The organism is Noviherbaspirillum humi (genome assembly GCF_900188095.1).
Taxonomy (GTDB): domain Bacteria; phylum Pseudomonadota; class Gammaproteobacteria; order Burkholderiales; family Burkholderiaceae_D; genus Noviherbaspirillum; species Noviherbaspirillum humi.
Genome location: NZ_FZOT01000005.1, coordinates 1 through 113838 on the forward strand (window position 1 = coordinate 1; position 113838 = coordinate 113838).

Annotated in this window: 106 protein-coding genes and 1 tRNA gene (1 of these 107 only partly in view); 56 read left to right on the forward strand and 51 right to left on the reverse strand. The window is 63.7% G+C overall.

Features of this window, described 5'->3' with window-relative positions:
* From CHB88_RS09885 to CHB88_RS09895, 3 genes are all read left to right on the forward strand, one after another.
* Positions 1 to 345, forward strand: a 345-nt coding sequence (locus tag CHB88_RS09885) for an ATP-binding cassette domain-containing protein (protein WP_143131208.1), incomplete at its 5' end; no start/stop codon positions are given.
* Position 346: 1 nt separating this feature from the next.
* Positions 347 to 1033 carry a maleylacetoacetate isomerase gene (gene maiA / locus CHB88_RS09890; protein ID WP_245844882.1) on the forward strand — a complete coding sequence of 229 codons (687 nt, stop codon included), beginning with the start codon at positions 347 to 349 and terminating at the stop codon, positions 1031 to 1033.
* 270 nt (positions 1034 to 1303) lie between these two features.
* Positions 1304 to 2476 (forward strand): porin, encoded by a 1173-nt coding sequence (locus CHB88_RS09895; protein WP_089399171.1) that lies wholly within the window; start codon positions 1304 to 1306, stop codon positions 2474 to 2476.
* Positions 2477 to 2565: 89 nt separating this feature from the next.
* Here the strand turns inward: CHB88_RS09895 and CHB88_RS09900 are convergent, their stop codons facing one another.
* On the reverse strand, positions 2566 to 2796 hold the full coding sequence (locus CHB88_RS09900; protein WP_089399172.1) for a hypothetical protein: 231 nt from the start codon (positions 2794 to 2796) through the stop codon (positions 2566 to 2568).
* A 187-nt stretch (positions 2797 to 2983) separates the two neighbouring features.
* Between CHB88_RS09900 and CHB88_RS09905 the strand changes: the two genes are divergently transcribed.
* The gene (locus CHB88_RS09905; protein WP_089399173.1) at positions 2984 to 4591 is read left to right on the forward strand and encodes a catalase; all 1608 of its coding nucleotides are present in this window, start codon (positions 2984 to 2986) and stop codon (positions 4589 to 4591) included.
* A 165-nt stretch (positions 4592 to 4756) separates the two neighbouring features.
* Here the strand turns inward: CHB88_RS09905 and CHB88_RS09910 are convergent.
* The 4 genes from CHB88_RS09910 to CHB88_RS09925 all read right to left on the reverse strand — a co-directional run bounded on the left by CHB88_RS09910 (position 4757) and on the right by CHB88_RS09925 (position 8267).
* Positions 4757 to 4832, reverse strand: a tRNA-Lys gene (locus tag CHB88_RS09910).
* Between the two features lie 82 nt (positions 4833 to 4914).
* Positions 4915 to 6696, reverse strand: a complete 1782-nt coding sequence (gene tfpB / locus CHB88_RS09915) for a type IV pilus assembly ATPase TfpB (RefSeq protein ID WP_089399174.1) — start codon at positions 6694 to 6696, stop codon at positions 4915 to 4917.
* A gap of 115 nt (positions 6697 to 6811) precedes the next feature.
* Entirely contained in the window at positions 6812 to 7654 is an 843-nt protein-coding gene (locus CHB88_RS09920) for a spermine/spermidine synthase domain-containing protein (protein WP_089399362.1), read from the reverse strand.
* Between the two features lie 88 nt (positions 7655 to 7742).
* Positions 7743 to 8267 (reverse strand): DNA-deoxyinosine glycosylase, encoded by a 525-nt coding sequence (locus tag CHB88_RS09925; protein WP_089399175.1) that lies wholly within the window; start codon positions 8265 to 8267, stop codon positions 7743 to 7745.
* Between the two features lie 92 nt (positions 8268 to 8359).
* On the opposite strand from CHB88_RS09925, the gene CHB88_RS09930 reads away from it, so the two are divergent.
* Entirely contained in the window at positions 8360 to 9109 is a 750-nt protein-coding gene (locus CHB88_RS09930; protein WP_089399176.1) for an SDR family oxidoreductase, read from the forward strand.
* An 83-nt stretch (positions 9110 to 9192) separates the two neighbouring features.
* Complete coding sequence (locus CHB88_RS09935; protein WP_089399177.1) at positions 9193 to 9633, forward strand: Mpo1 family 2-hydroxy fatty acid dioxygenase; 441 nt, start codon at positions 9193 to 9195, stop codon at positions 9631 to 9633.
* Between the two features lie 33 nt (positions 9634 to 9666).
* On the opposite strand, the gene arsB is transcribed toward CHB88_RS09935, so the two are convergent.
* The 4 genes from arsB to htpG all read right to left on the reverse strand — a co-directional run bounded on the left by arsB (position 9667) and on the right by htpG (position 13778).
* Positions 9667 to 10740 (reverse strand): ACR3 family arsenite efflux transporter, encoded by a 1074-nt coding sequence (gene arsB, locus CHB88_RS09940; protein ID WP_089399178.1) that lies wholly within the window; start codon positions 10738 to 10740, stop codon positions 9667 to 9669.
* A 10-nt stretch (positions 10741 to 10750) separates the two neighbouring features.
* Positions 10751 to 11260, reverse strand: a complete 510-nt coding sequence (locus CHB88_RS09945) for an arsenate reductase ArsC (RefSeq protein WP_089399179.1) — start codon at positions 11258 to 11260, stop codon at positions 10751 to 10753.
* A 25-nt stretch (positions 11261 to 11285) separates the two neighbouring features.
* A complete protein-coding gene (locus CHB88_RS09950) occupies positions 11286 to 11633 on the reverse strand; it encodes an ArsR/SmtB family transcription factor (protein WP_089399180.1) in 348 nt (115 codons plus the stop codon).
* Positions 11634 to 11864: 231 nt separating this feature from the next.
* The gene (htpG, locus tag CHB88_RS09955; RefSeq protein ID WP_089399363.1) at positions 11865 to 13778 is read right to left on the reverse strand and encodes a molecular chaperone HtpG; all 1914 of its coding nucleotides are present in this window, start codon (positions 13776 to 13778) and stop codon (positions 11865 to 11867) included.
* A 257-nt stretch (positions 13779 to 14035) separates the two neighbouring features.
* On the opposite strand from htpG, the gene CHB88_RS09960 reads away from it, so the two are divergent.
* Both CHB88_RS09960 and CHB88_RS09965 read left to right on the forward strand, forming a co-directional pair.
* A complete protein-coding gene (locus CHB88_RS09960) occupies positions 14036 to 14494 on the forward strand; it encodes a RidA family protein (protein ID WP_089399181.1) in 459 nt (152 codons plus the stop codon).
* Between the two features lie 11 nt (positions 14495 to 14505).
* Positions 14506 to 15699: an aminotransferase-like domain-containing protein gene (locus CHB88_RS09965; protein ID WP_089399182.1), complete on the forward strand. Its 1194-nt coding sequence runs from the start codon at positions 14506 to 14508 to the stop codon at positions 15697 to 15699.
* Positions 15700 to 15787: 88 nt separating this feature from the next.
* Here the strand turns inward: CHB88_RS09965 and CHB88_RS09970 are convergent, their stop codons facing one another.
* Positions 15788 to 16162: a DUF2917 domain-containing protein gene (locus CHB88_RS09970; RefSeq protein WP_176442407.1), complete on the reverse strand. Its 375-nt coding sequence runs from the start codon at positions 16160 to 16162 to the stop codon at positions 15788 to 15790.
* Positions 16163 to 16338: 176 nt separating this feature from the next.
* Between CHB88_RS09970 and CHB88_RS09975 the strand changes: the two genes are divergently transcribed.
* Complete coding sequence (locus CHB88_RS09975; protein WP_089399184.1) at positions 16339 to 17763, forward strand: aminotransferase-like domain-containing protein; 1425 nt, start codon at positions 16339 to 16341, stop codon at positions 17761 to 17763.
* A gap of 23 nt (positions 17764 to 17786) precedes the next feature.
* Entirely contained in the window at positions 17787 to 18086 is a 300-nt protein-coding gene (locus CHB88_RS09980) for a DUF1272 domain-containing protein (RefSeq protein WP_089399185.1), read from the forward strand.
* Here the strand turns inward: CHB88_RS09980 and CHB88_RS09985 are convergent.
* The 4 genes from CHB88_RS09985 to CHB88_RS10000 are packed head-to-tail and all read right to left on the reverse strand — an operon-like array spanning position 18083 to position 24301.
* The gene (locus CHB88_RS09985) at positions 18083 to 19189 is read right to left on the reverse strand and encodes an MBL fold metallo-hydrolase (protein ID WP_089399186.1); all 1107 of its coding nucleotides are present in this window, start codon (positions 19187 to 19189) and stop codon (positions 18083 to 18085) included. The genes CHB88_RS09980 and CHB88_RS09985 overlap by 4 nt on opposite strands.
* Entirely contained in the window at positions 19186 to 21501 is a 2316-nt protein-coding gene (gene parC, locus CHB88_RS09990) for a DNA topoisomerase IV subunit A (protein ID WP_089399187.1), read from the reverse strand. Before parC ends, CHB88_RS09985 begins: the two co-directional genes overlap by 4 nt.
* Before the next feature lie 25 nt (positions 21502 to 21526).
* Entirely contained in the window at positions 21527 to 22309 is a 783-nt protein-coding gene (locus tag CHB88_RS09995; RefSeq protein WP_089399188.1) for a lytic transglycosylase domain-containing protein, read from the reverse strand.
* A gap of 3 nt (positions 22310 to 22312) precedes the next feature.
* Positions 22313 to 24301, reverse strand: coding sequence for a DNA topoisomerase IV subunit B (locus tag CHB88_RS10000; protein WP_089399189.1), 1989 nt, complete (start codon positions 24299 to 24301; stop codon positions 22313 to 22315).
* A 485-nt stretch (positions 24302 to 24786) separates the two neighbouring features.
* Here CHB88_RS10000 and CHB88_RS10005 point away from each other — a divergent pair, with 485 nt between their 5' ends.
* A complete protein-coding gene (locus CHB88_RS10005) occupies positions 24787 to 25533 on the forward strand; it encodes a response regulator (RefSeq protein ID WP_176442408.1) in 747 nt (248 codons plus the stop codon).
* A gap of 22 nt (positions 25534 to 25555) precedes the next feature.
* Here the strand turns inward: CHB88_RS10005 and CHB88_RS10010 are convergent, their stop codons facing one another.
* Genes CHB88_RS10010 through CHB88_RS10020 form a run of 3 tightly spaced genes read right to left on the reverse strand, consistent with a single transcriptional unit; the run spans position 25556 to position 28185 of the window.
* Positions 25556 to 26725: a vWA domain-containing protein gene (locus CHB88_RS10010; RefSeq protein ID WP_089399191.1), complete on the reverse strand. Its 1170-nt coding sequence runs from the start codon at positions 26723 to 26725 to the stop codon at positions 25556 to 25558.
* A 7-nt stretch (positions 26726 to 26732) separates the two neighbouring features.
* Positions 26733 to 27323 (reverse strand): GNAT family N-acetyltransferase, encoded by a 591-nt coding sequence (locus CHB88_RS10015; RefSeq protein WP_089399192.1) that lies wholly within the window; start codon positions 27321 to 27323, stop codon positions 26733 to 26735.
* 7 nt (positions 27324 to 27330) lie between these two features.
* Positions 27331 to 28185 (reverse strand): AAA family ATPase, encoded by an 855-nt coding sequence (locus CHB88_RS10020; RefSeq protein WP_089399193.1) that lies wholly within the window; start codon positions 28183 to 28185, stop codon positions 27331 to 27333.
* Positions 28186 to 28445: 260 nt separating this feature from the next.
* Between CHB88_RS10020 and CHB88_RS10025 the strand changes: the two genes are divergently transcribed.
* Positions 28446 to 28766 (forward strand): c-type cytochrome, encoded by a 321-nt coding sequence (locus CHB88_RS10025; RefSeq protein ID WP_089399194.1) that lies wholly within the window; start codon positions 28446 to 28448, stop codon positions 28764 to 28766.
* Positions 28767 to 28779: 13 nt separating this feature from the next.
* Positions 28780 to 29130: a c-type cytochrome gene (locus tag CHB88_RS10030; RefSeq protein ID WP_089399195.1), complete on the forward strand. Its 351-nt coding sequence runs from the start codon at positions 28780 to 28782 to the stop codon at positions 29128 to 29130.
* 69 nt (positions 29131 to 29199) lie between these two features.
* On the opposite strand, the gene CHB88_RS10035 is transcribed toward CHB88_RS10030, so the two are convergent.
* From CHB88_RS10035 to fdxA, 5 genes are all read right to left on the reverse strand, one after another.
* Complete coding sequence (locus CHB88_RS10035; RefSeq protein WP_089399196.1) at positions 29200 to 29622, reverse strand: DUF1841 family protein; 423 nt, start codon at positions 29620 to 29622, stop codon at positions 29200 to 29202.
* Between the two features lie 53 nt (positions 29623 to 29675).
* Complete coding sequence (gene nth / locus CHB88_RS10040) at positions 29676 to 30326, reverse strand: endonuclease III (protein ID WP_089399197.1); 651 nt, start codon at positions 30324 to 30326, stop codon at positions 29676 to 29678.
* Positions 30323 to 31114: an electron transport complex subunit RsxB gene (gene rsxB, locus CHB88_RS10045; protein WP_089399198.1), complete on the reverse strand. Its 792-nt coding sequence runs from the start codon at positions 31112 to 31114 to the stop codon at positions 30323 to 30325. The genes nth and rsxB overlap by 4 nt, the downstream gene beginning before the upstream one ends.
* A 93-nt stretch (positions 31115 to 31207) precedes the next feature.
* Positions 31208 to 32443 (reverse strand): polyhydroxyalkanoate depolymerase, encoded by a 1236-nt coding sequence (locus CHB88_RS10050; protein ID WP_089399364.1) that lies wholly within the window; start codon positions 32441 to 32443, stop codon positions 31208 to 31210.
* Positions 32444 to 33441: 998 nt separating this feature from the next.
* On the reverse strand, positions 33442 to 33765 hold the full coding sequence (gene fdxA / locus CHB88_RS10055; protein ID WP_089399199.1) for a ferredoxin FdxA: 324 nt from the start codon (positions 33763 to 33765) through the stop codon (positions 33442 to 33444).
* Between the two features lie 352 nt (positions 33766 to 34117).
* Between fdxA and CHB88_RS10060 the strand changes: the two genes are divergently transcribed.
* The 3 genes from CHB88_RS10060 to CHB88_RS10070 all read left to right on the forward strand — a co-directional run bounded on the left by CHB88_RS10060 (position 34118) and on the right by CHB88_RS10070 (position 37276).
* On the forward strand, positions 34118 to 34780 hold the full coding sequence (locus CHB88_RS10060; protein WP_089399200.1) for a LutC/YkgG family protein: 663 nt from the start codon (positions 34118 to 34120) through the stop codon (positions 34778 to 34780).
* A gap of 120 nt (positions 34781 to 34900) precedes the next feature.
* Entirely contained in the window at positions 34901 to 36280 is a 1380-nt protein-coding gene (locus CHB88_RS10065; RefSeq protein WP_089399201.1) for a sodium:proton antiporter, read from the forward strand.
* A gap of 9 nt (positions 36281 to 36289) precedes the next feature.
* Positions 36290 to 37276 carry a 2-hydroxyacid dehydrogenase gene (locus CHB88_RS10070; RefSeq protein WP_089399202.1) on the forward strand — a complete coding sequence of 329 codons (987 nt, stop codon included), beginning with the start codon at positions 36290 to 36292 and terminating at the stop codon, positions 37274 to 37276.
* Positions 37277 to 37296: 20 nt separating this feature from the next.
* Here the strand turns inward: CHB88_RS10070 and CHB88_RS10075 are convergent, their stop codons facing one another.
* The 4 genes from CHB88_RS10075 to CHB88_RS10090 all read right to left on the reverse strand — a co-directional run bounded on the left by CHB88_RS10075 (position 37297) and on the right by CHB88_RS10090 (position 38774).
* Positions 37297 to 37551: an acyl-CoA-binding protein gene (locus tag CHB88_RS10075; RefSeq protein WP_089399203.1), complete on the reverse strand. Its 255-nt coding sequence runs from the start codon at positions 37549 to 37551 to the stop codon at positions 37297 to 37299.
* Positions 37552 to 37577: 26 nt separating this feature from the next.
* The gene (locus tag CHB88_RS10080) at positions 37578 to 37793 is read right to left on the reverse strand and encodes a hypothetical protein (RefSeq protein ID WP_089399365.1); all 216 of its coding nucleotides are present in this window, start codon (positions 37791 to 37793) and stop codon (positions 37578 to 37580) included.
* Positions 37794 to 37984: 191 nt separating this feature from the next.
* On the reverse strand, positions 37985 to 38341 hold the full coding sequence (locus tag CHB88_RS10085; protein ID WP_089399204.1) for an FKBP-type peptidyl-prolyl cis-trans isomerase: 357 nt from the start codon (positions 38339 to 38341) through the stop codon (positions 37985 to 37987).
* Between the two features lie 118 nt (positions 38342 to 38459).
* Positions 38460 to 38774, reverse strand: coding sequence for a hypothetical protein (locus tag CHB88_RS10090; RefSeq protein ID WP_089399205.1), 315 nt, complete (start codon positions 38772 to 38774; stop codon positions 38460 to 38462).
* Between the two features lie 307 nt (positions 38775 to 39081).
* Here CHB88_RS10090 and CHB88_RS10095 point away from each other — a divergent pair, with 307 nt between their 5' ends.
* The 5 genes from CHB88_RS10095 to CHB88_RS10115 all read left to right on the forward strand — a co-directional run bounded on the left by CHB88_RS10095 (position 39082) and on the right by CHB88_RS10115 (position 43585).
* Positions 39082 to 40050, forward strand: coding sequence for a YVTN family beta-propeller repeat protein (locus CHB88_RS10095; RefSeq protein WP_089399206.1), 969 nt, complete (start codon positions 39082 to 39084; stop codon positions 40048 to 40050).
* A gap of 62 nt (positions 40051 to 40112) precedes the next feature.
* Complete coding sequence (locus CHB88_RS10100; protein WP_245844901.1) at positions 40113 to 40841, forward strand: polysaccharide deacetylase family protein; 729 nt, start codon at positions 40113 to 40115, stop codon at positions 40839 to 40841.
* Between the two features lie 10 nt (positions 40842 to 40851).
* On the forward strand, positions 40852 to 41838 hold the full coding sequence (locus tag CHB88_RS10105; RefSeq protein WP_089399208.1) for a sterol desaturase family protein: 987 nt from the start codon (positions 40852 to 40854) through the stop codon (positions 41836 to 41838).
* A 13-nt stretch (positions 41839 to 41851) separates the two neighbouring features.
* On the forward strand, positions 41852 to 42685 hold the full coding sequence (locus tag CHB88_RS10110; protein ID WP_089399366.1) for an EI24 domain-containing protein: 834 nt from the start codon (positions 41852 to 41854) through the stop codon (positions 42683 to 42685).
* Positions 42686 to 42763: 78 nt separating this feature from the next.
* On the forward strand, positions 42764 to 43585 hold the full coding sequence (locus CHB88_RS10115) for a competence/damage-inducible protein A (RefSeq protein WP_089399209.1): 822 nt from the start codon (positions 42764 to 42766) through the stop codon (positions 43583 to 43585).
* Positions 43586 to 43690: 105 nt separating this feature from the next.
* Here the strand turns inward: CHB88_RS10115 and CHB88_RS10120 are convergent, their stop codons facing one another.
* On the reverse strand, positions 43691 to 44260 hold the full coding sequence (locus tag CHB88_RS10120) for a phasin family protein (protein WP_089399367.1): 570 nt from the start codon (positions 44258 to 44260) through the stop codon (positions 43691 to 43693).
* Between CHB88_RS10120 and CHB88_RS24385 the strand changes: the two genes are divergently transcribed.
* The 5 genes from CHB88_RS24385 to CHB88_RS10140 all read left to right on the forward strand — a co-directional run bounded on the left by CHB88_RS24385 (position 44259) and on the right by CHB88_RS10140 (position 47516).
* The gene (locus CHB88_RS24385) at positions 44259 to 44507 is read left to right on the forward strand and encodes a hypothetical protein (protein WP_143131209.1); all 249 of its coding nucleotides are present in this window, start codon (positions 44259 to 44261) and stop codon (positions 44505 to 44507) included. The two genes, CHB88_RS10120 and CHB88_RS24385, sit on opposite strands and share 2 nt — an antisense overlap.
* Positions 44504 to 45415, forward strand: coding sequence for a histone deacetylase family protein (locus CHB88_RS10125; protein ID WP_089399210.1), 912 nt, complete (start codon positions 44504 to 44506; stop codon positions 45413 to 45415). Before CHB88_RS24385 ends, CHB88_RS10125 begins: the two co-directional genes overlap by 4 nt.
* A 71-nt stretch (positions 45416 to 45486) precedes the next feature.
* Positions 45487 to 46335 carry a DMT family transporter gene (locus CHB88_RS10130; protein ID WP_245844902.1) on the forward strand — a complete coding sequence of 283 codons (849 nt, stop codon included), beginning with the start codon at positions 45487 to 45489 and terminating at the stop codon, positions 46333 to 46335.
* 49 nt (positions 46336 to 46384) lie between these two features.
* On the forward strand, positions 46385 to 46828 hold the full coding sequence (locus tag CHB88_RS10135) for an acyl-CoA thioesterase (protein ID WP_089399212.1): 444 nt from the start codon (positions 46385 to 46387) through the stop codon (positions 46826 to 46828).
* Complete coding sequence (locus tag CHB88_RS10140; RefSeq protein ID WP_089399213.1) at positions 46821 to 47516, forward strand: nitroreductase; 696 nt, start codon at positions 46821 to 46823, stop codon at positions 47514 to 47516. Before CHB88_RS10135 ends, CHB88_RS10140 begins: the two co-directional genes overlap by 8 nt.
* 27 nt (positions 47517 to 47543) lie before the next feature.
* Here CHB88_RS10140 and CHB88_RS25580 read toward each other — a convergent pair whose 3' ends face one another.
* Entirely contained in the window at positions 47544 to 47849 is a 306-nt protein-coding gene (locus CHB88_RS25580) for a hypothetical protein (RefSeq protein WP_245844911.1), read from the reverse strand.
* Between CHB88_RS25580 and pbpG the strand changes: the two genes are divergently transcribed.
* The 3 genes from pbpG to CHB88_RS10155 all read left to right on the forward strand — a co-directional run bounded on the left by pbpG (position 47734) and on the right by CHB88_RS10155 (position 55772).
* The gene (pbpG, locus tag CHB88_RS10145) at positions 47734 to 48759 is read left to right on the forward strand and encodes a D-alanyl-D-alanine endopeptidase (RefSeq protein WP_245844904.1); all 1026 of its coding nucleotides are present in this window, start codon (positions 47734 to 47736) and stop codon (positions 48757 to 48759) included. The two genes, CHB88_RS25580 and pbpG, sit on opposite strands and share 116 nt — an antisense overlap.
* A gap of 343 nt (positions 48760 to 49102) precedes the next feature.
* On the forward strand, positions 49103 to 50431 hold the full coding sequence (locus CHB88_RS10150) for an ATP-binding response regulator (RefSeq protein ID WP_089399215.1): 1329 nt from the start codon (positions 49103 to 49105) through the stop codon (positions 50429 to 50431).
* 142 nt (positions 50432 to 50573) lie between these two features.
* A complete protein-coding gene (locus CHB88_RS10155; protein ID WP_089399368.1) occupies positions 50574 to 55772 on the forward strand; it encodes a HAMP domain-containing protein in 5199 nt (1732 codons plus the stop codon).
* A gap of 81 nt (positions 55773 to 55853) precedes the next feature.
* Here the strand turns inward: CHB88_RS10155 and CHB88_RS10160 are convergent, their stop codons facing one another.
* Positions 55854 to 56639 (reverse strand): IclR family transcriptional regulator, encoded by a 786-nt coding sequence (locus tag CHB88_RS10160; protein WP_089399216.1) that lies wholly within the window; start codon positions 56637 to 56639, stop codon positions 55854 to 55856.
* Positions 56640 to 56823: 184 nt separating this feature from the next.
* Between CHB88_RS10160 and CHB88_RS10165 the strand changes: the two genes are divergently transcribed.
* Genes CHB88_RS10165 through CHB88_RS10175 form a run of 3 tightly spaced genes read left to right on the forward strand, consistent with a single transcriptional unit; the run spans position 56824 to position 59347 of the window.
* Entirely contained in the window at positions 56824 to 57549 is a 726-nt protein-coding gene (locus tag CHB88_RS10165; RefSeq protein ID WP_089399217.1) for a (Fe-S)-binding protein, read from the forward strand.
* Complete coding sequence (locus tag CHB88_RS10170) at positions 57549 to 58952, forward strand: LutB/LldF family L-lactate oxidation iron-sulfur protein (protein ID WP_089399369.1); 1404 nt, start codon at positions 57549 to 57551, stop codon at positions 58950 to 58952. Before CHB88_RS10165 ends, CHB88_RS10170 begins: the two co-directional genes overlap by 1 nt.
* Positions 58952 to 59347: a diacylglycerol kinase gene (locus tag CHB88_RS10175; RefSeq protein ID WP_089399218.1), complete on the forward strand. Its 396-nt coding sequence runs from the start codon at positions 58952 to 58954 to the stop codon at positions 59345 to 59347. The genes CHB88_RS10170 and CHB88_RS10175 overlap by 1 nt, the downstream gene beginning before the upstream one ends.
* Before the next feature lie 80 nt (positions 59348 to 59427).
* Here the strand turns inward: CHB88_RS10175 and CHB88_RS10180 are convergent, their stop codons facing one another.
* Positions 59428 to 60486, reverse strand: a complete 1059-nt coding sequence (locus CHB88_RS10180) for a sulfate ABC transporter substrate-binding protein (protein WP_089399219.1) — start codon at positions 60484 to 60486, stop codon at positions 59428 to 59430.
* A gap of 421 nt (positions 60487 to 60907) precedes the next feature.
* Here CHB88_RS10180 and CHB88_RS10185 point away from each other — a divergent pair, with 421 nt between their 5' ends.
* The 6 genes from CHB88_RS10185 (at position 60908) to CHB88_RS10210 (ending at position 66622) form a co-directional block, all read left to right on the forward strand.
* Complete coding sequence (locus tag CHB88_RS10185; protein ID WP_089399220.1) at positions 60908 to 61420, forward strand: GNAT family N-acetyltransferase; 513 nt, start codon at positions 60908 to 60910, stop codon at positions 61418 to 61420.
* Positions 61421 to 61564: 144 nt separating this feature from the next.
* Positions 61565 to 62578 (forward strand): sulfate ABC transporter substrate-binding protein, encoded by a 1014-nt coding sequence (locus CHB88_RS10190; RefSeq protein WP_089399221.1) that lies wholly within the window; start codon positions 61565 to 61567, stop codon positions 62576 to 62578.
* Positions 62579 to 62823: 245 nt separating this feature from the next.
* Complete coding sequence (gene cysT, locus CHB88_RS10195) at positions 62824 to 63687, forward strand: sulfate ABC transporter permease subunit CysT (RefSeq protein ID WP_089399222.1); 864 nt, start codon at positions 62824 to 62826, stop codon at positions 63685 to 63687.
* A gap of 1 nt (position 63688) precedes the next feature.
* A complete protein-coding gene (gene cysW, locus CHB88_RS10200) occupies positions 63689 to 64600 on the forward strand; it encodes a sulfate ABC transporter permease subunit CysW (protein WP_089399223.1) in 912 nt (303 codons plus the stop codon).
* A gap of 9 nt (positions 64601 to 64609) precedes the next feature.
* Complete coding sequence (locus CHB88_RS10205) at positions 64610 to 65677, forward strand: sulfate/molybdate ABC transporter ATP-binding protein (protein ID WP_089399224.1); 1068 nt, start codon at positions 64610 to 64612, stop codon at positions 65675 to 65677.
* Between the two features lie 15 nt (positions 65678 to 65692).
* Complete coding sequence (locus tag CHB88_RS10210) at positions 65693 to 66622, forward strand: CysB family HTH-type transcriptional regulator (RefSeq protein ID WP_089399225.1); 930 nt, start codon at positions 65693 to 65695, stop codon at positions 66620 to 66622.
* Positions 66623 to 66686: 64 nt separating this feature from the next.
* On the opposite strand, the gene CHB88_RS10215 is transcribed toward CHB88_RS10210, so the two are convergent.
* The 9 genes from CHB88_RS10215 to CHB88_RS10255 all read right to left on the reverse strand — a co-directional run bounded on the left by CHB88_RS10215 (position 66687) and on the right by CHB88_RS10255 (position 76229).
* Positions 66687 to 67805: a M48 family metallopeptidase gene (locus tag CHB88_RS10215; protein ID WP_089399226.1), complete on the reverse strand. Its 1119-nt coding sequence runs from the start codon at positions 67803 to 67805 to the stop codon at positions 66687 to 66689.
* A 10-nt stretch (positions 67806 to 67815) separates the two neighbouring features.
* A complete protein-coding gene (gene dut, locus CHB88_RS10220; protein WP_089399227.1) occupies positions 67816 to 68265 on the reverse strand; it encodes a dUTP diphosphatase in 450 nt (149 codons plus the stop codon).
* A gap of 76 nt (positions 68266 to 68341) precedes the next feature.
* Entirely contained in the window at positions 68342 to 69538 is a 1197-nt protein-coding gene (gene coaBC, locus CHB88_RS10225) for a bifunctional phosphopantothenoylcysteine decarboxylase/phosphopantothenate--cysteine ligase CoaBC (RefSeq protein WP_089399228.1), read from the reverse strand.
* Positions 69539 to 69570: 32 nt separating this feature from the next.
* On the reverse strand, positions 69571 to 70083 hold the full coding sequence (lspA, locus tag CHB88_RS10230; RefSeq protein ID WP_089399229.1) for a signal peptidase II: 513 nt from the start codon (positions 70081 to 70083) through the stop codon (positions 69571 to 69573).
* An 87-nt stretch (positions 70084 to 70170) separates the two neighbouring features.
* Positions 70171 to 73020, reverse strand: a complete 2850-nt coding sequence (gene ileS / locus CHB88_RS10235; RefSeq protein WP_089399370.1) for an isoleucine--tRNA ligase — start codon at positions 73018 to 73020, stop codon at positions 70171 to 70173.
* A 54-nt stretch (positions 73021 to 73074) separates the two neighbouring features.
* The gene (locus CHB88_RS10240) at positions 73075 to 74043 is read right to left on the reverse strand and encodes a bifunctional riboflavin kinase/FAD synthetase (RefSeq protein WP_089399230.1); all 969 of its coding nucleotides are present in this window, start codon (positions 74041 to 74043) and stop codon (positions 73075 to 73077) included.
* A 49-nt stretch (positions 74044 to 74092) separates the two neighbouring features.
* The gene (locus tag CHB88_RS10245; protein ID WP_089399371.1) at positions 74093 to 74947 is read right to left on the reverse strand and encodes a M90 family metallopeptidase; all 855 of its coding nucleotides are present in this window, start codon (positions 74945 to 74947) and stop codon (positions 74093 to 74095) included.
* A 43-nt stretch (positions 74948 to 74990) separates the two neighbouring features.
* Positions 74991 to 75407, reverse strand: a complete 417-nt coding sequence (locus tag CHB88_RS10250; protein ID WP_089399231.1) for a YidB family protein — start codon at positions 75405 to 75407, stop codon at positions 74991 to 74993.
* 99 nt (positions 75408 to 75506) lie between these two features.
* Positions 75507 to 76229, reverse strand: coding sequence for a 16S rRNA (uracil(1498)-N(3))-methyltransferase (locus tag CHB88_RS10255; protein ID WP_089399232.1), 723 nt, complete (start codon positions 76227 to 76229; stop codon positions 75507 to 75509).
* Between the two features lie 196 nt (positions 76230 to 76425).
* Here CHB88_RS10255 and tkt point away from each other — a divergent pair, with 196 nt between their 5' ends.
* From tkt to lepB, 3 genes are all read left to right on the forward strand, one after another.
* The gene (tkt, locus tag CHB88_RS10260; RefSeq protein ID WP_089399233.1) at positions 76426 to 78420 is read left to right on the forward strand and encodes a transketolase; all 1995 of its coding nucleotides are present in this window, start codon (positions 76426 to 76428) and stop codon (positions 78418 to 78420) included.
* 28 nt (positions 78421 to 78448) lie between these two features.
* The gene (gene gap / locus CHB88_RS10265; RefSeq protein ID WP_089399234.1) at positions 78449 to 79462 is read left to right on the forward strand and encodes a type I glyceraldehyde-3-phosphate dehydrogenase; all 1014 of its coding nucleotides are present in this window, start codon (positions 78449 to 78451) and stop codon (positions 79460 to 79462) included.
* 166 nt (positions 79463 to 79628) lie between these two features.
* Positions 79629 to 80303, forward strand: coding sequence for a signal peptidase I (lepB, locus tag CHB88_RS10270; protein WP_342745503.1), 675 nt, complete (start codon positions 79629 to 79631; stop codon positions 80301 to 80303).
* 21 nt (positions 80304 to 80324) lie between these two features.
* On the opposite strand, the gene glnE is transcribed toward lepB, so the two are convergent.
* Positions 80325 to 83066, reverse strand: a complete 2742-nt coding sequence (gene glnE / locus CHB88_RS10275; protein WP_245844883.1) for a bifunctional [glutamate--ammonia ligase]-adenylyl-L-tyrosine phosphorylase/[glutamate--ammonia-ligase] adenylyltransferase — start codon at positions 83064 to 83066, stop codon at positions 80325 to 80327.
* Positions 83067 to 83321: 255 nt separating this feature from the next.
* Between glnE and CHB88_RS10280 the strand changes: the two genes are divergently transcribed.
* The 4 genes from CHB88_RS10280 to aroG all read left to right on the forward strand — a co-directional run bounded on the left by CHB88_RS10280 (position 83322) and on the right by aroG (position 91181).
* The gene (locus CHB88_RS10280) at positions 83322 to 87446 is read left to right on the forward strand and encodes a YhdP family protein (RefSeq protein ID WP_245844884.1); all 4125 of its coding nucleotides are present in this window, start codon (positions 83322 to 83324) and stop codon (positions 87444 to 87446) included.
* A 9-nt stretch (positions 87447 to 87455) separates the two neighbouring features.
* Entirely contained in the window at positions 87456 to 88268 is an 813-nt protein-coding gene (locus tag CHB88_RS10285; RefSeq protein WP_089399238.1) for a carbon-nitrogen hydrolase family protein, read from the forward strand.
* Between the two features lie 109 nt (positions 88269 to 88377).
* Complete coding sequence (gene tldD, locus CHB88_RS10290) at positions 88378 to 89838, forward strand: metalloprotease TldD (RefSeq protein ID WP_089399239.1); 1461 nt, start codon at positions 88378 to 88380, stop codon at positions 89836 to 89838.
* A gap of 281 nt (positions 89839 to 90119) precedes the next feature.
* Positions 90120 to 91181, forward strand: coding sequence for a 3-deoxy-7-phosphoheptulonate synthase AroG (gene aroG, locus CHB88_RS10295; RefSeq protein WP_089399240.1), 1062 nt, complete (start codon positions 90120 to 90122; stop codon positions 91179 to 91181).
* Positions 91182 to 91199: 18 nt separating this feature from the next.
* On the opposite strand, the gene CHB88_RS10300 is transcribed toward aroG, so the two are convergent.
* Positions 91200 to 91862, reverse strand: a complete 663-nt coding sequence (locus tag CHB88_RS10300; protein WP_245844885.1) for a retropepsin-like aspartic protease family protein — start codon at positions 91860 to 91862, stop codon at positions 91200 to 91202.
* Positions 91855 to 92340 (reverse strand): YajQ family cyclic di-GMP-binding protein, encoded by a 486-nt coding sequence (locus tag CHB88_RS10305; protein ID WP_089399242.1) that lies wholly within the window; start codon positions 92338 to 92340, stop codon positions 91855 to 91857. The genes CHB88_RS10300 and CHB88_RS10305 overlap by 8 nt, the downstream gene beginning before the upstream one ends.
* Positions 92341 to 92487: 147 nt before the next feature.
* On the opposite strand from CHB88_RS10305, the gene murB reads away from it, so the two are divergent.
* A complete protein-coding gene (murB, locus tag CHB88_RS10310; protein WP_176442409.1) occupies positions 92488 to 93516 on the forward strand; it encodes a UDP-N-acetylmuramate dehydrogenase in 1029 nt (342 codons plus the stop codon).
* Positions 93517 to 93613: 97 nt separating this feature from the next.
* On the opposite strand, the gene ppnP is transcribed toward murB, so the two are convergent.
* The 6 genes from ppnP to CHB88_RS10340 form a co-directional block, all read right to left on the reverse strand.
* Positions 93614 to 93928, reverse strand: a complete 315-nt coding sequence (ppnP, locus tag CHB88_RS10315; protein ID WP_089399243.1) for a pyrimidine/purine nucleoside phosphorylase — start codon at positions 93926 to 93928, stop codon at positions 93614 to 93616.
* A gap of 29 nt (positions 93929 to 93957) precedes the next feature.
* Complete coding sequence (gene argG, locus CHB88_RS10320; protein ID WP_089399244.1) at positions 93958 to 95292, reverse strand: argininosuccinate synthase; 1335 nt, start codon at positions 95290 to 95292, stop codon at positions 93958 to 93960.
* Between the two features lie 61 nt (positions 95293 to 95353).
* Entirely contained in the window at positions 95354 to 96268 is a 915-nt protein-coding gene (argF, locus tag CHB88_RS10325; RefSeq protein WP_089399245.1) for an ornithine carbamoyltransferase, read from the reverse strand.
* Between the two features lie 109 nt (positions 96269 to 96377).
* Positions 96378 to 97262, reverse strand: a complete 885-nt coding sequence (gene rsgA / locus CHB88_RS10330) for a ribosome small subunit-dependent GTPase A (RefSeq protein WP_089399246.1) — start codon at positions 97260 to 97262, stop codon at positions 96378 to 96380.
* The gene (locus tag CHB88_RS10335) at positions 97259 to 97615 is read right to left on the reverse strand and encodes a 4a-hydroxytetrahydrobiopterin dehydratase (protein ID WP_245844886.1); all 357 of its coding nucleotides are present in this window, start codon (positions 97613 to 97615) and stop codon (positions 97259 to 97261) included. The genes rsgA and CHB88_RS10335 overlap by 4 nt, the downstream gene beginning before the upstream one ends.
* Positions 97616 to 97626: 11 nt before the next feature.
* The gene (locus CHB88_RS10340) at positions 97627 to 98895 is read right to left on the reverse strand and encodes a M48 family metallopeptidase (RefSeq protein ID WP_089399247.1); all 1269 of its coding nucleotides are present in this window, start codon (positions 98893 to 98895) and stop codon (positions 97627 to 97629) included.
* Between the two features lie 43 nt (positions 98896 to 98938).
* On the opposite strand from CHB88_RS10340, the gene orn reads away from it, so the two are divergent.
* From orn to CHB88_RS10360, 4 genes are all read left to right on the forward strand, one after another.
* Positions 98939 to 99541, forward strand: a complete 603-nt coding sequence (orn, locus tag CHB88_RS10345; RefSeq protein ID WP_089399248.1) for an oligoribonuclease — start codon at positions 98939 to 98941, stop codon at positions 99539 to 99541.
* Between the two features lie 61 nt (positions 99542 to 99602).
* Positions 99603 to 101300 (forward strand): peptide chain release factor 3, encoded by a 1698-nt coding sequence (locus CHB88_RS10350; RefSeq protein WP_089399249.1) that lies wholly within the window; start codon positions 99603 to 99605, stop codon positions 101298 to 101300.
* Positions 101301 to 101561: 261 nt separating this feature from the next.
* Positions 101562 to 102134 carry a hemerythrin domain-containing protein gene (locus CHB88_RS10355; RefSeq protein WP_089399250.1) on the forward strand — a complete coding sequence of 191 codons (573 nt, stop codon included), beginning with the start codon at positions 101562 to 101564 and terminating at the stop codon, positions 102132 to 102134.
* Positions 102135 to 102256: 122 nt separating this feature from the next.
* Positions 102257 to 103603, forward strand: coding sequence for a TAXI family TRAP transporter solute-binding subunit (locus CHB88_RS10360; RefSeq protein ID WP_089399374.1), 1347 nt, complete (start codon positions 102257 to 102259; stop codon positions 103601 to 103603).
* Here the strand turns inward: CHB88_RS10360 and CHB88_RS10365 are convergent.
* Entirely contained in the window at positions 103600 to 104058 is a 459-nt protein-coding gene (locus CHB88_RS10365) for a rhodanese-like domain-containing protein (protein WP_089399251.1), read from the reverse strand. The two genes, CHB88_RS10360 and CHB88_RS10365, sit on opposite strands and share 4 nt — an antisense overlap.
* A gap of 397 nt (positions 104059 to 104455) precedes the next feature.
* Between CHB88_RS10365 and glnA the strand changes: the two genes are divergently transcribed.
* From glnA to cls, 5 genes are all read left to right on the forward strand, one after another.
* Positions 104456 to 105871: a type I glutamate--ammonia ligase gene (glnA, locus tag CHB88_RS10370; protein WP_089399252.1), complete on the forward strand. Its 1416-nt coding sequence runs from the start codon at positions 104456 to 104458 to the stop codon at positions 105869 to 105871.
* Positions 105872 to 106058: 187 nt separating this feature from the next.
* Positions 106059 to 106550 carry a DUF4124 domain-containing protein gene (locus CHB88_RS10375; protein ID WP_089399253.1) on the forward strand — a complete coding sequence of 164 codons (492 nt, stop codon included), beginning with the start codon at positions 106059 to 106061 and terminating at the stop codon, positions 106548 to 106550.
* Positions 106551 to 106798: 248 nt separating this feature from the next.
* Positions 106799 to 107899 (forward strand): nitrogen regulation protein NR(II), encoded by a 1101-nt coding sequence (gene glnL, locus CHB88_RS10380; RefSeq protein WP_176442410.1) that lies wholly within the window; start codon positions 106799 to 106801, stop codon positions 107897 to 107899.
* A 53-nt stretch (positions 107900 to 107952) separates the two neighbouring features.
* Positions 107953 to 109530 carry a nitrogen regulation protein NR(I) gene (ntrC, locus tag CHB88_RS10385; RefSeq protein ID WP_089399254.1) on the forward strand — a complete coding sequence of 526 codons (1578 nt, stop codon included), beginning with the start codon at positions 107953 to 107955 and terminating at the stop codon, positions 109528 to 109530.
* A gap of 293 nt (positions 109531 to 109823) precedes the next feature.
* Complete coding sequence (gene cls / locus CHB88_RS10390) at positions 109824 to 111095, forward strand: cardiolipin synthase (protein WP_089399376.1); 1272 nt, start codon at positions 109824 to 109826, stop codon at positions 111093 to 111095.
* Between the two features lie 43 nt (positions 111096 to 111138).
* Here cls and CHB88_RS10395 read toward each other — a convergent pair whose 3' ends face one another.
* Complete coding sequence (locus CHB88_RS10395) at positions 111139 to 111330, reverse strand: DUF1289 domain-containing protein (protein WP_089399255.1); 192 nt, start codon at positions 111328 to 111330, stop codon at positions 111139 to 111141.
* Positions 111331 to 111425: 95 nt separating this feature from the next.
* Positions 111426 to 113069 (reverse strand): propionate catabolism operon regulatory protein PrpR, encoded by a 1644-nt coding sequence (gene prpR, locus CHB88_RS10400; protein ID WP_089399256.1) that lies wholly within the window; start codon positions 113067 to 113069, stop codon positions 111426 to 111428.
* A gap of 218 nt (positions 113070 to 113287) precedes the next feature.
* Here prpR and prpB point away from each other — a divergent pair, with 218 nt between their 5' ends.
* Positions 113288 to 113838: the 5' portion of a methylisocitrate lyase gene (prpB, locus tag CHB88_RS10405; protein ID WP_089399257.1), read on the forward strand. Its footprint extends 340 nt past the window's final position; only the first 551 of its 891 coding nucleotides appear in the window; its start codon is at positions 113288 to 113290; its stop codon lies beyond the right edge, outside the window.

The following is a 113838-nucleotide window of genomic DNA, read 5'->3' on the forward strand; positions in this document are numbered from 1 at the left end:
TTTCCGCGGCTGAAGGAAAGAAGAAGCAACCTGGGCGCGCAGCTGTCGGGCGGGGAGCAGCAGATGCTGGCCATCGGGCGGGCATTAATGACCAATCCGCAGCTCTTGGTGCTGGACGAGGCGACCGAAGGGCTGGCGCCGATCATCCGGCAGGAGATCTGGGAAGCGCTGACGCGGCTGAAGGGCGAAGGGCTGTCGCAGATCGTGATCGACAAGAACATTGGCGCGCTGCTGAAGTTCGCCGACCGGCACTATGTGCTGGAGAAGGGCAAGGTGGTGTGGCAGGGCAGCTCGACCGAGCTGGCCGGCCAGCCGGACATCATTCATCAATATCTTGGAGTGTGAATTGGCACAGAACGGCAACAATCGTGTCGGCAACAACGACAACCGCATCCTGCACAATTATTTTCGCAGTTCGTCTTCCTACCGCGTGCGCATCGCCCTCAACCTGAAGGGGCTGCCATACACCTATGCGGCGGTGCACCTGAACCGCAACGGCGGCGAGCAGTTCCAGGATCCGTTCAAGGCGCTCAATCCGCAGGCGCTGGTGCCGGTGCTGAGCGACGGTGGTCTCCATATCAGCCAGTCGCTCGCCATCCTGGAGTACCTGGAAGAGAAATATCCGGAGGTGCCGCTGCTGCCGAAGTCCATCGAGGACCGCGCTTACGTGCGCCAGCTGGGGCTCGCCATCGCCTGCGAGATCCACCCGATCAACAACCTGCGCGTGCTGAAATACCTCACCGGCCCGCTCGGCCTGCCGGAAGAGGCAAAGAACCAGTGGACCAGGCACTGGATCAACCTCGGCCTGGAAGCTATCGAGGCGGAACTTGCCCGTTCGCCTAAGCGCGGCCGCTTCTGCTTCGGCGATACGCCGACCCTGGCCGACATCTGCCTGGTGCCGCAGATGTTCAATGCGGCCCGCTTCGGCGTCGATCTGAGCCGCTATCCGACCCTGTCCGCCATCGATGCGGAGTGCAACAAGTTGCCAGCCTTTCAGCAAGCGCATCCGGGCAAGCAGGTCGACTCGGAGTAATTTTCCGGATGAGTGGCAAAAATGCTACATAATGAGCATGCTCACCGTATACATGAACATGGGACGGACTTAATATTCCGGAAGAGAAATTTGGGATGACTTAGGTCACCTGTCCCGCCAGCGCCGCATGAACCCATTCGCGTTTTCGGGACGCACGACACAGAGAGAGATTGCTATCGTAGTCATTTGGCGACGGTGGTTGTGAGCCAGGCAGCTGCAACGTTTGGCGATAATCGGCGCACAAGCGTCATTCAAAGGAGAGAAAGAAAAATGAAGAAGGTTCATGCTCTGGCGGCTGTTGCTGCCGTTGCTGCCGCCGGCGTGGCGCAAGCCCAGACTTCGGTGCAGATCTACGGTATTTTCGATACCGGTGTCGAGCGCGTCACCAACGTCCAGGCCGCGACTGGCGCTGCCGCCGCAACCACTGGCGGTACTCTGTGGCGCATGCCGACCCTGACCGGCGGCCAGTTCCCGTCCCGCATCGGTTTCCGCGGCACCGAAGACCTCGGCGCCGGCCTGAAAGCCATCTTCACCCTGGAAAACGGCTTCGGTCCGGATTCCGGCGTGCTGAACCAGGGTGGCCGTCTGTTCGGCCGCCAGGCTTTCGTCGGCCTGTCCGGTAATTGGGGCGCGCTGACTCTCGGCCGTCAGTACACCATGCTCGGCGGTGCGATGGCTGATGTCGACGTCATCGGCCCGGCGCAATATTCCCTCGGCTCCATCGATCCGTACCTGCCGAATGCCCGCAGCGACAACTCCATCGCCTACAAAGGCACGTTTGCTGGCGTGACCGTCGGCGCCACCTATAGCCTCGGCCGCGATGCCGTCCTGGCCGGCGCAGGCGCGCCTCCGGGAACCGGTTGCGCCGGCGAGCGTGCCGGTGACTACCGTGCTTGCAAACAGTGGTCCGCCATGGTCCGCTACGACACCGCCAACTGGGGTGCGGCTGTCGGCTACGACCGCATCAACGGCGGTGCCGGCGGCACTTCGCCTTTCGGTCCGTCCACGATCGCTGCTCAGAACACCGTCGCTTTCACCAGCCCTGATCTGACCGACACCCGCATCAACGTTGGTGGCTACGCCAAGTTCGGCCCGGCCAAGGTCGGCGCCGGCATTCTGCGTCGCACCAATACCGCGTTCGCCACGACTGCGACCAGCAATCCGCGCAGCGACATGTACTACCTTGGCGCAGCCTACGACTTGACCCCGGCCTTCGTGCTCGACGGCCAGTTCGGTCGCTACGATGTGAAGGACAGCGGCAATGACGCTAATTTCCTGATCCTGCGCGGCACCTACAACCTGTCCAAGCGTACTTCGGTCTATGCGCTGGCTGGTTACATCCGCAACCAGGGCACCCAGTCGATCAGCATCAGCTCCGGCAACACAGCAACTGCTGGCGCTTCCCAGACCGGCATCATGACCGGCGTGAAGCACTCGTTCTAATCCACGTCATCACTCGGGGCCCTCGGGCCCTGTTGGTCAAAAAATATCCGGCCCTCGCGCCGGATATTTTTTTCTGCCGTTGCCGGCTTTCATTCGCCGGCGAACTCCGCCGCCGCCTTCGCCGTCCACAGCGCCTCCTTGTGAGACGGGAAGGGCGCGTCATAGCCTTCCAGCTCGCCATCCGCCCCGGCGAACTCGGTCCACCAGCCATCTTTCCTTTGGACGATCACGATGTCGCCATCGCGCCATGGCTTTTCTTGAAGCTCGCCTTCGTCGAGGGAAATGATGCGTGTGCCGCGGTGGGTGATGATGTCAGCCATGAAATACGATGCCTTTTCGAAAATGTGGTGTGAAGCAAGACTCCTGCACATCAGGCCATTGCGCGGGCAAAAAATTCAACCCCAACGCATGAAAATGGATAGATATGAATCTCGTCTTGTCTGACTGATCATTTCCCGGCGACGCATTCAACCCGGGACATGTTTCAAGCATACCGAAAGGCAAGTCATGAGCGACAAGCAATCCATACTCACCAATCGCCAGGGACATCCCATCAGCGACAACCAGTCGCTGCGCACGGTGGGCGAGCGCGGGCCGGCAACGCTGGAAAATTATCAGTTCATCGAGAAGATCACCCATTTCGACCGCGAGCGCATTCCCGAGCGGGTGGTGCATGCGCGCGGCGCCGGCGCCCACGGCTACTTCGAACCGACCGGCAAGGTCGGCGACGAGCCGGCCGCCAAATACACCCGCGCCAAGGTTTTCAACCAGATCGGTGTGCAGACCCCCATCTTTCTGCGCTTCTCCACCGTGATCGGCGGCAGGGAATCGCCCGAGACCAAGCGCGACCCGCGCGGCTTTGCCATTAAGTTCAAGACGGTGGACGGCAACTGGGATCTGGTCGGCAACAACCTGAAGGTGTTCTTCATCCGTGACGCGGTCAAGTTTCCAGACATGATCCACGCCTTCAAGCCAGACCCCGTTTCCAATCGCGAGGAACCCTGGAGATTTTACGACTTCGTTGCCATGCATCCGGAATCGCTGCACATGGTCACCTGGGTGAAAAGCCCTTGGGGCATTCCGGCCAACTATCGCGAGATGGAGGGCTCCGGGGTCAACACCTACAAGCTGGTGAACGACCAGGGCGTGGCGCATTTGTGCAAGTTCCATTTCCAGCCGAAGCAGGGCGTACGCAACCTGACGTCGCAGCGGGCAGCGGAAATCCAGATGAAGGACGTCGGCCATGCCACGGCCGATCTGTATGACGCGATCGAGCGCGGCGATTATCCCGAGTGGGACATGTGCGTGCAGATCATGAGCGATGACGACCATCCCGAACTTGACTTCGATCCGCTCGACGATACCAAGCGCTGGCCGGAAGACAAGTTCCCGCTGCTCAAGGTGGGCAGGATCGTCCTCAACCGCAATCCGGACAACTTCTTCGCCGAGGTCGAGCAGTCTGCCTTCGGCACCGGCGTGCTGGTGGATGGCATTGACTTCTCCGACGACAAGATGCTGCAGGGCCGGACGCTGTCCTATTCCGATACCCAGCGCTACCGCGTCGGCCCCAACTACCTTCAACTGCCGATCAACGCGCCGCATGAGGCTGCGCGTGCACACACCAACCAGCGCGACGGGCAGATGGCGATGTACGTCGACCAGGACGCCGGCAACAAGCATGTGAACTACGAGCCGAGCCTGCTCGGCCGCGGACTGCAGGAAGCGCCCAAGCCGCAGAAGGATTATCACCAGTGGGTGGAAGGCCATCTCGGCCGCTACCAAACGACCCGCACCGCCGACGACTACAAGCAGGCCGGCGAGCGCTATCGCACCTTCGAGGATTGGGAGCGGGAAGACCTGATCGCCAACATCGGCGGCGACCTGAAGCAGTGCCCGGAGCAGATCCAGCTGCGCATGGTCTGGCACTTCTGGCACTGCGACGAAGACTATGGCCGCCGCGTGGCCCAGGCCGCCGGCATCGATCTGGAGAAGGCGAAGGCGCTGCCGCCGCTGCCGGGCAAGCCCGCGCCGCACCAGCGCCGGCCGCAGTCGACCTATACCAGCGGCAAAGCGGAGGAAAAGGCTCCGTCCCAGGAGACTGCAGGCGCGAAGTGATGAGCTCAGTGCATGCGCAACTGCCAAAGCCCGGGACCGCCGGGCTTTTTTATCGGCTGATGTGACCGTCGGAAAATGCGTGATGGAAGCGGGCAGGGGATGGAGGAAAACCGGACGCCCAAAAACGAAAGGGACCCAGGCTTGCGCCTGGATCCCTGTATTCGTTGGTAGGCCGTGCGGGATTCGAACCTGCGACCAACGGATTAAAAGTCCGCTGCTCTACCAGCTGAGCTAACGACCCAACGAGGCCCGAATTATAGCGGAACAAATTTGAGATCGCTAGCGGTTTTGGCCAGAAATGCACGGTTTCAGCCGTGCCATCTTCAGTTGATCGCCGAGGTTGCCTTCAAGACTTCGTCGGCGGTGGTAACGCCCTGGGCGATCTTCAGCGCGCCCGCCTGCCGCAGCGGCGTCATGCCGTCGCCCATCGCTTGCCGGCGCAGCGCATGCAGGTCTGCCTCTTTTTTCATCAGCTGCGAAAACGGCTGCGTGACGGTCAGCAATTCATACAACCCGGTTCGGCCTCGATAGCCGGTCTGTCTGCATTCCGGGCAGCCAACCGCGCGGTACGCCACCTTGGGCTTCTCGATGTCGCCGCCTTCCGCAAGGCTCTGCCAAGTGTCATCGGAGAGCTCCGCGCCGGGCGCCTTGCAGCTCGGACACAGGGTGCGCACCAGGCGCTGCGCCATGATGCCGGCCAGGGTCGCTTCCAGCAGGTAATGCGGCACGCCCAGTTCCAGCAAGCGCATCACCGCCGACGGCGCATCGTTGGTGTGCAGGGTGGAGAGCACCAGGTGGCCGGTGAGCGCCGCCTGTATCGCCATCTCGGCTGTTTCGAGGTCGCGAATCTCGCCCACCATGATGATGTCCGGGTCTTGCCGCATCAGCGCCCGCACGCCGTCGGCAAAGGAGAGATCGATGCCGTGCTGCACCTGCATCTGGTTGAACGACGCTTCCACCATCTCGATCGGGTCTTCCACCGTGCAGACGTTCACCTGCGAGGTCGCCAGCGCCTTCAGCGTGGTGTAGAGCGTGGTGGTCTTGCCGGAGCCGGTCGGGCCGGTGACGAGGATGATGCCGTGCGGCCGGCTGGTGAGTTCGTCCCAGCGCTTTGCTTCAACGGGCGGAAAGCCCAGCTCCGGCAGCGTCTTCACCACCACTTCCGGATCGAAGATGCGCATCACCAGCTTTTCGCCGAATGCGGTGGGCAGCGTTGACAGGCGCAGCTCGATTTCCTGGCCGCCGTTGGTGCGGGTCTTGATGCGTCCATCCTGCGGCCGGCGCTTCTCGATCACGTCCATGCGCCCGAGCAGCTTGATCCGGGCCGTCATCGCCATCATCACCACGATCGGCACCTGGTAAACCTGGTGTAGGATGCCGTCGATGCGAAAGCGGATCGCGCCCATGTCGCGCTTCGGCTCGAGATGAATGTCCGACGCGCGCTGGTCGAAGGCGTACTGCCACAGCCAGTCGACGATGTTGATGATGTGCTGGTCGTTGGCGTCGACCTGCTTGTTGTTCTTGCCGAGCTCGACCAGCTGCTCGAAGTTGTTGCGCAGCGCGAGTTCCTGGCCGTTGGCCTTGTTGGCATCCTTGATCGATTTCGCCAGCGCGAAGAATTGCGCGGTGTACTGGGCGATGTCGAGCGGATTGGCGATCACCAGCTTGAGCTTGCGCCGCGTGACCTTGGCGATCTCCGCTTCCCATTCGCTGATGAAGGGCTCGGCGGTGGCTACCACCAGCTCGGCGGCGTTCATCTCGATCGGCAGGATGTTGAAACGGGCGGCGTAGCTGGCCGACATCACGTCGGCCACCTTGGCGAAATCGACCTTCAGGGGATCGATGCGGAAGAAGGGCAGCTTGACCTTGGACGCCATCCATTCCGACAGCCAGTCCAGCGTGAGCAGCTTGTGCGGGGGCAGGGCGGAGTGCAGCTTGGACTGCGCCACCGCGGTCAGCGGATGCATGCCGCTGCCGCCGTTCTTGAGAATGGATTGCGCCTTTTGATAAGCGGCGCGGGCTTCCGCCTGGGGCAGGATGCCGTCGCCGACCAGCCAGCCGAAGACCTGCTGCAGGTCGAGTGTCTTGGGAGCTGCCTTGTTCATGGGGATAAGTGTCGACCGGATGGATGCGTCTGGAATGTGTCGGTTGATGCTATCACAGGGACTTTGCCGCCCGGCCCTGACCTTGGTCATGGCGCCTTTCACCTGCAGCGCCGGATCAGCCGCCCTTCATGCCGTTGACCCAGGACTTCGCCGGCAACTTGGTGGCTGCCGTGATGGCGGCGGCGCGTTCGTACAGCTGGCCGAAGTCGAGTTCAGTGCGGTTCTTGAAGGCGATGGCGACCACGTTCCCGTCGTGGACCTCCGGCAGCGCGATCACCTGCGGGAAGGCGAAGCGCATCGCCTTCAGGTTCTTCGCATAGCTCGGATGATCGCCGAACAGATTGACCGTCATGATGCCGCCCTCGGCGAGGCAGGCGGCGCAGGCGGCATAGAACTCGGGCGTGTCCAGCACCGGGCCGCGGGCGGTGGCATCGTACAGGTCCACTTGCAGCGCATCCAGCGTGCCATGCCGCGCTTCGTCCATCACGAAATCCATCGCATCCATCTCCAGCACCGATAGCCGGTCGTCCTCCGGCGGCAGCTTGAACATGGAACGGCAGATCGCGACCACCGCCGGGTTCAATTCCACCGCCGTCACCCGGGCCTGCGGAAACTGGCGATGACAGAACTTGGTGAGCGCGCCGGTACCGAGGCCGAGCTGGGCAACGTGGCGCGGTTGGTCGATGAACAACATCCAGCTCATCATCTGCTGCGCGTATTCGAGTTCGATGGCATCCGGCTTGCGGATGCGCATCGCGCCCTGCACCCACTCGGTGCCGAAATGCAGGTAGCGCACGCCATCCTGCTCCGACAGGGTGACGGGGGCGAATTTCGGCTTGCGCGGCGCGGCTGCCTTGGCGGCGGGCTTGTCCGCGCTTTTGGTCGCGGTCTTGCGGGCTTTGGCCGGGCCGGCCTTCAGATTGCCTTCGGCTTCGATGGACTTGCGCTTGATGAGCATGGGATGGTTCTGCCGCCTTGCCGCGGCCTGAAAAAATGGCAAGCGCGCCGAGCCGGACGGGCGGGCGGTGCGCCGGAAGGCCGTCATTCTACCTAATGATGCCGCGCCATATCTCCAGTTTCTGCTCGAAGGAAAGCTGCATGTTCGCCGGCGAGGAAGAGGGCAGCACCAGGGTGTCGAAGCCGGCTGCCTGGAACTGGGGTTCGAACTTGCCGGACGTCTTGCCGTTGAAGCAGACGCGAAACAGCCGCGGGCATTGCGCCTTCAGGATGGAAAAATCATTTGGCTGCGCCTGGCGGATGGCGGTGTCGAGGCTGCCCTCGCGGGCACAGACGTCGATTACATCCCACAGGCCGATGCCATGCACATCCAGCCGCAGCAGGCGCTGCTCGTAGGGCAGGGCGGCGATGTCTTCTTCCAGTACCGCCGACAGCAGGCGCCAGAACTGATTGCGCGGATGGGCGTAATACTGCGCCGCCTTGAGCGAGGCCTCGCCAGGGAAACTGCCGAGCACGAGGATGCGGGTGCGATCGCTGATGACGGCCGGGAAACCGGTCTTGAGCGGCGTCGAAGCCTTGTTGGCGGCATGGGTAGCGGAAGACGGGCGGGGCATATATTCTGCAGTGAGCGGTCCGGGTAGATTCTAGACTTCGGCCGGCTGCAAAAATTCATCGCACAAAATCCATCAGCATGGGAGGAGACAGCATGCAGGAAAAGGTCATGATCATCACCGGCGGCAGCCGCGGCATCGGCGCGGCGACGGCGCGCCTGGCCGCTGCCGCCGGCTATGCGGTCTGCATCAATTATCGGCGCAATCGAGAGGCGGCGCAGGCGCTGGTGGCGGAGATCGAAGCCGGCGGCGGCAGGGCGATGGCGCTGCCGGGCGATGTCGCCGAGGAGGCCGATGTGCTGGCGCTGTTCCGCGCCGTGGATGATGCGTACGGCCGGGTAACCGCCCTGGTGAACAACGCCGGCATCCTGGAGCGGCAGATGCGGCTGGACGAAATGGACGTCGGTCGGCTCGGCCGCGTACTGTCCACGAATGTCATCGGCAGCTTTCTCTGCGCCCGCGAGGCGGTGCGGCGCATGTCCGCCCGCCACGGCGGCCGCGGCGGCGCGATCGTGAATGTCTCCTCGGTGGCGGCGCGGCTCGGATCGCCGCATGAGTACATCGACTATGCGGCATCCAAGGGGGCGATCGATGCCATGACGGTGGGTCTGGCCAAGGAAGTGGCGGCCGAGGGCGTGCGGGTGAATGCGGTGAGGCCGGGCGTGATCTATACCGAGATCCATGCCAGCGGCGGCGAGCCGGGCAGGGTGGACAGGGTGAAGGACACGGTACCAATGAAGCGCGGCGGCCAGCCTGAAGAGGTGGCGACCGCCATCCTCTGGCTGCTGTCGGAGGCGGCGTCCTACACCACCGGCGCCATCATCGACGTTGCCGGCGGCAGATGAAACGCAACGTTTTCGCTGCAAGGCGTGCATTGCCGGGAGGATTGACTACAATGAATTCACAACATCAAAACAAGGAGACAGTCATGGACCATGCCGCCCGCCAGATCGATGCCCTGCTCGACAAGTACGCGGAGAGCCACCGCAACCCGGTCAATGAAGCCATCCACTGCATCTGCATCCCGGCCATCGTATTCTCGCTGCTCGGACTGCTGTGGGCCGTCCATCCCTATGTCGCCGGCGCGGTGGTGGCCGGGGCCATGTTCTACTACCTGATGCTGTCCCCAGCCTTCGCCATCGGCATGCTGCTCATGACCTGCGCCATGCTGTGGCTGCTGGCCTTTCTGCCGCAGGAACAGATGGTCATGATTTCGCTGGCGGTCTTCGTGCTGGCCTGGATCGGCCAGTTCATCGGCCACAAGATCGAAGGCAGGAAGCCCTCCTTCTTCGACGACCTGCGCTTCCTGCTGATTGGTCCGCTGTTCGTGCTCGGCCTGCTTTATCGCCGTCTCGGCATGCATTTCTGACCAGGCTTTCACACGGAAAGAACATGCGGGCGATCAGCCTGGAGTCGTCTCGTACCAGTGGCGGGATCGGTTGACCACGGCGACGACGAACAGCATCACCGGCACTTCGATCAGCACGCCAACCACCGTGGCGAGCGCAGCGCCGGACTGGAAGCCGAACAGGCTGATGGCGGTGGCGACCGCCAGCTCGAAGAAGTTGGACGCGCCGATCAGGGCCGAGGGGCCGGCGACGCAGTGCGCCACGCCCAGGCGGCGGTTGAGCAGATAGGCCAGCCCGGAGTTGAAGAACACCTGGATCAGGATCGGCACTGCCAGGATGGCGATGACCAGCGGCTGCTCGGTAATAGCCGTGCCCTGGAAGGCGAACAGCAGCACCAGGGTCAGCAGCAGGGCCGAGATCGAGAACGGCCCGAGCCGACTTACGGCGCGCTCCAGGTGGGCCGGCCCCTTGGCCAGCAGGGCGGTACGGATGAGCTGGGCGATGATCACCGGCACGATGATGTACAGGCCCACCGAGATGACGAGCGTATCCCAGGGAACGGTGATGGACGCCAGCCCGAGCAGCAGCGCCACCAGCGGCGCGAAGGCGACGATCATGATGGCGTCGTTGAGCGCCACCTGAGACAGGGTGAAATACGGGTCGCCCTTGCAGAGCTGGCTCCAGACGAACACCATCGCGGTGCAGGGCGCCGCCGCCAGCAGGATCAGACCGGCGATGTAGCTGTCGATCTGGTCCGGCGGCAGCCAGGCGGCGAACACCTGCCGGATGAAAAGCCAGCCCAGCAGCGCCATCGAAAACGGCTTCACCAGCCAGTTCACCGCCAGGGTGACGCCGATGCCGCGCCAGTGGCCCTTTACCTGGGACAGCGCGCCGAAGTCGATCTTGATGAGCATCGGAATGATCATCACCCAGATCAGCACGCCCACCGGCAGATTGACCTTCGCCACTTCCAGCCCGGCGATCCCCTGGAACAGGGCGGGGAAGGCGCGGCCAAGCAGGATGCCGGCGACGATGCACAGCGCCACCCAGATGGTCAGGTAGCGTTCGAAGAAGCCTATCGCCGGCTTGGCGCCGCCGGCGACGGCGGTGGTGTGGGAGGTGGTCATGGCGCGAAGTTCATTGCTGGTCGACCGGCATCGCGCCGATCTTGCGGATTTCCTGCTGTAGGGCCTGCCTGTCCAGCGCGTGCAGCGGCAGGCTCACCAGAACGTTCATGCGCGCCCCGATCTGCCGGAAGATGCGTTCGAAGGCGTCGCGCTTCACGTCGTTGGTGCCCTGCACGGCGGCGGGATCTTCGAAGCCCCAGTGTGCCGTCACCGGATGGCCCGGCCAGACCGGGCAAGCCTCGCCGGCGGCGTTGTCGCAGACGGTGATGATGAGATCCATTCGCGGCGCGCCGGGCGCCGCGAACTCCTCCCAGCTCTTGCTGCGAAGGTCATCGACGGGATAGCCGGTTTTTCTCACTTGTTCGATGGCGAAGGGATTGACCTTGCCGCCCGGCTTGCTGCCGGCGCTGAAGCCCTTGAACCGCCCCTGGCTCATCGTGGTGGCCAGGGCCTCGGCCATGATGCTGCGGGCGGAGTTGGCGGTGCAGAGGAAAAGGATGTTGCAGGTCTCGTCGGTCATGGTAAGGGCCTTGCTGAAGGGCGGATCAGGGGCAGGTTCCGTCCGGGCTGGCGGAACAGGCGGAAACGGTTGCCGCCGGCAGGCAGGGATTGCCGCCGCAGCAGTTCTCCGTGAGGAAGGCGATGAGTTGATTCATCGTCTCGAAGCGGGCCGAATAGATGATCTGGCGGCCTTCGTGGCGCGCCTGCAGCAGGCCGGCGTTGAGCATGTCCTTCAGGTGGAAGGAAAGCGACGAGGCCGGAATCTGCAGCTCGCTGGAGAGGGCGCCGGCGGTCAGGCCCTGCGGGCCGGTCTGGACCAGCAGGCGGAAGACGGTGAGGCGGTGTTCGTTGGCGAGGGCACCGAGGGCGTGTACGGCTGACGGGAAGTCCATGGAAGGAAACGGTTCAAGCGCTGAATAATTCGAGTTTAATCGAAACTTTCGATAATTGTCGAAATAATTGCGCCGCCTCGACGGTCGGCGCCCCCGAATGAAATTGCCGGCATCGTTCTGCAGGGCGGCATTCCGCGGCCGGGGTTGAAATATGGGATAAGTGCATCCTGCAATGAAAAACGCCCCGTTTGCGGGGCGTTTTGCTTGATCGATCCAACCAGCGGGCGTCGGTCAGCGCACCGCCATGCCCAGCAGCATGTCGTTCAGCCGCTTGACGAACCCGGCCGGGTCTTCCAGGGAGCCGCCTTCGGCCAGCATCGCCTGATCGAACAGGATGTGCGACCAGTCGCCGAACTTCGCCTCCTCGTACTTCAGGCGCTGGACCAGTGCATGATTCGGATTGATCTCGAGGATGGGCTTGCTGTCGGGCGCCTTCTGGCCGGCCGCCTTCAGCATGCGCACCAGGTTGCCGGACAGCTCATGCTCGTCGGCCACCAGGCAGGCCGGCGAATCGGTCAGGCGGAAGGTGACGCGCACGTCCTTGGCCTTGTCCGCTAGGCTGGCCTTCATCTTCTCGACCAGGTCCTTGTACTCGGCCTCGGTCTCCTCATGCTGCTTCTTCTCGGCTTCGTCCTCCAGCTTGCCGAGGTCGAGGTCGCCCTTGGCCACCGATACCAGTTCCTTGCCTTCCACCTCGTGCAGGAAGGACAGCATCCATTCGTCGACCCGGTCGGTCAGCAGCAGCACTTCCACGCCCTTCTTGCGGAAGATCTCGAGGTGCGGGCTGTTCTTGGCGGCGACATAGGAATCGGCGGTGACGTAATAGATCTTGTCCTGGCCCTCCTTCATGCGGCCGATGTAGTCGTCGAAGGAGACGGTCTGGGCATCGCTGTCGTTCTGGGTGGAAGCGAAGCGCAGCAGCTTGGCGATGCGCTCCTTGTTGGCCGCGTCTTCGCCGATGCCTTCCTTCAGCACCTGGCCGAACTCCGTCCAGAAGGTGGCGTACTTGTCCTTCTGCGCCTGGTCGTCGCTGTTGGCCAGCTCTTCCAGCAGGCCGAGCACGCGCTTGGTGGAGCCTTCGCGGATGGCTTTCACGTCGCGCGATTCCTGCAGGATTTCGCGCGATACGTTCAGCGGCAGGTCGGCGGAGTCGATCACGCCCTTGACGAAGCGCAGGTAGACCGGCATCAGCTGCTCGGCATCGTCCATGATGAACACGCGCTTGACGTAGAGCTTGATGCCGCCGCGCTTGTTGCGGTCCCAGAGGTCGAACGGCGCCCGCGCCGGGACGTAGAGCAGCTGGGTGTACTCGCTGCGGCCTTCGACCCGGTTGTGGGTATAGGCCAGCGGCGCCTCGTAATCGTGGGCGACGTGCTTGTAGAACTCCTCGTACTGCTCCGGCGTGATGTCGGACTTGCTGCGGCTCCAGAGCGCGCTGGCCTGGTTGACGGTCTCGAACTCGTCGCGGATGACGGTTTCCTTCTTCTCCTCGTCCCACTCCTCCTTGTGCATCTGGATCGGCAGGGAGATGTGGTCGGAGTACTTGCGCACAATGGACTTCAGGCGCCAGCTCGACAGGAATTCGTCCTCGCCCTCGCGCAGGTGCAGGACGATGTCGGTGCCGCGGCTCGGCTTGTCGATGGTCTCGACGCTGAAGTCGCCCTCGCCGCCGGATTCCCAGCGCACGCCTTCGGCCGCCGGCAGTCCGGCACGGCGGGTTTCGACCGTGATGCGGTCGGCGACGATGAAGGCGGAGTAGAAGCCCACGCCGAACTGGCCGATCAGGGCGGCATCTTTCTGCTGGTCGCCGGACAGCTTCGAAAAGAATTCCTTGGTGCCGGACTTGGCAATGGTGCCGAGATGCTGGATGGCTTCGTCGCGGCTCATGCCGATGCCGTTGTCGGAGATGGTGATGGTGTGCGCGGCCTTGTCGAAGGTGACGCGGATGCGCAGCTCGCCGTCGTTCTCGTACAGCTCGGCATTGTTGATGGCTTCGAAACGCAGCTTGTCGGCGGCGTCTGAGGCGTTGGAGATCAGCTCGCGCAGGAAAATTTCCTTGTTGGAGTACAAGGAGTGAATCATCAGCTGCAGAAGTTGCTCGACCTCTGCCTGGAATCCCATCGTTTGCTTTTCGGATGCTGCCATTTTTTCCTCGATCGGTTGCAGGTTCGTGTGCTTGAAAGGGTTGCGCGCCATTCCCATGGCAGGAATGGCAATGTTCGCACAGATGGGGACGCCGTTTGCCTTTTCAAGGGATGACAGGTGAAGCCGGGAAACATTTTCCGGCGCGCCGGGATGCCGCGCCGCCAGCGAGTGCGCCATGCATGACAGGGATCAAGGTAAAATCGAGGCTTTCCGCCTCCGCGCGCATTCGCGTCGCCAAACCGCTTCCGGAGTCTTGCATGTCCTTCTACGAAAAACTCAAAGCCCTGAACATCGAACTGCCCGCCGTCGCGGCGCCGGCCGCCAGCTATGTGATGTACGCCCAGACCGGCAATACCGTTTTCCTTTCGGGCCATATCGCCAAGAAGGACGGCAAGCCCTGGGTCGGGCAGCTCGGCAAGAACCTGGGCACCGAGGAGGGCAAGCAGGCGGCGCGGGCGGTGGCGATCGACCTGATCGCCACGCTGCAGGCAGCCTGCGGCGGCGACCTGAACCGCGTGCGCCGCATCGTCAAGGTGATGAGCCTGGTGAACTCCACCCCGGACTTCACCGAGCAGCACCTGGTGACCAATGGCGCCTCCGACCTGCTGGGCGAAGTGTTCGGCGAGCAGGGCAAGCATGCCCGCTCCGCGTTCGGCGTCGCCCAGATTCCGCTCGGCGCCTGCGTGGAAATCGAGCTGATCGCTGAAATCGCCTGAAGAAGATATTGATGAAACTAGAAAATCCCGCCCCCATCCAGTGGCATTTCTCGCAGCGCGCACAGCAGCTGCAGAGCTCCGTCATCCGCGACATCCTGAAGGTCACCGTCAACCCGGACATCATCTCCTTCGCCGGCGGCCTGCCGTCGCCGGAAACCTTCCCGGTGGAGCGCATGCGCGCCGCCCACGACGCCGTGCTGTCGCGCGTCGGCAAGGTGGCGCTGCAGTACGGCCCGAGCGATGGCTACGCGCCGCTGCGCGAATGGATCGCCGGCTCGCTTTCGACCAGCGATTCGACGATCCTGCCGGAACAGGTGCTGATGCTGTCCGGCTCCCAGCAGGGCCTGGATCTGATCGCCAAGGTGCTGATCGACGAAGGCAGCAAGGTGCTGGTGGAAACCCCGAGCTATCTCGGTGCGCTGCAGGCCTTCTCGGTCTACCGTCCGAATTTCGTTTCGGTCGCGTCGGATGACGGCGGCATGCTGCCGGAAGCGCTGGAAGGCGTGGCCGACGGCGCCCGCCTGCTGTACTCGCTGCCCAATTTCCAGAACCCGACCGGCCGCACCATGCCGCTGGAGCGCCGCATCGCGCTGGTGGAAACCTGCGCCCGGCTCGGCCTGCCGCTGATCGAGGACAATCCCTACGGCGACCTCAGCTACCGCGGCGAGCCGCTGCCGAAGATGCTGAACATGAATCCGCATGGCGTGATCTACATGGGCTCCTTCTCCAAGGTGCTGACGCCCGGCATCCGCCTCGGCTACGTGGTGGCGCCGGTGGCCCTGATCGCCAAGCTGGAGCAGGCCAAGCAGGCGGCCGACCTGCATACCGCCCAGCTGACCCAGATGGTGGTGCACGAGGTGGTGAAGGACGGTTTCCTCGATGAGCACGTGCCGACCATCCGCAAGCTCTACGCCGACCAGTGCCAGGTGATGCTCGACGCGCTGCAGGAATTCTTCCCCAAGTCCGCCACCTGGACCCGGCCGGCGGGCGGCATGTTCATCTGGGTGACCCTGCCGAAGCACATCGACAGCATGGAGCTGCTGAAGGAAGCGGTACAGCAGAACGTCGCCTTCGTTCCCGGCGCACCGTTCTACGCCAACGAGCCGGCGCACAACACCCTGCGCCTGTCCTTCGTCACCGTGCCGCCGGAGAAGATCCGCCAGGGCGTGGCGACGCTTGGCAAGCTGATCGCGTCCAAGCTTTAATCGCCGCGCCATCCATCGAAAAAGGCAGCCCGCTTGCGCGGCGCTGCCTTTTCTTTTGGCCTGTCGGCCGACGGATGCTGGGGTTGATTCAGCCGCGTGCTTCCGCCCGTAGCGCGCGGCGCAGGAACGGGCGCAGCAGGCGCGCCAGCCGGGCAGCCGTTGCCCCCGGCAAAGCGGCCGAGGACGATGGCTGCGCACGCTCCAGCCGCATCACCGCGCGGCCCACGCCCTCCACCAGGGTGAGGCCATGGTTGGGTACGACATAGGATTGGCCTGGGTGAAGCTCGATGTCGGCCGGCTCGCCGAAAGCGGTGATCAATAGCCGTCCCGAGACGCAGCCCACGCGGCGGTGGCGGGCACGCCGCAGCGCCAAGGGCTGGTTCTCCTGCAGCAGCAGTTCCAGGCGGCCGGCGAGGCCGGCATGCAGGCGGGCTTCCATCGCTTTCTCCTTCCGTTCGATCAATGGCGATGGGAAAAGCATAGCCGGCGGCGGCGGGGCGCAACAGGCGCAGCATCCGAGAATTGTGACCATTACAGTGCGGTCTGGCATAAACTGTACTGGTCGAAAACGCAGCCAACTGTATCTCTGCAAGCGTCGTGCGCTGCTGCAGAATCCTTGGATACTGATCAGGCCCTCATATGTCCAGCCAACTCAACCTCTACGAGCATCTCGCCGACGAACTCGGCGGGCTGATCGCCGGCCGGGTGTTCGCACCCGGCGACCGCCTGCCGTCGATCCGCCGCCTGGCGCAGCAGAAGCGGCTGTCGATCAGCACCGTGATGCAGGCTTTGCGCCTGCTGGAAGACCGCGGCCTGATCGATGCCCGGCCCCAGGCCGGCTTCTACGTCCGGCACCGGCCGAAATCCCTGCCGGGCGGCATTTCGGACGGCAGCCTGCCGGCGCCGGCCTTCGTCGGCATCACCAATCTGCTGATGCAGGTGATGCGCGACAACGAAGGTCCGGGCATCGTGCAGCTCGGCTCCGCCTGGCCGCCGGATGAACTGCTGCCGATTCAGCGCATCCAGAAGACGGTGGCGAGCGTGGTGCGCAGCGATCCGTCGCTGCTGGCGCGGGAGCGCTGCACCGCGCACAACGAGCCCGGCTTCGTGCGCCAGGTGATACGCCGCGCGGTGGACTGGGGCACGCTGGATCCGGCCGAGATCGTGGTCATGAATTCCTGCACCGAGGCGATCAGCATCAGCCTGCGGGCGGTCGCCAAGCCGGGCGACACCATCGCGCTGGAGTCGGCGACTTACTTCGTGCTGCTGCAACTGATCGAAAGCCTTGGCATGAAGGCGCTGGAAATTCCGACCGATCCCGAGACCGGCATCTCGGTGGATGCGCTGGAGCTGGCGCTGAACCAGGGCCTGGTGCAGGCATGCCTGCTGATCCCGAACTGCAACAACCCGCTCGGCACCATCATGCCGGAGCTGAACAAAAAGCGGCTGGCGGCGCTGGTGGCCAAGCACGACATTCCGCTGATCGAGGACGACATCTACGGCGACCTGTGCTTCACCGCCGAGCGGCCCTGGCCGGTGAAGGCCTACGACACCAGCGGCAACGTGCTGCTGTGCTCTTCCTTTTCCAAGGTGATCAGCCCGGCGGTGCGGGTCGGCTACGTGGTGGCCGGCAAGTACGTGCAGCAGATCGCCTTCCTGAAGACGGTGACCACCGGCAGCACCAACCATTTCTTCCAGGCAGTCCTCGGCGACTACGTCGGCAGCCGGCATTACGATGCCCAGGTGCGGCGCATGCGGCGCGCGCTGGCGCAGCGCATCGCCCAGATGTCGGACGCGGTATCCGCCGCCTTCCCGGCGGAGTGCTCCATTTCCCAGCCCAAGGGCGGCTTCGTGCTGTGGATCGCGCTGCCGCCCCAGGTGGATGCGCTGGCGCTGCATGGCATGGCGCTGGCGCAAGGGATTGCGATGATGCCGGGCCAGCTGTTCTCGGCCTCGGGCCGCTACCGGAACTACCTGCGCCTGAATTGCGGCAATGCCTGGAGCGGCGAAATCGACAATGCCGTGAAGCGGCTGGGGCGGCTGGTGCACGAGGCGGCCGCATGAATCGACTCGGAGGAGAAAAAACCATGCTGGAACTGCGCCCGAACTGCGAATGCTGCGACCGCGATCTGCCGGCGGAATCGTCCGACGCACGAATCTGCAGCTTCGAATGCACCTTCTGCCTGGATTGCGCCGAGGGCGTGCTGCGCAATACCTGTCCCAACTGCGGCGGGGAACTGGTGCGCCGCCCGGTCCGGCCGGCGGAGAAGCGTACCGCCTTCCCGCCGTCGACGCGGCGCGTATTCAAGCCGCTGGAGGGAGAACGGCGCGAGAAGCATGCCGCCTACTTGCAGCGCTACGCCGGCATTCCGCCTGCCGAGCGCTAGAACTTCACCATCTCCCCATGCCGCAGCACCCGGAACTGCTCCGGTGGCAGCTTGGCCTTCAGCACTTCCTGCGCCAGCACCTTGGGCGGCTCGTCCAGCGGCTCGTCGGTCAGTTCGAAGGTGCCCCAGTGGATGCCGATGGATTGCCGGGCCTGGATGTCGCGGTGAATCTTGACGGCCTCCTCGGGATTGACGTGCTGGTTGTGCATGAACCAGCGCGGCTCATAGGCGCCGACCGGCAGCAGCGCCAGGTCGAAGCCCTTGAATTTCTTGCCGATGTCGGCGAAGTCCCGTGAGTAGCCGGTGTCGCCGGCGAAGAAGACGGAGAAGGGTTTGGCCGCGCCGGCCGCCGTGTTGAAGATCCATCCGCCCCACAGCGTCTTGAAGCGGTCGGTCAGGCCGCGCGCCGACCAATGCTGGACCGGCGCCATGGTGACATCGATGCCGCCGGCGTTCGTCTTGTCCCACCAGTCCAGTTCGCGGGCATGGGTGATGCCTTGCTCCGCCAGCCACGGCTTCAACCCGAGCGGCACCAGAAATAGCGGCGGTCCGCCGGCCTGGGCATTGAGGGCGCGCACGCTGTCGAGGTCGAGATGGTCGTAGTGGTTGTGGGAGATCACCACCACGTCGATGCGCGGCAATTCCTCCAGCTGCAACCCCGGCGGCACCTTGCGCTGCGGGCCGAGGAAGGAGAAAGGCGAGGCGCGCTCGGAGAAGATGGGATCGGTGAGCACGTTCACGCCATTGAGCTGCAGCAGGGTGCTGGCATGACCGATCCAGGTCAGCGTGGTTTCGCTGCGGTTGGCCTTGAGCCACGCGATGTCCGGCTTGTCGAGCGGGAAGCGGTAGCCGTTTGCGGGCGGCTTCGGCAAGCCTTCGGTCAGCCGCTCCCATTGCCACGTGAGGAAGGAACCGCCGATGGGCCCCTGCATGTAGTTGTTGCGGAAACCTGTTTCGGTGTGGTGCGGCTTGGCCGGATCGAAGTAGGGATTGCGGGTGGCGCAGCCGAAGCCGGCCAGCGCGACCGCCGCCGCCAGGCAGGCCAGGCGGTGGCGTTTCAGGAAGGCGCGGCCCAGGCGGACCGCGCCGGCGAGTCGCCTCATTTGCCGACCGGCGTCAGGACGCTGGCCTTCAGGCGCGATTCCAGCGCCTTGCCCTTGCGCGCCCGCTTGCCGAAATGCGATTGCAGTTCGGACGCCGACAGCTTCAGCACCTGCGGCTTGCCGCCGCGGCCGGTGCCGGACACCAGCACGCCGCGCTGGTCGATCGGCTGCGCGGCGAGCAGCTTCTCGTTCTTTTCCAGCTCCATCAGGATCACGCCGCGTCCGCCGCCGGACTGCAGCTTGACTTCGTCCAGGCCAAATACCAGCACCCGGCCCTGGGCCGAGAGGCAGGCGAGGGCGCTGGCGCCGTCGAACACCACCGCCGGGGCCAGCGGCTCATCGCCTTCATCGACGGTGATGAAGGACTTGCCCGACTTGTTGCGGCTGACCAGGTCGCCGGCCTTGGCCATGAAGCCGAAGCCGCCGGTAGTGGCCAGCAGCAGCGTCGTGTCGGCGGTGCCGACGAAGTAGTGCAGCAGGCGGGTGCCGCTGGCCAGGTCCACCAAGGTGGTGATGGGCACGCCGTCGCCGCGGCCGCCGGGCAGGGCGGTCACCGGCACCGAATACACCCGGCCGTTGGAGCCGACCGCGAGCAGGTTGTCCACCGTGCGGCATTCGAAGGCGCGGTAGAGGCCGTCGCCGGCCTTGAAGGTGAACTGCGCCGCATCCAGGCCATGGCCGCCGCGGGCGCGCACCCAGCCCTTCTGCGACACGATCACCGTCACCGGCTCGTCGATCACCTTCTGCTCCATGACGGCCCGCTCGGCTTCCTTGATCAGGGTGCGGCGGGCATCGCCGAACTGCTTGGCATCGCCCTCGATTTCCTTGATCACCAGCCGCTTCATCGACGCCGGGTTGTCGAGCAGGTCCTGGAGCGTGGTCTTTTCCTTGCGCAGCTCGTCCAGTTCCTGCTGGATCTTGATCGCTTCCAGCCGGGCCAACTGGCGCAGCCGGATTTCCAGGATGTCCTCGGCCTGGCGGTCTGACAGGCGGAAGGCCTTGATCAGTGCCGGCTTCGGCTCGTCCGATTCGCGGATGATGCGGATCACCTTGTCGATGTTGAGCAGCACTGCTTCCCGGCCTTCCAGGATGTGGATGCGGTCGTCCACCTTCTGCAGGCGGAACTGAGTGCGGCGGGTGACGGTGACGAAGCGGAAATCGATCCACTCGCGCAGCACGTCCAGCACGCCCTTCTGGCGCGGCCGGCCGTCGCGGCCGATCATCACCAGGTTGATCGGTGCGCCGTTCTCGAGCGAGGTATTGGCCAGCAGGATGTTCATGAACTCCGTCTGGTCCAGGTTCTTGGACTTCGGCTCGAACACCAGGCGCACCGGCGCATCCTTGCCGGATTCGTCGCGCACCGTGTCCAGCACCGACAACACCGTCTGCTTCAGCGCAAGCTGCTCCGGCGACAAGGATTTCTTGCCGAGCCTGACCTTGGGATTGGTCAGCTCCTCGATCTCTTCCAGCACCTTCTGCGACGAGGTGCCCGGCGGCAGTTCGGTGACCACCGCCTGCCACTGGCCACGTGCGAGGTCTTCGATCTTCCAGCGGGCACGCACCTTCACCGAGCCGCGGCCGGTGGCGTACATCTCGGCGATGGCGGAGGATGGGGTGATGATCTGGCCGCCGCCCGGGAAGTCCGGGCCGGGGATGAATTCCATCATCTCCGCATGCGACAGCTTGGGATTGCGGATCAGCGCCACTGCCGCCTTCGCCACCTCGGTCAGGTTGTGCGACGGGATCTCGGTGGCGAGGCCGACGGCGATGCCGGAGGCGCCGTTGAGCAGCACGAAGGGCAGGCGGCCCGGCAGCAGCTTGGGTTCCTGGGTGGAGCCGTCGTAGTTCGGCTGGAAATCCACCGTGCCCATGTCGATCTCGTCGAGCAGCAGGCGGGAAATCGGCGTGAGGCGCGCTTCGGTATAGCGCATCGCCGCCGCGCCGTCGCCGTCGCGGGAGCCGAAGTTGCCCTGGCCGTCGATCAGCGGGTAGCGCAGCGAGAAATCCTGGGCCATGCGCACCAGCGCATCGTAGACCGACTGGTCGCCGTGCGGATGCAGCTTGCCGAGTACGTCGCCGACCACGGCGGCGGACTTGCGCGGCTTGGCGGTCGGTCCCAGCCCGAGGTCATGCATGGCGTACAGGATGCGGCGCTGCACCGGCTTCTGGCCGTCGCAGACGTCGGGCAGGGCGCGGCCCTTGACCACCGAGATGGCATAGTCGAGATAGGCGCGCTCGGCGAAGGTGGCCAGCGTCAGCGATTCGCCGTCGCCCGACGGCATGTTGTCGAAGAGGGTAGCTTGTTCAGTCATCGTGATTGCGGCTCGTTCAGGCAAATCATTCGAGAACCGGCGCGGGCATGTTGCGCCGCGCCGGTATGGTCATGTGTATCCTGGCAGGGGCCAGGGCGGGCGCATCGTTGGCGGCCACCATCAGGCGCTGCGCCTCGGGCTGGTACAGGCGGAAGAACTGGGTCACCAGCTGCACGTAGTTGCGGGTTTCCGCATAGGGCGGAATGCGGTTGCGGTGTTTCTGCACCGCGCCCTCGCCGGCGTTGTAGGCGGCCAGCACCAGGTCCGGCCGCTGCGGGAACAGCTTCTGCAGGTCGCGCAGGTAGCGTGCGCCGAGCCGGATATTGGTCTTCGGGTCGGCCAGCTTCTGTTCCAGCGACTGGCGACGGTCGCCAGCCAGGCCGTAGCGCTCGGCAGTGGCCGGCATGATCTGCATCAGGCCGATTGCGCCCTTGGGCGACACCGCGCCCGGATTGAACGCCGACTCCGCCGCCATCACCGCCTTGATCAGTGCCGGCTCCAGCGCGAACTCCCGGGCTGCCTGCTCCACCAGCGGCAGGACCTTCTTCAGATTGGGATGGCCCGCCAGGTAGCCCGCCAGCGGGCTGGCCGGCGGTTCACTCTCCCGCTGCGCCGGACGGGCGCTGCGCGAGTCGAACGGGCCGTCGCCCTGCATGAAGAGCTGATAGCGCTCATCCAGCTTCTCGGTCGAGAAATGGGCGACGCCGTCCGCGTCCAGATAGCCGTAGACATCGGCATGGGCGCATTGCATGCCCATGCCCATGCTGACAGTCAGCGCCAACCCGGCGAACAGGAAGGACAGCCGCATGGCTCAGATGTCCGCCTCGGCTTCGTTGCCGTGCTCTTCCAGCCAGGCGCGGCGGGCGGCGGCTTCGCCCTTGCCCATCAGCATGTTGAAGCGGTTTTCCGACATCGTCAGGTCAAAGTCGCCGAGCGATACCTGAAGCAGGCGGCGGGTATCCGGATTCATCGTGGTTTCCCACAGCTGCTCGGCATTCATCTCGCCCAGGCCCTTGAAGCGGGAGATGGCCCAGCCGCCTTCGCGGACGCCGTCCTTGCGCAGCTTGTCCTCGATGGCTTCGAGTTCGCCCTCGTCCAGCGCGTACAGCTTCTGCGCCTGCTTCTTGCCGCGCGCCGGCGCATCCACCCGGAACAGCGGCGGCCGCGCGACGTAGATGTGGCCGCGCGCGATCAGCTGCGGGAAATGGCGGAAGAACAGCGTCAGCAGCAGCACCTGGATGTGGGAGCCGTCGACGTCCGCATCGGACAGGATGCAGATCTTGCCGTAGCGGAGTCCGGAGAGGTCCGGCGTGTCGTTGGCGCCGTGCGGATCGACGCCGATCGCCACCGCGATGTCATGGATCTCGTTGTTGGCGAAGAGACGATCGCGCTCGGTTTCCCAGGAGTTGAGCACCTTGCCGCGCAGCGGCAGGATGGCCTGGAATTCCTTGTCGCGGCCCATCTTGGCCGAGCCGCCGGCGGAATCGCCCTCGACCAGGAACAGCTCGTTGCGGGAGACGTCATCCGACTCGCAGTCGGTCAGCTTGCCCGGCAGGACCGCCACGCCGGACGACTTCTTCTTTTCCACCTTCTGCGCCGAGCGCAGGCGCGACTGGGCCTGCTTGATTACCAGGTCGGCCAGCTTCTTGCCGTAGTCGACGTGATGGTTCAGCCACAGCTCCAGCGCCGGACGGGTGAAGGAGCCAACCAGGCGCACCGCGTCGCGGGAGTTCAGGCGTTCCTTGATCTGGCCCTGGAACTGCGGATCGAGCACCTTGGCGGACAGCACGAAGGACACCCGGGCAAATACGTCTTCCGGCAGCAGCTTCACGCCCTTGGGCAGCAGCGAATGCATTTCGACGAAACTCTTCACCGCGCCGAACAGGCCTTCGCGCAAACCGGACTCATGCGTGCCGCCGGCCGGGGTCGGGATCAGGTTGACGTAGGACTCGCGCACCACGTTGCCTTCCTCGGTCCAGGCCACGACCCAGGCCGCACCTTCGCCCTCGGCGAAGCCGTCGTCGTTGCCGTTGGCGTACTGCTCGCCCTCGAACAGCGGAATCATCGGCTCGGCGTGGGAAGACTGGGACAGCGACTCCATCAGGTAGCCGCGCAGGCCCTGCTCGTACTGCCAGACCTGGCTGTCGCCGGTCTTCGCGTTGTGCAGGGTGACCTTCACGCCCGGCAGCAGCACCGCCTTGGAGCGCAGCAGGCGCTGCAGTTCGCCCATCGGGATGGCGGAGGAATCGAAATACTTGGCGTTCGGCCAGACGGTGACGCGGGTGCCGGACTTCTTGTCTTCCCGGGTCATGGGGCGCGACTTCAGCTTTTGCACCACGAAGCCGTCTTCGAACACGAGTTCATGCACGCCGGCCTCGCGCCAGACGGTGATTTCCAGGCGCGAAGCGAGGGCGTTAGTGACCGACACGCCGACGCCGTGCAGGCCGCCGGAGAAGGAGTAGGCGCCGCCCGAGCCCTTGTCGAACTTGCCGCCCGCGTGGAGGCGGGTGAAGACGATTTCCACCGTCGGCACTTTCTCTTCCGGGTGCAGGCCGACCGGGATGCCGCGGCCATCGTCCTCGACGCTGACGCTGCCGTCGCCGTTCAGGGTGACGAGAATGTTCTTGCAGAAGCCGCCGAGGGCTTCGTCGGAGGCGTTGTCGATGACTTCCTGGATGATGTGCAGCGGGTTCTCGGTGCGCGTGTACATGCCGGGCCGCTGCTTGACCGGCTCAAGTCCCTTCAGGACACGAATGGAGGATTCGCTGTAATCGGATGCGGAGATTTTTTTGGTTGCCATTCGCTTGCGTGGTGATTGACAGTTTGCAAAACGGTTTCTTCAGGGTCCTGGGAAACCAGGCGGCGGCCGTGCTGGGGTGGCTTGTCAGTGGGGAAAGGATTCTGCAACGCGCATTTAAACACAAAAAAAAGCTTTGACAGGAAAGGCGATGCCTTATTCCAGAAGCTGAAAAAGAACCACGGCGGCTTGCTGCAAGTACTTCATATGGGGCTGCAAAGCCATTTTTCCATCTCGAGATGCGCGATTTCGATGAAGCGAAGCCAATTTATTATGTGAAATGCTGTATGCATATACAGTAACAGGACTTGGTTCCGTTGTCTATTTCCGACGCAATCGTAAGCGCATGCGCAACAAATTTCCTGATTACAACTGTTTTTCTTTATAAAATGGTTGCCATGTCCGGTACTCAATATCCTTTCGCCATCCAGGCCGTTGGTTTCCGATCAGAGGAGCGGGAAGCGCTGGCCGCCATCCTGAGAAGCAGGATGAATTCCGGCCCTGGCTATGTGCTGCTTCATCCCGACGAATTGCGGGAGCCAGACCTGTTTTTGGTCAACGGGAGCGAACTCGAGGCCTTGGTCACGCTGGCCTATTTGAAGCCGACGCCGGTGAGGCCGGCGCTGCTGGTTGGCAAGCCCGACCTCGACCTTCCTTATCCCATCGTGCCGTATCCGGTTCAAGCGAATCGTCTCCTGGCCGCACTGGACCGCCTGATCGATGCCCGGGCTGATGCCCTGTCGCGGCTGGATGCATGCACCATGGTGAGCGTGACCGAGCGTCGGCGCCATGGCCGTCTTGACCTGGATTTGACGGATCCGGCCGACTACATCAGGCGGCGCAGCGCGCCGCCAGTGCTGCCGGCCATGCTGATCGTCGACCGTAATGCCAAGTTCCGGGAGTTTCTGGTGGATATCCTGATCGCCCGGCAGCAGAAACTGGAAGTGGACTGGGCTGCCGATGAAGCGGCAGCGCTTCAAGCCGCGCGGCAGAAAACCTATTCGGTGGTGCTGGTGAATACCTCGGTGCCCGATCTCGACCCCTACCGGCTGTGCTGGATGATGAAGGAACGGGTGACGCCGGTGCGCCGCGCGGTGATCTTCCTGGCAGGGAAGGACTTCGACTACGACAGCCGGCAGGCGAGGCAGGTCGGCGTGGATGGCTTTCTCGGCAAGCCGGTGACTGCCAGTCACCTGATGCAGGCGCTGCGCAAGTTCATTCCCTCGCTGCGCTGAGGCGGCGAGCGCCTTCACCCGCTCATTTGCTGAGCAGCCGCATCGCCCGCTCCAGCCCATCGATGGTGACCGGAAACATGCGATCGTTCATGATCTGTCGGATGACGGCGATCGATTGCCGGTATTGCCACAAGCCTTCCGGCTCCGGATTGAGCCAGGCGAACTTGGGGAACGTCGATGTAAAGCGCTGCAGCCAGACTGCGCCCGCCTCCGGATTGTTGTACTCGACCGAGCCGCCGGGCTGCAGGATCTCGTAGGGGCTCATGGTGGCGTCGCCGACGAAGATCAGCTTGGTATCGGGCGTGTATTTGCGCAGGATGTCCCAGGTCGGGAAACGTTCAGCGTGGCGGCGCCGGTTGTTCTTCCACAGGTAGTCGTAGACGCAGTTGTGGAAATAGTAGAACTCCATGTTCTTGAATTCCGTCTTGGCGGCGGAAAACAGTTCCTCGGTGCGGGCGATGTGGTCATCCATGGTGCCGCCGACGTCGAGCAGCATCAGCACCTTGATGTTGTTCTTGCGCTCCGGCTGCATCTTGATGTCGAGGTAGCCGGCGTTGTTGGCGGTGGCGCGGATGGTGTCGTCGAGGGCGAACTCTTCCTCGGCGCCTTCGCGGGCGAACTTGCGCAGCCGCCGCAGCGCCACCTTGATGTTGCGGGTGCCAAGTTCGCGCTCGGCGTCGTAGTCTCGGTAGGAACGCGCTTCCCATACCTTGACCGCGCTGCGCTTGCCGCCTTCGCCGCCGATGCGTATGCCTTCCGGGTTGTAGCCGCCATTGCCGTAAGGGGAGGTGCCGCCGGTGCCGATCCACTTGCTGCCGCCTTCGTGGCGCTCCTTCTGCTCCTTCAGCAGCTCCTTCAGGCGCTCCATCAGCTTGTCGTAGCCAAGCTTCTCGATCTGCGCCTTCTGTTCCGGCGTCAGTTCTCGCTCCATGCGCTTCATCAGCCATTCCAGCGGAATCTCCGGGTTCTTCTCGAACACCGCATCGACGCCGCGGAAATAGAGGCCGAAAGCCTTGTCGAACTTGTCGTAATGCGCTTCATCCTTGACCAGCACGGCGCGCGACAGGTAGTAGAACTCGTCCAGCGAGGGGCCGATCACCTGCTTCTGCAGGGCTTCCAGCAGGATCAGGAACTCCTTGATCGAGACCGGAATCTTGGCATCCTTGAGGGTGAAGAAAAAGTCGATCAGCACGATATCCTCAGCGATCCAGTTTGTGCTGCAGATGCTGCCGCACCGTCGGCCATTCGGATGCAATGATGGAGAACACCACCGTATCGCGCAGCGACCCGTCCGGCATGCGCTGATGGCTGCGTAGAATGCCGTCCTGCTTGGCGCCGAGGCGGGCGATGGCGGCGCGCGACTGCTGGTTCATCCAGTGGGTGCGGAATTCGACGGCGATGCATTGCAGCCGCTCGAAGGCATGGGTCAGCAGCATCAGCTTGGCCTCGGTATTGATGGCGCTGCGCTGGGCGCTGGCGGCATACCAGGTGGAGCCGATCTCGAGGCGGCGGTTGACCGCGTCGGCATTCATATAGGTCGTCATGCCGCACAGGGCATCGTCGTCGCTGCGGCGCACGGCGAAGGGCAGCATGCTGCCTTTGGCTTGCAGCTCCAGCCGGCGCTCGATTTCGCGGGCCATGTCTTCCGGTTTCGGAATGGTGGTGTACCACAGCTTCCACAGCTCGCCGTCGGCCACCGCCAGCTGCAGACCCTGGAGATGGTCCATGGACAGCGGCTCCAGCGCCACGTGCCGGCCGCTCAGCGTGACGGGCTGCAGGAAGGCGCTCATGGCCGGCTCAGCGGTTGGTGCGCGACATGAAGACCAGGCGCTCGAACAGGTGCACGTCCTGCTCGTTCTTCAGCAGCGCGCCGTGCAGGGGCGGCACCACCTGCTTGGCGTCGCGGCTGCGCAGGGCGTCCGGCGGGATGTCTTCCGCCAGCAGCAGCTTGAGCCAGTCCAGCAGCTCGGAGGTGGACGGTTTCTTCTTGAGGCCGTTGACTTCGCGCAGTTCATAAAAGGTCTGCAGCGCCTGGGCCAGCAGATCCTTCTTCAGCTGCGGGAAGTGCACCGCCACGATCTGCTCCATCGTGTCCTTGTCCGGGAACTTGATGTAGTGGAAGAAGCAGCGCCGCAGGAAGGCATCCGGCAGCTCCTTCTCGTTGTTGGAGGTGATGATCACCAGCGGACGATGCTTGGCCTTGACCATCTCGCGCGTCTCATAGACGTAGAACTCCATGCGGTCCAGTTCGCGCAACAGGTCGTTGGGAAATTCGATGTCGGCCTTGTCGATCTCGTCGATCAGCAGCACCACCTGCTGGTCGGCAGTGAAGGCTTGCCACAGCACGCCCTTGACAATGTAGTTATGGATGTCCTTCACCCGTTCGTCGCCCAGCTGCGAGTCGCGCAGGCGCGAAACCGCGTCGTATTCGTACAGGCCCTGCTGCGCCTTGGTGGTGGACTTGATATGCCACTGCAGCAGCGGCATGCCGAGCGCGGCGGCCACTTCCTCGGCCAGCATGGTCTTGCCGGTGCCTGGCTCGCCCTTGATCAGCAGCGGCCGCTGCAGCGTCAGGGCGGCATTCACCGCAAGCTTCAAATCATCAGTGGCGACATAGTTCTGCGAGCCTTGGAAACGGGTGTCTTGACGCATGGCGATCGATGGCTGTCTATGAATGGAAAAACAAGTATAGACGAGAACAAGATGGCCGGCCGGCGACGGTTTTCCGTCTCATGTCGGCTGCCGCAAGGACGCTGCAGAAAGCGCCGGCTGGCGAATTATCTTGCGTGACTGTCATGGGGTCTTCAGGTAGAATGAGGCGGTTTTTGGTGCGACCAAGCAACACCAAGGAAGAGGCCGAGGGAGACATGGCCTGCGCACCGAGCCCGTTTTGCATCAATTACCCAGCTATCATGAAAAAACTTATTGCGCTTGCCGCGCTCGCAGGCATTGCCAACATGGCCGCAGCAGCGGACATCGTCGGCAATCCCGAAGCGGCCAACAACAAGGTAGCAATGTGCATCGGCTGCCACGGCATTCCCGGCTATAAAGCTACCTTCCCCGAGGTCTACCAGGTTCCCATGATCGGCGGCCAGTCGGCGAAATACATCGAGAGCGCACTGCGCGCCTACCAGAAGGGCGAGCGCAAGCATCCGAGCATGCGCGGCATTGCCGCCGGCCTGTCGGACCAGGACATCGCCGATGTCGCCGCCTACTACGCGCGGCAGAAATAAGGGGCACACCGGAATGAAGACTCTTGCAAAAGCTGCGCTGCTGGCCGTCTCGGCCCTGTCGCTGAATGCCTACGCCGCCGGCGACATCAAGGCAGGCGAAGCCGCCGCCACCAAGTACAACTGCGCCGCCTGCCACGGCAAGGACTACAACTCGCCGGTCGATCCGAGCTATCCCAAGCTCGCCGGCCAGCACCAGGATTATCTGGAACATGCGCTGATCGGTTACCAGCGCGGCGGCGACGGCCCCAACGGCCGCGGCAACGCCATCATGGGCGCCCAGGCCAAGCCGCTGTCCCAGCAGGATATCCGCAATATCGCCGCCTACCTGCACAGCCTGCCCGGCGCGCTGGTCCTGCGCAAATAAGCTTTCGCGCAACCGGGCGGTATATGGAAGCCACGCACGATCTGCGTGGCTTTTTCTTTTTCTGCGGGGTCACCGACGCTTGACGCACTCCACATAGGCGATGCCATCCGGCGGCAGGCCGCTGCGCTGCGAATTCCAGATCATTTCGCCCAGGCACTCCATCATCTGGTGGTGGGCTTCATGCTCGGAGCCGAGGCGCTGCGCCAGGTCGATGAAGGCATGGCGGATGCCGGGCGGCTGGTCGATCGAAATTTGCTCGGCGATCGACAGGTGCATGGACAGGTGCAGGAAGGGGTTCGACAGGCCACGCTCCACGGAATAGTCGGCGGCGAGGGCTTCCTCCACGTTCGAGAGCGCATCCTCGTATTCGGGATGCTGCAGGATCCAGTCGTGCGCCATGGCTTCGAGCGGCGTTAGGACTTGCCTGTTGCGCTGCTTGGCGAAGGTTTCGCAGAAAAAACGGCGCACGTCGTGCTGTGAGGGTGTGAACATGATGACTTGGCAGTAAGGAATCGAGGAGCCGGCGCCTGCGCCGGCCCGGTGAATCAGATACCCTTTTCGGGAAGTGGTGTCTTCGGCTTGAACTCGCACAGGTCGGCGATGGCGCAGTTCCAGCACTGGGGCTTGCGCGCGATGCAGGTATAGCGGCCATGCAGAATCAGCCAATGATGGGCGTCGTGCCGGAATTCCGCCGGCACCACCTTCAGCAGCTTCTGCTCGACCTGGTCCACGTTCTTGCCGGGCGCGATGCCGGTGCGATTACTGACGCGGAAGATGTGGGTATCGACGGCGATGGTAGGCTGGCCGAAGGCGGTATTGAGTACCACATTGGCGGTCTTGCGACCGACGCCCGGCAGCGCCTCCAGCGCTTCCCGGGTGCGCGGCACCTCGCCTCCATGTTGTTCCAGCAGCATGCCGCAGGTGGTGATGACATTCTTCGCCTTGGTGCGGAACAGGCCGATGGTGCGGATGTATTCGATCAGGCCGTCTTCGCCCAGCGCCAGCATGGCTGCCGGCGTGGATGCCACCGGGAACAGCCGCCGGGTGGCCTTGTTCACAGATACGTCGGTCGCCTGGGCCGACAGGATCACCGCGATCAGCAGCTCGAACGGCGTGGTGTATTCGAGTTCGGTGGTGGGCCGTGGATTGGCCTGGTGGAAGCGCTCAAATATTTGACGGCGGATGGCGGCATTCATGTGGGCTTGTCCTGCTGCGCCATGTTTTCACGGATGGCTTCCACCTGCCGGCGTACTGCCCGCGATACATCCTGCATGTCGGTGGTTGGCGAGGACGGCTGGCGTGCGGCTTCCTGCTGGCGCTGTCGCGCGCGCTCCATCGCTGCCTGGATGATGGCCCGCTTGCGCGCCTGGGCTGCCTGTTCCTCCGGACTCATCGCCACTTCCGCCTCGACCTGCCTCAGCTTGGCTGCCGCCTTGGCGGCGAGGCGAGCATCGTTCTCTTCCTTTTCTCGGCGCAGACGCCGTACGCGCAAGGCGTGGCGCGCGCGCGCTTCATCCGCCTGCTGCTGCGACCAGGCGGCCCAGCCGGTTTGCCCGGGCGTGGCCTCCACCATGTCGATGCAATCGACCGGGCAGGGCGCCACGCACAGGTCGCAGCCGGTGCAGAATTGCGGCACCACCGTATGCATCTGCTTCGCCGCGCCGACGATGGCATCCACCGGGCAGGCCTGGATGCAGAGCGTGCAGCCGATGCAGCGGACTTCGTCGATCACCGCCAGCGGCCGCGGGCGCTCGATGCCATTGACGGGATTGAGCGGGATCACCGGCTTGCCGAGCAGGGCGGACAGGCGGGTGACGCCTTCCATGCCGCCCGGCGGGCACTGGTTGTAGCCGGCTTGACCCGCCGCGACCGCTTCCGCATAGGGGCGGCAAGCCGGGTACCCGCACTTGGTGCACTGGGTTTGCGGCAGCAGGTCTTCGATCTGGTCGGCTAGGGATGGAGCTTGCAAGGCGGACACGGGAATCTGGCGAAAAGCGCCATTATCCCGGCAAAACCGGGTGGCTACAAATGAAAAGCCGCTGCTTGCGGCAGCGGCTTGGCTGGAAGCCTGTCGGGATCAGGAATGCTTGGTAATGAATTCGCCGATCTGTGGGCAAATGATCTCGCGCCAGCGGCGGCCGGAGAAGATGCCGTAGTGGCCGCATTTCTCGGCGGTGATGTGCTGCTTCTTTGCCTTCGGGATGCTGCTGCAGAGTTCATGCGCGGCCTGGGTCTGGCCGGCGCCGGAAATGTCGTCGAGCTCGCCTTCCACGGTGAGCAGGGCCACCGTCTTGATGTCCTGTGGGCGCACCAGCTTGCCTTCGACTTCCCAGTTACCCTTGGCGAGGCGGAATTCCTGGAACACCGTCTTGATCGTTTCCAGGTAGTACTCGGCCGGCATGTCGAGCACGGCGTTGTACTCGTCATAAAACTTGCGGTGCTCCTCGGCAGACTCGTTGTCGCCGGCGCGCAGGTGCATGTAGAAGTCCCAGTGGCTTTGCGCATGGCGGCCCGGATTCATGGCGATGAAGCCGGCATGCTGCAGGAAGCCCGGATAGACCTTGCGGCCGAAGCCTGGATAGTTCGGCGGCACGCTGTAGATCACCTTGTTCTCGAACCAGGAAAAAGGCTTCTTCGTGGCGAGGTCGTTCACGGCGGTCGGCGATTTGCGCGGGTCGATCGGGCCGCCCATCATCGTCATGGTCTTGGGCAGCTTGGGGTCGTTTTGGCTTGCCATCAGCGAGATGGCGGCCAGCACCGGCACCGTCGGCTGGCAGACGGAGATGACGTGCATATCCGGACCGAGGTGGCGGATGAAGTCCTGCACGTAGTAGATGTAATCGTGCAGGTGGAAGGCGCCTTCCGACGCCGGCACCATGCGGGCGTCGGTCCAGTCGGTGATGTAGACATCGTGGTTGGACAGCAGGGCGCGCACGGTGTCGCGCAGCAGGGTGGAGTGATGACCCGACAGGGGAGCCACCAGCAGCACCGTCGGCTGCTTGAGACCGGCGAACTGTTTCGCGCTCAGGTCTTTCTTGAAGTGGATCAGCCGGCAGAAGGGCTTGTGTACGGCCACTTCTTCAAGCACGCCGACGGCAGTGCCATTAACTGGAACGGTTTTGATGCCGAATTCGGGTTTTTCGTAATCCTTGCCAAGGCGATACATCAGTTCGTAACCCGCGGCGATGCGCTGGGCAAAAGGCGTATGCGCCAGGGGCGAAACCGGGTTGGTGAACAACTTGGCGGAAGCTTCCGCCCACTGAATGAACGGGTTCAGGAAAGTGCGGTTGAGTTCGTGGAATTGATAGAGCATGTTGACCTCATTCAGTGAATTCAAGCGGCATCCGCTTCCCGGTTAAACCGTTTGCAGGTGAATATGCCGCTTGCCAACTTCAATTTTGCCAACCCGTTTAACTTATAGTAGGCAATAAACTGAAGTCCATCCCGTTTTTTGCTTTTGGGAATTTGATTTGACGCAACATAACATGAAATCTACCGCCACGTTGAGAAAAGATACGTTCGTGCTCTTTTACCAAAAAATGGAATCGGCTTTATTTCCAAGTACTTAATATGGCGTCGAATCAAACCGGTGCAAATAACTGCAATCAACCTTGCACAAACCATGCCTGTGGTTTTATCGCACTTGAGCTGCGAGGAATAAGGAGAAAAATTGCCCGGAAGAGAGAAAGCCTGCCTCGAATTGTAATTTTTACGGGTATGGACAGCCTTGACGCGCATATTGGAAAAATTGCCAATATTGCATGGAAGCCTCGGACAGAGCTGCTGTTCCCAAGCCGATCGGCGAGACTGGTTGTTCTCCGTTTGCTGGGGGCGATGATCAGATCACGGTATTCCCAGCTTGGGGCTGTAACGAACGGTCAAGCTTGCGGCCTGGGAGGAATAGGGATGAATAAAGCTGCACCGTTTCCAGGGCTGTTGGTTTGGGCCCAACGAATCAGCGTGTGACAGAACGAATCCGTACAGCGATGAGTCAGAGCGAGGGTCGGTTAGCGCAATGGCCGGTGCCGTGATGCAGGCGATTGGGGAAGACTTCCTGGCTGCAGTTTGAACTTGCCAGCCGCCGCCTTGCATGGGAAGAGGAAAAGCTGGTGACTACTGAAATCGACCGAGGTCGACGCCGGGTGCAAGCTTAAAGATCGGCTTGCTGCCAACGACGCCATGAACGGATAGCAAGAGCGATCGACGAGTGGAAATGTGTGAGGAGGCGTCCTCAGTAGACGTCTTCGGCGCACAAGCCGAACGCCGCTTGGGTGGACGCGGCGACCCGGCGGGCCGCCGCAGAAGAGGGGATTACTTTTCCAGGTACTGCAGCTTTTCCTTCACATCCTTGAACTCTTCCGCTTCGGGAAGCGCATCCTTGCTCTTGGTGATGGAAGGCCACTGGCGGGCGAGGTCGACGTTGAGCTTGATGAATTGTTGCTGATCTGCGGGCACATCTTCTTCCGCGTAGATGGCATTGACCGGGCACTCGGCGACGCAGACGGCGCAATCAATGCATTCGTCCGGATCGATCGCCAAGAAATTCGGGCCTTCCCTGAAGCAGTCCACCGGGCACACGTCGACACAGTCGGTGTAGCGGCAGCGGATGCAGGATTCGGTCACAACGTGAGTCATAACAGTCCTATTTGTAGATTTTCTGAAAATGTTCGTCCGGCGCCAACGGGGCGACTGGCTCGCAAGCCGGACAAGGGATGAGCGATTTTGCCGCAAAGCCTTGTATTTTAAGGCAATCCCTTCTTTCTAACAAACCGGGCTTAGACAGTTTATGAATAAGCAAATGCGCGAGCCGGAAAAGCCGTCGAACGGTCGCCATGACATCAGGGGAAAACGCCTTGCGGTCCTGCCTTTCGGACTGCGCCGGAGCGTGAAAAGAATTGTACGTCCCTTCCAAATTAATCACTTTCGGGGCCTAGGTGGACCGCCCATCCATCGGGTAGACTGGTGGCCGTTTCGAGGAGCCGCCTTCATGGATACATCGTCAGCCCGCCAAGCCATTTTCGACCGCATCCGCAAGGCGCAGCAGCGCGCCGCGCAGCCCAGCCAGCAGGAGCGCGACGCCGCTTATGGCTATATCGCGCAGCATACCCAGGGGCCGCGCCCGGCGATGCCGGCCGACCTGACGCAGCGCTTCAGGGAGCAGGCTTTGCGCATGACCGACACCATCGACGAGGTGGAACGCATGGCCGACGTGCCGGAAGCAGTGGCGCGCTATCTCGGCGAAGTCGGCGTCGGCTCGAATGCGGTGGCATGGCGCACGCTTGACGGATTGCCCTGGCGGGAAGCCGGCGTCTCGGTCGAATTCCGCCGCCCGGTGAACGAGGATCTGGTCGGCATCACCGGCGCCTTCTGCGCCATTGCCGAGACCGGCACCCTGATGCTGCTGTCCGGACCGGATACCTTTTCTTCAGCCAGCCTTCTGCCCGAAACCCATGTCGCCATCGTGCCCGTGTCGCGCATCGTCGCCGGCATGGAGGATGCCTTCGCCTTGGCGCGCGCCGAGCGGGGCGAATTGCCGCGCGCCACCAATTTCATCTCCGGACCTTCCCGGACCGGCGATATCGAGCAAACCATCGTGCTCGGGGCGCATGGTCCTTATCGGGTGCATGTGATCCTGGTCCGCGAGGGCTGATCTGCTCTCCCTGACGCCGTCTTTCCGGCTGCGTAATAACACGGCTGGAATGGCGGGGTGAGCGCGCTAGAATAGCGCCACCAAATATCAGGGAGGCAAGAATTGCATAAATCCGTTCCGATGGCGCTGGCCGCGTTTGCGCCGGCGCTTTCCCATGCGGCCGAACTCGACGGCGCCCGGTTGACCGCCTGGTGGTCGGTTCCCTTCGCCGGTCTGCTGCTCTCCATCGCGCTTCTGCCGCTGCTTGCGCCGAGCTTCTGGCACCATCACTTCGGCAAGGTATCGCTCGGCTGGTCGCTTGCCTTCCTGATCCCGTGTGCCGTCTTCTTCGGCGCGAGCACCGCGGGCGGCGGCATGGCCCATGCCTTCATTGGCGAGTACTTTCCCTTCATCGTCCTGGTCACTTCCCTGTTCGTGGTCGCCGGCGGCATCTGCGTGCGCGGCAATCTGCATGGCACGCCGGCGCTCAACACCGGACTGCTGGCAATCGGCACGGTACTGGCCAGCTTCATGGGCACCACCGGCGCGTCGATGCTGATGATTCGGCCGGTCCTGCGGGCCAACGACAATCGCAAGCATGTGTCCCACGTCGTGGTGTTCTTCATCTTCCTGGTCGCCAATGCCGGCGGCTCGCTGACCCCGCTCGGCGACCCGCCGCTCTTTCTCGGCTTCCTTCAAGGCGTGGATTTCTTCTGGACGATGAAGAACATCTTTCCCGAGACGCTGTTCCTGTGCACGGTGCTGCTCCTGCTGTTCTATGGCCTCGACAGCTATTACTACCATCGGCGCGAGGAAGTGCTGCCGGCCGATCCAACGCCCGACACGCCGCTGACAATCGAGGGACGCCTCAATTTCCTTTTCCTGGCCGCCATCGTTGGTCTCGTGCTGCTGAGCGGTTTCTGGAAGCCCGGCGTGAGCTTCGACCTGTTCGGCGTACAGGTCGAATTGCAGAACCTGGTGCGCGACCTCCTGTTGCTGGTGGTGACCGCGTTGTCGATGGTCCTGACACCGAAGACCGCCCGCAGCGGCAATGAATTCTCCTGGGGGCCGATCGCCGAAGTGGCCAAGCTTTTCGCCGGCATCTTCATCACCATCATCCCGGTGATCGCGATGCTGCGCGCCGGCGAGTCGGGCGCCTTCGCTGCCGTCATCCGCGCCGTCACCGGCGGCAACGGCCAGCCTATCGACGCCATGTATTTCTGGGCGTCCGGCATCCTGTCTTCCTTCCTTGACAATGCGCCGACCTACCTCGTGTTCTTCAACACCGCCGGCGGCGACGCAAAGACTTTGATGACGACGCTTGCCTCGACCCTGGCCGCCATCTCCTGCGGCTCGGTCTTCATGGGCGCCAACAGCTATATCGGGAATGCGCCTAATATGATGGTAAAAGCGATCGCGGAAGACCGCGGCGTGAAGATGCCATCCTTCTTCGGTTACATGGGCTGGTCCTGCGCCGTGCTGATTCCGCTGTTCATCATCATGACCTTCATCTTCTTCTAAGGCGCACTCATGACCAAGCCGAAAGTGTTCGTCACCCGAGCCGTTTTTCCCGATGTGCTGGAGCGCCTGTCGGCGCATTTCGACGTGGAGTGCAACCAGTCGGATCAGATATTCAGTCCAGGGGAATTGCTCGAGAAGATGCGGGACGTCGATGGCGTGTTCACCACGCCGAGCGAGCGGGTCGGCGCTCAGGAGATCGCGGCCAGCCCGCGGCTGAAGGCCATCTGCAATATGGCGGTCGGCTATAACAACATCGATCTCGATGCGGCAACGAAGGCCGGCATCCTGGTCACCAACACGCCTGACGTATTGAATGAAACCACCGCCGATTTCGCCTGGGCGCTGCTGCTGGCGGCAGCGCGGCGCGTGACCGAGTCGGAGCACTGGCTGCGCGCCGGCGAATGGAAGAAGTGGCGCTTCGACACCTTCCTCGGTGCCGACATACACGGCGCCACTCTCGGCATTCTCGGCATGGGGCGCATCGGGCAGGCGATCGCGCGACGTTCCATGGGTTTCGACATGCAGGTCATTTACCACAACCGCTCGCGCCTGGCACCGGAACTGGAGGCGCGCGCCAATAACGCGCGTTACGTGAGCAAGGAAGCGCTGCTGCGCGAGGCGGACCATCTGGTGCTGGTGCTGCCGTATTCGGCGGCGTCCCATCATGCCATCGGCGCGGCGGAACTCGATTTGATGAAGCCCACCGCCACGCTGGTCAACATTGCGCGCGGCGGCATCGTGGACGACGCCGCCCTGATCGCAGCGCTCAAGGCAGGCCGGATCGCGGCGGCGGGACTTGACGTGTTCGAGAATGAACCGGCCTTCAATCCCGATTTCCTGGCATTGTCAAACGTGGCGCTGACCCCGCATATCGCCAGCGCGTCCGAGCCGACGCGGCGAGCCATGGCCAACTGCGCCGCCGACAACCTGATCGCCGCATTGTCCGGCGCCATGCCGCCCAATCTGCTCAATCCGGCGGCCAGGGTAGCCGGATAGGTCGGTCGGCTATTGCGCCGTCAGCCTTTCAGCTCATCGATCAGGTCGACGTATTTCTGCATGGCGTCTTCCTGCGACGTGCCGCGCAGGGCATCCCAGGCATCCCACTTGAATCGGCCGACCATGTCGCTGAAGCCGGGACGCTCGCCCTGGGTGTCGCCCTCGGTGGCCTGCTTGTACAGCGCGTAGATGCGCAGCAGCGTCATGTTGTCCGGCCGCTCGGGAAGCTTCTTTGAATCGGCGAAGGCCTGGTCGAATTGTTCCTGCAAGGTCATGGCTGTCTGCTCGAAGGGGGAAGGGATTAGTTGACGGCTTTTTCCACCACGGCGCTGCCTACCGTGATGGCGCCATTGGCGACGGTGGCAGCGGTGCTGACGGCGGCCGCGCCAACCGTGATGCCGGCATTGACGGCGGTACCGGCCACCGACACGGCAGTCGTCGCCACCGAGACCGCCGAGCAACCGGCGCAGCATGCCAGCGCGATCGCGCCGGCGAAAAAACGTTTTGTAAGAATCATGAACACCACGACAAGAATGTGTGCCGCAAAGGGCGGCTTGGCGGCAGGCGCGCATTTGAGAACGGCTTGCCGCGCGGACAGTATGCCTTGAACGGCAGCGCCGTGCCAGCCAAGGCGTCTGGTTCCGCCGCGATTCCTGCGGGTGCGCAAGCGGTCTATCGCGGCGACAGCCGGGATGGACCGCTTGAAAATCAGACGCCGAGCAGCTCGACGTCGAAGATCAGCGTGGCATTCGGCGGAATGACGCCGCCGGCGCCGCGGGCGCCGTAGCCGAGGGCCGCCGGAATGATCAGGCGGCGCTGGCCGCCCACCTTCATGCCCTGCACGCCCTCATCCCAGCCCTTGATCACATGACCGGCGCCGAGCGGAAACTGGAAGGGATCGTTGCGATCCTTGCTCGAATCGAACTTGCGGCCCGGCGTGCCGTCCGGATTCTGGAGCCAGCCGGTGTAGTGCACGGTGACGTGATTGCCGGCCTTGGCTTCATCGCCGGAGCCGACGGTGACGTCTTCATATTGCAGGCCTGATGCGGTCGTGGTGGTGGACATGGGTTTCCTCTGAATGGTGGTTTGACAAGGAGCGGCATTGTATCAGCCACCCTGGCGGCTCGCCGGGCGGATGGTCAATCTGACATGCCGCCTCTGAAATCAGTTTCCTCCATTTGAGTTACAGAATTTGCACCGGCTGCGCGCGTATCAGGATTTGCTCCTGACGAAAGCGCGCCTCGAGGTCGGCGCGATATGACTGCCACCAAGGGACATCCAGCCGGTCTGCGATCACCTCGTAGATGACAATATCGTCATGCGCCGCCTGCTGGTCGCCAGGCTCCTGCCAGATGCCATGCGCCGGCACCCGGGTATATGCGGTGATGCCGCCGAAGCGGCCGACCAATTCGTCGCGCACCGCGTCGTACAGCGCCCGGGGCAGACGCTCGCCGGCATTGCCGTAGAGTGGAAGATAGATTTGGATGACCTGATTCATGGCGCGGGTAGGGGAAGCCGGAGGCTGGTCGAAGCGGCAATAGGCGGATTCTGCGCTCCCGGCGCCGCCCCGCTTTGATCTGCGCCGATGAATGTCTGCGGTCAACGGTCAAGCTTCGGAGGACGTTAGGTCGCCAGCCTTCCGCATTTTTCCTGCCGCGGCGGCACGCGTTGCAAGGCTGAATAGCGCTTTTGCATGCCATCTCGCCAATCGCTCGAACAGGCCGGTGAAAAAGCCACACCAGCTGAAGAAACCCGCCTTTCCCCGCGTTAAAATAGCCGACAGGATTCCAACCCAAGTGAGCCATATGTTTCGTCGAACCCGCCTCATTCTTTCCGCCATTTCCACATTGCTGGTCGCTGCTGCGGCCCACGCCAACGTGGTCGTCGTGCTCAACTCCCGCGATGCCAGCGTCAGCCTGCTTGATCAGAGCACGCACAAGGAAATCGGCGTAGTCCCGGTCGGCAAGGAGCCGCACCACCTGATGGCTACGCCCGACAACAAGTCGCTCATCGTCGCCAGCGCGGTCGGCAACGAACTCTTCATGCTCGATCCGAAAACCGGTCAGATCCAGAGCCGGGTGAAGGACATCGTCGACCCTTATCAGATCGGCTTCTCGCCCGACCAAAAATGGTTCATCGCCAATGCGCTGCGTCTGGACCATGTCGATATCTACAGCTACAACGGCAAGGATTTCAAGCTCGCCAAGCGGCTGCCGCTGGCCAAGCTGCCCAGCCACATGGCGTTCACCTCCGACAGCTCGACGGTGTTCGTGACCCAGCAGGGAAGCGACCAGATCAGCGCCATCGATCTCGCCACCCAGAAAGTGAAATGGACCATGCCGGTCGGCAAGCTGCCTGCCGGCATCGTCATGACGCCGGACGACAAATACCTGATGGTCGGCATCATGGGCAGCGACTATGTCGAGGTGATCGACTGGCGCACCCAGAAAACCGTCAAGCGCATCAAGACCGGCGAAGGCGCGCACAACTTCCGCGCCATGGGCGACAAGCGCCACCTGTTCGTGTCCAACCGCGTCTCCAATACCATCAACATCATCGACCAGCAGACCCTGGAGAACGTCGGCGCCATCAACGTGCCGGGCGGTCCGGACTGCATGGAGCTGACCGACGACGGCAAGACCCTGTGGGCCACGCTGCGCTGGGTGAAGAAGGTCGCCGTGATCGATGTCGCCAGCCGGAAGCTCATCAAGACCATCCCGGTTGGCCGCTCCCCGCACGGCGTGTACTTCTACAATCACGCGCCGCGCATCTGAGCGCAGCACGCATGAAACGCCGCCGCGCCGCCGCAACGCTGGCCGCCTTCCTAGCGGGCTGGATGGCGGCTGCGCCGGTCATGGCCGCCGGCGCGTCCTGCCAGGGCACCCTCTATCTCACCTTCGACACCGGCAGCCAGTCCCAGGCAGAGCTGATCGCCGCGGTGCTGAAGCGGCAGGATGTGCGTGCCACCTTCTTCCTGGCCAACGAGAAGACCGTCCGAGGCGACTACTCCCTCGATCCTTCCTGGGCGCCCTACTGGAAGGCGAGGGTGGCGGAAGGCCATGCCTTCGGCACCCATACCTTCGACCATGTCTACGCGGTGCGCGACCTGCCGGATGGCCGCATCGAAGTCAAGCCGCAGTTCGGTCCGAACGCCGGCCGCAAGCAGGCCTGGACAGCGCAGCAATACTGCGGCGAACTGCGACGCGTCGGTGAGCGCTTCACCCAGCTGACCGGCGCCGCGCTCGACCCTTTCTGGCGCGCGCCCGGCGGCAAGCTCACCCCCCAAGTCAAGGCGGCCGGCCAGGCATGCGGTTACCGCCACGCCGGCTGGGCGCCCGCCGGTTTCTCCGGCGACGAGCTGTCGAGCGACGCCTGGCCTAACGACAAGCTGCTGCAGCGAGCGCTGGCCGGCCTGAAGGACGGGGACATCTTCATGGCCCATCTCGGCATCTGGTCGCGCAAGGATCCGTGGGCACCGGCCGTACTGGAACCGCTCATCGTCGGGCTGAAGCAGAAAGGCTTCTGCTTCGCCACGCTGCGCGATCACCCCGATTTCCGTCAATGATCACGACGTCATGATTTCTACCCTTGTTGAATGGTTTGCCATCGCCCAGGGCTGGTTGTTCGAGTCCATCGTGCAGCCGGTTCTGTATCACCTTGGATTGGGCGACATCACCGAGCAGGCGTTCGAAGGCACCGAGTGGTTCCTGATCGGCCTGTGCGAGCTGGCGCTGCTGTTCATGGTGCTGCGCCCGCTGGAGTCCTGGATTCCGGTCAAGCGCGATCTCGATCCCAAGGCACGCCGCATCGACTTTCTCTACACCTGCGTCCACCGGTTGGGCGCCTTCACGCTGGCGGTATTCTTCGTTCTCGACCCGCTGTTCGATGCGATCGCCGGCCAGCTGACCCTGGTCGGCGTGACGCACTTCAATCTGGAGCAGCTTTGGCCCGGCGTGACCGACATTCCACTGGCAGCCTTCTTCATCTATCTGGTGGTGCTCGACTTCTTCGATTACTGGTACCACCGCGCCAGCCATCAGTTCAACTGGTGGTGGGGCTTGCACAGCCTGCACCACAGCCAGCGCGATCTCAACCTGTGGTCGGACAATCGCAACCACCTGCTCGACGACCTGCTGCGCGACGTGGTGATGGCAGTGATCGCGCTGATGATCGGCGTCGAGCCTTCCCAGTATGTGCTGCTGGTAATGGCTTCCCGCATGCAGCAAAGTCTGCAGCATGCGAACGTGCGCATCCATTTCGGTCCCATCGGCGAACGCCTGCTGGTATCGCCGCGCTACCACCGCATGCACCATGCGATCGGTGTCGGCCATGAGTCGAAAGGCGAGGGCTCCCTCGGCGGCTGCAATTTCGCGGTGCTGTTCCCGGTCTGGGACATCCTGTTCCGCACGGCGAATTTCGAACCGGCTTTCGTCGAGACCGGCATTCGCGACCAGCTGCCGGCGCCCGAAGGCAAGGGCCGCAATTACGGCGGCGGATTCTGGGAGCAGCAATGGCTGGGCGTCAAGCGCATGATCGAATTCGCGCGCCGCGCATCCACGTGAAGTTCGTCCGATGATGCGTCCGGTTCTCGTCGCCTTCGGCAGGGCCCTGCTGTCGCAGCTGCACTTGCGCATGCTGCTGCTCACCTTGCTGCCGTTCCTGCTATCGATCCTGGTATGGGGCGTGGCGCTGTGGCTCGGCCTGCAACCGCTGATCGACTGGCTGCAGGCATATTTCGCCGATCATGGCGGATTCCGCATCGCCGGCGACGTGCTCGGCTGGGTGGGCCTCGGCGCACTCAAGACGGTGCTGGTGCCGCTGCTGGCGATGTGGATGCTGCTGCCGCTGATGATCCTCACCGCGCTGATCTTCGTCGGCATGTGCGCCATGCCGATGATCGTGCGCCATGTCGGCGGCCGCCATTTCGCGTCGCTGGAGCGGCATCGCGGCGGCAGCCTGCTCGGCACGCTCTGGCTGTCGTCCTGGACCTTCATCGTGTTCCTGCTGCTGTGGCTAGTCACGCTCCCGCTCAGCTTCATCCCGCCATTCACCTTCCTGATCCAGCCGCTGCTGTGGGGGTGGCTGACGTCCCGGGTAATGGCCTACGATGCGCTGGCCGATCATGCCAGCGGCGACGAATTGAAGCGGCTGATGCGGCGTCACCGCTGGCCGCTGCTGGCGATCGGCACCATCACCGGCGCCATGGGAGCCGCACCGACCCTGCTGTGGATAGGCGGGGCGCTGTCGGTGATTTTCTTTCCGCTGCTGGCGGCCGGCGCCATCTGGCTCTATGTGTTGGTCTTCATTTTCACCGGCCTGTGGTTCGCCTATTACTGCCTTGAAGCCTTGCGGGCCGAGCGCGGCGCGAATCCGCCCGGCGCCGTCCCCGTCTTGAAGGACATCAACTGAAACGCCCTTGCGCAGGGTGAGGCATAATCGGTTTTTCCATTCATGCAAGGCGCACTGCGCCAACGACGAAAAACTGACATGGCTATCGGTCTCATCATCATCGGCGACGAAATCCTGTCCGGCAAACGCGCCGACAAGCACTTCCCCAAGGTGGTCGAACTGCTTTCCGCCCGTGGCCTGCAGCTCGGGTGGGCCGAATACCTGGGCGACGATCCGGCCCGCATCACGGCAGCGCTCAGGCGCACCTTCGCCAGCGGCGACATCGTGTTTTCCTGCGGCGGCATTGGCGCAACGCCCGACGACCACACCCGCCAGTGCGCCGCGGCGGCGCTCGGCGTGCCGCTGGCGCTGCATCCGGAAGCCAAGGCCAGGATTCAGGAGCGCATTCTCGACGTGGCGCGCGAGACCGGCAAGGCGCCTGATCTGGATGCGCCGGAAAATGCGCACCGCCTGAAGATGGGCGAGTTTCCGCAGGGCGCTGAAATCATCCCGAACCCGTATAACAAGATCCCGGGCTTTGCCATCCGCCAGGGCGGCGATGCCGGTCACTATTTCGTGCCAGGCTTTCCGGTGATGGCCTGGCCGATGATCGAATGGGTGCTGGATACGCATTACGCCCATCTGTTTCGCCAGGTGCCTCGCGACGAAAAGGCGGTGCTGGTGTTCGAGCAGGCGGAGTCGACCCTGACACCGCTGATGGAAGCGATCGAAGCAGAGTTCCCGCTGGTGAAGGTATTCAGTCTGCCGAGCGTGGGGGATGAACGCACCCGGCGTCATATCGAGTTGGGCGTGAAGGGCGAGCCGTCGCAAGTGCAGGCGGCCTTTGCACGCATGCTGGAAGGTTTGAACGGTTTTCATGCGGAATACCGGCCGGCCGAAGAGGGCGCCGCCCTGAAGTAGCCCACCGCTGGGCGATGCATGCTCAGGAAAAGCAAACGCCCCGCATGCGGGGCGTTTTCATTGGCGACAGCCTTGGGCTGTCAAGGCAATCCGGCTATTCGGCTATCAGGCCGTGGCCTTCTTCGGTGCGCCTTTGGCTTTGGTGGCCGGCTGGGTGAACTGGGTGACGGCGCTGTTGAGATTGGCTTCCAGGGTTTCGACCGCCTGCTTGGTGGTCTTGTTGAGCTGCTCGTAGCTTGCGCTGGCATTGCCGATCACGGATTTGATCAGTTCGACTGCGCCTTCCGATGCGGGGGCGTGCTTCGTCACTTCTTCGATCATCTCCACCACTTTGCGGCTGGTGTCGGAAATCTGCTGCTCGGCGGCCTTGGCGAACTCGGATTGGATGCCGGACGCGATGGCGGTGATCTGGCGGCCGTAGGAGAGCGCCTTTTCGGCATTCGGCTGCGCATGCGCAGCAACCACGCTCATCCACTCCTGTGCATCCTTGGCGCCGATGAGCTGCTTTGCCGCGACTCCGGCTTCCTCGAGCGAGGTTTTCGCCGCAGTCAAGTGCAGGTCGACGAATTGCTCGAAACCTTCCACCGCCTTGGCCGTCAGGGAATTGAAAGTGGCAAGTTGGAATTCGATAGTGGCTTTGGTAGCAGACGAAAACTGTTCGGGCACGGAAAACATGAATTTCTCCTTCAGGAAGGTTGAGCGGGAAGACGAGGACATCGATGCAGCCTGTGGTCACGCACTTCTTTTGATGCGGCGCACCATGCAATTCTTGTTGAAAAGTATTTATGCGTCAACAGAAATTTGTGCTCTGCATCATTGGATTCCTGAAATTTCCAGCGACCCCTGCCAGCGTTGTGCCGCCGTCTCGAAACGCACGTCCGTGCTAGAATTTTCGCAACTTGTCCATCGGCGGTTCCCTTGAAGGCCTTTTACAGCGATCACTTCGTTCTCCCTCTACCCGAAGGCCATCGCTTCCCGATGCGGAAGTATCGAATGCTGCGCGACAGCGTGCAGCAATCAATTCATGGCATCGAATTCCTCGAAGCGCCGTGCGCCACCGACGGCGTGCTGGCGCTGGCTCATCATCCTGCCTACATTGATGCCGTATCGCGCGGCTTGCTGTCGGCCGGGGAACAGAAGGCGATCGGTTTTCCCTGGAGTCCGCAGATGGTCGAGCGTTCGCGCCGCTCCACCGGCGCCACCATCGGCGCTTGCCGCGCCGCCCTGAACGAAGGCGTGGCGGTCAATCTGGCCGGCGGCACCCACCATGCTTACGCCGACCACGGCGAAGGTTTCTGCATCTTCAACGATGCTGCCGTCGCCAGCCGACTCATGCAGGCCGAGCGCCATGTGCAGCGGGTGGCGATCATTGACCTCGACGTACATCAGGGCAATGGCACGGCATCCATCCTTGCCCACGATGAGTCCGTGTTTACCCTGTCGCTGCATGGCGAACACAACTACCCCTTCTCGAAGGAACGCAGCGACCTCGACGTGGCGCTGCCGGATGGCACCGGCGACGACGCCTATCTGGCTGCCCTCGACGAAGCGCTGTCGACCTTGTTTCAGCGCTTCGATCCGCAGCTCTTCATCTATCTCGCCGGCGCCGACCCGCACGAGAACGACCGGCTCGGACGATTGAAACTGACCTTGGCCGGGCTGGCGGCGCGCGACCGGCTGGTGCTGGAAACGGCCCGCCGCCGGAGACTGCCGGTGGCCATTGCCATGGCCGGCGGCTATGGCCGCGACATCGACGGCACCGTGGCCGTTCATTTGCAGACCATACGCATAGCCGCTGAGTTTGCCCATACACCCGACCCACGCGCATGACCCGATCTTCCTCTTCTTCCGAGCCGCTCCCGGCTGCGCCGGCATCGACCGCCAAGCGCTGGGTCGCCGCCATGCCTTTTCTGTTCGTGCTGATCTGGAGCACCGGCTTCATCGTGGCCAAGTTCGGGCTGCCTTACGCGCCGCCGCTGACCTTCCTGCTGCTGCGCTTCGTCGGCGTGCTGCTGGTGCTGGCGCCGCTGGTGCTGCTGATGAAGGCGCCGTGGCCGACAGGCAGGGCATGGCATATCGCATTGGCCGGCGTCCTGGTCCAGGCCGGCTACCTGGGCGGTGTCTGGTGCGCCATCAAGATCGGCATGCCGGCCGGCCTGTCGGCGCTGATCGTCGGCATGCAACCCATCCTGACCGCCTTCGCCGCGCCCATGGTCGGCGAATCGGTGCGCGGCAGGCAATGGCTGGGCCTGGTGTTCGGCCTGGCGGGCGTGGCCCTGGTGGTGGCCAACAAGATCACGCTGATCGGCCTGTCGGCGGACAGCATTGCGCTGTGCCTGATGGCGCTGGTGTCGATCACCGTCGGCACGCTCTACCAGAAGCGGTTCTGCCCAAGCTTCGACCTGCGCACCGGGACCATGATCCAGTTCGCCGCATCATTCGTCGTGACGCTGCCGTTCGCCATGGCCTTCGAGCATCTGGACTGGGCGCTGGAAACGGTGCAGTGGACGCCGCGCTTCGTCGGCGCCCTGTTGTGGTCGGTGCTGGCGCTGTCGATCGGCGCCATCTTCCTGCTGTTTGCCCTGATCAGGAAAAGCGCCGCCACCCAGGTCAGCAGCCTGATGTACCTGACGCCGCCAACCACCGCCATCATGGCCTGGCTGATGTTCGGCGAATCCTTCAACCTGGTCGGCGCCGCCGGCATGGCGCTGGCGGTGATCGGCGTGGCGCTGGTGGTCAGAAAGCGTTGAGCAGCGGCGGCGACGCCAGCCGGGCCGGAAAAACGATAGTGAGGAGACGATGCGAGCGACACCCAACCAAAGAAGCGATTACCTGCATTTCCACCCGATCACCACCCGCTGGATGGACAACGACGCCTACGGCCATGTCAACAACGTGGTGTATTACAGCTGGTTCGATACGGTGGTGAATCAGTTCCTCGTCATCAATGGCGCCCTCGACATCGAGCGCGGCGAGGTCATCGGCCTGGTGATCGAGACCCAGTGCAATTACTTTTCCCCGGTCGCTTTTCCCGAGCGCATCGTCGCCGGCCTGCGCGTTTCGAAGCTGGGCACGTCCAGCGTTCGCTACGAGGTCGGCATCTTCCGCGACGACGAAGACGTCGCGTCGGCCCAGGGCCACTTCATCCATGTCTACGTCGACCGCGCCAGCCGCAAGCCGGTGTCCATCCCTGACCGTACCCGTCAACTGCTGCAATCCATCGAGGTCAACCGCCATGATTGAATCGCCGGAACAAAAAATCGTCGATGCCGCCATCACCTCGCGCCGCTCGATACGCGCCTTTCGCCCCGATCCGGTGGCGCGGGAAGACGTGGAAGCCATACTCGATGTGGCGGCGCGCGCACCGTCGGGCACCAACACCCAGCCGTGGAAGGTGTATGTGCTGACGGGCGCGGCGAAGGAGAGGCTGTCTGATGCGGTATTGAAAGCCCACAACGACCCGAGTTCGCCGGATGCCTTTAGCGAGGAATATCACTATTACCCGCGCAAGTGGGTATCGCCTTATATAGACAGGCGGCGCAAGGTGGGATGGGATCTGTACGGTCTGCTGGGCCTGACGCGCGACGACAAGGCCGGAATGCATGCCCAGCATGGACGTAACTACCTTTTTTTCGATGCGCCGGTCGGCATGATTTTCACCATCGACCGCATCATGGAACAGGGATCCTGGCTGGACTACGGCATGTTCCTGCAGAACATCATGGTCGCGGCTCGCGGCCGCGGTTTGGATACCTGTCCACAGGCGGCTTTCACCCAATACCACCGCATCATCGCCCGGGTACTCGACTTGCCGGATGACGAGATGGTGGTGTGCGGCATGTCGCTGGGTTTCGCCGACATGGACAAGATCGAGAACAGCCTTCGGACGGAAAGGGAGCCGGTAAGCCGATTTGCGCGCTTTGTTGAATGAGACTCAAGAGGGAGCCGAGCCGCATTATCAATACGGAAAAGTTTGCTGACGAAGATCATACATATGTTTAAAAAATTGCTCTAAGCCATTCATTTTCTTGCCTAAATTCACGCAATTTATAAACTGCAAGATATAATTCCGGCTTGCATGGATTGGGGAGGAAGTGCTGATGTTAAGGTCCGCGCTCGGTATCGTATTTTCTATTTGTTTCGTCACCGTGGCGGCACCGGTCAGCGCCGCAAGTTCCACGACGCATTCGGCCGCAAAGAAGCGCTCACATGCCGCACACAGCGCCAAGCCTGCCGCCAAGAGTGCTGCTAAAAGTACCGCCAAGGCTGCTCATCACAAGACCGTTGCGGTCAAATCCCATCGCAAGACGGCGGTCAAGCATGCAGCGGTTGCCGCTGCCGTTGCCGCACCCGCGGTCGCCACCGCAGGCGACATGGCCGGCCTGCATGCCAAGCGCGACCCGCTGGCACTGCGCTCCAACGCCGCCCTGGTCATGGACCAGAATACCGGCCAGATCCTGTTCGAAAAGAACGCCTCCGTGGCCTTGCCGATCGCCTCGCTCACCAAGCTGATGACGGCCATGGTCGTGCTGGAGGCGCGCCAGAACATGGACGAGATTCTGCAAGTCACCGATGATGATGTCGACCGCGAGCGCTTCAGTGCTTCTCGCCTGCGCGTCGGCTCGCAGCTGTCGCGGGCAAACATGCTGCATATCGCGCTGATGAGTTCGGAGAACCGGGCCGCGTCCGCACTTGGCCGTCATTATCCGGGTGGCCTGCCAGCCTTCGTGGCGGCGATGAATGCCAAGGCCAGGACGCTTGGCATGAGCGATACCCGTTACGTCGATCCGACCGGCCTTTCCAGCAACAACGTGGCTAGTGCGCGGGACCTTGCCAAGCTGGTGAATGCGGCCTATCACTTCCCGACCATCCGCGAATACTCCACCGACGACCATTATCAGGTGGACCCGGGCAAGCGGCCGATCCAGTACACCACCTCCAACCGCCTGGTGCTGAATCCGAATTGGAAGATCGGTCTGCAGAAGACCGGTTATATCAATGAAGCCGGCCGCTGCCTCGTGATGCAGGCGACCATCGAATCCCGGCCGGTGATCATGGTGTTCCTGGACTCCAAGGGCAAGGATTCCCGTATCGCCGATGCCAGCCGCATCCGCAAGTGGCTGGAGGCCTCGAAGTTTCCGATGCTTACCCAAGTCAGCGCCAAGCAGGGCTGACGCTTTTCCCAGACCGAGCCAGGGCCGCCAGAGCGGCCCTTTGCATTTGGTTGATTGATTTTGATCAATAGTTGTTCGGCGGATATTTCGCCGAGCGCATCAGCCGGTCGGCCCGCAGGAATAAAAGCCTTATATTTCAAAAGGTTAAGAAATTTTTTATTCAGACAAGAAAAAGGTGTTTCAGAACGTATTTATGGGAAAAACTTATTGTTTTGAAAGACCGTTTATTACAGAATAGCCCGGTATCCTGCAGGCAAACCGCCTGCATTCCGGCGTGCCGGCAGCCCTTGTTCATTCCGCAAGGGCTGCCGGCACGCCTATTCACTAGGATGGATAAAACATAGTGCGTTCCCCGAAAGTTCTCCTGGTCAATGATGACTCCGCAAGCCTGCTGGCTTTGACCAGTCTGCTCACCTACGCCGGCGAAGAAAGCGGGTATGAGGTCGTCGTCGCCCGCTCCGGTGAAGAGGCGCTGCGCCACGTTTTGAATCATGATTTCGCTGTCATCCTGCTGGATGTGAACATGCCCGGCATGGACGGCTTCGAAACCGCCGAGGCCATCCATTCCCATCCGCGTTCCGCTTCTGTGCCGATCATCTTCGTTACTGCCCACTATGCCGACGAGATGCACAAGCTTAAGGGTTACCAGAAGGGCGCGGTCGATTACCTGTTCACGCCCATCATTCCCAAGATCCTGCAGACCAAGGTCGCGGTCTTCGTCGAGCTGGCGAAGAAGAACCTGCAGCTGCAGCATCAGACCGAGCAGCTCGCGCAGCTCAACAGCGACCTGCAGAAGCAGCGCCAGCTTGACCTGCAAAACATCAATGAGCGCAAGCTGGCGGAGCAGGCGCTGCGCCAGTCCCGCGAAGAGCTTCGGCAGCTGGCCAGCTACCAGGACCGCATCAAGGAAGAGGAGCGCAAGCGCATCGCGCGCGAAATCCACGACGAGCTGGGGCAGAACCTGTTGGCACTGCGCATCGATGTCTCGATGCTGCATTCGCGCACCAAGGAAAGCCATCCCAAGCTGAACCGGCGAGTGCAAGCCATGCTGGAGCAGATCGATTCCACGATGAAGTCGATGCGCGCCATCATCAACAATCTGCGCCCGGTGGTACTGGACCTCGGACTGAACGCGGCAATCGAATGGCAGGTAAAGGAATTCCAGCGCCGCAGCGGCATCCCATGCACGCTATCCATGGATGAGGAAGAACTGGTGCTGGATGACAACCGTGCCACGGCGCTGTTCCGCATCCTGCAGGAGTCGTTGAACAACATCCTCCGCCATGCCCAGGCAACACGCGCCTGGGTGGAACTGCTGGAGGATGGCTCCACGCTTTCCATGAAAATTGCCGACAACGGCATCGGCATGCAAATGGTCAACCGCAAGAAGACCAACTCCTTCGGCTTGGTCGGCATGAAGGAACGCATTGCGAATCTGGGCGGCGATCTGGTAATCGACAGCGCCGAGAACCAGGGTACGGCGATCCGGGTGACCATCCCCTTCAATACGGCCGGCACATCTTTGCCCGAGCCTCAGCCGACGCCGGACGGCGCTCCCGACAAACCAGCTCTGAAGCTGGAGCCGCTGGCGGCCTTGAAGCCCGAGATCAAGCCGGCGCCTGCTGTCCGCCGCAAGCGCGAGCGCACGAGCAAGGAAAGCAATGTCGCCTGAGCGCTCGCCGCGCCCGTCCGTCCGTCTGCACGCCACCCATCGAGACTGAACTGCACCTGTCCGCATGCCGGTGAAACACCGCACCAGCCGCCTCCGGCGCACCGGCGCCACGCAGGACCGAGAACAAAAGAAGGAGAAGTACATGGAAGCCAAAGCAGCCTTGAGCGATGAGCTGGACGTAAAAGTCCTGCTGACTGCCTTGACCGCACTGAAAAAAGGGGATTTTTCCACGCGCATGCCGTCCGACTGGACCGGGCTGGCGGGCAAGGTCGCCGACACGCTCAATGACATCCTGGAAGCCAATCAGGAAATGGCGAAGGAAATCACCGACGTCAGCCGCCTGGTCGGCCGCGAAGGCCGGCTCGGCCATCGCGCTTCGGTCGGCAATATTTCCGGCGGTTGGGCAAACATCGTCAAGTCGGTCAATACCCTGATTGATGACCTGGTGCGGCCGACCACCGAGATGGCGCGCGTCATCGGCGCGGTGGCGAAGGGCGATCTGTCGCAGACCATGGCGCTCGACGTCGATGGCCGGCCGCTCAAGGGCCAGTTCCTCCTGGCCGCATCGACGGCGAACACCATGGTGCATCAGCTGTCCTCGTTCGCATCGGAAGTGACGCGGGTGGCCCGTGAAGTGGGTACCGAAGGCAAGCTCGGCGGCCAGGCCAACGTGCCTGGCGTGGCGGGCACCTGGAAGGACCTGACCGACTCGGTCAACTCCATGGCCGGCAACCTGACCTCGCAGGTGCGCAACATCGCCGACGTGACCACCGCGGTGGCCAATGGCGACCTGTCGAAGAAGATCACGGTGGACGTGCGCGGCGAGATCCTGCAATTGAAGGACACCATCAACACCATGGTGGACCAGCTGCGTTCGTTCGCCTCGGAGGTGACGCGGGTGGCCCGTGAAGTGGGTACCGAAGGCAAGCTCGGCGGCCAGGCTTATGTGCCGGGCGTGGGCGGCACCTGGAAGGACTTGACCGACAACGTGAACTTCATGGCCTCGAACCTCACCGGCCAGGTGCGGAACATTGCGGAAGTGACGACCGCCGTGGCGAACGGCGACCTGTCGAAGAAAATTACCGTCGATGTGCGCGGCGAAATTTTCGAACTGAAGAACACCATCAACGTGATGGTGGACCAGCTGAACTCCTTCGCCTCGGAGGTGACGCGGGTGGCCCGTGAAGTGGGTACCGAGGGCAAGCTCGGCGGCCAGGCGCAGGTGAAGGGGGTGGGCGGCATCTGGAAGGATCTGACCGACAACGTGAACTTCATGGCGTCCAACTTGACCGGCCAGGTGCGTAACATCGCGGAAGTGACGACCGCCGTGGCGCGCGGCGACCTTTCGAAGAAGATCACGGTGGACGTGAAGGGCGAGATCCTGGAGCTGAAGGACACGATCAACGTGATGGTGGACCAGCTGTCCTCGTTCGCGTCTGAAGTGACGCGGGTGGCCCGTGAAGTGGGTACCGAAGGCAAGCTCGGCGGCCAGGCCAACGTGCCTGGCGTGGCGGGCACCTGGAAGGACCTGACCGACTCGGTCAACTCCATGGCCGGCAACCTGACCTCGCAGGTGCGCAACATCGCCGACGTGACCACCGCGGTGGCCAATGGCGACCTGTCGAAGAAGATCACGGTGGACGTGCGCGGCGAGATCCTGCAATTGAAGGACACCATCAACACCATGGTGGACCAGCTGCGTTCGTTCGCCTCGGAGGTGACGCGGGTGGCCCGTGAAGTGGGTACCGAGGGCAAGCTCGGCGGCCAGGCTTATGTGCCGGGCGTGGGCGGCACCTGGAAGGACTTGACCGACAACGTGAACTTCATGGCCTCGAACCTCACCGGCCAGGTGCGTAACATCGCCGAGGTAACGACGGCCGTGGCGCGCGGCGATCTCTCCAAGAAGATCACGGTGGACGTGAAGGGTGAGATCCTGGAGCTGAAGAACACCATCAACGTGATGGTGGACCAGCTGTCCTCGTTCGCCTCGGAAGTGACGCGGGTGGCGCGGGAGGTGGGCACCGAGGGCAAGCTCGGCGGCCAGGCCCAAGTGGAAGGCGCCGCCGGCACCTGGAAGGACCTCACCGACAATGTGAACTTCATGGCGGCCAACCTGACCGCTCAGGTGCGCGGCATCGCCGGCGTGGTGACCGCCGTGGCGAACGGCGACCTGAAGAAGAAGCTGACGGTGGCGGCGCGCGGCGAAATCGCGGCGCTGGCCAACACCATCAACGAGATGACCGACACCCTGGCGGTGTTCGCCGACCAGGCCACCACCGTGGCGCGCGAGGTGGGCGTGGAAGGGAAGCTCGGCGGCCAGGCCAGCGTGCCGGGCGCTTCCGGTACCTGGAAAGACCTGACCGAGAACGTCAACCAGCTGGCGGCCAACCTCACCACCCAGGTGCGGGCGATCGCCGAGGTGGCGACGGCGGTGACGCGCGGCGACCTGTCGCGCTCGATCCAGGTGGAAGCGCGTGGCGAGGTGGCGGACCTGAAGGACAACATCAACGAGATGATCCGCAACCTGAAGGAAACCACCCAGAAGAACGCGCAGCAGGACTGGCTGAAGACCAACCTGGCGCGATTCACCCGCCTGCTGCAAGGCCAGCGCGACCTGGAGGCGGTGACTGCGCTGATCCTGTCGGAGCTGGCGCCGCTGGTGTCCGCCCATCACGGCGTGTTCTACATGATGGACTCCCAGGACGCCGATGCCCGCCTGCGCATGGTGGCCAGCTATGGCTACCGCCCGAGCAAGCGCGTTCCCACTTCCTTCCTGCCGGGCGAGGGCCTGGTCGGGCAGTGCGCGCTGGAGAAGATGCGCATCTGGCTCACCAACGTGCCGCGCGACTACATTGCCGTGTCGTCGGGACTTGGTTCGGCGCCGCCGACCAACATCGTGGTGCTGCCGATCCTGTTCGAGCAGCAGGTGAAGGCGGTGATCGAGATCGCTTCGCTCGACCGCTTCACCGAAACCCATCTGTCCTTCCTCGACCAGCTGATGGAATCCATCGGCGTGGTGCTCAACACCATCGAGGCCAACAGCCGCACCGAGAGCCTGCTGACCCAGTCGCAATCGCTGGCGCAGGAACTGCAGCAGACCAACCTGGAGCTGGCGGAAAAGGCGCGCCTGCTGTCGGAGCAGAACATCGAGGTGGAGCGCAAGAACCGCGAGGTGGAGCAGGCCAAGTTCGCGCTGGAAGAGAAGGCTACCCAGCTGGCGCTGTCGTCCAAGTACAAGTCGGAGTTCCTGGCCAACATGTCGCATGAGCTGCGCACGCCGCTGAACAGCCTCCTGATCCTGGCGCAGCAGCTGTCGGACAACCCGGATGGCAACCTGTCCGAGCGGCAGGTTGAATTCGCACGAACCATCTACGGATCGGGCAGCGATCTGCTGACGCTCATCAACGACATCCTGGACCTGTCGAAGATCGAGTCCGGCACGGTGACGCTGGAAGTCAGCGAGTGCCGCTTCCGCACGCTGCGCGGCTACGTGGAGCGCACTTTCCGCCACATGGCCGAAGCCAAGCAGCTGGAGTTCGACATCACGCTGGCCGATACGCTGCCGGCGGCGATGATGACCGACACCACCCGCCTGCAGCAGATCCTGAAGAACCTGCTGTCGAATGCGTTCAAGTTCACTTCCCGCGGCCGGGTTGCGATGTCGATCACCATGGCCGGCTCGGGCTGGTCGCCGGATCATCCCAACCTGGCGCAGGCCGACGGCGTGCTCGCCTTCTCGGTCGTCGATACCGGCGTGGGCATAGCCTCCGACAAGCTGCAGCTCATCTTCGAAGCTTTCCAGCAGGCCGACGGCAGCACCGCGCGCCGCTACGGCGGCACCGGCCTCGGCCTGTCGATCAGCCGCGAGCTGGCGCGCCTGCTCGGCGGCGAGATTCGGGTGGAGAGCGTGGTTGGCGTCGGCAGCACCTTCACCCTTTACCTGCCCTACAACCGCAATGGCTTCGTCAATCACGACCTCAGCCCGGCGGCGCGCTCCTTCATGGATAGCCAGCCGCGCCTGCCGATCGTGGCATCGAACGTGATCTACGCCGAAGCCGAGGGCGTCGAGGTGCTAGACCGCGTGGAAGTATCGGAAGCGGTGGTCTTCGACGAGGTCGAGATCGGCTACGATGCCTCGCTCGACGACCGCGCCGTCATCGCTCCCGACGAGCTGTCGGTTCTCATCGTGGAAGACGACATCCACTTCGCCAAGCAACTGCTGGAACTGGCCCACGAGAAGAGCTTCAAGGGCGTGATCACCTCGCACGGCGATTCGGCGCTGACGCTGGCCCGCGACTATCGTCCGGCGGCGATCTTCCTCGACATCGACCTGCCGGACATCGACGGCTTCACCGTGCTCGACCGCCTGAAGCGCGATCCCAGCACCCGGCACATTCCGGTGCACGTGATATCGCGCATGAAGGAAAGGGAACGGGCGCTGCGCCAGGGCGCGATTTCCTATCTGAACAAGCCGGTGGCGGCGGAGCGTCTGTCGGAAGAGTTCATGCGCATCCAGCAGTTCCTGGCGCGGGGCAAGCGCAACCTGCTGATCGTCGAAGATGACCCGATGCAGCGTGAGGCCACCATCGAGCTGCTTAGCAGCCCCGAGGTGAACATCGTTGCCATGGCCACCGGCGAAGAAACCCTGGCCGCATTGCAGGACCAAGCGTTTGACTGCATGGTGCTCGATCTCTCGCTGCCGGACATCGACGGCTTCGACCTGCTCGACCGCATCGCCGAAAACGAGGCATGGCGCGGACTGCCGGTGGTGGTCTACACCGCACGGGAGCTGAACCGCAAGGAAGTGACCCGCTTGCGCAAGGTGGCCAAGACCATCGTGGTCAAGGATGCGCGTTCTCCGGAACGGCTGCTGGATGAAACCGCACTGTTCCTGCATCGCGCCCACGCCAGCCTGCCGGAGAACCAGCGTCGCATGCTGGATGAAATCCACGCGGCGGACGATGATCTGGCCGGACACAAGGTGCTGATCGTGGACGACGACCTGCGCAACATCTTCGCCTTGAGCTCCGTGCTCGAGCGGCAAAAGATGAAGGTGGCGTTCGCCGAGAACGGCCGCGACGGCATCGAGGTGCTGGAACAGGACCCGAGCGTCGAGATCGTGCTGATGGACATCATGATGCCGGAAATGGATGGCTACGACACCATGCGCGCCATCCGCAGCATTCCGAAGTTCAAGTCGCTTCCCATCATCACCCTCACTGCCAAGGCGATGAAGGGCGACCGCGACAAGTGCATCGCCGCGGGCGCTTCCGACTACATCACCAAGCCGGTGGATGTGGCCCAGTTGTTGTCACTGATGCGGGTCTGGCTGCACAAGTAAGTTGGGCGCGGCCATGAAGAAAGCCGCCGCAGGCTGGGCCTGCGGCGGCTTTTGTTTTTCCGGTGGCTTGTGTTGTGCTGCTTACGCCTGCTGGGGAACGTAGCCCAGCACTTCCGAAATCTCGTTCGCGGTGCGCACCAGGTCGTCCAGCCAGTCTTCCTGCAGCCGGTCGGCGGGCGCCGAGATCGACAGGCCGGCGATCAGCTTGCCGGAATCGTCGCGGATGCCGGCAGCCATGCAGCGCACGCCGAGTTCCAGTTCCTCGTTGTCGCGCGCATAGCCGCGTGCCCGCACCAGGCTCAGTTCGCGTTCCAGCTTGGCGAGATCGGTGATCGAATTCTTGTTGTGGCCGGCCAGGCCGGTGCGGGTGGCGTAGGACCGCACCGACTTGGGGTCGTCCACCGACAGGAACAGCTTGCCCGTGGACGTCAGGTGCAGCGGCGCGCGGCCGCCGATGGCCCGAACCACCTGCATCCCGGAACGCTCGGAAAAGGCTCGGTCGATGTACACGATCTCGTCGCCCTGGCGCACCGACAGGTTGACCGTCTGGTGGGTACGGCGATGCAGGCCGCGCATGTAGTCAAGCGCCGCCTCGCGCACATTGAGCCGGCTCTTGACGATATTCCCCAACTCCAGCAGGCGCATGCCGAGGCGATAGGATCCGGCGTCGGCGCGGTCGACGAAGCGCTTGGACACCATGTCGTTGAGGATGCGGTGGGCGGTCGAAGGATGCAGTCCGGTGCTGTTGGCAAGGTCTTTCAGGCTGACGGGGTCGGGATGAGCGGCGAGGGCATCCAGCAGGGAAATCATGCGCTCGATTACTTGAATGGATGCCTGGTTATTATCGATATTCTGGTCGGCTTTCATGGTGTCAATTGTGCATTGCAATAAGTACGTTATATCACAATGTGAAAAGCAGAAAAAGCCGTATGCAAGGAAATTCACCAATGCGGCGCAAATAATTTCACTCTCGCGCCGTGGTCGTTTGCGCTTGGCGACCGCATAATACAACCTGTGAAAATGAAGACAACTGGGTTAAGGAGATTGCTCGATGCGCGTTGGCCTGTTCGTAACCTGTCTGGTTGACATGATGCGGCCGGAAATCGGTTTTTCCGCGCTGAAATTGCTGGAGTCCGCCGGCTGCGAGGTCATCGTGCCCGATACCCAGACCTGCTGCGGTCAGCCAGCTTACAGTTCCGGCGATCGGGCGGCGGCGCGCGCCCTGGCGGAGAAGTTCGTCGATGAGTTCGAGCAATTCGACTACGTGGTGATACCGTCCGGCTCCTGCGGCGGCACGGTCAAGGTGCATTACGCCGATCTGCTGTCGGACAGTCCGGCGCTGTCGGCGCGCATGGCGCGTCTGGCGCCTCGGGTGTTCGAGCTCACCGATTTCCTGCAGAACGTGCTGAAGGTGGAGCGGCTTCCCGCCTCCAATCTGCACGGCACCATCACCTATCACGATTCCTGTAGCGGCCTGCGCGAGCTTGGCGTGCAGCAGCAGCCGCGCGCCTTGCTGGAAAAAGCAGGCGTCAAAGTCACCGAGATGCGCGATGCCCGCGCCTGCTGCGGCTTCGGCGGCACCTTCGCCATCAAGTACGGCGACATCTCCGCCGCCATCGTCGACGAGAAGTGCGCCAACATCCATGACTGCGGCGCCGATGCCGTGGTGCTGGGCGACCTCGGCTGCATTCTGAACATCGAAGGCCGGCTGCGCCGCACCGGCGACGACAAGACCCGGGTGCTGCATGTGGCCCAGGTCCTCGCGGGAGACGCATGATGCAGATCCAGTCCATGCATTTCAAGGCCCGCGCCGGCGAGAAGCTGGCCGACAAGCGCCTGCAGCAGAACCTGAAGAAGCTGTCGACCAAGTTTGTGGTCGGCCGGGCCAGCGCCATCACCGAACTCGATGATTTCGAGGGCACGCGCGATGCGGCCATCGAGCGCCGCATGCGCGCCATCGAAAACCTCGATGTCTGGCTCGAGGTTTTCGAGAAGGAAGCGGCGCGGCGCGGCGCCACCGTGCTGTTCGCCGAGAGCGCCGAGGACGCCTCCCGGCTGGTGGTGGAGATCGCGCAGAAGCATGGCGTGAAGAAGGCGATCAAGTCCAAATCGATGGTGTCGGAAGAGATGGCGCTGAACAAGGCGCTGGAAGCGGCGGGCGTGCAGCCTGTCGAGACCGACCTCGGCGAGTACATCCTCCAGATCAACGACAACGAGGCGCCGTCCCACATCATCGCGCCGGTGGTGCACAAGGACAAGGAAGAGATTTCCGACCTGTTCGCCCGCGTGCACAACAAGCCGCGCCTGACCGACATTCCCGAGATGACGCGCGAGGCGCGCGAGATGCTGCGGCCGCACTTCCTGTCGGCCGACATGGGCATCACCGGCGGCAACTTCATCATCGCCGAAAGCGGTTCGGTGGCAGTGGTCACGAACGAAGGCAATGAAGGCATGTGCACCGTCATGCCGCCCAAGGTGCATGTGGTGGTGACCGGCATCGAGAAGGTGCTGCCGACGCTGGAGGACTTCGCCACCGTCATGCGGCTGCTGCCGCGCTCGGCGACCGGCCAGTCGATCTCCAATTACGTGTCGCTGCTGACCGGTCCGCGCGGCGCGGGCGACGTGGACGGCCCCGAGCACATGTACTTCGTGCTGGTCGATGGCGGCCGCACCGGCCTGGTCGGCACCGAGTTCCAGGAGATGCTGCGCTGCATCCGCTGCGGCGCCTGCATGAATCATTGCCCGGTGTACCAGAAGATCGGCGGCCACAGCTATGGCTGGGTCTATCCCGGCCCGATGGGCAGCGTGCTGACGCCGTCCTATGCGGGCATCGACAAGGCCATCGACCTGCCGCAGGCGTCGACGCTCTGCGGCGAATGCCATGTCGTGTGCCCGGTGAAGATTCCGCTGCCCGACCTGCTGCGCAAGCTGCGCGAGAAGCAGGTGGCCCAGCACCTGCGGCCAGGGATGGAACGCATCGGCCTGACGGTGTGGGCTTTCTTCGCCAAGCGGCCGCGCCTGTACCGGCTGGCGACCAAGGTCGGGGTGCGGGTGCTGCGCATGCTCGGCAACGGCAAGACGATTTCAAAGCTGCCGGTGGGCGCAGGCTGGACCGATTACCGGGAAATGCCGGCGCCGAGCGGCAAGACCTTCCGCGAACTGTACCGGGAAAGGCGTTGATGGAAGAGCCGGTCCAGATCAGCGAGTTCAAGAGCCGGAGCGGCTTCAAGCGCATTGTCGCCGCCTTTTTCTATTCCATCGAGGGCTTGCGCACCGCCTGGAAGAGCGAACATGCCTTCCGCCAGGAACTCTTCCTCGGCATCCCGGCGGCGCTGCTGGCGCTGCTGCTGCCGTTAAGCGCGCTCGAAAAGCTGGCGCTGATCGCGGTGCTGTTGCTGGTGCTGATCGTCGAACTGATCAACTCCGCGATCGAGGCAGTGGTGGACCGGATTTCCCTCGAACGTCATGCGCTGTCGAAGAACGCCAAGGATTTCGGCAGCGCGGCGGTGGCGCTGGCGCTGCTGCTGGCTGCGCTCACCTGGGGCGTGATCCTGTTTCCGCTGCTGGCACGCTGACGCTTTCCGACGCTGCATGAAAAAAGCGCCGAACGGCTGGGCCGTCGGCGCTTTTTTCATTGGATCGACGCGGGTTGTACTTACTTCTTCTGGTAGATCTTGTCGAACTCGCCGCCGTCGTCGAAGTGCTTCTTCTGCGCCGCCTTCCAGCCGCCGAAGACTTCATCCACGGTGAACAGGCTGATCGGCTTGAAGGTCGACTCGTATTTCTTGAACACCGCCGTGGAGCGCGGACGGAAGTAGTGCTTGGCAATGATTTCCTGGGCCGGTTCGGTGTACAGGAATTGCAGGTAGGCGGTGGCCTGCTTGCGGATGTTCTTGCGGTCGACCACCTTGTCCACCACCGACACCGGCGATTCCGCCAGGATGGAAGCGGAGGGGTAGACCACTTCGAAGTTGTTGCCGAATTCCTGGCGCACCAACTGGACTTCATTCTCGAAGGTCACCAGCACGTCGCCGATCTCGCGCTGCGTGAAAGTGGTCGTGGCCGCGCGGCCGCCGCCGTCCAGCACCGGGACGTTCCTGAAGATCTTTTCCACCAGTTCACGCGCCTGGGCTTCATTGCCGCCCTTCTTGATCACCGATCCCCAAGCGGCGAGATAGGTGTAGCGGCCGTTGCCGGTGACTTTCGGATTCGGGATGACGACCTTCACATCCGGCTTGGCGAGGTCGGTCCAATCCTTGATGCCCTTGGGATTGCCCTTGCGGGTCAAAAAGACCATGGTGGAGTAGAAGGGCGCCGAGTTGTTCGGCAGGCGCTTCGCCCAGTCCTGGGGTACCAGGCCGCGATCGGCGAGGAAGTCGATGTCGTTAGCCTGGTTCATCGTCACCACCGAGGCTTCCAGGCCATCGGCGACTGCGCGCGCCTGCTTGCTGGAGCCGCCGTGGGACTGGTTGATGACGAGGGTCTCGCCGGTATTCTTCTTCCAGTCGGCGATGAAGGCCGGGTTGATGTCCTTGAACAGTTCGCGAGCGACATCATAGGACACGTTGAGCAGGGTGGTGTCTGCTTTGGCCGGCGCGGCGGCGAACAGCGAGATCGAAGCAAGCGCGGCAACGGTGACGCCGCTCAGACGCTTCAGGAGAGAAGGGGCAGAGGAAAACGTGCCGGCGGCATGCCGGGCGACTGCATCAGACATAAGGACTCCTTTTTCTTGGCTCATGATTCATCGTTATTTCCATCCCTCGTTCATGGGATGACGGGTTAAGCGGATATTACCCTTTTTTCACCATTCGGCTTCCGGTCAACCGATTCAGTCCTTGGCGCGCTACGTGCTTTACCGAAACTGCATGCACCTGGAACAGGCGGGCGCGAACCGGCTGCCGTGTTTCCAACCTGGCTAGCCATGCCGTCAAGCCTGTTGCTTGTACGCGCCGCCGACTCGGGTGCGTCATGCAGAGCTTCGAAATTTGCACTACATTTCAGGTTGATGACAGTCAGAAACCCGATCTTTGCCAGCGCAGGTTTGCACTGCGTTGTGCCGAAGGACGGCGGACGGGCTGAAGCAGTCGCAAGCATGGCGCCGCATAGGCGCGCCTCACGGTGGATGAAGATTGAAGATGAAGATCGAGATTCGCGCAGCCCGGGCTGAAGACGCCGAGACCGCATGTGACGTCATGCGGCGCTCCATCCTTGAATGCTGCGTAGATGACCATCATCACGATCAGACGCTGCTCGCCGCCTGGCTGGGCAACAAGACGCCCGAGATGGTGCGGACGTGGTTCGACGCCTCGCCCAACATCTGCATGGTGGCGACGCACGACGACGTCGTGCAGGGCGTGGCCGCCATGTCCCGTGCCGGCAAGATCTGCGTCGTCTACATCGCGCCCGAAAGCCGCTTTCAAGGGATGGGCAGCGCGCTCATCGCCGCGCTCGAGGCGCGCGCCCTGGAACTGGGCGTCCGCAATCTGCACGCCGCCAGCACCTCCAATGCCCGCACCTTTTTCGCCCGCCACGGCTTCATCGAAGCCGGCACGGTGGAAACGCCTTACGGCTTGCAGGCAATTTCCTTTTCCAAGCAACTACCGCTCAGCGCCGTCAGGCGCTGCCCCTGCGGCGCGGCCGCTGCCTGATTCGACGCCGTACTTTCCGGCCTCCGTCGCGGCGTCCGCTTTCCATATGCGCTAGCTGCATATGGTTTGTCGAAATCATTCGTTCTGTTTCCGAACCGGCTTCTTTACTCTCTTCCCAACAACGACACCTTTGGGAGAAGAACAATGCTGTTGAAGAAGCTCATCCACTCCGCCATCGCGCTTTCCATTGCCGCTTCCGCCGTTCCGGCATGGGCAGCCGATGTTTCGCTGCTTAACGTCTCCTACGACCCGACCCGCGAACTGTACCAGGACGTGAACAAGGCTTTCGCCAAGCAGTGGAAAGCCAAGAGCGGCGACAACGTCACCATCAAGCAGTCGCACGGCGGTTCCGGCAAGCAGGCGCGCTCGGTCATCGACGGCCTCGATGCCGACGTGGTGACGCTGGCCCTGGCCTATGACATCGACGAGATCGCCGAGCGCGGCCTGACCGCGAAGGATTGGCAGAAGCGCCTGCCGCACAACAGCGCGCCTTACAACTCGACCATCGTGTTTCTGGTGCGTAAGGGCAATCCCAAGGGCATCAAGGATTGGCCCGATCTGGTGAAGCCCGGCGTGGCGGTCATTTCTCCGAATCCGAAGACATCCGGGGGCGCACGCTGGAATTACCTCGCCGCCTGGGGCTACGCCCTCAAGCAACCGGGCGGCAGCGAAGCCGCGGCCAAAGAGTTTCTCACCAAACTCTTCAAGAACGTGCCGGTGCTCGATTCCGGCGCGCGCGGCGCCACCACCACCTTCGTCGAGCGCGGCATCGGCGACGTGCTGATTGCTTGGGAAAACGAAGCGCTGCTGGCCATCAAGGAACTGGGGCCGGAGAAATTCGAGATCGTGGCACCGCCCCAGAGCATCCTGGCCGAGCCGCCGGTAGCGGTGGTGGACAAGGTGGCTGACCGTCGCGGCACCCGAAAGGTCGCCGACGCCTATGTGCAATATCTCTATACCGACGAAGCGCAGGAGATCGCGGCGAAGAATTACTATCGGCCGATTTCGGAGACGGTCGGAAAGAAATACGCCAACCAGTTCCCGAAGGTGAAACTGTTCACCATTGATGAGGTGTTCGGCGGTTGGGCCAAGGCGCAGAAAGCGCACTTCGCCGATGGCGGCTCCTTCGACCAGATCTATCAACCAGGCAAAAAATAATCCGCTATCGGTACTAGATTGTGGGTGGTTCCCGCGCGCCGGACCGGCATTCGACGCCGGTCCGGCGCGTTTTTGCATCGGCATTTATGGACATATCCGAACAGGCTGCTATTTGCCATTCGGGAGTTAAGAGCCGGCTCTATATGCGAAAAATGAATAAAGGAATGAGAAAAAAATCGTTCTCTTAATAACCTGTCAGTGGAATTATGGCGTCCTCATAGCAATTTAAGTAATAAAGGACGCCAATGGCTAGTTTGTCATTACCGGCGAGCAGCAAATCCGGGCCATCACGAGTTTTGCCCGGCTTCCATCTCTCGCTCGGCTTCACCGTTTTTTACCTCGGGCTGATCGTCCTGATCCCGCTCTCCGCCGTCCTGCTCAAGACCTTCACCATGACCTGGGATGCGTTCTGGGCGGCGGTCAGTTCGGAACGGGTGGTCGCTTCCTACAAGCTCAGCTTCGGCGCGGCGTTCATCGGCGCCTTGCTCAATGTTCTGTTTGGCGGCATCGTCGCCTGGGTGCTGGTGCGCTATCGGTTTCCCGGCAAGAAGATCATCGATGCGCTGGTCGACCTGCCGTTCGCGCTGCCCACGGCGGTGGCCGGCATCGCGCTGACTGCCCTGTATTCGACCAACGGCTGGATCGGCCGCTACCTGACGGCGCTCGGCATCAAGGTCGCCTTCACGCCGCTCGGCGTGGTGGTGGCGCTGACCTTCATTGGCCTGCCGTTCGTGGTGCGCACCGTGCAGCCGGTGCTGGAGGAAGCGGAGCGGGAACTGGAGGAAGCCGCCGCCAGCCTTGGCGCCAATCGTTTCCAGGTGTTCACCAAGGTGATCTTTCCCACCATCCTGCCGGCGCTGCTCACCGGCTTCGCGCTGGCCTTTGCCCGCGCCACCGGCGAATACGGTTCGGTCATCTTCATCGCCGGCAACATGCCGATGGTGTCGGAGATCACGCCGCTGTTCATCATCACCAAGCTGGAGCAGTACGACTATCTCGGCGCCACCGCCATCGCGGTCGTGATGCTGATCGTCTCCTTCATCCTGCTGCTGACCATCAACCTGCTGCAAGCCTGGACCCGCAAGCGCGGCCGGGCGGAGAGAACCTGACATGGCTGGAGCCGTTTCCACACTTCCGATCAAGACCGAGGCCCGCGGCGAACCGGCCTACGCGCCGGCCGCCACCGTCGAGCCGTTCTGGGTGCGGGCGCTGCTGATCGGCATCGCGCTCGCCTTCCTCACCCTGTTCCTCTTCGTGCCGCTGGTGGCGGTGTTCACCGAGGCGCTGAAGAAGGGCTGGGACACCTATTTGACCGCCATCGTCGAGCCGGATGCGATTGCCGCAATCAAGCTGACGCTGATCACCGCTTCCATCGCGGTGCCGCTGAACCTGGTGTTCGGCGTGGCCGCCGCCTGGGCCATCGCCAAGTTCGAATTTCGCGGCAAGAGCGTGCTGCTGACGCTGATCGACCTGCCGTTCTCGATCTCGCCGGTGATCTCCGGCCTCATCTACGTGCTGATCTTCGGCGCCCAGGGCTGGCTCGGGCCCTGGCTGACCGAGCACAATATCAAGATCCTGTTCGCGGTGCCGGGCATCGTGCTGGCGACCATCTTCGTCACCTTTCCCTTCGTGGCGCGGGAACTGATTCCGCTGATGCAGTCCCAGGGCAACGAGGAAGAAGAGGCGGCGCTGGTGCTGGGCGCTTCCGGCTGGCGCACCTTCTGGCACGTGACCCTGCCCAACATCAAGTGGGGCCTGCTCTACGGCGTCATCCTCTGCAACGCCCGCGCCATGGGCGAATTCGGCGCGGTGTCGGTGGTGTCCGGCCACATCCGCGGCGAAACCAACACCATGCCGCTGCAGGTGGAAATCCTCTACAACGAATACAACTTCGCGGCGGCCTTCGCCATCGCCTCCCTGCTGGCGCTGCTGGCGCTGGTGACGCTGGCGATCAAGACCTTCATCGAATGGCGCGTGCACCGCGCCGAGCCGCAGACCGTCGATCACATCCAGGACAATTAAGAGAGCATCATGGGCATCGAAGTCAAAAACATCCATAAGCGTTTCGGCAGTTTCGTCGCGCTCGACAATGTCTCCCTCAACTTTCCGCAGGGCGAGCTGACCGCCTTGCTCGGTCCGTCCGGCTGCGGCAAGACCACGCTGCTGCGCATCATCGCCGGCCTGGAACAGCCGGATTCCGGCCAGGTCTTCCTCGACGGCCAGGATGCCTCGGCCCACCATGTGCGCGAGCGCCAGGTCGGCTTCGTGTTCCAGCACTATGCGCTGTTCAAGCACATGAGCGTGTTCGAGAACATCGCCTTCGGCCTGCGCGTCAAGCCGCGCAATGTGCGGCCTTCCGAAAGCGAGATCCGCAAGAAGGTGATGTCGCTGCTCGAGCTGGTGCAGCTCGACTGGCTGGCCGACCGCTATCCGCCGCAGCTGTCCGGCGGCCAGCGCCAGCGCATCGCGCTGGCCCGGGCGCTGGCGGTGGAGCCGCGCGTGCTGCTGCTGGACGAACCCTTCGGCGCGCTCGACGCCAAGGTGCGCAAGGAACTGAGGCGCTGGCTGCGCCGCCTGCACGACGAACTGCATGTCACCAGCATCTTCGTCACCCACGACCAGGAAGAGGCGCTCGAGGTGGCGGATCAGATCGTGTTGATGAACAAGGGCAAGGTCGAGCAGATCGGTTCGCCGGGCGACGTGTACAACCATCCGGCTTCGCCCTTCGTCTACGGCTTTCTCGGCAACGTCAACCTGTTCCACGGCCGGGTGCATGAAGGCGTGCTCGACGCCGGCGGCGTGCCGCTGCATGCGCCGGAGCATGCCGATGCGCGCGACGCCCAGGGCGTCGGCTTCGTCCGCCCGCACGACATCGAGATCGAGCGTTACAGCGCCGACGCCGAGGGCATCGCCGTCGCCCTGCGCCACGTGCATGCAATCGGACCGCTGGCCCAGCTCGAGCTGGAGCGCGTCGACAACAAGCAGCTGGTGGAAGCGGTCATCTCCACCGAGCGTTATCAGCAGCTGCAATTGAATCCGGGCGAGACGCTGATCATGCGGCCGAAGCGTCTGCGCGTGTTCGTCGACGAAGCCGTTTGACCGAAGAGGGCCGGCATGAATTTTCAGCAGCTGCGCTCCATCCGCGAAGCCGCCCGGCGGGGCTACAACCTGACCGAGGTGGCGAATGCGCTGTTCACCTCGCAGCCGGGCGTGAGCCGGCAGATCCGGGAACTGGAGGAAGAGCTCGGGGTCGAGATCTTCGAACGCAACGGCAAGCGCCTCACCGGCCTGACGGAGCCCGGCAAGGGCATCCTGCACATCATCGACCGGCTGCTGCTGGAAGCGGAGAACCTGCGCCAGGCCAGCCAGGAGTACACCGGCGAGAAGCGGGGCACGCTGGCGATCGCCACTACCCATACCCAGGCACGCTATGTCCTGCCGGAAGTGGTGCAGGATTTCCGCAGCGCCTTTCCGGCGGTGCGCATCGCCTTGCAGCAGAGTTCGCCCGAGCATATCGCGGAATGGGTCATCTCCGGCAAGTCGGACGTCGGCATCGCCACCGAAGGCCTGAGCCAGTTCGACGAGCTGGTGTCCTTTCCCTGCTATAGCTGGAACCACGTCATCGTGGTGCCGCAGGAGCATCCGCTGGCGCAGCGGGAATCGGTCAGCCTGGAAGACCTCGCCAGCCAGCCGCTGATCACCTACGACATCGGCTTCACCGGCCGCAGCCATATCGACGATGCCTTCAATCAGGCCGGCCTGGCGACCGACATCGTGCTCACCGCCATGGACTCCGACGTCATCCAGCAGTATGTGACGCTCGGACTCGGCGTCGGCATCGTCGCGTCCATGGCGGCCGAGCACAGCCTGCAGCCGGGACTCAAGTGCATGGACGCCGGCCATCTGTTCGCGCCCAACGTCACCCGCCTGGCGGTGCGACGCGGCGCCTATCTGCGGTCCTATATCTACGAATTCATCCTGCGTTTCGCGCCGCAACTGCGGCGGGCGGACATCGAGGCGGCGCTGAACGTGGCGAAGACCTGATTGGCACGCTCTCTCCATGAAAAAGGCCGCTCTCGGGCGGCCTTCGTTTTTGCCGGTACAGAGCTCAAGGCATCAGCGGCTTCCTCGCCGCCTTCTTGGTTTTGACGTCGACCGCCGTCTTCTGCATGGCGGCAACGCGATAGGCGGTCGCCGGGTGCAGGGCGGTGTAGGCATTGAGCATGCTGGCCGGGTACTGGGTCGCCATGCGCTGCCAGAAAGAGGCTGTGCCATCGATGCTGTAGCCGGCGCGCGCCAGCAGGTAGAGCGACAGGCGGTCGGCGGTGGCATCGAGTTCCTGCGGCATGGCTTTCAACCCTGCCATGCCCGCCATGCCCGTCATGTCCGGATGCAGGCGGATCAGGTTGTCGATGATGCCGCCGGCGGTGGCGCTCATGCGCTGGCGGCTGGCATGCATCAGGATGTTGTGGGCCATTTCCTTGGCGATGACGTAGGCCAGTTCCTCGTCGTTGCCGACGGCATTCAGCATGCCGCGCGTGATCAGCACCCGGAAGCCGTCGTCGTAGGCATTGACGTTGTCGCTGTTGCCGAGCTCGATGCCGAAGGCGCAGGCGTACGTCAGCGGGACGGTCAGTGGCTGGCTGCTGCCGTTGCGGCTGACCAGCATGCGCACGCTGGAGCGCCCGGTAATCAGCGGGCCGAGGATGGTGGCTGCCTGGCGCTCGGCGTTGTCGCCGCGCGGCAGTTCCCGGTCTTCGATGCTGATGAGGTCGTCGCCGCGGCGCAGGCCGGCCTTGGCGGCGCCGCTGCCTTCCAGCACGCCCATTACCTTGAGGCTGTCGTTCATGCCGAAGAGCTTCTCCGCTGGCCTGACGAAGTCGGCGGAATAAGAATATTTGTTCTTGGCGGTGAAGCCGAGCAGGTTGCGCGCATTCTTGCGGCACAGGTCGGAATTGTTGACCAGCAGCGGCGCGGCGACCCGGTACAGGCGATCTTGCTGATCCACCAGGTTGCGCAGCGCCGCTTCCTCGCGGCTGGTGCCGGCCGGAGCCGCCGCAGCGGGTGCGGCCGGAAGCGAAGCCGGGCCCGCCGCGGGCGCAGCCCCTTGCTGCGGCGCCGTCGATGCGCAGGCGGCCAGCAGCAGCGCGGCGGCAAGCGCGGGAAGGGACGATGCGCGGGTGGCGCGGGAAGCGGGCGCCGGATTGTGCCGGTTCTGTGCTTGCATGGGAGCTCCCTTACTGTTTTCCGGTGCTGCCGAAGCCGCCGGCACCGCGTTCGCTGGCGCCGAATTCTTCCACCAGATTGAAATCCACCTGGAGCACCGGCACGATCACCAGCTGCGCCAGCCGTTCCAGCGGATTCAGCGTGAATTCGGTCTGACCCCGGTTCCAGGTCGACACCATCAGCTGGCCCTGGTAGTCGGAATCGATCAGGCCCACCAGGTTGCCGAGCACGATGCCGTGCTTGTGGCCCATGCCGCTGCGCGGCAGGATCATCGCAGCATACCCCGGATCGCCGATGTGGATCGCCATCCCGGTCGGCACCAGGTGGGTTTCGCCCGGCTTGATCACCAGCGGCGCGTCGATGCAGGCGCGCAGGTCGAGCCCGGCGCTGCCCGGGGTGGCGTACATCGGCATCTGTTCACGCAGGCGGGCGTCAAGGATCTTTACGTCGATTTTTTTCATGGGCAAGAGAATAGAGGATGTTTTGCCAAGGACGGCGTGATGAAACAATCGGAAACAAGCCCGAACCAAGCGGCGTTCAGCCGCCCAGCCGGCGCGCGATCTCGTCGATCAGGCTGCGCGCCAGGGATTGCTTGTCAGCGCGGGGGAAATGCGTCTGGCCCTGCTCGTCGAAGAGAATCAGCTCGTTGTCATCCAGGCCGAAAGTTTGCGGACCGATGTTGCCGACCAAAAGCGGAGTGCGTTTGCGCCGGCGCTTCTCCTCGCCATGGCGCAGCAGTTCCTCCGATTCGGCGGCAAAGCCGACGCAGTAGGGCGGGCTGGGCAGGGCGGCGACGGCGGCGAGGATGTCCGGATTCTGCTCGAACTTCAGCTGCGGCACGTCGTGGCCGTCCTTCTTCTTGATCTTCTGCGCGCTGACTTCGGCCACGCGCCAGTCGGCCACCGCTGCCACGCCGATGAAGACCTGGTGTCCGGCCACGCGCGCCATCACCGCGTCGTGCATCTGCTGCGCCGTCACCACCTTGATGCGGTTCACGCCATGGGGCGCCGCCAGTCCGGTCGGACCGGAGATCAGCGTCACTTCGGCGCCGGCTTCGCGCGCAGCGCGGGCAATCGCATAACCCATCTTCCCGGAAGAGAGATTGGTGATGCCGCGCACCGGGTCGATCGGCTCGAAGGTGGGGCCGGCGGTGATCAGCACCTTGCGGCCGGACAGGCGCTTGGGCGCCAGCGCGGTGACGATTTCCTCCAGCAGCGCCTCCGGTTCCAGCATGCGGCCCATGCCGGTCTCGCCGCAGGCCTGGTCGCCGGCATCGGGGCCGAGCACCTGGATGCCGTCGGCGCGCAGCTGGGCGACGTTGCGCTGGGTGGCCGGGTTCTGCCACATCTCCACGTTCATGGCTGGCGCCACCATCAGCGGCATCTGCATCGGCCGCGCCACGCACAGGGTGGAGAGCAGATCGTTGCAGGCGCCGTGCGCCAGCTTGAACATGAAGTCGGCGGAGCAGGGCGCGATCACCAGCGCGTCGGCTTCGCGCGAGAGGTCGATGTGCGGCATGTTGTTCGGAATGCGGCCGTCCCACTGATCGAGGAAGACCGGCTTGCCGGACAGGGCCTGCATGGTGACCGGCGTGATGAAGTGCGTCGCCGCTTCCGTCATCACCACCTGCACCGAGGCGCCGGCCTTCACCAGGCCGCGCGTCAGTTCCGCCGCCTTGTAGCAGGCGATGCCGCCGGTCAGTCCGAGGACGATTCGTTTCCGGGCCAGGTCCATCGCGCCTCCGCGTGTATTGGGTTGGAAAGGCCTTACTTGCCGACGCGCCGCAGCTCGTCGACGATGAACAGTGCGGCGCCGATGCAAATGGCGCTGTCGGCGATGTTGAAGGCCGGCCAGTGCCAGTTGTTGACGTGGAAGTCGAGGAAGTCGATGACATGGCCGTACAGCGCCCGGTCGATGACGTTGCCGATGGCGCCGCCCATGATCAGCGCCAGCGCCCAGCAGAACAGGCGCTGCCCGGCATGGCGCCGCAGCAGGTAGATGATGAAGATCGCCGCGCCGATGCCGATGGCGGTGAAGAAGTAGCGCTGCCAGCCGGATTCGGCGGCGAGGAAGCTGAAGGCAGCGCCCTTGTTGTAGACCAGCACCAGGTTGAAGAAGGAGGACAGCGCCTTCGATTCCCCATAGCTGAATAGGCGGGTGATGGTGATCTTGCTGAGCTGGTCGAGCAGGATGACGATGGCGGCAATGCCGAGCCACGGCACGAGGCTGCTGCGGCTGGCGGTCTTGTTCATCGGGAAGCTGGATTTTTTCGTGGCCATGTGTGCGTTTGAGCTCGAATGATTCATTGCCGTCCATGCCGCTTCCGGCGGCATGGACGGCATGGGAGGCGCGATCGAAGGCGCCGGTTAAGCAAAGCGGCGCGCCTCGCCCTGGCCGAACAGGTTGCTGTAGCAGCGTCCGCACAGGCCGGGATGATCGGCATGGGCGCCGACGTCGGCGCGGTAGTGCCAGCAGCGCTCGCACTTGGCATTGGCCGACGGCGTCACCACGATCTTCTCTTCCGCCTCGCTGCCCACGCGCGTCACCTTGGCTTGCGAGGTGATGAAGACGAACTTGAGGTCGTCGTCCAGGCTGGCCAGCAGATCGTGCTTGGCGCCGCTGGCACGGATGTCGATCTCCGCCTGCAGTGAGGAGCCGATGTTGCCGGCGATGCGCACTTCCTCCAGCTGCTTCATCACCTGGTCGCGAACGCCGCGCAGGGTGGCGAACTTGGCCAGCAGTGCTTCCGCATCGGCCATTTCCGGCAGCGCGTAATAGGTCTGGGTGAAGATGGTGCCGGAGCTGGCATCCAGACCTTCCTGGCCGGCGAACACCGCCCAGGCTTCCTCCGCGGTGAAGGACAGCATCGGCGCCATCAGGCGCAGCAGCGCATGGGTGATGTGGAACAGCGCGGTCTGCGCCGAGCGGCGGGCGGCGGAATCGGCGCCGCAGGTATAGAGCCGGTCCTTCAGGATGTCGAGGTAGAAGCCGCCCAGGTCTTCCGAGCAGTACATCTGGATCTTCGCCACCACCGGGTGGAACTCGTAGACCTCGAAGTTCTGCAGAATGTCGGCCTGCAGCTCGGCGATGCGGGCGATGGCATAGCGGTCGATCTCCAGCAGCTGATCGAGCGGCACCGCATCCTTCTTGAAATCGAAGTCGGAGGTGTTGGCCAGCAGGAAGCGCAGGGTGTTGCGGATGCGGCGGTAGGCTTCCACCACGCGCTTTAGGATCTCGTCGGAGATCGACAGCTCGCCGGAGTAGTCGGTGGAAGCCACCCACAGCCGCAGGATCTCGGCGCCGAGCGTGTCGGACACCTTCTGCGGCGCCACCACGTTGCCCTTGGACTTGGACATCTTCTTGCCTTCGCCGTCGACCACGAAGCCGTGGGTCAGCAGCGCCTTGTACGGCGGACAGCCGTTGAGCATGGAAGAGGTCAGCAGGGAAGAGTGGAACCAGCCGCGATGCTGGTCCGAGCCTTCCAGGTAGAGGTCGGCCGGAAACTGCGATTCCTCCGCATGGGAGCCGCGCAGCACGGTCTGGTGGGTGGTGCCGGAATCGAACCAGACGTCCAGCGTGTCCTTGTTCTTCAGGTACTGGTCGGCTTCGGCGCCGAGCAGCTCGCGCGGATCGAGCGCCTGCCAGGCTTCGATGCCGTGCTGCTCGATGCGCCTCGCGATCTGCTCGGTCAGCTCGGGCGTGCGCGGATGCAGGGCGCCGGTTTCCTTGTGAACGAAGAAGGCCATCGGCACGCCCCACTGGCGCTGGCGCGACAGGGTCCAGTCCGGCCGGTTGGCGATCATGCCGTGCAGGCGCGCCTTGCCCCAGCTCGGGAAGAAGGCGGTGGCGTCGATGCCGGCCAGCGCGGTCTGGCGCAGGGTCGGGCCGCCGTCCTTCGGCGTTGCATCCATGCCGGCGAACCACTGCGAGGTGGCGCGGTAGATGATCGGCGTCTTGTGGCGCCAGCAGTGCATGTAGCTGTGATCGAACATGACCAGCTTGAACAGCGCGCCGGCTTCCTCCAGCTTGGCGCAGATCGGCTTGGATGCTTCCCAGATGGTCATGCCGCCGAAGAACGGCAGCCAGGACGCATAGCGGCCGTCGCCCATCACCGGATTGAGGATGTCGTCGTCCTTCATGCCATGCGCCTTGCAGGAGATGAAGTCGTCCACGCCGTAAGCCGGCGCGGAGTGGACGATGCCGGTGCCGGTATCGAGGGTGACGTAGTCGGCGAGGTACATCGGCGACAGGCGGTCGTAGCCCGGATCGCTGCCCGCCAGCGGATGGCGGAAGGCGATGAGCGACAAGGCCTCGCCCTGGGTCGTGGCAATGATTTCGCCCTGCAGGCCGTAGCGCTGCAGGCAGGCCTCCACTAGGTCCTTGGCCAGCAGGAGCAGCAGCGGCTCGCCGTTTCGCTCGGTGCGCACCAGCGCATAGTCGACTTCAGGATGGACGTTCAGCGCCTGGTTCGCCGGCAGGGTCCAGGGCGTGGTGGTCCAGATGACGGCATAGCCCTTGTCCGTCGGCAGCTTGTCCAGGCCGAAGGCCTTGGCCAGCTTGTCCGGCTCGGCGAAGGGGAAGCCGACGTCGATCGCCGGGTCGCGCTTGTCCTGGTACTCCACCTCGGCCTCGGCCAACGCCGAGCCGCAGTCGAAGCACCAGTTGACCGGCTTCAGTCCGCGGTAGACGTAGCCCTTTTCCATGATCTTGCCGAGCGCGCGCAGTTCGTCCGCCTCGTTGCCGAAGTTCATGGTCTTGTAGGGATTGTCCCAGTCGCCCAGCACGCCGAGGCGGATGAAGTCCTTCTTCTGGCGCTCGATCTGCTCGCTCGCGTAGGCGCGCGACTTGGCCTGCACTTCCGAGGTCGGCAAGTTCTTGCCGTACTGCTTCTCGATCTGGATCTCAATCGGCATGCCGTGGCAATCCCAGCCCGGCACATATTGGGCGTCGAAGCCGGCCAGCTGGCGCGCCTTGACGATCATGTCCTTCAGGATCTTGTTCACCGCATGGCCGATGTGGATGTCGCCATTGGCGTAGGGCGGGCCGTCATGCAGGATGAACTTCGGCCGGCCCTTGGAGGCGGCGCGGATCTTCTTGTAGATCTGCTTCTCCTGCCACTCCTTGACCCATTTCGGTTCGCGCTTGGCGAGGTCGCCGCGCATCGGGAAAGCGGTTTCGGTCAGGTTGACCGGATACTTGTTTTTTGACTCGGACATGATGGTTTCAGTCTGGATGATGCAGGCCTTGCAGCCGGCATGGTGAAGCATGAATCATGGGGCGGAGGCGGCCGGCGCCGCCCCTGCCGCGAAATGGGCGCGCGCCTGCTCGGCGTCGCGCTCGATGGCTGCCGTCAGGGTGGGCAGGTCGACGTATTTTTCCTCGTCGCGCAGCTTTTTCAGAAATTCCACCCGGATCAGCCTGCCGTAGCACGACTGCGCATAGTCGAACACATGGGTTTCCAGCAGCACCCGGCCGGCATCCTCCACCGTCGGCCGCACGCCGAGGCTGGCCACGCCGGCCAGCGGCTGATCCGCCAGGCCATGCACCCGCACCACGAAGATGCCGGACAGGGCGGGGCGCTTGTGCGCCACCCGCAGGTTCATGGTCGGAAAACCGATGGTGCGGCCGAGCTTCCGGCCGTGGATGACATGGCCGGAGATGGCGAAGGGATGGCCGAGCAGCCGGGCGGCCTGGTCAAGGTCGCCGCCTGCCAGCGCCGCGCGCACCGCCGAGGAGGAAATGCGCAGGCCATCCTGGGTCACGGTCGGCATCGCCACCACCTCGAAACCATGGCGCCTGCCCGCCTCGATCAGGCTGGCGATGTTGCCGGCGCGCCGGGCGCCGTAGCAGAAGTCTTCGCCCACCATCAGCCAGCGCACATGCAGGCCCTCCACCAGCACCTTCTCGACGAAGTCTTCCGGCGTCATGGCGGCGAAATGGCTGTTGAAATGCTCGACGATGACGCGATCGACGCCGGCCCGCTCCAGGGACTGCAGCTTGTCGCGCAGGTTGGCGATGCGCGCCGGCGCCCGCGACAGGTCGCCGGACAGCTGGGCGAAGAATTCACGGGGATGCGGCTCGAAGGTCATCACCGCCGCTTCCACGCCGAGGCGGTCGGCCGCTTCCCGCACCCGGGCCAGCAGCGCCTGATGGCCGCGATGGACGCCGTCGAAGTTGCCGATGGTCAGGGCGCAGGGAGCGCGCGACTCGGCATTGGGAAGCCCGCGAAATACCTTCATGGGGTGAATGAGGAGGAAACAGTCGCAAAACCTCGCATTATAAATGCTTTCAGCGGGTTTTCCCGGGCGTAATCCTGCCTGCGCGAGCGGCCGGATCCTGGCGGTAGTAGGACGCGAGCAGCCGGTAGGCTTCCGGATAGACCTCGGCCAGGGGATGCGGCCGGACGAAGAAGGCTTCGGTGGCCACGGCGAAGAATTCGGCCGGATGCTCCACCGCATACGGGTCCAGCGGCAGCAGGTCGATCAGCGCGTCGTGCCGTTCCCAGGCTTCCTCCGGCGCATGCTCGCCGGGTTCGGCCAGGTCGAGGGCTTCCACCCGTTCCCGGAAATCGGCATAGGCGGCGGAAAACACCCGCCGCCAGCGCGCCGGATCGATGTCGTCGTGGAAGCCGGCGAGGAAGGGCGGGCAGCCGTTGGCGCCGCCGGCCGCCATGTCGATCTTGTGCGCGAATTCATGGATGACGACGTTGTAGCCCGGTACGCCGTCTTCCTCCACGTCTTCCCAGGACAGCACCACCGCGCCGCCTGCATCCAGCGCTTCGCCGGACACCGGCGCCCGCCATTCATGCACCACGCCGGCTTCATCGACTTCGTGGTAAGGAATGATGAAGGAAGAGGGGTAGACGATCACCCCGGCCATGTCGTCGTAGAGGTCGGGCGTCAGGTTGAGGACCGGCAGCGCCGCCTGGATGGCGATCAGCACCGCGATGTCGTCGCTCATCTCGAGGCCGGCGGCGCCGGTGAAGGTCTTGCGGTCGAGCAGCAGCTCGGCCAGGGCTTTCAGTCGCTGCCATTCCTCCGGGCTCATCGCGCCGAGAAACGGCAGGCGCGCTGCGGCGGCTTGCCACAGCGGCTGCGGGATGGATTGCGGTTCGGAGCGGAATATCTTGCGGAGCCAGTTCATGCGCGCATTGTCACGCATGATGGCTGCCGTCACAACGGCCGGCTCAGGCAGGGCGCATGTACTCGGCCAGAAGGGCAGCGACGTCGCCCAAGCCGCCCGGCGGCACGGCGCCGTCCGGCGTCACGCGATCCACCAAGCGCGGCAGCATCTCGCCGAGCGCTTCCACGGTTTCATCGCGCGGCAGGCCGGTTTCCTCCGAAATCTGCCTCAGGTGGCCATCGTCCAGCACCATTTCGAGCTGCGCGGTTGACACCGGCAGATTTTCGCCCGGGGCGATCCAGGAATCGACGATATGACCGAGCCCGGCCTGACGGAACGCATCGGCGAAGCCCTGCATGCCGCCGAGCTGACCGGTGTCGGCGATCAGCGCCAGCGCCGTTTGCAACAGGCGGGTGTCGGGTTGCAGCAGGTATTGCCGGCCGTCGGTGAGCGAGCCATAGGTCCGGTCAAGCATCGCCATGGGTATCCTCCAGATGTAGTCGAAGCGTCAACATAAGGCAGGATGGCGTTGCACGGCAGACTATCCGCTGCAAGTTTGATCCCGGACTAGGATCAGGAACTATTCGGGCCAAAGGGCATTCAGCATGGCGGCGGCAGCCAGGCCGGCGGTTTCGGTGCGCAGGATGCGGCTGCCCATGTGCACCCCGATTGCGCCGCCAGCCAGCGCCAGCGCTTCCTCTTCCGGGGAAAAACCGCCTTCCGGGCCGATCATCAGCGTCAGCGCCTGCGCCGGCTGGTGGCGCGCCCAGTCGGCCAGCGACATTTCGGCGCGCGGCGTCAGCAGCAGCCGTGCATGCATGTCATGGCGTGCCACCCAGCTCTCGAAGTCCGCCGGCTCCGTCACGGCCGGCACACGGTTGCGGCCGCTCTGCTCGCAGGCGGCGACGGCCACCGCCGCCCAATGTTCGATCTTTCGGGCGGCCCGCTCCGCCGACAGCCGCACCACGCAGCGCCGGGCATGGAGCGGTTGAATGGCGGTCACGCCCAGCTCCACCGCCTTTTCGATGATCCAGTCCATCTTGCTGCCTTCCGGCAGTGCCTGCGCCAGAGTCAGGCAGTGCGCCGGCTCCGCCTCGCGCGGCGAGAACACCTTCACTTCCGCCTGCGCCCGCTTACGTTCCACCGCAGTCAACACCGCGGCATATTCGCCGCCCTGGCCGTTGAACAGGGTGATGCCGTCGCCGGCCTTCATGCGCAGCACGTGGAGATGATGGGCGACGGGCTCGGGCAAGGCGATGCTGTCGCCGGGGGCGAGGGGGTGCGGAAAGTGGAAGCGGGGCATGGCGGAAGGACGGCGATGGACCGGTGGCGGAATGGAAATGCCGCGATTCTGTCACCGCCGCGCCAGTCGCGCCAGCAATGCAGTTGCTGCGCCGATGAGGAAAAGCAATTTTGGAATGCGTTTTGGCGTCTCTGGTAAAATATTGGGCTTTGCACTCCCGCATCATAGGCCGCCAGGCCTGTCACCACTCGACACCATGACTTCCACGCTTCCGACCACCAGAATGGCCAACGCGATCCGCGCCTTGGCGATGGACGCTGTACAAAAGGCAAATTCCGGCCACCCCGGCATGCCGATGGGCATGGCGGAAATCGCCGTCGCCCTCTGGTCCAAACACCTTCGCCACAATCCCGCCAACTCGCGCTGGATCAACCGCGACCGCTTCGTCATCTCGAACGGCCACGGCTCCATGCTGCAATACGCGCTGCTGCATCTGGCCGGCTACGACCTGTCGATGGACGAGATCCGCAATTTCCGCCAGCTGCATTCCAAAACGCCTGGCCATCCGGAGTACGAAATCACCGAAGGCGTGGAAACCACCACCGGCCCGCTCGGCCAGGGCATCAGCAACGCGGTCGGCATGGCGCTGGCGGAAAAGCTGCTGGCGGCCGAGTTCAACAAGCCGGATTTCACGGTTGTCGACCACCACACCTATGTCTTCCTCGGCGACGGCTGCCTGATGGAAGGCATCTCGCACGAAACCTGCTCGCTGGCCGGCACGCTGCGCCTGTCGAAGCTGATCGCGCTGTACGACGACAACGGCATCTCCATCGACGGCAAGGTCGACGGCTGGTTCACCGACGACACGCCGAAGCGCTTCGAGTCCTACGGCTGGAACGTGATCCGCAATGTCGACGGCCATGACGTGGCCGCCGTCGACGCCGCGATTGCGTCCGCCAAAACCGCCGACCGGCCGACCTTGATCTGCTGCAAGACGGTGATCGGCAAAGGCGCGCCTAATATGCAGGGAAGCGACAAGGTGCACGGCGCGGCCCTCGGCGACAAGGAAATCGCCGCGACGCGCCAGGCAATCGGCTGGGACTATCCGCCTTTCGAGATTCCCGCCGACGTTTATCAAGCCTGGGACGCGAAGGAAGCGGGCCGGGCCGTGGAAGGCGAGTGGAACAAATTGTTTGCGGCATACAGCGAGCGTTATCCGCGCGAAGCGGGCGAACTGCAGCGCAGGATGAAGGGCGAGCTGCCCGGCAATCTGGACGCGGCCATGGACGCCTACATCGCTGCCTGCCTGGAGAAGAAGGAAACCATCGCCACCCGCAAGGCCAGCCAGAATGCGATCCAGGCCCTGGCGCTGGTGCTGCCGGAATTCCTCGGCGGTTCCGCCGACCTGACCGGCTCCAACCTGACCAACTGGAAGGAATGCGTGGCGGTGCGCAGCGAGCAGGCCGGCAACCATATCAACTACGGCGTGCGCGAGTTCGGCATGAGCGCCATCATGAACGGCATTGCCCTGCATGGCGGCTATCTGCCTTTCGGCGCCACTTTCCTGACCTTCTCCGACTACAGCCGCAATGCCCTGCGCATGGCGGCGCTGATGAAGATCCGCTCGCTGTTCGTGTTCACCCACGACTCGATCGGCCTCGGCGAAGACGGCCCGACGCACCAGTCGGTGGAGCACATCTCCAGCCTGCGCCTGATCCCCAACCTCGACAACTGGCGTCCCTGCGACACGGTGGAGTCGGCGGTGGCGTGGCGCGAGGCGGTCAAGCGCCGCAACGGCCCGAGCACCCTGATCTTCTCGCGCCAGAACCTGCCGTACATGGAGCGCGATGCGCAGCAGGTCGGCGACATCGCCCGCGGCGGCTACGTGCTGCGCGACGCGGCCGATGCCAAGGCAGCGATCATTGCCACCGGCTCCGAGGTGGAGCTGGCGGTGAAGGCGGCCGAGGCGCTGGCCCAGCAGGGCGTGGCGGTTCGCGTGGTGTCCATGCCCAGCACCGACGTGTTCGACCGCCAGGATGCTGCCTACAAGGCGAGCGTGCTGCCGAAGGGCCTGCCGCGCGTCGCCGTCGAGGCCGGGGTCACCGACTTCTGGTACAAGTACGTCGGCCTGGAAGGCAAGGTCGTCGGCATCGATACCTTCGGCGAGTCGGCCCCGGCAGGCGTGCTGTTCAAGCATTTCGGCTTCACGACCGAAAACGTCGTGGCTGCGGTGAAATCGGTTTTGGCTTAACTTTGATAACTACATTCAGGAGAGTAAGATGACCATCCGCGTCGCAATCAACGGCTACGGCCGCATCGGCCGCAATGTCCTGCGTGCCCATTATGAAGGCGGCAAGAAGAACGACATCCAGATCGTCGCCATCAACGATCTCGGCAATGCGCAGTCCAACGCCCACCTGACCCGCTACGACACCGCCCACGGCAAGTTCCCCGGCACCGTCGAAGTCGACGGCGACTACATGATCGTCAACGGCGACAAGATCCGCGTCTTCGCCCAGCGCAATCCGGCCGAGATTCCCTGGGGCGAGCTGAACGTCGACGTGGTCCTGGAGTGCACCGGCTTCTTCACCACCAAGGAAAAGGCTTCGGCCCACCTCAAGGGCGGCGCCAAGAAGGTCATCATCTCCGCCCCGGGCGGCAAGGATGTGGACGCCACCGTCGTCTTCGGCGTCAACAACGGCGTGCTCAAGGCCTCCGACACCGTCATCTCCAACGCCTCCTGCACCACCAACTGCCTGGCCCCGCTGGTCAAGCCGCTGCATGAGAAGATCGGCCTGGAAACCGGCCTGATGACCACCGTGCACGCCTACACCAATGACCAGGTGCTGACCGACGTCATGCACGAAGACCTGCGCCGCGCCCGTTCCGCCACCCAGTCCATGATCCCGACCAAGACCGGCGCCGCCGCCGCGGTCGGCCTGGTGCTGCCGGAACTCAACGGCAAGCTGGACGGTTTCGCCATCCGCGTGCCGACCATCAACGTCTCCATCGTCGACCTGTCCTTCATCGCCTCGCGCGACACCACCGTGGATGAAGTCAACGCCATCATGAAGGCGGCCGCCGAAAGCGGCCCGCTGAAGGGCATCCTGACCTACAACACCGAGCAGCTGGTGTCGGTGGACTTCAACCACAACCCGGCGTCGAGCAACTTCGACGCCACCCTGACCAAGGTCTCCGGCCGCCTGGTGAAGGTATCCTCGTGGTACGACAACGAGTGGGGCTTCTCCAACCGCATGCTCGACACCACCGTCGCGCTGATGTCGGCCAAGTGATCTGTCACCGCTGAACCACAGGCATTAAGGTCGCGCAAACCCCGGTTTGCGTGATCCCAAGCAAGATCCTGAAACGCCCCGCATGCCGGGGCGTTTTGCTATATTTGCAAGCTGCAAAAGAGCGGACGCCGACTGCTCCGCAACCATCATCCCACGGGAGACAGGCTTGAAATTCAGGACGCTGATGCGGGAAAACAGAGGCTTTCTGCTTTTCCTGTGCGCCATGATCGTGGTGCGCAGCGCCATCGCCGACTGGTACGGCGTCCCCACCGCCTCCATGTACCCCACCTTGCTGATCGGCGACCGCATCGTTTCCGACCGCCTCGCCTACGACTTCAAGCTGCCCTTCACCGACATCATCCTCGTGCGCCTGGGCGAGCCCAAGCGCGGCGACATCGTCACCTTCACCTCGCCGGAAGACGGCATCCGTCTGGTGAAGCGCATCGTCGGGCTGCCGGGCGACGTGGTGGAGATGCGCGGCGAGGAATTGATCATCAACGGCGTCAAGGCTTCCTATGCCAGCATCCGCGATGAGCTGGCCGCCAGCGTGCCCGACTACGCCGGCCGGCAGGTGTTTCTGAAGGAGCAGGTGTTCGACCAGCAGTGGCCGATCATCCTGCTGCCGGAACGGGAGGCGGTGCGCTCCTTCGGGCCGGTGACGGTGCCGTCGGACGAGTACCTGGTGCTGGGCGACAACCGCGACAACAGCAAGGATTCCCGCTACATCGGCCCGATCAAGCGACACCTGCTGACCGGGCGCGTGCGGCGCGTGGTCTTCTCCCTCGATACCGAAAATTTCTATCTGCCGCGCTTCGACCGCTTCGGCGCGGCGCTGCACTGAAGCAGCACCTTCCCTGCGGCGTCACGCCGCCACCACCACCGGCTCGCCGAATATCGCCATCCATAGCTGCCTGACCCGGGACGCTTCGCGCGCCACGAGATCGGGCGCCACCCGAGCCCTGTCTTCGCCCTGCAGCCTGATCAGGTGCTGCATTTTCCGGTAGCGTCGATAGGCATCGGCGACGTCGTCGGCCAAGGCGGCGTCGATCAGGCCGAGCCGGGCGCACAGCTTCAGCAGCGCGATATTGCCGATGTCGGCGGTGAGTTCGGCATGCTGCGCCGCATGGCTCAGCACCAGGAACTGCACCATGAATTCGATATCGATCATGCCGCCGTCATCATGCTTGAGGTCGAAGCGGTCCGACCGGTTGGGATGAGCGCCATGCAGCTTGCGGCGCATGGCCAGCACCTCATGCTTGAGCGCGTCGCGCTCCCGCGGCAGGCGCAGCACCCGTTCCCGGATCGCCTCGAAGCGCTGGCCAATGGCGGCGTCGCCCGCGCAGAAGCGTGCCCGCGTCAGCGCCTGATGCTCCCACACCCAGGCCGAGCCGGTCTGGTACTTCTCGAAGGCGGCGACGCTGGAGACCAGCAGGCCGCTGGCGCCGTTGGGCCGAAGGGCAATGTCGATGTCGAACAGGATGCCCGAGGGCGTCATGCTGGTCATCCAGGTGATGAAGCGCTGCGCCAGCTTGGCGTAGTTCACCGCCGCGTCGGCATCCTCGTCGTCGTAGAGGAAGATCACGTCGAGGTCCGAAGCGTAGCCGAGTTCCTTGCCGCCCAGCTTGCCGTAAGCGATTACCGCGAAGGCCGGCGCCTCGCGGTGGCGGGTGGCGACGGTGCGCCATGCCGCTTTCACGGTGACCTCGACCAGCACGTCGGCCAGCGCCGACAGATGGTCGGCCAGCCGCTCCACCGTCAGGCCGCCTTCCAGGTCCTGCGCCAGCAGCCGGAACAACTGGGCATGGTGCAGGTCGCGCAGCACGTTCATCTGCTGCTCGGTGTCGCCATCGGCGGCGTCGAGCTGGCGCCGGCATTCGGCGGCAAAGGCTTCCCAGTCGGGCGCCGCCCGCAGCGTGCGGTCGTCCAGCAGTTCGTCCAGCAGGATGGGATGGCGGGTCAGGTACTTCGCCGCCCAGTCGCTGGCGCTGATCATGCGCAGCAGCCGCTCCATGGTCTGCGGATACTCCACCAGCAGCGCCGGGTAGGCGGCGCGGCGCGCGATGGCTTCGAGGAAATCCAGCAGCCGGCCGAGCGTGACCGAGCGCGCAGGGGTGATGGCGGCGATCAGGGGCAGCGCATGGCGGATCAGGGTCACCATGCGATTGCGGCTGTCCGGCGGCAGGGATTGCATGCGCGAGGATTGCCAGGTCAGCAGCAGGCGCTGGGCGGACCCGGCCGGGTCGTCGTAGCCGAGGCTACGCAGTCGCTCCTCGACGGCTTCATGGTTGTCGGCGTCGGCCAGCGTCTCCAGCGCGGCGGACTCGGCGCTTTCCTTCTCCTCCGGCGGCGCTTCCCTTTCGCTGAACATGGCGTCAAATTGCCCGGCCACGATGCGGCGCTGCGCATCCAGCGCCGCGAGCAGCGCCTGCGTGTCTTCCATGCCCATCATCTGCGCGATGACGAGGCGATCTTCCTCGTTCGCCGGCAGGGTATGGGTCTGGGCATCGTCGCGGTACTGCAGGCGGTGCTCCAGATTGCGCAGGAAGGCGTAGGCCTCCAGCAATTCTTCCACGGCTTCCGGCTCCATCAGGTTCTTGCCGGGCAGGATGCTCAGGGTGGCGCGGGTGGAGCGGTCGCGCAGCTCCGCATCGCGGCCGCCGCGGATCAGCTGGAACACCTGGGCCAGGAATTCGATCTCGCGGATGCCGCCCCGGCCGAGCTTGACGTTCTGGTTGCGCTCCGGATGGCGCGCCTCCTGCCGCTTCACCTCGGCCCGGATCTGCGCATGCATATCGCGCAGCGCCTGGATGGCGCCGAAATCGAGGTAGCGCCGGTAGACGAAGGGCCGGACGATGGCATCCATGGCGGCGATGTCTTCCGGTTTTCCAGTGATTGCCCGCGCCTTGACCCAGGCATAGCGTTCCCATTCCCGGCCCTGCACGATCAGGTACTCTTCCAGCATGCCGAAGCTGGCGGCCAGCGGCCCGGAGGCTCCGTTCGGACGCAGCGCCATGTCGACGCGGAAGGTGAAGCCATCCTCGGTGATTTCCGAAAGCGCCGCGATCAGCTTGCGGCCGAGCCGGATGAAGAATTCATGGTTCGACAGTTCGCGCTGTTCCGGCTGCTCGCAGCGTGTGTCGCCATCTTCCGGATAGAGGAAGATCAGGTCGATGTCGGACGAGACATTGAGCTCGCCGCCGCCCAGCTTGCCCATCCCCAGCACGATGAGTTCCTGCGGCTTGCCGGATTCGCGGCCGATCGGCACGCCATAGCTGGCCGCCATTTCTTCCATCAGCGCCGCCACATGGGTCTGCACCGCGAAGTCGGCGAAGGCGCTGATCACGCTCAGCACTTCATCCAGGCTGGCGTGACCGGACAGGTCGCGCTCGATGATCGCCGCCACCAGCAGGTTGCGCAAGCGGCGCATGGCGCGCGGCAGCGGCATGCCCGCCTCTGTCTCCCTGCGCAAAAGCCCAGTAAAATCCCCGGGGGAAATTGCCGAGGACGCAAGCTGGTTGATCTGCTCGGCGCGGGCCGGGTCGGCTTGGAGCCAGCGCGAAAAGAACCGCGAGGCAACAGGGCTGGTCAAACGGGAGGGAGTCACGGATGTCTGTAATGAATTGTTGTTAAGTTGTTCTTGGCGCGAAACCGAGAATGCACCATCATAGAACACCCGCTCCGGCCCTGTGGCGCAATCTGCCCTCAGTTTCAAGTCAAGCCCATCCAACTTCCGCTAACTGCCCATCACCATTCAAGGTTTTCGTCCGCCCGCTTGATGTCCACTGACCAGTCCACCTCATCTTCGACGCCAGGGCGCCTGGCGGGCTGCTGGAACACGTTGCGGCGAGCTTATTTCGGATTGAACGCCGTCACGCGCCATGGCCTGAGCCTGGCGCTGAAGTTGGCGGTGGTCATCTATTTCCTGTTCTGCCTGCTGTTTCTCGTCCTGCGTTATGCATTGCTGCCCAGCGTCGGCAACTACAAGGGCCACATCGAACAGGCGGCCAGCCGCGCCATCGGCAACCCGGTCACGATTTCCGCTATCGACGCCTCCTGGAACGGCTTGCTGCCGCGGCTGGAACTGGATGAAGTAGCCGTGCACGACAGGGCGGGCCGGGAAGCCTTGCGCCTGCCGAAAGTGACTGCCACCGTGTCCTGGCTGTCGGTGCTGGTCGGCGACTTGCGCCTGCATACCCTGGAAATCGATCGTCCCGACATGGATGTGATGCGCGATGCCGAGGGCAGGCTTTACGTCGCCGGCATCCTCATCGACAGCAACCGCAAGGAAGACAGCCGCGGCGCCGACTGGGTGCTGTCGCAGCGAGAAATCGTGGTGCGCGGCGGCCGCCTGCGCTGGAACGACCGCAAGCGCGAGGTGCCCGAACTGCTGCTGCAGGATGTGACCATGGTGTTGCGCAACCACTGGCGCAGCCATCAATTCGCGCTCAAGGCGACGCCGCCGGCGCAGATCGCGGCGCCGCTGGATGTGCGCGCGCAATTCGTCCATCCGCCGTTCAGCCGCAATTTTTCCGACCCGGCCGCCTGGCGCGGCGAGCTGTATGCCGACCTGCGCGATGGCGACCTGGCAGCCTGGAAGCCTTATCTCGACAGCCCGGTGGAGGTGAACGGCGGCCGTGGCTCGGTGCGCGCCTGGATCGAGTTCGATCATGCCCGCCTGGCCAATCTCACCGCCGACCTGTCCCTGGCGGACCTGTCCACCCGGCTGGCAGCCGATCTGGACATGCTCAACCTGAAGCAGGTGCGCGGCCGCATTTCGGTACGCGAGGAAATCGCGCGCACCGATGCGGGCGCCGAACCGGGCTTCGGCCGGCATGGACATGCGATCACGCTCACCGACTTTTCGATGGAAAGCGAGGATGGGCTGACGCTGCCCACCACCACCATCAGCGAAAGCCATGTGCCGGCGAAGAAGGGAAAGCCGGAGCAGACTGAATTCAGCGCCCGCCTGCTCGACCTGAAGACGGTGGCCGATTTCGCCCTGCGGCTGCCGCTGTCGCCGCAGCAGCGCCAGATGCTGGCCGATTTCGCCCCGCGCGGCGTGCTGCGCGATTTCTCGCTCTCCTGGCAGGGCAGCTATCCCAATCCGGTCGCCTATGCCGTCAAGGGCCAGTTCGAAGGCTTGTCGATGCAGCCGCAAGCCGCGAAGCCGGCGCGTCCGGCCAGCGGCAAGTCCCCGGCCCAAGCCGCCGTGCCGGCCATCCCTGGCTTCGACAATCTGAGCGGGCGCATCGACGCCAGCGAGAAAGGCGGCCAGCTCGCGCTCGCGTCGCAGGACCTGACGCTGGAACTGGGCGCCTGGCTGCCGCAAGCCGTGCTGCCGCTCAATGCGCTCGGCATGCAGGCCGGCTGGTCCTTCCCGAGCAAGGACAAGCTGCTGCTGGATGTGCAGAAGCTGGAATTCCGCCGTGACGGGCTCTCCGGCTCGCTGAGCGGCAAGCATCTGATGCCATTGCATGCGCAGGGAGGCAAGGCGCCCGGCGTGATCGACATGCAGGGCCGCGTCAGCGGACTGGCGCTGGAGCGCCTTGGCCAATACCTGCCGCTGTCCCTTCCGGAAGGATTGCGCCAGTGGCTGTCCGCAGCCTTGATCGGCGGGACTGCGGAGGATGTGCGACTGCGCCTGCGCGGCGACCTGGCTCAGTTTCCCTTCCGTTCGGCGGCGGCCGGCGACAAGTCGCGCGGCGAATTCAGCGTGCATGGCCGTATCGTCGACGGCAAGCTGGATTACGGCGGCGGCAGGACGGGCAAGGATGGCAAGGCGCCGTTGTGGCCGGTGATCGAGAAGATCGATGGCACCATCAGCTTCGACCGTGCCCGGATGGAGATTCATGCGGCCAGCGCCCAGACCCATGGCGTGACGCTGAGCAATGTAAAGGCCGTGATTCCCGAACTCGGCGGGCGCGACATGGCGCTGCTGGTCGACGGCGATGCCGGCGGTCCGCTGCAGGAATTCGTCGCCTTCGTCAACGACAGCCCGGTCGGCGAATGGATTGCGCACTTCACCGAGGAAACCCGGGCAACCGGCAATGCCCGGCTCGGGCTGAAGCTGCAGATGCCGCTGGGGCGCCTGCCGGAAACCAGGGTGCAGGGCGCGCTGCAATTCGCAGGCAACAACATCACGCTGCAAAACCTCATTCCCATGCTGGGTGCCGCCTCCGGCAAGCTGGAGTTCCATGAGAAGGGCTTCAATCTCGCCAATGTGAAAGCCACCTTCCTCGGCGGCCCGGTGGCGGTAGCCGGCGGCATGCAGCGGGACGGCAGCATTCAGATCCGCGCCGACGGCACGATGTCGTCCGATGGCCTGCGCAAAACCTATCCGTCGCCGGCGGCCCAGCGCCTGGCCGACAGGATCAGCGGCAGCACCCGCTACAGCGCGGTGATCCGGGTGAAGAACAAGCGGCCGGAAATCATCGTCGATTCCAGCCTGGCGGGACTGGAGCTCGACTTCCCGTCGCCGCTGCGCAAGGCGGCCACCGAAATCATGCCGCTGCATGTGGAGATGGCGGGGCTCCCCGGCGGTGAAGGCAGCCTGCAGCGCGATGAAATCCGGTTGACCCTTGGCGGCGGCATCGCTGCCCGTTATGAGCGGCAAAAAGCGGCTGACCGGAATGCCGAGTGGCAGGTGGTGCGCGGCGGCATCGGCGTCAACGCGCCGCCGCCCCAGCCCGACAGCGGCCTAGTGGCCAACGTCAGTTTGCGCTCGCTGAACGTCGATGCCTGGGGCAAGACGGTTTCCGCCATCCTCGAGCCCGCCAGGACGTCGGAGGCCAATGCCGCCGCGCCGGCGCCGGCCACCGGCGGCGATCAGCCCAACCTCAGCCAGTATGTGGATCCGGACGTGATGGCCGCGCGCGCGACCGAAATGATCATCATGGGCAAGAAGCTGGACAACGTGGTGGTCGGCGCTTCCCATGTAAAAGGCACATGGCAGGCCAATATCAATTCCGATCAGGCTTCCGGTTATCTCACCTGGAACCAGGGCCCCGCCGGCCAGGGAATGGGCCGGGTCACCGCCCGCCTGGCGTCGCTCGTCATCCCGAAGGAAGCGGCGACCGAGGTCAGCGATCTGCTGGAAGGCAAGAACACCACCACCCAGATTCCGGCGCTGGACGTGGTGGCGGAGAACTTCGAGCTGCTCGGCAAGAAATTCGGCCGCGTCGAGCTCAACGCCAACAACGTGCGCGTAGGCGGCGCCAACGAATGGCGCATCGGCAAGCTGTCCATCACGAATCCGGATGCGGAGTTCCGCGCCACCGGCAAGTGGGTCAGCCGCGACGGCGACAGCACGTCGAGTTTGAACTACAGCCTGAACATGGCCGATGCCGGCCGGCTGCTGGAACGCTTCGGCTTCGCCAACGTGCTGCGCGGCGGCAAGGGCAAGATCGAAGGGGAACTCGCCTGGAAGGGCTTGCCGTTTTCCTTCGACATCCCGACCCTGAGCGGCAATATCACCCTGGACGTCGCCGCCGGCCAGTTCCTGAAGGTGGATCCGGCGGCGGCCAAGCTGCTCGGCGTGCTCAGCCTGCAGGCGCTGCCGCGCAGGCTGGTGCTGGATTTCCGCGATGTGTTCTCGGAGGGATTCGCCTTCGACGGCGTGACGGCTGCCGCCAGCATCGACCATGGCGTGGCCAGGACCAGCAACTTCAAGATGCGCGGCGTGGCGGCGACGGTGCTGATCGACGGCATGGCCGACATCGACCAGGAGACGCAGAACCTGCGCGTGGTGGTGATCCCGGAGATCAACGTCGGCACCGCTTCCGTGGTGTATGCGCTGGCGGTCAACCCGGTGATCGGCGTCGGCTCCTTCCTGGCCCAGCTGTTCCTGCGTGATCCCCTGGCCAAGGCCTTCACCTTCGAATACGGCATCACCGGCCCATGGAAGGAGCCGGTGGTGACCAAGCTGCCGCGCCGCCAGACCGCGCCCAACAACGATGCGAACGCCGGCAACGACAAGACCGGCTGAGGAATGCCAATGACCCGGAACGACAACGTCAAGCTCGCCGCCATCCAGATGGTTTCCACGCCTGGCGTGGACGAGAACATCGCCACCGCCCGCCGCCTGATCGCCGAGGCGGCGGGGGCAGGGGCGCAGCTCGTGCTGCTGCCCGAGTACTGGCCGGTGATGGGACGGCATGAGCGCGACAAGCTGGCGCTGGCCGAGCCGCATGGCGACGGGCCGATACAGCGGTTCATGGCGGATACGGCGCGCGAACACGGCATCTGGCTCGTCGGCGGCACGCTGCCGCTGGCGGCGCCCGATCCGGACAAGGTGCTCAATACCTGCCTCGTCTACGATCCGCAGGGGGAGGAGGCGGCGCGCTACGACAAGATCCATCTGTTCAGCTTCAGCCGCAACGACGAATCCTACGACGAGGCGCGCACCATCATGCATGGCGACCGCGTGGCCAGCTTCGAAGCGCCGTTCGGCCGCGTCGGCCTGTCGGTGTGCTACGACCTGCGCTTCCCCGAGCTGTACCGCGCCATGGGCGAGTGCGCGCTGATCGTCATGCCCGCCGCTTTCACCTACACCACCGGCCGCGCCCATTGGGAGCTGCTGCTGCGTGCCCGGGCGGTGGAGAACCAGTGCTATCTGCTGGCGTCGGCGCAGGGCGGCATCCATCCCAACGGACGCCGCACCTGGGGCCGCAGCATGCTGGTCGATCCCTGGGGGGATGTCGTGGCGATGCGGGAAGAAGGCGAAGGCGTGGTGCTGGGCGACCTCGATCCGCAGCGGCTGCGCGGTGTGCGCGAAAGCCTGCCGGCGCTGAAGCACCGCAAGCTTTGACGGCGGCGATAGGCGGCGGCAACGGCGCTGCGAGGGATGCTCTACAATGCCTGAAACCCTGTGCCCCGCTTGATGACATGCAAGTTGGGCCGCTCAACGAGGCCAGACCATGAATCTTTTCGAACCGAATCTCCAGACGCTCGCCACCGCCCGCGAAATCCTGCTGCAGCCCTACGGCCTCGATGAAGCCAAGCTGCTGCGCACGCTGGGCGAACTGTTCACCCATAAGGTGGATTACGCGGATCTGTATTTCCAGTTCACCAAGAACGAGGGCTGGAGCCTGGAAGAAGGCATCGTCAAGACCGGCAGCTTCTCCATCGACCAGGGCGTCGGCGTGCGCGCGGTGTCTGGCGACAAGACGGCGTTCTCGTACTCCGGCGAAATTTCGGAGCGGGCGCTGCTGGAAGCGGCTGCCGCCACCCGCACCATTGCCCGCCAGGGTGCCGGCAAGATCAAGGTGCCGGCCGGCATCAAGGCCTCCGGCGGCCGCTCCCTCTACCTGCCGCAGGACCCGCTGGCCTCGCTCGACGCCACCGGCAAGGTGCAGTTGCTGGAAAAGGTTGAGCGCATCGCCCGCGCCAAGGACCCGCGCGTGGTGCAGGTGATGGCCGGATTGGCCGGTGAATATGACGTGGTGCTGGTGGTGCGCAGCGATGGCGTATTGGCAGCGGACATCCGGCCGCTGGTGCGGCTGTCGGTGACGGTGATCGCCGAGCAGAACGGCCGGCGCGAGGTCGGTTCCAGCGGCGGCGGCGGACGCTACGGCTTCGCCTATTTCACCGACGAGCTGATCGAGAAGTACGCCACCGATGCCGTGGCCACCGCGTTGGTGAACCTCGATTCCCGCCCGGCTCCGGCCGGCCCGATGACCGTGGTGCTCGGCCCGGGCTGGCCCGGCGTCTTGCTGCACGAGGCCATCGGCCATGGCCTCGAAGGCGACTTCAACCGCAAGGGCTCCAGCGCCTTCTCCGGCCGCATCGGCGAGCGGGTCGCGGCCAAGGGCGTGACCGTGGTCGACGACGGCACCCTGGCCGACCGGCGCGGCTCGCTCAACATCGACGACGAGGGTAATCCGACGCAGTGCACCACCCTGATCGAGGATGGCATCCTGAAGGGCTACATCCAGGACACGCTCAACGCGCGCCTGATGAAGATGCCGGTGACCGGCAATGCCCGGCGCCAATCCTTCGCCAGCCTGCCGATGCCGCGCATGACCAACACTTACATGCTGGGCGGCGACCGCGATCCGGCGGAGATCATCGCCTCGGTGAAGAACGGCTTGTATGCGGTCAACTTCGGCGGCGGCCAGGTCGACATCACCAGCGGCAAGTTCACTTTCTCCGCCAGCGAGGCCTACATGATCGAAGATGGCAAGATCACCCATCCGGTCAAGGGTGCGACGCTGATCGGCAACGGGCCGGAAGTGCTGACCCGGGTCTCGATGATCGGCAACGACATGCGCCTCGACAGCGGCATCGGCGTATGCGGCAAGGAAGGGCAGAGCGTGCCGGTGGGCGTCGGCCAGCCGACCCTGCGCATCGACGGCATGACGGTGGGCGGCACGGCCTGAACGAGCCGGCAGGGTTTGCAAGCTTGCAATGCACGGCAATGAATGCTTCCCCTTGCCAAACGCCATGTTTTACTGCACTATTGGTCTCGAACTCTTTATGACGCTTCGCAAGACATGACCTTTTCGCGCTTCGGCTTCCACTTTTACTTTAGCTATTCCAGCCCCCAGGCGGTGGAAAAGCGGTAAGCGCACGAATAAAGAGCCCAAACCGAATTTCATGAAAACCGCCAGCGATGGCGGTTTTTTCATTTACGGATTTAATTTCTGACTGGAGAGCCACCATGCAGCGCACAGATGACCTACGTATCCGCGAAATGAAGGAACTGTTACCCCCGTCGCACCTGATCCGCGAGTTCGCCTGCTCGGAAAAGGCTGCCGCTACCGCTGCCAGCGGCCGCACCGCGCTGCATCGCATCCTCCACGGCCAGGATGACCGCCTGATGGTCGTCATCGGCCCGTGCTCCATCCACGACACCAAGGCAGCGATGGAGTACGCGCGCCGCCTCGTTGAGCAGCGCGCCCGCTTCGCCGACGACCTTGAAGTGGTGATGCGGGTCTACTTCGAGAAGCCGCGCACCACCGTTGGCTGGAAGGGCCTGATCAACGACCCGTACATGGACAACAGCTTCCGCATCAACGACGGCCTGCGCATGGCGCGTGAACTGCTGCTGAACATCAACGAGCTCGGCCTGCCGGCCGGCACCGAATTCCTCGACGTGATCAGCCCGCAGTATGTGGCCGACCTGATCAGCTGGGGCGCGATCGGCGCCCGCACTACCGAATCCCAGGTGCACCGCGAACTCGCGTCCGGCCTGTCCTGCCCGGTCGGTTTCAAGAACGGCACCGACGGCAACATCAAGATCGCGGTGGATGCGATCAAGGCCGCTTCTCAGCCGCACCACTTCCTCTCGGTGACCAAGGGTGGCCATTCCGCCATCGTCTCCACCGCCGGCAATGAGGACTGCCACATCATCCTGCGCGGCGGCAAGGCGCCCAACTACGATGCCGCCAGCGTGGATGCGGCCGCCAAGGAAATCGCCGCCTCTGGCCTAGCCTCGCGCCTGATGATCGATGCCTCGCACGCGAACAGCTCCAAGAAGCCGGAGAACCAGGTGCCGGTCTGCGCCAACATCGCCGAGCAGGTGGCGGGCGGTGATACTCGCATCGTCGGCGTGATGGTGGAGTCGCACCTCGTCGGCGGCCGCCAGGACCTGACCCCGGGCAAGGAACTGACCTATGGCCAGTCCGTCACCGACGGATGCATCGATTGGGAATCCAGCGTGAAGGTGCTGGAAGGCCTAGCGGAAGCGGTGCGCAAGCGCCGCCTCGCCGACGCCGACTGATACGAGCTGCAGCGTCGTTCAGAAGCGCTTGGTGAGGACCATGTCCTCGCCATCGCGCCGCATCTCGGTGCGGTTGAGGAAGGACATGCCGAGCAGGATGGTGGACAGCCCCTGTTCCAGAACGAGGGCGTCGATGCCGGCGAGCTCGATGTCGCCGACCTTCACCGTATCCAGCCTGACCCGGTAGCCCGGCGCCACGCCGTTGGCGGTGCTGGTCTGCACCGGCTGGCCGCGACGGTAGTCGATGCCGAAGCGCTTCGCGTCGCCGGCGGGAATGGCGATCAGGGTGGCGCCGGTATCGACCAGCATGCGCGCCGGCATGCCATTGATGGCGCCGGACGCAGTGAAGTGGCCGCGCCCATCCGCCTTCAGCGTGACGCTGTCGCGCCCGCCCGCGGAACTGCGGGTCGCATGCTCGCCGATGCCGATGGATTGCCGGCGGCCGTTGACGTCCAGCGTGGCGCTTGCGCCATCCACTGCGATCAGCTTCACGCCGTCCGCCACCGTGCTGCCGACGCTGAAGGTCTTGGGTGAACCGCCATCCACCGTCAGCACCGCCTTGCCGGGAAACAGGCCGGCCACGCCGATGTCGGCGGCGAATGCCGCCTGCGCCAGCAGCAGGTTCGCGGCGAGCATCAGCCGTGCCGGCATGCCGCGCCGGAGCATCGCTGCGTCAATCACGGAAGTTGTTGAATTCCAGCGGCAGGGTGGTGACTTCCTTGCGCAGCAGGGCAATCGCGCTTTGCAAGTCGTCACGCTTGGCGCCGGTAATCCGCACCGCCTCGCCCTGGATCGAGGCCTGCACCTTCATCTTGCTGTCCTTGATGATGCGCACGATCTTCTTAGCATCGTCGCTCTCGATGCCGTTCTTGACCTTGATCACCTGCTTCACCTTGTCGCCGCCAATCTTCTCGACCTTGCCGATGTCGAGGAAGCGCACGTCGACGTTGCGCTTGACCATCTTGCCGGTGAGGACGTCGCGCAGCTGGGTCAGCTGGAACTCGCTGTCGGCATAGGCGGTCAGTTCGCGCTCCTTCTGCTCGATGCGGGCATCGCTGCCCTTGAAGTCGAAGCGGTTGGTGATTTCCTTGTTGGCCTGGTCCACGGCATTCTTCACTTCCACGGTGTTGGCTTCGCAGACGACGTCAAAAGAGGGCATGGGGCAATTCCTTGTGATGCTGTTCGGGGGATGGGGAAAATGGATTGCAAGGCTGGCTTGCAGAATGGTCAAGACCCATTTTAGCGGACAAAAAATCGGGTGGCTAGCCGGCCCCATCCGCCCTCATCCCTCTATAATCCTCCCGCTATGATCTCGCCTCTGCCCCTTCGCCGCGACCATCCGCTGGACAAGCTGAACACCTTCGGCATTGCCGCCCGCGCCCATGCCTTCCTGCCCGTGGCCTCGGCCGACACGCTGCGCCGGGTGCGGGAAGCCGACGAACTGGCGCGCCTGCCGCGTCTCGTGCTGGGCGGCGGCAGCAATCTGCTGCTGACCCGGGACTTTCCCGGCCTGGTGCTGCACATGTGCGGCAAGGGCATCGAGCTGCTCGGCTCCGACGACACCGCGACCTATGTGCGCGCCGCCGCCGGCGAAAGCTGGCATGGCTTCACGCAACAGACGCTGGCGCTCGGCCTCCCGGGCCTGGAGAACCTGTCGCTCATTCCGGGTAGCGTCGGCGCCGCGCCGATCCAGAACATCGGCGCCTACGGCATGGAGATCAAGGACCGATTCCACGAACTGACCGCCTTCGACATGGAGACCGGCCGGGTCTTTACCTTGAACCGGGAAGCCTGCCGCTTCGGCTACCGCGACAGCGTATTCAAGCACGGCCTGGGCGAACATGCGGTCATCCTCGACGTCACCTTCGCCCTGCCGAAGCAATGGCAGCCCAATACCCGCTACGCTGACGTGACGCAGGAACTCGAGGCGCGCGGCATCGCCGAGCCGAGCGCGCGCGACGTCAGCGATGCCATCATCGCCATCCGCAGCCGCAAGCTGCCCGACCCGGCCCGCATCGGCAATGCCGGCAGCTTCTTCAAGAATCCGGTGGTGGCGGCCGAGGTGCGCCACGCCCTCGCAGAGCGTCATCCGCAGCTGGTCAGCTACGTACAGCCCGACGGCAGCTTCAAGCTGGCCGCCGGCTGGCTGATCGACCAGTGCGGCTGGAAGGGTAGGAAAATGGGGCGGGCCGGCGTCTATGAAAGACAGGCGCTGGTGCTGGTGAACCATGGCGGCGCCAGCGGTGCCGAGGTCGAGGCGCTGGCGCGGGCGATACAGGATGATGTGCGGGAAAGGTTCGGCGTGATGCTGGAGCCGGAGCCGGTGTTCGTTTAGCGCCTCGAAGTCATTCGGCAAGACGAGCGTTTGCCACCCTCGCCAAAGCAAAAAGCCCTCCGCGAACGGAGGGCTTTTTCATTTCGGCCGAAGCGGCTTATTCGAAATGGCAGACGTAGTCCAGGGTCTGCAGGGTCTCGATGTCGAAGCTGGAGTTGCCCGGCACGGAAAATTTCTGGCCGCCTTCATAGGTCTTCCACTCGGTCTCGCCCTTGAGGCGGATGCGGCACTGGCCGGCATTCAGCTCCATCACTTCTGGCGCGCCGGTGTTGAAGGTCAGCGAGGAAGGGAAGATCACGCCGATGGTTTTCCTGGTGCCGTCGGCGAACAGGACGGTGTGGGAGACGCACTTGCCGTCGAAGTAGATGTTGGCCTTCTTGACGACGGAAACGTTGTCGAACTGGGTAGTCATGGTGGGGTGTCCGTTATTGGGTGGGTGGATTACTTGTCGCCCTTGCCGAGGCGCGGCAGCGCCACCGACGGGTTGGAAGCCAGCAGGCCGGCCTTGCCGTAGATGCCGAGCTTGTCGCGGGTATCGGTGATGTCGAGGTTGCGCATGGTGAGCTGGCCGATGCGGTCCTGCGGCGTGAACGCGCCTTCGCCTTTTTCCATCGTCAGGCGGTCCGGATGGTAGGTCAGGTTGGGCGAGTCGGTGTTCAGGATGCTGTAGTCGTTGCCGCGGCGCAGTTCGATCGTCACTTCGCCGGTAATGGCGCGGGCGACCCAGCGCTGCGAGGCTTCGCGCAGCATGATGGCCTGCGGATCGAACCAGCGGCCCTGGTACAGCAGGCGGCCGAGCTTGCGGCCGTTGTCGCGGTACTGCTCGATGGTGTCCTCGTTGTGGATGCCGGTGACCAGGCGCTCGTAGGCGATGAACAGCAGGGCCAGGCCCGGGGCTTCGTAGATGCCGCGGCTCTTGGCTTCGATGATGCGGTTTTCGATCTGGTCGCTCATGCCGAGGCCGTGGCGGCCGCCGATGCGGTTGGCTTCCATCATCAGGTCGACCGCGCTGGAGAAGGTGATGCCGTTGAGCGCCACCGGGCGGCCTTCCTCGAAGCGCACGGTCACTTCCTCGCGCTTGACTTCGACGTCGTCGCGCCAGAAGGCCACGCCCATGATCGGCTCGACGATCTTCATGCCGCTGCTGAGGTGCTCCAGGTCCTTCGCCTCGTGCGTCGCGCCGAGCATGTTGGAGTCGGTCGAATAGGCCTTCTCGACCGACATCTTGTAATCGAAGCCGGACTTGATCAGGAACTCCGACATTTCCTTGCGGCCGCCGAGTTCGGTGATGAAGGCCTGGTCGAGCCAGGGCTTGTAGATGCGCAGCGACGGATTGACCAGCAGGCCGTAGCGGTAGAAGCGCTCGATGTCGTTGCCCTTGAAGGTGCTGCCGTCGCCCCAGATGTCGACCTGGTCTTCCTGCATCGCGGCCACCAGCATGGTGCCGGTGACGGCGCGGCCCAGCGGCGTGGTGTTGAAGTAGGTGACGCCGGCGGTGGAGATGTGGAAGGCGCCGCTCTGCAGGGCGGCGATGCCTTCGGCCACCAGCTGCTCACGGCAGTCGATCAGGCGCGCCAGTTCGGCGCCGTACTGCTTCGCCTTCTTCGGGATGGCGTCGTAGTCGGGCTCGTCCGGCTGGCCGAGGTTGGCGGTGTAGGCGTAGGGAATGGCGCCTTTCTGGCGCATCCAGTGCAACGCGGCGCTGGTGTCGAGGCCGCCGGAGAAGGCGATGCCGACTTTCTGGTTGACGGGTACGGACTGGAGGATGGTGGACATGGTTTCAGACTCGGGTACTTGAAGAATTGGGGATGGGAAGAGCAGCGCTAAGCCGGGCGGGTCAATCGACCTTGCCCAGCACCAGGTACTCCAGCAGGGCCTTCTGCACGTGAAGCCGGTTTTCCGCCTCGTCCCACACCACGGATTGCGGGCCGTCGATCACGTCGGCCGAAACTTCCTCGCCGCGGTGGGCCGGCAAACAATGCATGAAAAGCGCATCGGGCTGGGCGCGCGCCATCTTGGCGGCATCGACGATGAAGCCGTCGAATGCCTTGAGCCGCTCGGCGTTTTCCTCCTCGAAGCCCATGCTGGTCCACACGTCGGTGGTGACGAGGTGCGCATCGGCGCAGGCGTCGGCCGGATTGTCGAAGACGGTGTAGCTGCTGTTGCCGGCGGCGACCAGGCTCATGTCGATCGGATAGCCCTTCGGCGTGGCGACGTTGAGATGGAAATTGAACAGCTTCGCCGCCTGCAGCCAGGAGTACAGCATGTTGTTGGCATCGCCGATCCAGGCCACGGTCTTGCCGTCGATGGCGCCGCGATGCTCGATGAAGGTGAACACGTCGGCCAGCACCTGGCAGGGATGGTGTTCGTTGGTCAGGCCATTGATCACCGGCACGCGCGAATGGGCGGCGAAGCGCTCGATGATCTCGTGGCCGAAAGTGCGGACCATGATGATATCGCACATGCGGGACATGACCTGGGCCGCGTCCTCCACCGGTTCGCCGCGGCCTAGCTGGCTGTCGCGGGTGTTGAGGTAGATGGCGGCGCCGCCGAGCTGGTGCATGCCGGCCTCGAACGACAGCCGGGTGCGGGTCGAGTTCTTCTCGAACACCATGACCAGGGTGCGGTCCGTGAGCGGATGGTAGGGCTCGTAATTCTTGAACTTGCGCTTGATGACGGCGGTCCGCTCGATCACATGGTCGAACTCGTCACGCGTGAAGTCAGAAATCTGAAGAAAGTGTTTGATCGCCATAAATGGAAACGGCGGCGAGGTGGCGCCCGCCGCCGAAGTTTCTAACTTCTTCAATTATAAGAGTTTTGTTACAGGAAAGACAGCCCGGCGGAGGACGGGCAGGGCTTGCTCAATAGCCAATGGTCTGCGACGACTCGTGCACCAGCTGCTGGTAGAGCTCGTGGCGTTGCGTGGCGATGCGGCCTTCATGCACGCCCTCCAGCACGGCGCAGCCCGGTTCCTTCAGGTGATGGCAATTGTAGAAGCGGCAATGTCCGAGGAAGGGCTGGAACTCGCGGAAAGCCCTTTCCAGCATGCCTTCGCTCAAATGGTACAGGCCGAATTCCTGGAAGCCGGGCGAATCGATGATGTTGCCGTCGGCCAGCTGGTAGAGCCGGGTGAAGGTGGTGGTGTGCTTGCCGGAATCGAGCGCGGCCGAAATTTCCCGGGTGGCGATGTCGGCATCCGGCACCAGCAGATTGATCAGCGAGGATTTGCCCATGCCCGACTGGCCGATGAGAATGGTCGACTGGTCCCGAAGCATCGGCGCCAGCAGCGCAACGGTGTCCTCGGGCCGGGCTTTCGCCGACACCTCATGCACCGGGTAGCCGAGCGAGGCGTACAGCGCCACCCGCTCGCGCGCCTTGGGCAGCAGGTCGGCGACGTCGGTCTTGTTGAGGATGAGGCTCGCGGCGATGCCGCCTGCTTCCGCCGCCACCAGCGAACGGGACACCAGATCGTCGGAAAAGCCGGGCTCGGTGGCGATGACGATGAACAGCTGGGTGACGTTGGCGGCCAGGAGCTTGGACTTGAACTGGTCTGAACGGTAGAGCAGGGTCTTGCGCTCGGCAAAGGATTCGATCACGCCCTGATCGGGCGAGGTGCGCTTGATATCGACCTGGTCGCCGACGGCGATATCGCTTTTCTTGCCGCGGGTGACGCAGTGCAGCCTTTCACCCTCGACGTGGACCAGGTAATGCCGGCCGTGCGCGGCGATGACGATGCCATCCATCATGGCTGGCCGTGCGCCTGCTGGAAAATGGCGTCGACCTTGACGGCGCAGATGAAATCATTTTCCGAGATGCCGCCCCGGCCCTCGTCCACCGAATGGGTGCTGTACTTCACGATGCAGCGGTTGTAGCCGACCTGCAGGTCGGGATGATGGTCCTGGGCATGGATCATCCAGGCGATTGCATTGACGAAGGCCAGAGTCTGGTAGTAATCGACGAAGGTATAGGTCTTGAGGATGTGGCCATCCTGGCGCATCCAGCCGTCCAGCATGGCCAGGTACTGGTTGATCTGCGGGTCGGCGAGGCCGGTCTCCTGGTGGCTGCAATTCGCAGCCAGCAATTCATCGATGGTCATCATGACAGTCTCCCTCAGGCCGACAGCCGGCTGGCGAGCAGGTGATGAATGCGCACGCTGGCCGGCGGGTGGGAGTCGTAGAAGGCGGAGTGGATCGGGTCCGGCGTCAGGGTGGAGGCATTGTCCTCGTACAGCTTCACGAGGGCCGACACCAGGTCTTGCGGATTGGTGTGGCGGGCGGCGAAGGCATCGGCCTCGAATTCATGCTTGCGCGAGGTGATCGAGGACAGCGGAGAGAACAGGAAGGTGAATACCGGCAGCGTCAGCATGAACAGGATCAGCGCCATGGCGTCGTTGCTGCCGAACAGCATCGGATCGACGCCGAGGCCGGTGAAGAACCAGACCTGGGTCTTGAGATAGCCGAGCAGGGCCAGCATGGCGAGCGACAAGGCGAACATGACGATGATGCGCTTGACGATGTGCTTGAGCTTGAAATGGCCGAGCTCGTGCGCCAGCACCGCCTCGATCTCGTTCGGCGCCAGGCGCGCCAGCAGGGTGTCGAAGAAGACGATGCGCTTGGCCGAGCCGAAGCCGGAGAAGTAGGCATTGCCGTGGGCGCTGCGCTTGGAGCCGTCCATCACGAACAGGCCCTTGGAGGCGAAGCCTACCCGCTGCATCAGGTTGTCGATGCGGGAACGCAGGCTTTCATCCTGCAGCGGCGTGAACTTGTTGAACAGCGGCGCGATGAAGGTCGGGTACAGCACTAGCATCAGCAGCTGGAAGCCGGTGAACACCATCCAGGCATAGAGCCACCACAGGTCGCCCGACTTCTCCATCAGCAGCAGGATGACCCAAACCAGCGGCAGGCCGATCACGGCGCCGATGAGGGTGTTCTTTGCCAGGTCGGTGAAGAACAGGCGCCGGCTCATGTTGTTGAAGCCGAACTTCGCTTCCAGCACGAACTGGCGGTAATAGTCGAAAGGCAACTCGACCAGATTGGAGATCAGCACGAACGCCACCAGCAGGCCGAGCTGGTAAGCCATGTCGCCGCCGGTCAGCTTGAACATCAGCGCGGCCAGCGCCTGCAGGCCGCCGAGCAGGGTGAATCCGATCAGCACTGCGCTGTTGACCAGGAGCATGAACAGGCCGAATTTGGTCTTGGCGACGGTATATTCGGCCGCCTTGCGGTGCGCCGCCAGCGGAATGGTGGCGGCGAATTCCATAGGCACTTTGCCGCTGTGGGCCATCACATGGCGGATATGGCGCGAACCGAGCCAGAAGCGCACGCTCAGAGTGAGTAGCAGAAAGCCGACGAACAAAACCGAAAACGCAAGTGAATCCATTCTATGCCTATGAGAAAATGGCGGATTACTGAGGAAATCAATTATGTCACAAGCCAATGAACCGCAACCCGGCGCCGAGAGCGGCGTTCAACCCGAGGCAATACGTCCCAACGAATTCAATCTGGTCTGGGTGGACATGGAGATGACCGGCCTCGATCCGGACAATGACCGTATCATCGAAGTGGCGGCGGTGGTTACCGATTCCAACCTCAACGTGCTGGGCGAAGGCCCGGTGTTTGCCATTCATCAATCCGACGAGACGCTGGACAAGATGGATGCCTGGAACAAGGGCACCCACGGCCGTTCCGGTCTGATCGAGCGGGTGAAGGCGTCGACGGTGACGGAGGCCGATGCGGAGGCGGCGCTGATCGAGTTCCTGCGGAAGTATGTGCCTTCCGGGAAGTCGCCGATGTGCGGCAATTCCATCTGCCAGGACCGGCGCTTCATGGCGCGCGGGATGCCTAAGCTGGAAGCGTTCTTCCACTACCGCAATCTCGACGTTTCCACGCTGAAGGAGCTTGCCCGGCGCTGGAGGCCGGACATGGTGAACGGTTTCAAGAAGGCGCAGAAGCATACCGCGCTGGCCGACATCATGGAGTCGATCGAAGAACTGCGCTACTACCGCGAGCATTTCATCAAGCTCTGACCGGCGTCCCGGGCGCTTCCCGCGCCTTTCACGAGCGTTTCATTTCTACTGGTTTTTCATCATGGATTCATCTGAACTGTCCCCGACGCCGGATGCCGGCCAGGACCTCCTGTCGCAGGAGGCCGCCGCGCCCGAGGGCGCATCCGCCGCTGCCGTCACCAGCGGCCAGATCGCCCGCGAGGTGACGCGCCGCCGCACCTTCGGCATCATTTCCCACCCGGACGCCGGCAAGACCACGCTGACCGAAAAGCTGCTGCTGTTTTCCGGCGCCATCCAACTTGCCGGCACGGTCAAGGGCCGCAAGAGCGGCCGCCACGCCACCTCCGACTGGATGGAGATCGAAAAGCAGCGCGGCATCTCGGTCGCCAGCTCGGTGATGCAGTTCGAGTACCGCGACCATGTCGTCAACCTGCTCGACACGCCCGGCCACCAGGATTTCTCGGAAGATACCTACCGGGTGCTGACGGCGGTCGATTCGGCGCTGATGGTCATCGACGCCGCCAAGGGCGTGGAAGAGCAGACCATCAAGCTGCTCAACGTCTGCCGCATGCGCGACACGCCGATCCTGACCTTCATGAACAAGATGGACCGGGAAACCCGCGATCCGCTGGAACTGCTGGATGAAGTCGAGTCGGTGCTGAAGATCGAGTGCGCGCCGGTGACCTGGCCGATCGGCATGGGCAAGACCTTCCGCGGGGTCTACCACCTGCTGCGCGATGAAATCCTGCTGTTTACGCCGGGCAGCGAGCGCGCCGACCAGGAGTTCGAGGTCATCAAGGGCATCGACAACCCGCGCCTGGTCGAGATGTTCCCGCTGGAGATCGAACAGCTGAAGATGGAAGTCGAGCTGGTCCATGGCGCATCGCATCCTTTCGACCTGGACGCCTTCCTGGCCGGCCGCCAGACGCCCGTGTTCTTCGGCTCCGCCATCAACAATTTCGGCGTGCGCGAAATCCTGAACGCGCTGCTCGACTGGGCGCCGGCGCCGCGTCCGCGCGACGCGACGGTGCGGGCGGTGGAGCCGACCGAAGCGCCTTTCTCCGGTTTCGTGTTCAAGATCCAGGCCAACATGGATCCGGCGCACCGCGATCGCATCGCCTTCCTGCGGGTCTGCTCCGGCCGCTTCGAGCGCGGCATGAAGGTCAAGCACCTGCGCCTGAACCGCGAGGTGAAGGTGTCGAGCGTGGTGACCTTCATGGCATCAAGCCGGGAGCAGGTCGAGGAGGCGTATGCCGGCGACATCATCGGCCTGCCCAATCATGGCAACATGCAGATCGGGGACAGTTTTTCCGAAGGCGAACTGCTCCAGTTCACCGGCATTCCGTATTTCGCGCCGGATTTCTTCCGCTCGGTGCGCATCCGCAATCCGCTCAAGATCAAGCAGCTGCACAAGGGCTTGCAGCAGCTCGGCGAGGAGGGCGCGGTGCAGGTGTTCAAGCCGGTCCACGGCGGCGACCTGGTGCTGGGGGCGGTCGGCGTGCTGCAGTTCGAAGTGGTGGCGAGCCGGCTGATGAACGAATACGGCGTGGACGCGGTATTCGAAGGCACCAGCATCAGCAGCGCGCGCTGGGTGTCTTGCGAGGACAAGAAGATCCTTGCCGATTTCGAGAAGTCGTCCGCCGGCGGCAATCTGGCCCATGATGCGGCTGGCAATCTTGCCTACCTCGCCACGTCGGGCGTGAATCTGCGGCTGACGGAAGAACGCTGGCCGCAGGTCACTTTCCATTCCACGCGCGAGCACGCAGCCAAGCTCAGCTGACCCGAATGCGTCCGGTCATTCCCGGGCAGTGAAAAAAAGCCGGCATCTTCGTGGATCATGCCGGCTTTTTCTTTCTATTCCATTTTTTCTGCGTTTTTGGCGGTTTGAGAAAGATCAATCACCGCAACATCGGCTCGCCTATACTCTGCCGACACCTGTCAATCTGTCATTTCCCTTGCTGCATCGTTAACCTAGCCTGGATCCATCCGAAACCTGACGTGCATCGACCGTTCTTTAGCGAGAAGCTGCGAAAGGAGTGCCATGCTTACTGCTACCTACGCCCAAGTTGCGATAGTCGCCGAGCACAACAAGGTGCGCAGCGTGCTGCAAGACCTGCAGCAGTGCATACAGAATTGCATGAGAACCGCTGCGGGCGCCGGCTACGCAACGCTGAAGTCGACCTTCTTCAAGCTCAAGGAATTTCACGACAGCTTTCGCTGGCGGAAAATCGAGCGGCATCTGCTTCCTTCGCTGCGCCGCTTCAATCCCGAGGCCGCCACGCTGATTGATGAACTGGAGAGTATCAGCGATCGCGCCTGCGAATTGCTCCACACCGCCGACCTGCAGCTGGAACAGGCAAATCATGGCGCCGGCCGGGTCGCGGATGATGTCTGCGAATCAATGGGCATGGTCTGCCATCACATTCAGCTCAGGCTGGACCGGGAGGAGCAGGAGCTGATGCCGCTGGCGCAGCGGCTGCTGTCGGTGGAAGACTGGTTCGGCATTGCCGCCCGCTTCCTATCCGAAGAACCGGTCGGTGGCCTGAAGCGGCCGGCTTTCGGCGCGCCATGGTTGCCAGCCACCTCCGGACGGGAGCGCTCGGCGCTGGTTTGACCGGCCTTCTCTTCAAGGGCGGGCCCTGGCGGCCCGCTTTTTCTTTTTACAGAGTGCAAGCCGCCTTGCGGTAACAGGCATTTGTTGGCATGGTGTCGGCCATGATTCATTTCCGCCGACCCATGTCACGACTTCTCCGATTCACCCGTTTCTCGCTGCGCGACCTCATGGTGGCGGCAGCGCCGAGCGTCATCGCGCTGGCCGCGGTTTGCATTCTTGCCTATTGGCTGGTCGATCCGGCGCCGCCGTCCAGCATCACGTTGTCCACCGGACAGGAAAACAGCGCCTATGAAGACTTCGGCCGGCAGTATGCCGCCGAGCTGGCCAAGGCCGGCATCACCGTCAAGTTAAAGCCCTCGCTCGGCTCGCGAGAAAACCTGCAGCGCTTGCAGGATGAAGATTCCGGCGTGGACATCGCCTTCGTGCAAAGCGGCACCACCGAGACGGCGGAGGCGGAGAAGGGCGGACTGGTCTCGCTCGGCAGCCTGTTCACCGAGCCGGTCTGGCTGTTCTATCGCGGCCGCACCTTGGGCAGCCTGACCCAACTGCGCGGCCTGCGCATCAATGCGGGGCCGGAGGGCAGCGGCGTGCCCGCGCTGTTTCGCAAGCTGCTGTCGGTCAACGGCATCGAACCGGAGCAGATCAGGCTCGGCGATCTCGAAAATACGCCCGCCACCGTCGCTTTGCTGGAGGGGCGCATCGATGGCCTGGTGTTCAGCTCCGCTCCGGATGCGCCGCTGATCCAGATGCTGCTGCAGACGCCCGGCGTGAAGCTGTTCGACTTCGCCCAGGCGGAAGCCTATAGCCGGCGCTTTCCCTTCCTGAGCCACGTGGTGCTGCCGCGCGGCATCGTCGACCTTGGCAAGAACCGGCCGGCGCGCGACTATCACCTGATCGCGCCGACCGCCACGCTGGTGGCGCGGGAAGACCTGCATCCGGCGCTGGTCGACCTGCTGGTGCAGTCGGCGCAGCAGATCCACGGCGGCGCCGGCTGGTTCCGAAGGCGCGGCGAATTTCCGACGCCGAGCTATACCGAGATTCCGGTGGCGCCGGCGGCGCAGAAAATCTACAAGAACGGTCCGCCGCTGCTGCAGCGCTATCTGCCGTTCTGGCTCGCCAACCTGCTGGAGCGGATGTGGGTGCTGGTGGTGGCGCTCGGCGCCCTGATCCTGCCGCTGTCCCGCATCATCCCGCCGCTCTACGTGTGGAAGGTCAGGTCGCGCATCTACCGCTGGTACGGGCAGCTGCGGGCGGTGGAGCAGTCAATCGAGGACGTGCCGGAGGAACGGCGCAGCCAGGTGTATCCGGAGCAGCTGCGTCGCCTGGCCGACCTGGAGGGAAGGGTGAACCGGATTTCCATTCCGCTTTCCTTCGCCGAGGAGTTGTATGGCTTGCGCAGCCATATCGACCTGGTGCGCAAGCGGGTGCGGTGGCTGATGGAAGGGCGCGGAAAGGCTGAACCAGGCTAGGCGCCCAGCCAGGGCAGGCCGGCTTTGCACCAGCCGCCTATGGTTTTGCGATGGCCTTCGGCGTCCTTGTCGCCTTCAAAGCCCTCGAGGATGTCGAAGCTGTTGGCAAAGCCGTTCTCCGTGGCGAGCTTGGCGGCATGGCGCGAGCGCACGCCCGACCGGCACAGAAACAGCAGCACCTCATCCTTGCCGGCGACCTGAACGAGCTGCTGCAGGAAGTCGGGATTCGGTGCGCCGCCCGGATAGCGGTTCCACTCGACGGCAGCATGCCGATCCGGCGGGATGGCCACCCGGCCGACCCAATCCCGCTCGGCATTGGTTCTGACATCCACCAGCTTGACGCCGGGGGTGCTCTGCAAAAGCTCGAAGGCTTCCTGCGGCGTGACGGCGCCGGCATACGGCAAGGCATTGGCCGCGCCGCGCTGGCGCGCCCGGAAAAGGATATCGTTGTCCATGGCTGGAGTCGTATTGGTAAAGCTGAATTGTAAAACGGCGGTGAGAAACCGGCATTCGGCTTTATGCACCAATATGGGGATGCATAGGCAGGGTTTTCAAGGGAATGCACTATTAATGTGCTGAGATGAATTATTGATCCAATTTGGTGCGCATCGGCTGATCCGAAATCGACGGGCTCAATAACGATCTTTCAAGAAACACCGGGCTTTTGCCGGCATTTTTCTTGTTTCTTCATCTTGTTCCTAGTCAAATTCGTGGCATGGAATCTGCTATCATCCGGGGCTGTTCTGGTTGTGCCCCGCTCAACGCGTCACTCCCCTGTCGCCGTAAGTCGTTCACACCATTTCAACAATAAAGCTGTACCAACCATCCATTTTGCTCACTTAGGAGATTCGCATGGCAATGACGGCCGCAGACGTCTTGAAAATGGCGAAGGAGAACGAAGTCAAATTCGTCGACTTCCGCTTTGCTGATACACGAGGCAAGGAACAACACGTCACCGTTCCCATTTCGCAGTTCGGCATGGACAAATTCGACTCCGGCCACGCCTTCGACGGTTCGTCGATCGCCGGCTGGAAGGGCATCGAAGCCTCCGACATGCTGCTGATGCCGGATCCGAACACGGCCAACATCGACCCCTTCATGGAAGAGACCACCCTCTTCATGCAGTGCGACGTCATCGAGCCGGCCGACGGCAAGGGCTATGACCGCGATCCGCGCTCCATCGCCAAGCGCGCCGAAGCCTACCTGAAGTCCTCCGGCCTGGGCGATACCGCCTACTTCGGCCCGGAACCCGAATTCTTCATCTTCGACAGCGTCCGCTGGAAAGTCGACATGTCCGGCTGCTTCGTCAAGGTCGACTCCGAAGAAGCCTCCTGGTCCACCGACCGTGAACTCGAAGGCGGCAACACCGGCCACCGTCCGGCAGTCAAGGGCGGCTACTTCCCGGTTCCCCCGGTCGACAGCTTCCAGGACATGCGTTCGGAAATGTCCCTGATCCTCGAAGCCATGGGCATCCCGGTCGAAGTCCACCACCATGAAGTGGCCGGCGCCGGCCAGAACGAACTCGGCACCAAGTTCTCCACCCTGGTGCAGCGCGCCGACTGGACCCAGAACCTGAAGTACGTGATCTGGAACGTCGCCCACACCTACGGCAAGACCGCGACCTTCATGCCGAAGCCCATCGTCGGCGACAACGGTTCCGGCATGCACGTCCACCAGTCCGTCTGGAAGGATGGCCAGAACCTGTTCGCAGGCGACGGCTACGCCGGCCTGTCCGAATTCGCGCTGTACTACATCGGCGGCATCATCAAACATGCCCGCGCGCTGAACGCGATCACCAACCCGGGCACCAACTCTTACAAGCGCCTGGTGCCTGGCTTCGAAGCCCCGGTCAAGCTGGCTTACTCCGCCCGCAACCGTTCCGCTTCGATCCGCATTCCGCACGTGGCGAATCCGAAAGGCCGCCGCATCGAAGCCCGTTTCCCGGATCCCCTGGCCAACCCGTACCTGTGCTTCTCCGCGCTGCTGATGGCGGGCCTGGACGGCGTCCAGAACAAGATCCACCCGGGCGAAGCCGCGACCAAGGACCTGTACCACCTGCCGCCCGAGGAAGACAAGCTGGTTCCGACCGTTTGCTCCTCCCTCGATCAGGCGCTGGAGTACCTGGACAAGGACCGCGAGTTCCTGACCCGCGGCGGCGTGTTCAGCGACTCCATGATCGATGCCTACATTGAACTGAAGATGCAGGAAGTCACCCGATTCCGCATGACCACCCACCCGGTCGAGTTCGACATGTACTACTCGCTGTAATACCGGCAACGGTTTACAGCAGGCAGCATCAACAGGCGGGAAAGCTCAGGCTTTCCCGCCTTTGTTTTTGGAAATGGCGAAGGCCTTACCTGTTGTATGCTTCGTGCGCTGCTTCGGGTTTTTGTTTGAAATGCCCGGAACCATCATCTACACTGACTATTCGCCATTGTTTCTTCAAAGAAATATCATGAAATCCAAGCTTCTCATCGTTTTTCTCCTTGCCGCCGCTTCGAGCGCGGCGTGGGCGCAAACCGAGATATTTCAATGCGTGTCCGCGGATGGCGCGGTGGAATTCCGCAATACCGGGCCGCAAAGAGGCTGCAAGCGGATGGACCTTCCGGCGCAGAACGTCATCCCCGCCCCGAAGCGGATCGTGGCCCAGGCGGCAGCTGCGAAGCCGGCCGCGTCGGCCTCGCCCGCCGGCTTTCCCAAGGTGGATGGCGATACCCAGAAGGCACGTGACAGCGACCGGCGCCAGATCCTGCAGGATGAGCTGAAGGCGGAGGAACGGAAGCTGGCGGAACTGAAAAAGGAATTCAACAACGGCGAGCCGGAGCGCCGCGGCGACGAGCGCAACTACGCCAAATACCAGGAGCGGGTCGCGGGCATGAAGGAAGACATCAACCGGACCGAGAAGAATGTCGAGGCGCTGCAGCGCGAAATCGGCAACCTGAAATAAGCTGGGTACAACGCTTGCTTAGTAGAAGGCCGCGCATGCGGCCTTCTTGCTTTTTCAGGGCCGGATGCGCGTGGCGCGGGGCTGTGAAGCCAAAGCCCCGCTCAGGACAACTCGGCGCATTCGGCGGATACTATCCGCTTGCGCTGCCGCGAACGCCGTCTTCGGTCGAAGCGGACCGATCCCGATTGAGTGAATTGAAATCCGCCCAACTTTTTCCTGCCGTCTTCGACACGCCAGCTCAAGCCAGCATGCCTGCCTCGTCAAAAACCATCTCGCTCAAGGACGCGCCCGCCATGCTGGCCGGCCTCGACCTGCTGTCCTCGGCGGTGCTCATCCTCGACAATGCCGGCCGCGTCATCTACGCCAATCCTGCCGCCGAACATCTGCTCGAATCGTCGTTCAAGGCGCTCGCCAACCAGGCGCTGGACTCGCTCTTCCTGAATGGCAGCGACCTTGCCAGCATCTTCGTCGAGGCGGTGCAGCACAAGTTCGCCGACAAGCGCCTCGACCTGGTGCTGGAGCGTCCCGGCCGGGTGCCGCTGCACGTTCATGTGATCGTCACCGCGCTCGACAGTCCCGACACGCCGGTGCTGATCGAACTGCGCGAGAACGTGCAGCAGCTCAAGCTCGACCGCGAGGAGCGGCTGCTGGAGCAGGGGCAGGCCAACAAGGAGCTGATCCGCAATCTCGCGCACGAGATCAAGAATCCGCTCGGCGGCATCCGCGGCGCGGCGCAGCTGCTGGAGCTGGAGCTGCCGGAGCGGCATCTGAAGGAGCTGCGCGAATATACCCAGGTGATCATCAAGGAGGCGGACCGCCTGCAGACACTGGTCGACCGGCTGCTGGCGCCGCATCGCCGCCCGCATATCGTCGGCGACGTCAACATCCATGAAGTGTTCGAGCGCGTGCGCAGCCTGATGATGGCCGAGTTCCCGTCGGGCCTCAGCATCCGGCGCGACTACGATCTCTCGCTGCCCGAATTCCGCGGCGACAAGGAGCAGCTGATCCAGGCGGTGCTCAACATCGCGCGCAATGCGGCGCAGTCGCTTTCGGACCGCATCAAGGCCGGCGATGCGGAACTGGTGCTGCAGACCCGCGTCGCGCGCCAGGTGACGCTCGCCAAAGTTCGTTACAGGCTGGCACTAGACTTGCATATCATCGACAACGGACCCGGCATTCCCGAGGACATCCGCGATCGCATCTTCTATCCGCTGGTATCCGGCAGGGAGGGCGGCAGCGGACTCGGACTGACCCTGGCGCAGACTTTCGTGCAGCAGCATCTCGGCGTGATCGAATGTGCCAGCCGGCCCGGATGCACCGACTTCAGGATCTTGATCCCGCTGCCCTGAATGCAGCATGAACGTGCCAGATCAACGCCATACACCAGGACACCAACAACAGCATGAAGCCAATCTGGATAGTCGACGACGATGAATCAATCCGCTGGGTACTCGAGAAAGCACTGGCACGCGAGAACCTGGCCACCAGGAGCTTTGCCAACGCCCGCGATGCGATGATCGCGCTCGAGACCAGCACGCCGCAGGTGCTGGTCTCCGACATCCGCATGCCAGGCGAAACCGGCCTCGAACTGCTGCAGGCGGTGAAGGCGCGCCATCCCGGCCTGCCGGTCATCATCATCACCGCCTTCTCCGACCTCGACTCGGCGGTGGCCGCGTTCCAGGGCGGCGCCTTCGAATACCTGGCCAAGCCCTTCGACGTCGACAAGGCGGTGGAGCTGATCCGCCGCGCGCTGGAGGAAAGCCTGCGCGAGGCCGACGTCGAGCAGGCTAGCGACGACACTCCGGAAATCCTTGGCCAGGCGCCGGCGATGCAGGACGTGTTCCGCGCCATCGGCCGCCTGTCGCAGTCCAACGTGACGGTGCTCATCACCGGCGAATCCGGCACCGGCAAGGAGCTGGTCGCCCGCGCCCTGCACAAGCACAGCCCGCGCGCCAGCCAGCCGTACATCGCGCTCAACACCGCCGCCATTCCCAAGGACTTGCTCGAGTCCGAACTGTTCGGCCATGAGCGCGGCGCGTTCACCGGCGCGCAGGCCATGCGGCGAGGCCGCTTCGAGCAGGCGGAGAACGGCACTCTTTTCCTCGACGAGATCGGCGACATGCCCTTCGACCTGCAGACCCGTCTGCTGCGGGTGCTGTCGGACGGCCATTTCTACCGCGTCGGCGGCCATCAGCCGCTCAAGGCCAACGTGCGCGTCATCGCCGCCACCCACCAGAACCTGGAGCAGCGGGTGAAGGAAGGGCTGTTCCGCGAAGACTTGTATCACCGCCTCAACGTGATCCGCCTGCGCCTTCCCAGCCTGCGCGAACGGCGCGAGGACATCCCGCTGCTGACCCGCCATTTCCTGGCGCAGAGCGCCCGACAGCTCGGCGTGGAAGCCAAGCGCATGTCCGACAGCGCCATGGCCTTCCTCGCCAGCCTGGAACTGCCCGGCAACGTGCGGCAGCTGGAAAACCTGTGCAACTGGATCACCGTCATGGCACCCGGGCAGACGGTGGAAGTCAAGGATCTGCCGCAGGATCTGATCCAGGGACATGAGCCCGTCGCCGTCGTGCCCATGCCGAGCGCGGCGCCGGCGCCTGTCTGGGAACGCGCCGCCAGCCATGCCATCGCGAGCGAACCGGCGCCCGTTGCCATGCTTGCGGGAGGCATGCCAAGCCCGTATTCAATGCCGTCCATGCCCGCTCCCGTCTCCGGCCCCGACATTGCGCTGCGGCCGTCGGAACCCAAGCCGAGCTGGATCACCCTGCTCGAAACCGAGGCGGCGCAATTGCTGGCCGCCGGTCAGCCCGAGGTGATGGACGCGCTCGGACGCAAGTTCGAGTCTGCGGTGATCAAGACGGCGCTGAAGCATACTCACGGCCGCAAGAACGACGCGGCGATCCGTCTCGGCATCGGCCGCAACACCATCACCCGCAAGATCCACGAACTCGGCATCGACGGCGCCAGCGACGACTGACGCTTGACCCGAGCCGCTCTCCTGGAGCCGCATGCCACGCATGCGGCTTTTTTGTTTTCCGTTTCTGGCACGCCGGGCTGCGCATCATTTTGGGTGCTGCGCCGTTCATCCTGGTGCAGCATGCGCATCGATCTGCTGCAGAAAAGGGCGCCAAGCGCCATTCTCCTTGCGCTGGGCATCGCTGCGTGCCGCCGAAGCTTTATGCACCGCAAGGCAATGATCCCGCCTGCGACGTACGCTCGTTCGGCATGGCGGCATTTTGCCGCCTCCGTACCTTCTCCATTCCGGAAACAATGAAACGCTTCTTCCAGATCGCCGTCGCGGTTGTCCTGACCCTGGGCCTGGCCCTGGTCGTCGCCAATTTCATGACCGGGGAGAAGAAGATCGAGGTGCAGGTTCATCACCTCTACGACGTGCGCGATCCGCAATACCTGCGCTCCATGGGCGTGCTGCTCGGGCCTTCGATCATGCGCGGCAACCAGGTGCGCCATTTTGAGAACGGCAAAGAGATTTTCCCGGCCATGCTGGAAGCGATCCGGTCAGCGCGCAAGACGATTACCTTCGAAACCTATATCTATTGGTCGGGTGAAGTGGGGCGCGCCTTCGCCGACGCGCTGAAGGAGCGGGCGGCGGCCGGCGTCAAGGTGCATGTGCTGCTCGACTGGGTCGGCAGCGCGAAGATGGACGAGGCGATGCTGGAAGAGATGAAGCGGGCGGGAGTGGAAGTGGAACGCTACCACAAGCCGACCTGGGACACGCTCACCCGCCTCAACAACCGCACCCACCGCAAGCTGCTGATAATCGATGGCCGCATCGGCTTCACCGGCGGCGTCGGCATCGCCGACCAATGGGACGGGAATGCCCAGGATCCGCAGCACTGGCGCGACTCGCACTTCCGGGTGGAGGGGCCGGTGGCGGCCACCTTCCAGGCGGTGTTCCTCGACAACTGGACCAAGGCGACCGGCAAGGTGCTGCATGGCGACGATTATCTGCCGCTGGTACCCAATACGGGCGACGTAGCGGCGCAGATGTTCAGCAGCTCGCCTACCGGCGGCAGCGAAAGCATGCACCTGATGTACCTGCTGTCGATCGCCTCGTCCAGCCAGAGCATCCTGCTGGCCAATTCCTATTTCGTGCCGGACGATCTTGCGGTCGGGGCGTTGGTGGAGGCGGCCAAGCGCGGCGTGAAGATCAGGATCATCACGCCGGGCGAGCATATCGATACCGAGGTGGTGCGGCGCGCATCGCGCGCACGCTGGGGCGCCTTGCTGCGGGCGGGCATCGAGATCCACGAGTACCAGCCCACCATGTACCACTGCAAGATCATGATCGTCGACGGCTTCCTGGTATCGACCGGTTCCACCAACTTCGATCCGCGCTCCTTCCGCCTCAACGACGAAGCCAACCTCAACATCTACGACGAGGCATTCGCGCGCCAGATGACGCAGGTATTCGACGAGGATCTGAAGCGCTCGAAGCGCATCACGCTGCAGGCGTGGGAAAACCGTCCGCTGCTGGAACGGGCTGCGGAGCATGTGCTGTCGCTGTTCGGCGGACAGCTATAGAAGAGGCAAAAAGGCAGCGCCAGGGAAAACGGCAGAGCCGGTTTCAGCTGTTGCGGCGCGGGTAGCCCTCGGCCAGGATGCGCACCCATACCTTGTCCTTTTCCTCCGCCGACATGAAGACCCAGTTCGCCACTTCCGCCACGGTGCGGCCGCAGCCCCGGCAGACATCGTCGAAGGTGGTGGAGCAGACGGCGACGCAGGGCGTGTCGGGCCGCTTGGACGGGGAATCTTGCATGGGAACCTCGGAGAAAACGCAGACGGCACTTTACCATCCAAACGCGGCCGGCAGGGACGCCGGGGCCAGCCTCGTTCCGCCCCGGTTGGCATCCCTCACATGCCTGGCGGCTTTTCCCTGCGCATCAGACGCCACAGCGTGGTGCGGCTGATGCCGAGCTGGTCGGCCGCCGCCTGCCGGTTGCCGCCGCAGCGGGCCAGTGCCCGAGCGGCGTCCTCCGGCGTGGGCGCGGCGGCTGGCGGTGCAGGCGTCCGCTGCGGCATGGCAGATGCCGGCGGAGAGGACGGAGCGCTTGAAGCACCGCCGAGTTCCGGCGCCACCCCGAGCAGGAAGCTGGGCGACAGCGCCTGCAGCGGCGTCGAGGCCAGGAACAGCGCCAGCCTTTCCATCAGGTTCCTCAGCTCCCGCACATTGCCCGGCCAGCGGTAGTTCTCCAGCAGCGGCGCGCAGGCCGCCAGTTCCGCATGCAGATTGGCATGCGGCCGGGCGCCGAGGGCGGCCAGCGCCTGCTTCAGGTGCCACTGCGCCAGCCCGATCACATCTTCGCGCCGCTCGCGCAGCGGCGGCAGCGTCAGGCGCAGCACGCCGAGGCGGTAGAACAGGTCGGCGCGGAAGCGGCCGTCGGCCACCCGCTGGTCGAGGTCGCAATGGGTGGCGCTGACGATGCGCACATTCACCGGCACCGGCCGGGTGCCGCCCACCCGCACCACCTCCCGCTCTTCCAGCACCCGCAGCAGGCGCGTCTGCAGCGACAGCGGCATTTCGCCGATCTCGTCGAGGAACAGGGTGCCCCGGTCGGCGGCTTCGAACAGGCCCGCATGGCCGCCGCGGCGAGAGCCGGTAAAGGCGCCTTCCTCGTAACCGAACAGCTCCGACTCCAGCAGCGATTCGGCCACCGCGCCGCAGTTGACGGCGATGAAGGGCTGGCGCGCGCGCAGGCTTTCCCGGTGCAGGGCCTGGGCCGCCAGCTCCTTGCCGCTGCCGGTCTCGCCCTGGATCAGCACCGTCGCCGGCGAGCGGGCGAAGAGCTGAATGGCGTGGCGGGTCTGCTCCATCGCCGCCGATTCCCCGCGCAGGTCCGCCAGGCCGTGGCGCGCCCGCCGGGTATCGGCATTGCCGCGCGCGCGGCCGGATTCCAGCCGCGTCAGGCGGGCGATTTCCAGCGCATCCTCGAAGGCTTGCCGGATCGAGGCGGCCGAATACAGGAAGATGCCGGTGAGCCCCGCTTCCTCCGCCAGGTCGTTCACCAGGCCGGGGCCGACCACCACCCGGATGCCGGAGGCCTTCAGTTCGCTGATCTGGGCGCGCGCATCCTGCTCGGTGACATAGGCGCGCTGCACCAGCGCCAATCCAAAGGCGGACTGCAGCTCGATCAGCTCGGGCATGGATTCCTGATAAGTGACCACCGCCACCTGATCCGATATCTTGCGCGCCCGGGCCAGCGCCTGCATGACGTCGAAGCCGCTGGCGCGGGCGATCACCACCGGCACCGGCAGCCGGCTCTTGAGGTAGGCGGCATTCGAGCCGGCGGCGATCACCGCATCGCAGGGCTCCGTTTCCAGCCGCTCGCGGATGTGTCTGACGGCGTCCTCGAAGCCGAGGTGAATCGGCTCGATGAGGGCATCGTCGTCGAACTCGGGCGTGATGTCGCGAAACAGATCGGACAAACGGGAAATCGATACCGTCCAGAAAATCGGTTTCTCGGCATCATCGCGGCGGGAAAGGCGCAAGTGTTTCATGTTTCAGGAAATGTTTCAGTCTGGCCAATGTAACATGACTTGTGAAACAGTGAAATCCTGTCTGCTTCCGAAAATACCCGTAAGTCATTGAAATGAAATAAAAAATGATGAAGACTGGTGACGTCATGGCGGCGCCGCAACGATGGCACATGGCTTGCACTGGAGAGAGCCGCAAGATTCACGAAACACAACGCAGCAACCAGACAACAGGGGAAAACATGACACTTCGTTCCGCAGGCGCCGCCTTCCGCCAGGCCGTCAGGGAAGAATCGCCGCTTCAGGTGGTCGGCGCGATCAACGCCAACCATGCGCTGCTGGCCAAGCGGGCCGGCTTCAAGGCCATCTATCTTTCCGGCGGCGGCGTCGCCGCCGGCTCCCTCGGCCTGCCGGACCTCGGCATCTCCAACCTCGACGACGTGCTGACCGACGTGCGCCGCATCACCGACGTCTGCGACCTGCCGCTGCTGGTCGACGTCGACACCGGCTTCGGCTCGTCCGCCTTCAACGTCGCCCGCACGGTGAAGTCGATGATCAAGTTCGGCGCCGCCGCCATGCACATCGAGGACCAGGTCGGCGCCAAGCGCTGCGGCCACCGCCCGAACAAGGAAATCGTCAGCAAGCAGGAGATGGTGGACCGCATCAAGGCGGCGGTGGATGCCCGCACCGACGAGAACTTCGTCATCATGGCCCGCACCGACGCGCTCGCCGTCGAGGGGCTGGAGGCGGCGCTGGACCGCGCCATCGCCTGCGTCGAAGCCGGCGCCGACAT

Coding starts and splice junctions, on each gene's coding strand:
- CHB88_RS09895 (WP_089399171.1), top strand. CDS start 1,304: ATGAAGAAGGTTCATGCTCTGGCGGCTGTTGCTGCCGTTGCTGCCGCC.
- CHB88_RS09900 (WP_089399172.1), bottom strand. CDS start 2,796: ATGGCTGACATCATCACCCACCGCGGCACACGCATCATTTCCCTCGAC.
- CHB88_RS09905 (WP_089399173.1), top strand. CDS start 2,984: ATGAGCGACAAGCAATCCATACTCACCAATCGCCAGGGACATCCCATC.
- tfpB (WP_089399174.1), bottom strand. CDS start 6,696: ATGAACAAGGCAGCTCCCAAGACACTCGACCTGCAGCAGGTCTTCGGC.
- CHB88_RS09920 (WP_089399362.1), bottom strand. CDS start 7,654: ATGCTCATCAAGCGCAAGTCCATCGAAGCCGAAGGCAATCTGAAGGCC.
- CHB88_RS09925 (WP_089399175.1), bottom strand. CDS start 8,267: ATGCCCCGCCCGTCTTCCGCTACCCATGCCGCCAACAAGGCTTCGACG.
- CHB88_RS09930 (WP_089399176.1), top strand. CDS start 8,360: ATGCAGGAAAAGGTCATGATCATCACCGGCGGCAGCCGCGGCATCGGC.
- CHB88_RS09935 (WP_089399177.1), top strand. CDS start 9,193: ATGGACCATGCCGCCCGCCAGATCGATGCCCTGCTCGACAAGTACGCG.
- arsB (WP_089399178.1), bottom strand. CDS start 10,740: ATGACCACCTCCCACACCACCGCCGTCGCCGGCGGCGCCAAGCCGGCG.
- CHB88_RS09945 (WP_089399179.1), bottom strand. CDS start 11,260: ATGACCGACGAGACCTGCAACATCCTTTTCCTCTGCACCGCCAACTCC.
- CHB88_RS09950 (WP_089399180.1), bottom strand. CDS start 11,633: ATGGACTTCCCGTCAGCCGTACACGCCCTCGGTGCCCTCGCCAACGAA.
- htpG (WP_089399363.1), bottom strand. CDS start 13,778: ATGGCAGCATCCGAAAAGCAAACGATGGGATTCCAGGCAGAGGTCGAG.
- CHB88_RS09960 (WP_089399181.1), top strand. CDS start 14,036: ATGTCCTTCTACGAAAAACTCAAAGCCCTGAACATCGAACTGCCCGCC.
- CHB88_RS09965 (WP_089399182.1), top strand. CDS start 14,506: ATGAAACTAGAAAATCCCGCCCCCATCCAGTGGCATTTCTCGCAGCGC.
- CHB88_RS09975 (WP_089399184.1), top strand. CDS start 16,339: ATGTCCAGCCAACTCAACCTCTACGAGCATCTCGCCGACGAACTCGGC.
- CHB88_RS09980 (WP_089399185.1), top strand. CDS start 17,787: ATGCTGGAACTGCGCCCGAACTGCGAATGCTGCGACCGCGATCTGCCG.
- CHB88_RS09985 (WP_089399186.1), bottom strand. CDS start 19,189: ATGAGGCGACTCGCCGGCGCGGTCCGCCTGGGCCGCGCCTTCCTGAAA.
- parC (WP_089399187.1), bottom strand. CDS start 21,501: ATGACTGAACAAGCTACCCTCTTCGACAACATGCCGTCGGGCGACGGC.
- CHB88_RS09995 (WP_089399188.1), bottom strand. CDS start 22,309: ATGCGGCTGTCCTTCCTGTTCGCCGGGTTGGCGCTGACTGTCAGCATG.
- CHB88_RS10000 (WP_089399189.1), bottom strand. CDS start 24,301: ATGGCAACCAAAAAAATCTCCGCATCCGATTACAGCGAATCCTCCATT.
- CHB88_RS10005 (WP_176442408.1), top strand. CDS start 24,787: ATGAATTCCGGCCCTGGCTATGTGCTGCTTCATCCCGACGAATTGCGG.
- CHB88_RS10015 (WP_089399192.1), bottom strand. CDS start 27,323: ATGAGCGCCTTCCTGCAGCCCGTCACGCTGAGCGGCCGGCACGTGGCG.
- CHB88_RS10020 (WP_089399193.1), bottom strand. CDS start 28,185: ATGCGTCAAGACACCCGTTTCCAAGGCTCGCAGAACTATGTCGCCACT.
- CHB88_RS10025 (WP_089399194.1), top strand. CDS start 28,446: ATGAAAAAACTTATTGCGCTTGCCGCGCTCGCAGGCATTGCCAACATG.
- CHB88_RS10030 (WP_089399195.1), top strand. CDS start 28,780: ATGAAGACTCTTGCAAAAGCTGCGCTGCTGGCCGTCTCGGCCCTGTCG.
- CHB88_RS10035 (WP_089399196.1), bottom strand. CDS start 29,622: ATGTTCACACCCTCACAGCACGACGTGCGCCGTTTTTTCTGCGAAACC.
- nth (WP_089399197.1), bottom strand. CDS start 30,326: ATGAATGCCGCCATCCGCCGTCAAATATTTGAGCGCTTCCACCAGGCC.
- CHB88_RS10050 (WP_089399364.1), bottom strand. CDS start 32,443: ATGCTCTATCAATTCCACGAACTCAACCGCACTTTCCTGAACCCGTTC.
- fdxA (WP_089399199.1), bottom strand. CDS start 33,765: ATGACTCACGTTGTGACCGAATCCTGCATCCGCTGCCGCTACACCGAC.
- CHB88_RS10060 (WP_089399200.1), top strand. CDS start 34,118: ATGGATACATCGTCAGCCCGCCAAGCCATTTTCGACCGCATCCGCAAG.
- CHB88_RS10065 (WP_089399201.1), top strand. CDS start 34,901: ATGGCGCTGGCCGCGTTTGCGCCGGCGCTTTCCCATGCGGCCGAACTC.
- CHB88_RS10070 (WP_089399202.1), top strand. CDS start 36,290: ATGACCAAGCCGAAAGTGTTCGTCACCCGAGCCGTTTTTCCCGATGTG.
- CHB88_RS10075 (WP_089399203.1), bottom strand. CDS start 37,551: ATGACCTTGCAGGAACAATTCGACCAGGCCTTCGCCGATTCAAAGAAG.
- CHB88_RS10080 (WP_089399365.1), bottom strand. CDS start 37,793: ATGATTCTTACAAAACGTTTTTTCGCCGGCGCGATCGCGCTGGCATGC.
- CHB88_RS10085 (WP_089399204.1), bottom strand. CDS start 38,341: ATGTCCACCACCACGACCGCATCAGGCCTGCAATATGAAGACGTCACC.
- CHB88_RS10090 (WP_089399205.1), bottom strand. CDS start 38,774: ATGAATCAGGTCATCCAAATCTATCTTCCACTCTACGGCAATGCCGGC.
- CHB88_RS10095 (WP_089399206.1), top strand. CDS start 39,082: ATGTTTCGTCGAACCCGCCTCATTCTTTCCGCCATTTCCACATTGCTG.
- CHB88_RS10100 (WP_245844901.1), top strand. CDS start 40,113: ATGGCGGCTGCGCCGGTCATGGCCGCCGGCGCGTCCTGCCAGGGCACC.
- CHB88_RS10105 (WP_089399208.1), top strand. CDS start 40,852: ATGATTTCTACCCTTGTTGAATGGTTTGCCATCGCCCAGGGCTGGTTG.
- CHB88_RS10110 (WP_089399366.1), top strand. CDS start 41,852: ATGCGTCCGGTTCTCGTCGCCTTCGGCAGGGCCCTGCTGTCGCAGCTG.
- CHB88_RS10115 (WP_089399209.1), top strand. CDS start 42,764: ATGGCTATCGGTCTCATCATCATCGGCGACGAAATCCTGTCCGGCAAA.
- CHB88_RS24385 (WP_143131209.1), top strand. CDS start 44,259: ATGAATTTCTCCTTCAGGAAGGTTGAGCGGGAAGACGAGGACATCGAT.
- CHB88_RS10120 (WP_089399367.1), bottom strand. CDS start 44,260: ATGTTTTCCGTGCCCGAACAGTTTTCGTCTGCTACCAAAGCCACTATC.
- CHB88_RS10130 (WP_245844902.1), top strand. CDS start 45,487: ATGCCTTTTCTGTTCGTGCTGATCTGGAGCACCGGCTTCATCGTGGCC.
- CHB88_RS10135 (WP_089399212.1), top strand. CDS start 46,385: ATGCGAGCGACACCCAACCAAAGAAGCGATTACCTGCATTTCCACCCG.
- CHB88_RS10140 (WP_089399213.1), top strand. CDS start 46,821: ATGATTGAATCGCCGGAACAAAAAATCGTCGATGCCGCCATCACCTCG.
- CHB88_RS10155 (WP_089399368.1), top strand. CDS start 50,574: ATGGAAGCCAAAGCAGCCTTGAGCGATGAGCTGGACGTAAAAGTCCTG.
- CHB88_RS10160 (WP_089399216.1), bottom strand. CDS start 56,639: ATGAAAGCCGACCAGAATATCGATAATAACCAGGCATCCATTCAAGTA.
- CHB88_RS10165 (WP_089399217.1), top strand. CDS start 56,824: ATGCGCGTTGGCCTGTTCGTAACCTGTCTGGTTGACATGATGCGGCCG.
- CHB88_RS10170 (WP_089399369.1), top strand. CDS start 57,549: ATGCAGATCCAGTCCATGCATTTCAAGGCCCGCGCCGGCGAGAAGCTG.
- CHB88_RS10175 (WP_089399218.1), top strand. CDS start 58,952: ATGGAAGAGCCGGTCCAGATCAGCGAGTTCAAGAGCCGGAGCGGCTTC.
- CHB88_RS10180 (WP_089399219.1), bottom strand. CDS start 60,486: ATGTCTGATGCAGTCGCCCGGCATGCCGCCGGCACGTTTTCCTCTGCC.
- CHB88_RS10185 (WP_089399220.1), top strand. CDS start 60,908: ATGAAGATCGAGATTCGCGCAGCCCGGGCTGAAGACGCCGAGACCGCA.
- CHB88_RS10190 (WP_089399221.1), top strand. CDS start 61,565: ATGCTGTTGAAGAAGCTCATCCACTCCGCCATCGCGCTTTCCATTGCC.
- cysT (WP_089399222.1), top strand. CDS start 62,824: ATGGCTAGTTTGTCATTACCGGCGAGCAGCAAATCCGGGCCATCACGA.
- cysW (WP_089399223.1), top strand. CDS start 63,689: ATGGCTGGAGCCGTTTCCACACTTCCGATCAAGACCGAGGCCCGCGGC.
- CHB88_RS10205 (WP_089399224.1), top strand. CDS start 64,610: ATGGGCATCGAAGTCAAAAACATCCATAAGCGTTTCGGCAGTTTCGTC.
- CHB88_RS10210 (WP_089399225.1), top strand. CDS start 65,693: ATGAATTTTCAGCAGCTGCGCTCCATCCGCGAAGCCGCCCGGCGGGGC.
- CHB88_RS10215 (WP_089399226.1), bottom strand. CDS start 67,805: ATGCAAGCACAGAACCGGCACAATCCGGCGCCCGCTTCCCGCGCCACC.
- dut (WP_089399227.1), bottom strand. CDS start 68,265: ATGAAAAAAATCGACGTAAAGATCCTTGACGCCCGCCTGCGTGAACAG.
- coaBC (WP_089399228.1), bottom strand. CDS start 69,538: ATGGACCTGGCCCGGAAACGAATCGTCCTCGGACTGACCGGCGGCATC.
- lspA (WP_089399229.1), bottom strand. CDS start 70,083: ATGGCCACGAAAAAATCCAGCTTCCCGATGAACAAGACCGCCAGCCGC.
- ileS (WP_089399370.1), bottom strand. CDS start 73,020: ATGTCCGAGTCAAAAAACAAGTATCCGGTCAACCTGACCGAAACCGCT.
- CHB88_RS10240 (WP_089399230.1), bottom strand. CDS start 74,043: ATGAAGGTATTTCGCGGGCTTCCCAATGCCGAGTCGCGCGCTCCCTGC.
- CHB88_RS10245 (WP_089399371.1), bottom strand. CDS start 74,947: ATGAACTGGCTCCGCAAGATATTCCGCTCCGAACCGCAATCCATCCCG.
- CHB88_RS10250 (WP_089399231.1), bottom strand. CDS start 75,407: ATGGCGATGCTTGACCGGACCTATGGCTCGCTCACCGACGGCCGGCAA.
- CHB88_RS10255 (WP_089399232.1), bottom strand. CDS start 76,229: ATGCCCCGCTTCCACTTTCCGCACCCCCTCGCCCCCGGCGACAGCATC.
- tkt (WP_089399233.1), top strand. CDS start 76,426: ATGACTTCCACGCTTCCGACCACCAGAATGGCCAACGCGATCCGCGCC.
- gap (WP_089399234.1), top strand. CDS start 78,449: ATGACCATCCGCGTCGCAATCAACGGCTACGGCCGCATCGGCCGCAAT.
- CHB88_RS10285 (WP_089399238.1), top strand. CDS start 87,456: ATGACCCGGAACGACAACGTCAAGCTCGCCGCCATCCAGATGGTTTCC.
- tldD (WP_089399239.1), top strand. CDS start 88,378: ATGAATCTTTTCGAACCGAATCTCCAGACGCTCGCCACCGCCCGCGAA.
- aroG (WP_089399240.1), top strand. CDS start 90,120: ATGCAGCGCACAGATGACCTACGTATCCGCGAAATGAAGGAACTGTTA.
- CHB88_RS10305 (WP_089399242.1), bottom strand. CDS start 92,340: ATGCCCTCTTTTGACGTCGTCTGCGAAGCCAACACCGTGGAAGTGAAG.
- murB (WP_176442409.1), top strand. CDS start 92,488: ATGATCTCGCCTCTGCCCCTTCGCCGCGACCATCCGCTGGACAAGCTG.
- ppnP (WP_089399243.1), bottom strand. CDS start 93,928: ATGACTACCCAGTTCGACAACGTTTCCGTCGTCAAGAAGGCCAACATC.
- argG (WP_089399244.1), bottom strand. CDS start 95,292: ATGTCCACCATCCTCCAGTCCGTACCCGTCAACCAGAAAGTCGGCATC.
- argF (WP_089399245.1), bottom strand. CDS start 96,268: ATGGCGATCAAACACTTTCTTCAGATTTCTGACTTCACGCGTGACGAG.
- rsgA (WP_089399246.1), bottom strand. CDS start 97,262: ATGATGGATGGCATCGTCATCGCCGCGCACGGCCGGCATTACCTGGTC.
- CHB88_RS10335 (WP_245844886.1), bottom strand. CDS start 97,615: ATGATGACCATCGATGAATTGCTGGCTGCGAATTGCAGCCACCAGGAG.
- CHB88_RS10340 (WP_089399247.1), bottom strand. CDS start 98,895: ATGGATTCACTTGCGTTTTCGGTTTTGTTCGTCGGCTTTCTGCTACTC.
- orn (WP_089399248.1), top strand. CDS start 98,939: ATGTCACAAGCCAATGAACCGCAACCCGGCGCCGAGAGCGGCGTTCAA.
- CHB88_RS10350 (WP_089399249.1), top strand. CDS start 99,603: ATGGATTCATCTGAACTGTCCCCGACGCCGGATGCCGGCCAGGACCTC.
- CHB88_RS10355 (WP_089399250.1), top strand. CDS start 101,562: ATGCTTACTGCTACCTACGCCCAAGTTGCGATAGTCGCCGAGCACAAC.
- CHB88_RS10360 (WP_089399374.1), top strand. CDS start 102,257: ATGTCACGACTTCTCCGATTCACCCGTTTCTCGCTGCGCGACCTCATG.
- CHB88_RS10365 (WP_089399251.1), bottom strand. CDS start 104,058: ATGGACAACGATATCCTTTTCCGGGCGCGCCAGCGCGGCGCGGCCAAT.
- glnA (WP_089399252.1), top strand. CDS start 104,456: ATGGCAATGACGGCCGCAGACGTCTTGAAAATGGCGAAGGAGAACGAA.
- CHB88_RS10375 (WP_089399253.1), top strand. CDS start 106,059: ATGAAATCCAAGCTTCTCATCGTTTTTCTCCTTGCCGCCGCTTCGAGC.
- glnL (WP_176442410.1), top strand. CDS start 106,799: ATGCCTGCCTCGTCAAAAACCATCTCGCTCAAGGACGCGCCCGCCATG.
- ntrC (WP_089399254.1), top strand. CDS start 107,953: ATGAAGCCAATCTGGATAGTCGACGACGATGAATCAATCCGCTGGGTA.
- cls (WP_089399376.1), top strand. CDS start 109,824: ATGAAACGCTTCTTCCAGATCGCCGTCGCGGTTGTCCTGACCCTGGGC.
- CHB88_RS10395 (WP_089399255.1), bottom strand. CDS start 111,330: ATGCAAGATTCCCCGTCCAAGCGGCCCGACACGCCCTGCGTCGCCGTC.
- prpR (WP_089399256.1), bottom strand. CDS start 113,069: ATGAAACACTTGCGCCTTTCCCGCCGCGATGATGCCGAGAAACCGATT.